Annotated in this window: 108 protein-coding genes, 3 pseudogenes, 2 riboswitches and 1 other annotated feature (2 of these 114 cut by a window edge); of the genes and pseudogenes, 13 read left to right on the top strand and 98 right to left on the bottom strand. The window is 55.6% G+C overall.

Annotation, left to right across the window (positions count from 1 at the left end; translation table 11 throughout):
* The 6 genes from uvrB to TPH_RS03330 all read right to left on the bottom strand — a co-directional run.
* A protein-coding gene (gene uvrB / locus TPH_RS03355; protein ID WP_037999102.1) for an excinuclease ABC subunit UvrB crosses the window boundary here: on the bottom strand, window positions 1-1,810 show its 5' portion. It extends 344 nt beyond the left edge of the window; the window shows 1,810 of its 2,154 coding nt (coding positions 1-1,810); the start codon lies at window positions 1,808-1,810; its stop codon lies off the left edge, out of view.
* Window positions 1,811-2,042: 232 nt separating this feature from the next.
* Window positions 2,043-2,456, bottom strand: a complete 414-nt coding sequence (gene lpdD, locus TPH_RS03350; RefSeq protein WP_015049813.1) for a prenylated flavin chaperone LpdD — start codon at window positions 2,454-2,456, stop codon at window positions 2,043-2,045.
* A 184-nt stretch (window positions 2,457-2,640) separates the two neighbouring features.
* A complete protein-coding gene (locus TPH_RS03345; protein ID WP_015049812.1) occupies window positions 2,641-4,605 on the bottom strand; it encodes a hydantoinase/oxoprolinase N-terminal domain-containing protein in 1,965 nt (654 codons plus the stop codon).
* Window positions 4,606-4,940: 335 nt separating this feature from the next.
* Entirely contained in the window at window positions 4,941-6,014 is a 1,074-nt protein-coding gene (locus TPH_RS03340; protein ID WP_015049811.1) for a hypothetical protein, read from the bottom strand.
* A gap of 151 nt (window positions 6,015-6,165) precedes the next feature.
* The gene (locus TPH_RS03335; protein WP_015049810.1) at window positions 6,166-7,416 is read right to left on the bottom strand and encodes a PDZ domain-containing protein; all 1,251 of its coding nucleotides are present in this window, start codon (window positions 7,414-7,416) and stop codon (window positions 6,166-6,168) included.
* The gene (locus TPH_RS03330) at window positions 7,417-8,634 is read right to left on the bottom strand and encodes a S41 family peptidase (protein ID WP_015049809.1); all 1,218 of its coding nucleotides are present in this window, start codon (window positions 8,632-8,634) and stop codon (window positions 7,417-7,419) included.
* A gap of 623 nt (window positions 8,635-9,257) precedes the next feature.
* On the opposite strand from TPH_RS03330, the gene TPH_RS03325 reads away from it, so the two are divergent.
* Together TPH_RS03325 and TPH_RS03320 are read left to right on the top strand one after the other, a co-directional pair.
* Window positions 9,258-9,914 carry a transposase gene (locus TPH_RS03325; RefSeq protein ID WP_015049808.1) on the top strand — a complete coding sequence of 219 codons (657 nt, stop codon included), beginning with the start codon at window positions 9,258-9,260 and terminating at the stop codon, window positions 9,912-9,914.
* A complete protein-coding gene (locus TPH_RS03320; RefSeq protein ID WP_236608817.1) occupies window positions 9,875-10,393 on the top strand; it encodes an RNA-guided endonuclease InsQ/TnpB family protein in 519 nt (172 codons plus the stop codon). Before TPH_RS03325 ends, TPH_RS03320 begins: the two co-directional genes overlap by 40 nt.
* A gap of 137 nt (window positions 10,394-10,530) precedes the next feature.
* On the opposite strand, the gene TPH_RS03315 is transcribed toward TPH_RS03320, so the two are convergent.
* The 12 genes from TPH_RS03315 to TPH_RS03260 all read right to left on the bottom strand — a co-directional run bounded on the left by TPH_RS03315 (window position 10,531) and on the right by TPH_RS03260 (window position 24,677).
* Complete coding sequence (locus tag TPH_RS03315) at window positions 10,531-11,670, bottom strand: murein hydrolase activator EnvC family protein (RefSeq protein ID WP_015049806.1); 1,140 nt, start codon at window positions 11,668-11,670, stop codon at window positions 10,531-10,533.
* Between the two features lie 135 nt (window positions 11,671-11,805).
* Window positions 11,806-12,699 carry a permease-like cell division protein FtsX gene (ftsX, locus tag TPH_RS03310; protein ID WP_408033287.1) on the bottom strand — a complete coding sequence of 298 codons (894 nt, stop codon included), beginning with the start codon at window positions 12,697-12,699 and terminating at the stop codon, window positions 11,806-11,808.
* On the bottom strand, window positions 12,683-13,369 hold the full coding sequence (gene ftsE / locus TPH_RS03305; protein ID WP_015049804.1) for a cell division ATP-binding protein FtsE: 687 nt from the start codon (window positions 13,367-13,369) through the stop codon (window positions 12,683-12,685). The genes ftsX and ftsE overlap by 17 nt, the downstream gene beginning before the upstream one ends.
* Before the next feature lie 147 nt (window positions 13,370-13,516).
* Window positions 13,517-14,491 (bottom strand): transketolase family protein, encoded by a 975-nt coding sequence (locus tag TPH_RS03300; RefSeq protein WP_015049803.1) that lies wholly within the window; start codon window positions 14,489-14,491, stop codon window positions 13,517-13,519.
* Window positions 14,492-14,510: 19 nt separating this feature from the next.
* Window positions 14,511-15,344 (bottom strand): transketolase, encoded by an 834-nt coding sequence (locus TPH_RS03295; RefSeq protein ID WP_015049802.1) that lies wholly within the window; start codon window positions 15,342-15,344, stop codon window positions 14,511-14,513.
* A 22-nt stretch (window positions 15,345-15,366) separates the two neighbouring features.
* Complete coding sequence (locus tag TPH_RS03290; protein ID WP_015049801.1) at window positions 15,367-16,221, bottom strand: YitT family protein; 855 nt, start codon at window positions 16,219-16,221, stop codon at window positions 15,367-15,369.
* Window positions 16,222-16,376: 155 nt separating this feature from the next.
* Window positions 16,377-17,481, bottom strand: a protein-coding gene (gene prfB, locus TPH_RS03285; RefSeq protein ID WP_236608816.1) for a peptide chain release factor 2 whose coding sequence is annotated in 2 segments (ribosomal slippage) — window positions 16,377-17,411 and window positions 17,413-17,481 — 1,104 coding nt in all. Because the reading frame shifts where the segments join, the coding sequence is not laid out codon by codon here.
* Window positions 17,482-17,495: 14 nt separating this feature from the next.
* Window positions 17,496-18,671 carry an HD domain-containing protein gene (locus TPH_RS03280; RefSeq protein ID WP_015049799.1) on the bottom strand — a complete coding sequence of 392 codons (1,176 nt, stop codon included), beginning with the start codon at window positions 18,669-18,671 and terminating at the stop codon, window positions 17,496-17,498.
* A gap of 183 nt (window positions 18,672-18,854) precedes the next feature.
* Window positions 18,855-21,527, bottom strand: coding sequence for a preprotein translocase subunit SecA (gene secA, locus TPH_RS03275; RefSeq protein ID WP_015049798.1), 2,673 nt, complete (start codon window positions 21,525-21,527; stop codon window positions 18,855-18,857).
* A gap of 268 nt (window positions 21,528-21,795) precedes the next feature.
* Window positions 21,796-22,329 (bottom strand): ribosome hibernation-promoting factor, HPF/YfiA family, encoded by a 534-nt coding sequence (gene hpf / locus TPH_RS03270; RefSeq protein WP_015049797.1) that lies wholly within the window; start codon window positions 22,327-22,329, stop codon window positions 21,796-21,798.
* 166 nt (window positions 22,330-22,495) lie between these two features.
* Window positions 22,496-22,693: a cold-shock protein gene (locus TPH_RS03265; RefSeq protein WP_015049796.1), complete on the bottom strand. Its 198-nt coding sequence runs from the start codon at window positions 22,691-22,693 to the stop codon at window positions 22,496-22,498.
* A gap of 379 nt (window positions 22,694-23,072) precedes the next feature.
* Window positions 23,073-24,677 carry a Na/Pi cotransporter family protein gene (locus tag TPH_RS03260; RefSeq protein WP_015049795.1) on the bottom strand — a complete coding sequence of 535 codons (1,605 nt, stop codon included), beginning with the start codon at window positions 24,675-24,677 and terminating at the stop codon, window positions 23,073-23,075.
* A gap of 268 nt (window positions 24,678-24,945) precedes the next feature.
* Between TPH_RS03260 and TPH_RS03255 the strand changes: the two genes are divergently transcribed.
* Window positions 24,946-25,209: a DUF3243 domain-containing protein gene (locus TPH_RS03255; RefSeq protein ID WP_015049793.1), complete on the top strand. Its 264-nt coding sequence runs from the start codon at window positions 24,946-24,948 to the stop codon at window positions 25,207-25,209.
* 163 nt (window positions 25,210-25,372) lie between these two features.
* Here the strand turns inward: TPH_RS03255 and TPH_RS03250 are convergent, their stop codons facing one another.
* The 3 genes from TPH_RS03250 to TPH_RS03240 form a co-directional block, all read right to left on the bottom strand.
* A complete protein-coding gene (locus tag TPH_RS03250; protein ID WP_015049792.1) occupies window positions 25,373-26,026 on the bottom strand; it encodes a queuosine precursor transporter in 654 nt (217 codons plus the stop codon).
* Between the two features lie 60 nt (window positions 26,027-26,086).
* Window positions 26,087-26,605: a DUF134 domain-containing protein gene (locus TPH_RS16435; protein WP_049886069.1), complete on the bottom strand. Its 519-nt coding sequence runs from the start codon at window positions 26,603-26,605 to the stop codon at window positions 26,087-26,089.
* A gap of 147 nt (window positions 26,606-26,752) precedes the next feature.
* Window positions 26,753-27,481 (bottom strand): N-acetylmuramoyl-L-alanine amidase family protein, encoded by a 729-nt coding sequence (locus tag TPH_RS03240; protein WP_015049790.1) that lies wholly within the window; start codon window positions 27,479-27,481, stop codon window positions 26,753-26,755.
* 273 nt (window positions 27,482-27,754) lie between these two features.
* Here TPH_RS03240 and TPH_RS03235 point away from each other — a divergent pair, with 273 nt between their 5' ends.
* Window positions 27,755-28,516 (top strand): carbon-nitrogen hydrolase family protein, encoded by a 762-nt coding sequence (locus TPH_RS03235; protein WP_015049789.1) that lies wholly within the window; start codon window positions 27,755-27,757, stop codon window positions 28,514-28,516.
* Window positions 28,517-28,604: 88 nt separating this feature from the next.
* Here TPH_RS03235 and cybH read toward each other — a convergent pair whose 3' ends face one another.
* The 6 genes and pseudogenes from cybH to tnpA form a co-directional block, all read right to left on the bottom strand.
* Entirely contained in the window at window positions 28,605-29,261 is a 657-nt protein-coding gene (cybH, locus tag TPH_RS03230; RefSeq protein ID WP_015049788.1) for a Ni/Fe-hydrogenase, b-type cytochrome subunit, read from the bottom strand.
* Window positions 29,262-29,272: 11 nt separating this feature from the next.
* Window positions 29,273-30,697, bottom strand: coding sequence for a nickel-dependent hydrogenase large subunit (locus tag TPH_RS03225; RefSeq protein WP_015049787.1), 1,425 nt, complete (start codon window positions 30,695-30,697; stop codon window positions 29,273-29,275).
* The gene (locus tag TPH_RS03220) at window positions 30,690-31,757 is read right to left on the bottom strand and encodes a hydrogenase small subunit (RefSeq protein WP_015049786.1); all 1,068 of its coding nucleotides are present in this window, start codon (window positions 31,755-31,757) and stop codon (window positions 30,690-30,692) included. The genes TPH_RS03225 and TPH_RS03220 overlap by 8 nt, the downstream gene beginning before the upstream one ends.
* Before the next feature lie 322 nt (window positions 31,758-32,079).
* Window positions 32,080-32,198, bottom strand: a riboswitch (molybdenum cofactor riboswitch).
* A gap of 1,300 nt (window positions 32,199-33,498) precedes the next feature.
* A pseudogene (tnpC, locus tag TPH_RS03205) lies at window positions 33,499-35,005 on the bottom strand (IS66 family transposase).
* Window positions 35,006-35,110: 105 nt separating this feature from the next.
* Window positions 35,111-35,467, bottom strand: a complete 357-nt coding sequence (gene tnpB, locus TPH_RS03195; RefSeq protein WP_015049783.1) for an IS66 family insertion sequence element accessory protein TnpB — start codon at window positions 35,465-35,467, stop codon at window positions 35,111-35,113.
* Entirely contained in the window at window positions 35,461-35,781 is a 321-nt protein-coding gene (gene tnpA / locus TPH_RS03190) for an IS66 family insertion sequence element accessory protein TnpA (protein WP_015049782.1), read from the bottom strand. Before tnpA ends, tnpB begins: the two co-directional genes overlap by 7 nt.
* Window positions 35,782-36,029: 248 nt before the next feature.
* On the opposite strand from tnpA, the pseudogene TPH_RS03185 reads away from it, so the two are divergent.
* A pseudogene (locus TPH_RS03185) lies at window positions 36,030-37,472 on the top strand (ISLre2-like element ISTph1 family transposase).
* Window positions 37,473-37,676: 204 nt separating this feature from the next.
* Here the strand turns inward: TPH_RS03185 and TPH_RS15345 are convergent.
* The gene (locus TPH_RS15345; protein WP_155990789.1) at window positions 37,677-38,156 is read right to left on the bottom strand and encodes a hypothetical protein; all 480 of its coding nucleotides are present in this window, start codon (window positions 38,154-38,156) and stop codon (window positions 37,677-37,679) included.
* A 179-nt stretch (window positions 38,157-38,335) separates the two neighbouring features.
* Here TPH_RS15345 and TPH_RS03175 point away from each other — a divergent pair, with 179 nt between their 5' ends.
* A complete protein-coding gene (locus TPH_RS03175; protein ID WP_015049780.1) occupies window positions 38,336-39,580 on the top strand; it encodes an IS110 family RNA-guided transposase in 1,245 nt (414 codons plus the stop codon).
* Window positions 39,581-40,094: 514 nt separating this feature from the next.
* Here TPH_RS03175 and TPH_RS03170 read toward each other — a convergent pair.
* Both TPH_RS03170 and TPH_RS14650 read right to left on the bottom strand, forming a co-directional pair.
* Window positions 40,095-40,841 carry a DUF4367 domain-containing protein gene (locus TPH_RS03170; protein WP_015049773.1) on the bottom strand — a complete coding sequence of 249 codons (747 nt, stop codon included), beginning with the start codon at window positions 40,839-40,841 and terminating at the stop codon, window positions 40,095-40,097.
* On the bottom strand, window positions 40,804-41,277 hold the full coding sequence (locus TPH_RS14650; protein WP_236608850.1) for an RNA polymerase sigma factor: 474 nt from the start codon (window positions 41,275-41,277) through the stop codon (window positions 40,804-40,806). The genes TPH_RS03170 and TPH_RS14650 overlap by 38 nt, the downstream gene beginning before the upstream one ends.
* Before the next feature lie 726 nt (window positions 41,278-42,003).
* Here TPH_RS14650 and TPH_RS03160 point away from each other — a divergent pair.
* Both TPH_RS03160 and TPH_RS03155 read left to right on the top strand, forming a co-directional pair.
* Window positions 42,004-42,228 carry a hypothetical protein gene (locus tag TPH_RS03160; RefSeq protein WP_015049778.1) on the top strand — a complete coding sequence of 75 codons (225 nt, stop codon included), beginning with the start codon at window positions 42,004-42,006 and terminating at the stop codon, window positions 42,226-42,228.
* On the top strand, window positions 42,225-42,641 hold the full coding sequence (locus TPH_RS03155) for a type II toxin-antitoxin system VapC family toxin (RefSeq protein WP_015049777.1): 417 nt from the start codon (window positions 42,225-42,227) through the stop codon (window positions 42,639-42,641). The genes TPH_RS03160 and TPH_RS03155 overlap by 4 nt, the downstream gene beginning before the upstream one ends.
* Before the next feature lie 308 nt (window positions 42,642-42,949).
* Here the strand turns inward: TPH_RS03155 and TPH_RS03145 are convergent, their stop codons facing one another.
* From TPH_RS03145 to TPH_RS03130, 6 genes are all read right to left on the bottom strand, one after another.
* On the bottom strand, window positions 42,950-43,759 hold the full coding sequence (locus TPH_RS03145) for a hypothetical protein (protein ID WP_015049775.1): 810 nt from the start codon (window positions 43,757-43,759) through the stop codon (window positions 42,950-42,952).
* 109 nt (window positions 43,760-43,868) lie between these two features.
* A complete protein-coding gene (locus TPH_RS14640) occupies window positions 43,869-44,051 on the bottom strand; it encodes a cyclic lactone autoinducer peptide (RefSeq protein ID WP_081578709.1) in 183 nt (60 codons plus the stop codon).
* 101 nt (window positions 44,052-44,152) lie between these two features.
* Window positions 44,153-44,419 carry a hypothetical protein gene (locus tag TPH_RS03140; RefSeq protein WP_015049774.1) on the bottom strand — a complete coding sequence of 89 codons (267 nt, stop codon included), beginning with the start codon at window positions 44,417-44,419 and terminating at the stop codon, window positions 44,153-44,155.
* Between the two features lie 9 nt (window positions 44,420-44,428).
* Entirely contained in the window at window positions 44,429-44,767 is a 339-nt protein-coding gene (locus tag TPH_RS14635) for a hypothetical protein (RefSeq protein WP_236608815.1), read from the bottom strand.
* Window positions 44,768-45,097: 330 nt separating this feature from the next.
* Window positions 45,098-45,844, bottom strand: coding sequence for a DUF4367 domain-containing protein (locus TPH_RS03135; protein WP_015049773.1), 747 nt, complete (start codon window positions 45,842-45,844; stop codon window positions 45,098-45,100).
* A complete protein-coding gene (locus TPH_RS03130; RefSeq protein ID WP_015049772.1) occupies window positions 45,807-46,391 on the bottom strand; it encodes an RNA polymerase sigma factor in 585 nt (194 codons plus the stop codon). Before TPH_RS03130 ends, TPH_RS03135 begins: the two co-directional genes overlap by 38 nt.
* Window positions 46,392-46,525: 134 nt before the next feature.
* On the opposite strand from TPH_RS03130, the gene TPH_RS03125 reads away from it, so the two are divergent.
* The gene (locus TPH_RS03125) at window positions 46,526-46,819 is read left to right on the top strand and encodes a DUF4277 domain-containing protein (RefSeq protein ID WP_015049771.1); all 294 of its coding nucleotides are present in this window, start codon (window positions 46,526-46,528) and stop codon (window positions 46,817-46,819) included.
* A gap of 497 nt (window positions 46,820-47,316) precedes the next feature.
* Here TPH_RS03125 and TPH_RS03120 read toward each other — a convergent pair whose 3' ends face one another.
* A complete protein-coding gene (locus TPH_RS03120) occupies window positions 47,317-47,748 on the bottom strand; it encodes a hypothetical protein (RefSeq protein WP_015049770.1) in 432 nt (143 codons plus the stop codon).
* Window positions 47,749-47,755: 7 nt separating this feature from the next.
* Here TPH_RS03120 and TPH_RS15070 point away from each other — a divergent pair.
* A pseudogene (locus TPH_RS15070) lies at window positions 47,756-47,929 on the top strand (IS110 family transposase); the annotation flags it as partial.
* Between the two features lie 106 nt (window positions 47,930-48,035).
* Here TPH_RS15070 and TPH_RS03115 read toward each other — a convergent pair.
* The gene (locus tag TPH_RS03115) at window positions 48,036-48,962 is read right to left on the bottom strand and encodes a hypothetical protein (protein ID WP_015049769.1); all 927 of its coding nucleotides are present in this window, start codon (window positions 48,960-48,962) and stop codon (window positions 48,036-48,038) included.
* A 219-nt stretch (window positions 48,963-49,181) separates the two neighbouring features.
* Here TPH_RS03115 and TPH_RS15340 point away from each other — a divergent pair, with 219 nt between their 5' ends.
* A complete protein-coding gene (locus TPH_RS15340) occupies window positions 49,182-49,319 on the top strand; it encodes a hypothetical protein (RefSeq protein WP_155990790.1) in 138 nt (45 codons plus the stop codon).
* Here TPH_RS15340 and TPH_RS03110 read toward each other — a convergent pair.
* The 5 genes from TPH_RS03110 to TPH_RS03090 all read right to left on the bottom strand — a co-directional run bounded on the left by TPH_RS03110 (window position 49,309) and on the right by TPH_RS03090 (window position 54,034).
* Window positions 49,309-49,620 carry a YbjQ family protein gene (locus tag TPH_RS03110; RefSeq protein ID WP_015049768.1) on the bottom strand — a complete coding sequence of 104 codons (312 nt, stop codon included), beginning with the start codon at window positions 49,618-49,620 and terminating at the stop codon, window positions 49,309-49,311. The two genes, TPH_RS15340 and TPH_RS03110, sit on opposite strands and share 11 nt — an antisense overlap.
* 196 nt (window positions 49,621-49,816) lie before the next feature.
* Window positions 49,817-50,554, bottom strand: a complete 738-nt coding sequence (locus tag TPH_RS03105; protein ID WP_015049767.1) for a DUF364 domain-containing protein — start codon at window positions 50,552-50,554, stop codon at window positions 49,817-49,819.
* Between the two features lie 47 nt (window positions 50,555-50,601).
* Window positions 50,602-52,179: an MBL fold metallo-hydrolase gene (locus TPH_RS03100; RefSeq protein ID WP_015049766.1), complete on the bottom strand. Its 1,578-nt coding sequence runs from the start codon at window positions 52,177-52,179 to the stop codon at window positions 50,602-50,604.
* A 660-nt stretch (window positions 52,180-52,839) separates the two neighbouring features.
* Complete coding sequence (locus TPH_RS03095) at window positions 52,840-53,772, bottom strand: DNA-methyltransferase (RefSeq protein WP_201764485.1); 933 nt, start codon at window positions 53,770-53,772, stop codon at window positions 52,840-52,842.
* 52 nt (window positions 53,773-53,824) lie between these two features.
* The gene (locus TPH_RS03090) at window positions 53,825-54,034 is read right to left on the bottom strand and encodes a hypothetical protein (RefSeq protein ID WP_028991115.1); all 210 of its coding nucleotides are present in this window, start codon (window positions 54,032-54,034) and stop codon (window positions 53,825-53,827) included.
* Between the two features lie 547 nt (window positions 54,035-54,581).
* Between TPH_RS03090 and ade the strand changes: the two genes are divergently transcribed.
* Entirely contained in the window at window positions 54,582-56,375 is a 1,794-nt protein-coding gene (ade, locus tag TPH_RS03080) for an adenine deaminase (RefSeq protein ID WP_015049764.1), read from the top strand.
* Window positions 56,376-56,642: 267 nt separating this feature from the next.
* Here the strand turns inward: ade and TPH_RS03075 are convergent, their stop codons facing one another.
* From TPH_RS03075 to flgL, 40 genes are all read right to left on the bottom strand, one after another.
* Window positions 56,643-58,319, bottom strand: coding sequence for an Rne/Rng family ribonuclease (locus TPH_RS03075; RefSeq protein WP_015049763.1), 1,677 nt, complete (start codon window positions 58,317-58,319; stop codon window positions 56,643-56,645).
* 27 nt (window positions 58,320-58,346) lie between these two features.
* Complete coding sequence (locus tag TPH_RS03070; RefSeq protein ID WP_049886067.1) at window positions 58,347-59,060, bottom strand: TIGR03936 family radical SAM-associated protein; 714 nt, start codon at window positions 59,058-59,060, stop codon at window positions 58,347-58,349.
* Between the two features lie 5 nt (window positions 59,061-59,065).
* Window positions 59,066-60,925, bottom strand: coding sequence for a TIGR03960 family B12-binding radical SAM protein (locus TPH_RS03065; protein ID WP_015049761.1), 1,860 nt, complete (start codon window positions 60,923-60,925; stop codon window positions 59,066-59,068).
* A gap of 304 nt (window positions 60,926-61,229) precedes the next feature.
* Window positions 61,230-61,880 (bottom strand): murein hydrolase activator EnvC family protein, encoded by a 651-nt coding sequence (locus TPH_RS03060; RefSeq protein ID WP_158502655.1) that lies wholly within the window; start codon window positions 61,878-61,880, stop codon window positions 61,230-61,232.
* Between the two features lie 67 nt (window positions 61,881-61,947).
* Window positions 61,948-63,084 (bottom strand): rod shape-determining protein RodA, encoded by a 1,137-nt coding sequence (rodA, locus tag TPH_RS03055; RefSeq protein WP_015049759.1) that lies wholly within the window; start codon window positions 63,082-63,084, stop codon window positions 61,948-61,950.
* A 103-nt stretch (window positions 63,085-63,187) separates the two neighbouring features.
* On the bottom strand, window positions 63,188-63,454 hold the full coding sequence (gene minE, locus TPH_RS03050; RefSeq protein WP_015049758.1) for a cell division topological specificity factor MinE: 267 nt from the start codon (window positions 63,452-63,454) through the stop codon (window positions 63,188-63,190).
* A 16-nt stretch (window positions 63,455-63,470) separates the two neighbouring features.
* Window positions 63,471-64,271 carry a septum site-determining protein MinD gene (minD, locus tag TPH_RS03045; RefSeq protein WP_015049757.1) on the bottom strand — a complete coding sequence of 267 codons (801 nt, stop codon included), beginning with the start codon at window positions 64,269-64,271 and terminating at the stop codon, window positions 63,471-63,473.
* A complete protein-coding gene (gene minC / locus TPH_RS14630; RefSeq protein WP_081578708.1) occupies window positions 64,272-65,165 on the bottom strand; it encodes a septum site-determining protein MinC in 894 nt (297 codons plus the stop codon).
* Window positions 65,166-65,310: 145 nt separating this feature from the next.
* Window positions 65,311-67,557 carry a penicillin-binding protein 2 gene (mrdA, locus tag TPH_RS03035; RefSeq protein WP_015049755.1) on the bottom strand — a complete coding sequence of 749 codons (2,247 nt, stop codon included), beginning with the start codon at window positions 67,555-67,557 and terminating at the stop codon, window positions 65,311-65,313.
* Between the two features lie 5 nt (window positions 67,558-67,562).
* Window positions 67,563-68,111 carry a rod shape-determining protein MreD gene (mreD, locus tag TPH_RS03030; protein ID WP_015049754.1) on the bottom strand — a complete coding sequence of 183 codons (549 nt, stop codon included), beginning with the start codon at window positions 68,109-68,111 and terminating at the stop codon, window positions 67,563-67,565.
* A gap of 173 nt (window positions 68,112-68,284) precedes the next feature.
* A complete protein-coding gene (mreC, locus tag TPH_RS03025) occupies window positions 68,285-69,124 on the bottom strand; it encodes a rod shape-determining protein MreC (RefSeq protein ID WP_236608848.1) in 840 nt (279 codons plus the stop codon).
* A 17-nt stretch (window positions 69,125-69,141) separates the two neighbouring features.
* Complete coding sequence (locus TPH_RS03020) at window positions 69,142-70,161, bottom strand: rod shape-determining protein (protein ID WP_015049752.1); 1,020 nt, start codon at window positions 70,159-70,161, stop codon at window positions 69,142-69,144.
* 31 nt (window positions 70,162-70,192) lie between these two features.
* Window positions 70,193-70,852, bottom strand: a complete 660-nt coding sequence (gene radC, locus TPH_RS03015; RefSeq protein ID WP_037999542.1) for a RadC family protein — start codon at window positions 70,850-70,852, stop codon at window positions 70,193-70,195.
* An 11-nt stretch (window positions 70,853-70,863) separates the two neighbouring features.
* Window positions 70,864-71,469: a Maf family protein gene (locus TPH_RS03010; protein WP_015049750.1), complete on the bottom strand. Its 606-nt coding sequence runs from the start codon at window positions 71,467-71,469 to the stop codon at window positions 70,864-70,866.
* A 3-nt stretch (window positions 71,470-71,472) separates the two neighbouring features.
* The gene (locus tag TPH_RS03005; RefSeq protein ID WP_015049749.1) at window positions 71,473-71,733 is read right to left on the bottom strand and encodes a DUF4321 domain-containing protein; all 261 of its coding nucleotides are present in this window, start codon (window positions 71,731-71,733) and stop codon (window positions 71,473-71,475) included.
* 184 nt (window positions 71,734-71,917) lie between these two features.
* Window positions 71,918-72,574: a redox-sensing transcriptional repressor Rex gene (locus TPH_RS03000; RefSeq protein WP_015049748.1), complete on the bottom strand. Its 657-nt coding sequence runs from the start codon at window positions 72,572-72,574 to the stop codon at window positions 71,918-71,920.
* 56 nt (window positions 72,575-72,630) lie between these two features.
* The gene (locus TPH_RS02995) at window positions 72,631-73,956 is read right to left on the bottom strand and encodes a bifunctional folylpolyglutamate synthase/dihydrofolate synthase (RefSeq protein WP_015049747.1); all 1,326 of its coding nucleotides are present in this window, start codon (window positions 73,954-73,956) and stop codon (window positions 72,631-72,633) included.
* 267 nt (window positions 73,957-74,223) lie between these two features.
* Window positions 74,224-74,943, bottom strand: a complete 720-nt coding sequence (locus TPH_RS02990; protein WP_015049746.1) for a phosphatase — start codon at window positions 74,941-74,943, stop codon at window positions 74,224-74,226.
* A gap of 2 nt (window positions 74,944-74,945) precedes the next feature.
* Window positions 74,946-75,599: an HAD family hydrolase gene (locus TPH_RS02985; protein WP_015049745.1), complete on the bottom strand. Its 654-nt coding sequence runs from the start codon at window positions 75,597-75,599 to the stop codon at window positions 74,946-74,948.
* A 473-nt stretch (window positions 75,600-76,072) separates the two neighbouring features.
* Window positions 76,073-76,870: a methyltetrahydrofolate cobalamin methyltransferase gene (locus TPH_RS02980; protein ID WP_015049744.1), complete on the bottom strand. Its 798-nt coding sequence runs from the start codon at window positions 76,868-76,870 to the stop codon at window positions 76,073-76,075.
* A gap of 367 nt (window positions 76,871-77,237) precedes the next feature.
* Window positions 77,238-78,677 carry a trimethylamine methyltransferase family protein gene (locus TPH_RS02975; RefSeq protein ID WP_015049743.1) on the bottom strand — a complete coding sequence of 480 codons (1,440 nt, stop codon included), beginning with the start codon at window positions 78,675-78,677 and terminating at the stop codon, window positions 77,238-77,240.
* Between the two features lie 116 nt (window positions 78,678-78,793).
* Window positions 78,794-79,999, bottom strand: coding sequence for a phosphotransferase (locus tag TPH_RS02970; RefSeq protein ID WP_015049742.1), 1,206 nt, complete (start codon window positions 79,997-79,999; stop codon window positions 78,794-78,796).
* 221 nt (window positions 80,000-80,220) lie between these two features.
* Window positions 80,221-80,859 carry a cobalamin B12-binding domain-containing protein gene (locus tag TPH_RS02965; RefSeq protein WP_015049741.1) on the bottom strand — a complete coding sequence of 213 codons (639 nt, stop codon included), beginning with the start codon at window positions 80,857-80,859 and terminating at the stop codon, window positions 80,221-80,223.
* Between the two features lie 1,056 nt (window positions 80,860-81,915).
* Window positions 81,916-83,001, bottom strand: a complete 1,086-nt coding sequence (gene rpoD / locus TPH_RS02960) for an RNA polymerase sigma factor RpoD (protein ID WP_015049740.1) — start codon at window positions 82,999-83,001, stop codon at window positions 81,916-81,918.
* A 49-nt stretch (window positions 83,002-83,050) separates the two neighbouring features.
* Window positions 83,051-84,847, bottom strand: coding sequence for a DNA primase (dnaG, locus tag TPH_RS02955; RefSeq protein ID WP_015049739.1), 1,797 nt, complete (start codon window positions 84,845-84,847; stop codon window positions 83,051-83,053).
* An 81-nt stretch (window positions 84,848-84,928) separates the two neighbouring features.
* Window positions 84,929-85,927 (bottom strand): deoxyguanosinetriphosphate triphosphohydrolase, encoded by a 999-nt coding sequence (locus TPH_RS02950; protein WP_015049738.1) that lies wholly within the window; start codon window positions 85,925-85,927, stop codon window positions 84,929-84,931.
* Between the two features lie 26 nt (window positions 85,928-85,953).
* Entirely contained in the window at window positions 85,954-86,553 is a 600-nt protein-coding gene (locus TPH_RS02945) for a flavodoxin family protein (protein WP_015049737.1), read from the bottom strand.
* 216 nt (window positions 86,554-86,769) lie between these two features.
* Window positions 86,770-86,961 carry a DUF6366 family protein gene (locus TPH_RS02940; RefSeq protein WP_028991118.1) on the bottom strand — a complete coding sequence of 64 codons (192 nt, stop codon included), beginning with the start codon at window positions 86,959-86,961 and terminating at the stop codon, window positions 86,770-86,772.
* 439 nt (window positions 86,962-87,400) lie between these two features.
* Complete coding sequence (gene ppdK, locus TPH_RS02935) at window positions 87,401-90,061, bottom strand: pyruvate, phosphate dikinase (protein ID WP_015049736.1); 2,661 nt, start codon at window positions 90,059-90,061, stop codon at window positions 87,401-87,403.
* The gene (locus TPH_RS02930; protein ID WP_015049735.1) at window positions 90,054-90,875 is read right to left on the bottom strand and encodes a pyruvate, water dikinase regulatory protein; all 822 of its coding nucleotides are present in this window, start codon (window positions 90,873-90,875) and stop codon (window positions 90,054-90,056) included. Before TPH_RS02930 ends, ppdK begins: the two co-directional genes overlap by 8 nt.
* Window positions 90,876-90,895: 20 nt before the next feature.
* Complete coding sequence (locus TPH_RS02925; protein ID WP_015049734.1) at window positions 90,896-91,543, bottom strand: helix-turn-helix transcriptional regulator; 648 nt, start codon at window positions 91,541-91,543, stop codon at window positions 90,896-90,898.
* Window positions 91,544-91,724: 181 nt separating this feature from the next.
* A complete protein-coding gene (glyS, locus tag TPH_RS02920; protein WP_015049733.1) occupies window positions 91,725-93,797 on the bottom strand; it encodes a glycine--tRNA ligase subunit beta in 2,073 nt (690 codons plus the stop codon).
* Window positions 93,798-93,800: 3 nt separating this feature from the next.
* Window positions 93,801-94,745 carry a glycine--tRNA ligase subunit alpha gene (gene glyQ, locus TPH_RS02915; protein WP_015049732.1) on the bottom strand — a complete coding sequence of 315 codons (945 nt, stop codon included), beginning with the start codon at window positions 94,743-94,745 and terminating at the stop codon, window positions 93,801-93,803.
* A gap of 53 nt (window positions 94,746-94,798) precedes the next feature.
* Window positions 94,799-95,012: a binding site (T-box leader), on the bottom strand.
* 77 nt (window positions 95,013-95,089) lie between these two features.
* Entirely contained in the window at window positions 95,090-95,506 is a 417-nt protein-coding gene (locus TPH_RS02910; RefSeq protein WP_015049731.1) for a DUF4342 domain-containing protein, read from the bottom strand.
* A 46-nt stretch (window positions 95,507-95,552) separates the two neighbouring features.
* Entirely contained in the window at window positions 95,553-96,338 is a 786-nt protein-coding gene (gene recO / locus TPH_RS02905) for a DNA repair protein RecO (protein ID WP_015049730.1), read from the bottom strand.
* 277 nt (window positions 96,339-96,615) lie between these two features.
* Complete coding sequence (cooS, locus tag TPH_RS02900; RefSeq protein WP_015049729.1) at window positions 96,616-98,481, bottom strand: anaerobic carbon-monoxide dehydrogenase catalytic subunit; 1,866 nt, start codon at window positions 98,479-98,481, stop codon at window positions 96,616-96,618.
* Window positions 98,482-98,720: 239 nt separating this feature from the next.
* Window positions 98,721-99,209 (bottom strand): 4Fe-4S dicluster domain-containing protein, encoded by a 489-nt coding sequence (locus TPH_RS02895; RefSeq protein ID WP_015049728.1) that lies wholly within the window; start codon window positions 99,207-99,209, stop codon window positions 98,721-98,723.
* Between the two features lie 254 nt (window positions 99,210-99,463).
* Entirely contained in the window at window positions 99,464-99,748 is a 285-nt protein-coding gene (csrA, locus tag TPH_RS16430; protein ID WP_015049727.1) for a carbon storage regulator CsrA, read from the bottom strand.
* Window positions 99,749-99,758: 10 nt separating this feature from the next.
* Window positions 99,759-100,220, bottom strand: coding sequence for a flagellar assembly protein FliW (gene fliW / locus TPH_RS02885; RefSeq protein ID WP_015049726.1), 462 nt, complete (start codon window positions 100,218-100,220; stop codon window positions 99,759-99,761).
* A 112-nt stretch (window positions 100,221-100,332) separates the two neighbouring features.
* Complete coding sequence (gene flgL / locus TPH_RS02880) at window positions 100,333-101,235, bottom strand: flagellar hook-associated protein FlgL (protein ID WP_015049725.1); 903 nt, start codon at window positions 101,233-101,235, stop codon at window positions 100,333-100,335.
* Between the two features lie 294 nt (window positions 101,236-101,529).
* Here flgL and TPH_RS02875 point away from each other — a divergent pair, with 294 nt between their 5' ends.
* Window positions 101,530-102,108: a cyclodeaminase/cyclohydrolase family protein gene (locus TPH_RS02875; RefSeq protein ID WP_015049724.1), complete on the top strand. Its 579-nt coding sequence runs from the start codon at window positions 101,530-101,532 to the stop codon at window positions 102,106-102,108.
* Window positions 102,109-102,232: 124 nt separating this feature from the next.
* On the opposite strand, the gene flgK is transcribed toward TPH_RS02875, so the two are convergent.
* The 15 genes from flgK to TPH_RS02805 form a co-directional block, all read right to left on the bottom strand.
* Window positions 102,233-103,726 carry a flagellar hook-associated protein FlgK gene (flgK, locus tag TPH_RS02870; protein WP_408033286.1) on the bottom strand — a complete coding sequence of 498 codons (1,494 nt, stop codon included), beginning with the start codon at window positions 103,724-103,726 and terminating at the stop codon, window positions 102,233-102,235.
* A gap of 25 nt (window positions 103,727-103,751) precedes the next feature.
* The gene (locus TPH_RS02865) at window positions 103,752-104,255 is read right to left on the bottom strand and encodes a hypothetical protein (RefSeq protein ID WP_015049722.1); all 504 of its coding nucleotides are present in this window, start codon (window positions 104,253-104,255) and stop codon (window positions 103,752-103,754) included.
* Window positions 104,256-104,291: 36 nt separating this feature from the next.
* Window positions 104,292-104,609 carry a flagellar biosynthesis anti-sigma factor FlgM gene (gene flgM, locus TPH_RS02860; protein ID WP_015049721.1) on the bottom strand — a complete coding sequence of 106 codons (318 nt, stop codon included), beginning with the start codon at window positions 104,607-104,609 and terminating at the stop codon, window positions 104,292-104,294.
* Between the two features lie 191 nt (window positions 104,610-104,800).
* A complete protein-coding gene (locus TPH_RS02855; RefSeq protein ID WP_015049720.1) occupies window positions 104,801-105,274 on the bottom strand; it encodes a flagellar protein YvyF in 474 nt (157 codons plus the stop codon).
* Between the two features lie 66 nt (window positions 105,275-105,340).
* Window positions 105,341-106,852, bottom strand: coding sequence for a B12-binding domain-containing radical SAM protein (locus TPH_RS02850; protein ID WP_015049719.1), 1,512 nt, complete (start codon window positions 106,850-106,852; stop codon window positions 105,341-105,343).
* Window positions 106,809-108,179, bottom strand: a complete 1,371-nt coding sequence (gene bzaD / locus TPH_RS02845; protein ID WP_015049718.1) for a B12 lower ligand biosynthesis radical SAM protein BzaD — start codon at window positions 108,177-108,179, stop codon at window positions 106,809-106,811. Before bzaD ends, TPH_RS02850 begins: the two co-directional genes overlap by 44 nt.
* Window positions 108,180-108,185: 6 nt before the next feature.
* Window positions 108,186-109,736, bottom strand: coding sequence for a DUF2284 domain-containing protein (locus tag TPH_RS02840; protein ID WP_015049717.1), 1,551 nt, complete (start codon window positions 109,734-109,736; stop codon window positions 108,186-108,188).
* Entirely contained in the window at window positions 109,733-110,818 is a 1,086-nt protein-coding gene (gene cobT, locus TPH_RS02835) for a nicotinate-nucleotide--dimethylbenzimidazole phosphoribosyltransferase (RefSeq protein WP_037999108.1), read from the bottom strand. Before cobT ends, TPH_RS02840 begins: the two co-directional genes overlap by 4 nt.
* Window positions 110,809-110,937, bottom strand: a complete 129-nt coding sequence (locus TPH_RS16170; protein WP_269077478.1) for a hypothetical protein — start codon at window positions 110,935-110,937, stop codon at window positions 110,809-110,811. Before TPH_RS16170 ends, cobT begins: the two co-directional genes overlap by 10 nt.
* Window positions 110,938-110,949: 12 nt before the next feature.
* The gene (locus TPH_RS02830) at window positions 110,950-112,323 is read right to left on the bottom strand and encodes a purine-cytosine permease family protein (protein WP_015049715.1); all 1,374 of its coding nucleotides are present in this window, start codon (window positions 112,321-112,323) and stop codon (window positions 110,950-110,952) included.
* A 103-nt stretch (window positions 112,324-112,426) separates the two neighbouring features.
* Window positions 112,427-112,609: riboswitch (cobalamin riboswitch) on the bottom strand.
* 372 nt (window positions 112,610-112,981) lie between these two features.
* Window positions 112,982-113,491, bottom strand: coding sequence for a ribonuclease toxin HepT-like protein (locus TPH_RS02825; protein ID WP_015049714.1), 510 nt, complete (start codon window positions 113,489-113,491; stop codon window positions 112,982-112,984).
* On the bottom strand, window positions 113,488-113,859 hold the full coding sequence (locus tag TPH_RS02820; RefSeq protein ID WP_049886066.1) for a nucleotidyltransferase family protein: 372 nt from the start codon (window positions 113,857-113,859) through the stop codon (window positions 113,488-113,490). The genes TPH_RS02825 and TPH_RS02820 overlap by 4 nt, the downstream gene beginning before the upstream one ends.
* 195 nt (window positions 113,860-114,054) lie before the next feature.
* Window positions 114,055-114,696, bottom strand: coding sequence for a DUF1614 domain-containing protein (locus TPH_RS02815; RefSeq protein WP_015049712.1), 642 nt, complete (start codon window positions 114,694-114,696; stop codon window positions 114,055-114,057).
* Window positions 114,697-114,883: 187 nt separating this feature from the next.
* The gene (locus tag TPH_RS02810; RefSeq protein WP_037999109.1) at window positions 114,884-115,081 is read right to left on the bottom strand and encodes a hypothetical protein; all 198 of its coding nucleotides are present in this window, start codon (window positions 115,079-115,081) and stop codon (window positions 114,884-114,886) included.
* Window positions 115,082-115,100: 19 nt separating this feature from the next.
* Window positions 115,101-115,343, bottom strand: the 3' end of a protein-coding gene (locus TPH_RS02805; protein ID WP_049886065.1) for a ComF family protein. The gene runs 621 nt beyond the window's last position; 243 of the gene's 864 nt are visible here — the last part of the coding sequence; the start codon falls outside the window, past its right edge; it ends in the stop codon at window positions 115,101-115,103.

The raw sequence follows: 115,343 nt of genomic DNA, 5'->3' as shown, positions 1-115,343 counted from the left end.
CCACTTCCGCCGGGAGGGTAATCTCGATTAACCCCCGTACCCCCTTCTGGACGGTGCGGGGAGTGATACCGTGCTTCTCATTGTATTCCTTCTGGATACGGCGCCTCCTGTTGGTCTCGTCAATGGCGCGCCGCATGGAGTCGGTGACCGCATCGGCGTACATGATCACCTTGCCTTCCACATTCCTGGCAGCCCGCCCGATGGTCTGAATCAGAGAGCGCTCTGACCGCAGGAACCCCTCTTTGTCGGCATCCAGGATGGCCACCAGAGCCACCTCCGGAAGATCGAGCCCCTCCCGCAGGAGGTTGATTCCCACAAGAACATCAAAAACGCCCAGGCGCAGGTCGCGCAGGATCTCCATGCGCTCCAGAGCATTGATGTCTGAATGCAGGTAGCGCACTTTGATCCCCAGCTCCTGGAGGTAATCGGTAAGGTCCTCCGCCATCTTCTTGGTGAGGGTGGTCACCAGGACGCGCTGCCGCTTTTCCACGCGCAGGCGGATCTCCGCCACCAGGTCGTCCACCTGGCCGGCTGCCGGGCGCACCTCCACCTCCGGATCCACCAGCCCGGTCGGCCGCACGATCTGCTCCACCACCTGGTGGCTGTGGTCCAGCTCGAAGGGACCAGGGGTCGCCGAGACGAAGATAACCTCCGGCACCTTGGCCAGGAACTCGTCAAAGCGCAGCGGGCGGTTGTCCAAAGCCGAGGGAAGCCGGAACCCGTAATCCACCAGGGTCTTTTTCCTGCTGTAGTCCCCGGCGTACATGCCGCCGATCTGGGGCACGGTAATGTGGGATTCGTCGATCACCACCAGGAAGTCTTCCGGAAAGAAGTCCAGAAGGCAATAAGGCGGCTCTCCCGGCCGGCGCCCGGTCAGATGCCGGGAGTAGTTTTCGATCCCCTTACAGGTCCCCACCTCCCGCATCATCTCCATATCGAAGCGGGTGCGCTGCTCCAGGCGCTGGGCCTCCAACAGCTTCCCTTCGGAGCGCAGCTCCTGGAGGCGCTCTTCGAGCTCCCTTTCGATCGCATCCAGCGCCCTGCTCATCCGGTCAGGAGATGTCACATAATGGGATGCCGGGAAGACCGCCGCATGGAGGCGGCGCGCCAAGACCTCCCCGGTGAGGGTATCTATCTCCAGAATGCGCTCGATCTCGTCACCGAAGAACTCCACCCGCAGGGCCTTCTCTCCGTAGGAGGCGGGAAAGATCTCGACGACATCCCCCCGCACCCGGAAGCAGCCCCTGGTGAACTCGTAATCGTTGCGGTGGTACTGGATGTCGGTAAGCCGGGCGATCACCTCGTCCCGGTCGACATTCATCCCCTGGCGCAGGGAAACCACCATCTGCCTGTAGTCCATAGGGGAGCCCAGGCCGTAAATACAGGAAACGCTGGCCACGATGATCACGTCATCCCGCTCCAGGAGGCTTGCGGTAGCCGAGTGCCGGAGCTTATCGATCTCCTCGTTCAAAGAGGAATCCTTCTCGATATAGGTGTCGGTCTGGGGTACATAGGCCTCTGGCTGGTAGTAGTCGTAGTAGCTGACGAAGTATTCCACAGCGTTGTCCGGAAAGAATTCCCGGAACTCCCCGCAGAGCTGGGCTGCCAGGGTCTTGTTGGGGGCGATCACCAGAGTGGGCTTCTGCACCTCCTGGATGACGCCGGCAATCGTAAAGGTTTTTCCGGAGCCGGTCACCCCCAGCAAAGTCTGAAAGGGCATTCCCGCTTTGATCCCCTCTGTCAATGAGGCGATCGCTTTCGGCTGATCCCCGGTGGGGGTGAACGAAGATTTCAGCACAAACCTTCCCATTAATCACACCCGTTTCTGAACGGTCTTGTTTCCGGCCGGCCAAACCGCTTCCGACAAGGCACATCTTCCCGGCGCTAAAAAGGGTGCTCACACCTCCCCTTTGAGCAGCCGGCAGCCGATGACCGGGCGAAAACGGCCAACGCAGGCCAGAAAAGAAAACAGGAGTTCTGTTCCCTCCGCATTATATCACATGGATTTTATCCACAACAACAGAACGGCTTGTCGTCAAATCCTACCCCCGCAGCGCCTCGACCAGCCGCTGCGCCGCCTGCCCGGCATTGGCCGTTATCTTTTTGATGTCATCTTCATCAGCACCATCTACATGCACTCCGGCGACCACCACGACCAGGCGGGACAACTCCGCAGCCAGGCGCAGAGAGATCGCCCTGGCTAGTTCGTCATCCTTATGGCCAGTTACCGCCAGAACGGAGGCCGTTGCGCTGGTTTTATTTGGGTCTTTGAGGCTCGGCCTGGGGACGGCCATCGCCACGGCCCCGACATGGGGGCGATCCCCACCGCTGACAACGACGGTAACATCCTCCCCGGCAAGGACGGCGGTGCAGACCAGACGGTGCCTCCCCTCTCCCACCGCTACTTCCAGGAAACGGTCACCGGCATCACCACCAAGTAGCGGACGCTCTTTCATAAAGGCTGCCTTTCCCCCTTCCTTTTCTCGGCCGACCTGAAACCGGTATGGCGCGGCGCCGCACCTCCCGCATTTCACCTCGATTCCCGAACGCTGCCGACCACATTCCTCTCAGATCACTTGAGGACAGCCGCGAAAAAACGCTTTCGAGACGGACAAGAGGTCACCGCACTGACTCTCTCGCTCAATGAGGCTTTTCCTGCCAGACCGGCCAGCCGACCGCCGTTGCGGTTATGCTGCTCTCTATAAAAAGATCCCATTCCCTGATATAAAGGTCTTTCCGGTCGACATTCAGGCGGTAAGCGGCGGCCCCGGCCTTTTTCGCCTTTAATTCGGCGCACCTCATCGCCTCCGACCGGGCGTATTCCGAAGCCTCTGCCAGGGAATCGAACTCCTTTCTCTCACAGGGGGTATGGACGGTAAATCCCCCGTCTGAACGCGACTTAATCAAAACCTCAACCACCTCAACGACCTTACCGGACGCCGCCCCGACGGCATTGGCCACTTCGGCAGTGGGCGGTATGATCAATTCCATGTTTAACTTTTTGGCAACTTCGGGCAGATAAGCCTGCACAGGAGCCCCGATCGCCACCAACGGGATATCGAATTTAAGGGCGCAGTTAAAAAGAGCACCGTTAGCACCCGGTTTGAGGATTCTATTAACGAAATACATTGCCCCCGGCTCATCTCCAATCTGCCAGCCGACATTTTCGAAATTAAGGACACTCTGCAGGATGGCCAGGAACAGCTTTTCCAAGATGGATTCCCAAGCCAGCTCCAAAAACTCTTCGAAACCCACGCCCTTTTTCTTGGCCAGAGCCCGTATCCCGAAGACGGCCGCCTCCCTGTTCCAGGGAGTATAGAGGCCTCTGGCGTGCAAAATGTCGGTAGGGGTGACCGACGCCTTCCAGAGGACCCCCGCATCCACCAAAGGCTCGAGGTTGAGCAGGTAAGGCTTCACATCCATCATCTCGGCCAGAGATGACAGGGTGTGAGGGCCATTTTTCAGAATCTCCAGCGCCTCCTTTTCGGTATCCGATAGAAAGTCGGCCCGTCCTCCGCCAGCGTAGAGATAACAATCAGCCGGCTGAGAATAAGCGAGGCTAAAAACATCCCCCTTCTCCTGCCTGTGCAGCTCATCCAGCAGATAAGGGTATTCGCAGACCGCCAACGCCAGCGGCAAAACCCGGCGGGGGCCCACCAAAATCCTTCCCTCCCTGTCAACCCGAATGTAGCTGTCCCCTCCGACACCATAGGTATTTATTTCAGCCGCCCGGACGCGGGTCGCCCAACCACCGACAACAGCCCCCTCTTCGTCTATCCTCGGTACTCCATTATGTAAAATAGCTATATCGGTAGTCGTCCCCCCCATATCCAGCACCAGGGCCTCCTTCACCTTCACCAGGAACGTAGCCCCGGAGATGCTCGCCGCCGGGCCGGAGAGGATGGTTTCGACCGGCCTCTCCCTGGCCAGCTGCTCGCTCATCAGACTGCCGTCCCCTCTAACGATCAGCAGTGGTGCGCTGATCCCCATCTGGTCCAAAACCTTTTGAACCGAATCGATCAGTTCGGCGATAACCGGAATCAATCTGGCGTTCAGGGCCGCGGTGATCGACCGTTCGTAAAAACCGAGGGAGGCAGATAGCTCATGGGCACAAACCACAGGAACGCCGAGTATTTCCCGGACCAAGTCCCGGGCCAGCAGCTCATGTTCCGGATTGCGGATGCTGAAATACCCGGATACGGCCACGGCTTCAACCTTTCCCTCAAACCTCCTGATGGCTTCCCGGGCTTCATCCTGATCAAACTCTTCCTGAGGAAGGCCCTGCACATTATGCCCCCCGCGGATCACTTGATAATGCCTGACGGGCAGCCTGTCTTTCGGTTCACAGCCGATCAGCAACAAACCCGCTTCACCGCCGCGCCCCTCCACTATGGCGTTGGTGGCCAAAGTCGTGGACAGCGTTACCGCCTTGACGGCTTTGAAGTCGTCGCACCTTAAGCCTTCCAAACAACGCCTTATTCCTGCAGTCAGGTTATTATGAGTGGTCATCACCTTGGCCTTAGCAACGATCTGCTGGCTGTCGAGATCGAGAATAACCCCGTCCGTATAAGTACCACCTGCGTCTATCCCCAGTACCAGCGACATCTAGTGCCGTGCCCCCTTTCAGCTTCCTCTCCCCTAATATGACAGAATTCGTGTCGCCCGTTAGCAGGCCAATCAACCCCCCATAATACCACCCAAGAGACCTCTCCGGTTCTCAGGCCTGTCCCCATCCAGAACAAAGCGAGATGATGATAAAGGGACTTGGCAACCGGCAGGGATCTGAAAAACTTCTACTGTTCACGGCTGCATCCCCCACTCCCTTCAGGTTGGTAATTATTATAGCACACCTACGAACGGCAGTTCATTAATCATTACCGAACGTCAAAAATCACCCCCCTCTAACTGCCGTTTTTTCGATGAACCGTCCGAATTCTATCTTAAAGGCAAATTTCCCGCCTTTCTTGTGCAACACGAACTGCGCTTGCCGCCCGACGCCCTTCCGGAACCGCTATTGCTCTGGCCATCCGGGAGACGATCTTCTGAACCTCTTCTTCCGGGGGATAGACTACCCCTTTCTCCAGATGCTCCGCAGAAGCTTCGAGAATTTGCCCCGCCTCGTCCAGGAGGGCGTTGAGCTCTTGCCACCGCGCCCCTTCCCTCTGCAAGGCACCCGCTCCTGCTCTGAGGTTGCTTTCCAGTTCCCAGACGACATCCCCGGGAAGAAGTTCCGGTTCATAACCGCAGGTGCCGTCAACGACAGCCACCCCATTCTCCGGCAGAAGGAGCAACACCAGGTCGCCGGGGTTAATCCAGGAGTGGCAGGCATCCACAGGGCAGCCGCGGCTTAAGGCCTGGATCAAGACCTCCCGAACGGCCACTGCTCCGGCTCCCGGAGCCCCTCGCAGAACATAGCGCTTCCGGCAGAAGCCGGATAGATGGCTGATAAAATCCCGCACCCCTCCGGCAGCCACGCTCCCGGCAAAATAATGCCTGAGGAGCGGTTTTCCCACCCGGAGTTCCTCTATCCATCCGGCGGCCCGGGCGGCGACGGCTCCTTCGTCAACCGGTTCTCCGCCCCTCCGGCGAATCCGCTCATACGTCTCCCCGGCAGCCTGCAGCAACCGGAGGGCCTCGTTTAATCCGGGGCCAAGGGCTCCCTCCGACAATCCCCCGGGGGCGCCGGGCAGAGCCACGTCCAACACCTCGAGATGCGGTGGAAAAACCCCCTCTCGGGCACAGGGATGCCCCCCGCTGAGCACACCGGCCGCCCTTGAGGGCACAGTCAAGCCTTCTAAAAAACGGGGATATTCCGCCCGGTGAAAATAATTGACGCCAAAGCCGCGGTCCGCCAAAGCCAACCCCAATAAGCGAATGGTCAGGCTCTGCACTGCAGGGGTACCACCATTCAAGAGATACAGAAGCCTGAAGTCCTCAAAATGCGACCGCCAGTAAGACACAAATCCCCGGCCCGTCAGGGCGCTCCCAAATAAGTGCCTGTTGTTGTTTTCCATCTCCAGGGGCTACCCGCAACAGAGCCAGATAGCCCCTTCACCCCCAATCCGGTAAGATCGGTTTTCTACATACTATTACGAAAAGAAGGATGGAGTTACTTGACGGAGGAATTAATGAGGTGGAAAAAGGGCGGGGCAAAAACAAAGGGCTTTACTTTGGGCGTAGCCGGCGGCGGAACCGCCGCAGCAGCCCCGGAAGCGGCCCCCCCTTCAGGTAATCGACATTAGGCAGATCACCCGGCTCGGGAGCGGTTATCAATCCCACTGGCAGCCCCGGCTTCTGCCGCAGTATCTTTCGCCTTTTCGTCTTCAAGCCGGTGGTGAACTCCACCGTCAAGGTTTCAGCACCGGATTCCAGTAGCTGGGCGAGATCCCGGCGGAAGCTGACGGGGTAATCCCCAATCCTCCGGATCACATCACCGGCACGAATTCCCGCCCGGTGGGCTGGGGATCCTTTGATGACATCGAGAACCATCACCCCTGAAGCAGGAGAAACAAATCGGGGGGCACCCTGCAGCTCCTCCCTCCGCCCCAGGTAGATAATCAGCTCGTGCCCCAACGGAGAAAAGAGGGCGGGTAGGACGGACAGCTGCGGATGGTGAGACGCCAGAACGGATAACCCGAGGAGAACAGAACTGAAAACGGCCAGGTGAACGGCGGAGCGCTTGGCGCGCTCCCGCGGCAGACAGGTGATGGCCAGCTCTCCGTAGCCGAGGGCGGCGATAACCGGGAGCACACTATAGGTGATCTCCTGGGAGGAAAGCGCCCCCCAGGGCCGGATGAGCGGCCACCACTCCGGCATTCTGATGATATCCCCGGCGAGCTGCTGGGCGGCTCCCGGGAAAATCGTCATCACCGCCAGAGGTATCGGCCAGAACTTTTGGAGGTTGAAAGCGCCGACCACCCGCCCGGCCTGGTTGCGGACGTAGACGGGAAGAGGATCGCGATGGCCGCTCAGCAGGATCAAAACGCTCTCCACAAAATGCAGAACGGCCACCAGCCCCATCAGACCGGGAATGTTCACCTGGGGGTATCCCAAGGCCAGGGAAACCAGGGAGAGGACACCTCCGGCATAAGAGAAGCATAAAAATCGGGGGTGAAACAGCATCAGCAAAATGGCGATCCCCCAAAGCCACCCGATCCCCACTTCATTAATGGTCACGCCGAAGAGGACCATCAGCAAACTGCCGAGAAAACCCCCGACAACCCCATAAGCCAGGGCCAGAGCAGTAAGGCGCAGAGCGGATTCCCGCACCCCGAACAGCGTCATCTTGGTCCCCTGCATGCGGCGATACTGCGCCCAGACCAGGACGATCACCACCGTGAAAAAGGGATTGATCAGAGCTTTCAGGACCACAATTGCGGTCATGGAAAAAACTTTAAAGAGAGCAAGATCCATCATTTACGCCGCCTGCTTCTCGTTTTTTAACTGTTCTTCGAGGATTTCGATTGCCTTTTCCAGCTGAACATCACTATCGGTTCCTTCCGGCTGCTCGATGACCACATCCGGCAGGATCCCCTTTTTGTGAATATCAAGACCGCCGGGGGTCAGATACTTGTTCGTGGTCAGCTTGACCCCTTCTCCGCCGCCCAGACTGAAAACGGTCTGAACCAGACCCTTTCCGAAGGTGCGCGTTCCCACCAGAATCCCACTCCCCGTATCCTTGATGGCACCGGCAACGATCTCCGAGGCGCTGGCGCTGCCTCCGTCCACAAGCACGACCAGGGGCACTTTGACGCGCTGCTGCACATGTCTCGGCGGCCAGATATCTTCAATACCCTCTCTATGAACGATCCGCACCACCGGTCCCTTTTTCAAGAAATACCCAGCCAGCTCTACCGCAGCCTCGAGGTCCCCGCCCGGATTCCCCCGCAAATCCAAAATAACCCCCCTGTAACGCGCCGCCTCCAGTTTGGAGAGTTCCTGTCTGAGTTGAGCATTGGTGCTGGCCCGGTTGAAGTGCATCACCTGCAGGTAGCCGATCCCCGGATGACCGGCAAGCATTCTGCTCGTTACCGAGGGAACGGCGATCTGCTCCCGCACCAGGTTGAAGCGAAGGGAACGGTTCTCATCCTTACGCCAGATGAGCAACGACACTTCTGTGCCCGGCTGCCCTCTGAGCAGGTTGGCGGCCTCAACAATGGTCATGTTCTTCGTATCCCTGCCGTTGATCTCCCTGATGATATCCCCGCTTTTGATCCCGGCCCGCCCTGCCGGAGTGCCGGGAAGAGGCGAAACGACAATCAACTGCTGATCCCTGTCCAGGTCGATCTCTACACCGATCCCACCGAAGGTGCCTTCAATCTGGAGATTCAGCTCCCGGTAGGCATCCTCGTCCAGATAGACGGAATAAGGATCTTTGAGCGCCTCCACCATTCCCTTAACTGCGCCGTTAACCAGTTCCGCCGTACCGACCTCCTCGAGATACTGGGTTTTAATGAGAATATAAGTTCTCACGAGTTTGTCAAGGCCGCTCTTTCTGGCCCAGATAAAGAGCCCCGCCAGCGCGGCAAGCAGAAAAAGCAGGGCAACCCCCGCCGACGAAATGCGAAGAAAACGCGGTCTCAGCCTGTCCACCTCCCGGGTTGTAACGGGGAACAAAGTCTCATCTTCCGACATCCCCAAAAAATAATTCTAACCGTTTTTCCTAAACACCGAAACCCCACCGGCAACTGCTGCTGCCGATCCTAAACCGGATAGCGTCAATTCCCGGCCATTCTCTTGCAGTAGCCGTCTCCTGTGCCTCCGGCTCTTTTCCTGTTTGCAACCCTGCCCATCCTGAAGACTGGTCGGTTAGATGGGGGTTTTTTCGATGGGCTTCTTCGATTAAGAGAGCAAGCCTCTCTCATTCTGTTCTTGCATATATTATTCCTTTATTCGAATCAATATCACTCTCCCACCGGGGAGACACTTAGCAGCACGCCGCAAAAGTTGGCAGAACGGGCGGGGCTTTTTACGGCACACATATCCCTTCGGGCATGAATGCAAAAAGCCACTGAGCCAACACCGGTCCACCTAATCAAAATTAACCTGGGAGCCGACCGCCTACCCCGAACAAGGCCTCAAATGGCAAAAAAATGACCGGTACCATCATAGCACCGGCCGCTCCCGGTTTCAATAAGCTTTTCAATATTTACAAATTTCCTGCCAGAATGCCCCTGATTTCAATCAAGGGATGAATGGCGGCTTGGTTTATACTTCCGGTTGTGCTATAGTCTAAGCAAACCGGAGGAGAGGCCCAAATGCAGACGGTAACTCTAAGAGTCAAGCTCCTTAAGCCCAACAAAGGCAAACTGGAGAAAATGAGCCGAATGCTAGAAACCTACAGGCAAGCATGTGCCTGGTTTCTGGAACAAGCAGAAATTCTCAATACTACCAGCCGTACCCGGTTAAACCGGGAAACCTACCAGCAAGCGCGTGACCTCTTCGACCTTAATCGGGGCACGCTCCAGTGCGCCATGCTCAAAGCGTTATCCGCCAAGCGCTCCTATCTTTCCCACAAGCGCAGGGGCAAAAAGGCCGGACCACCTAAGTTTGAGAAAACAATTCCGGTAATGGTGCGGCAGGACTGCTACTCTCTTCACCAGCTACCATCGGGAACATGGGTTATCAAGTTTCCCGTCTCCTCCGGCAGAAGCCAGATAACCATGCCTCTTGCTGCTTCCGAGTACCACGCCAGAAGGCTCCAAGACCTGGCAGGAGGTTCCTGTCGACAGGGGTCTATGGAGATATGGCAGAGGGAGAGTGGTGAATGGTACGTTTCAATATCACTGGTTTATAAAAATCACTGGTTTATAAAACATCCTATAAGGAGCCGGGCGGCATTATTGGGGTCGATTTCGGCATCGTCAAACTGGCTGTGCTGTCCAACAACATCTTCTTTGATGGCCGCCAGATAAGGTGGCGAAAAGAGCGTTGGGCAGAACGGCGGAAAGCGCTCCAGCAGGTAGGGAGACTGTCCCGTGTCAAGAAAGAAGCAGGTCGTGAACGAAGATGGATGCGGTATATCAACCACTGTATTTCCAGGCGTATTGTCGAGATCGCGAAAGCTGAAAGCAAGGCGATTGCATTGGAAAACCTGCTGGGCATCCGGGAACGGACCAAAGGATCCAAGAAGTTCAACCGGATGATGTCGGGCTGGAACTTCCGGGAGCTGGCCTCGTTCATCGAGTATAAAGCTGCGCTTCAAGGCGTGCCCGTAATCTACGTCGATCCCAAGGAGACTTCCAAAACATGCCCCAAGTGCGGGAATGTTTCCCGCTACAATCGGAAGAAGCAGGGCTGGTTCAAATGCACGAAATGCGGCTACCAGTCTGATGCGGACAGAGTTGGAGCTATAAACATAGCCGCTAGAGCGCTCGATGCTCTCGGGGCATGACCCTGCGAGAAAGGGGAGTGTGACACCCCTTAAGGCCAAGGTGATGATCCGGATCATCCGGAGAATGCTGGCTAACCTGCGGCGAAAGCTGCCATCCCGCGCTTGAGGATGCCCCTCAATTCATTGAGGGGAGGATGTCACAGATAACTCAAGGGGTTCTGGGGATTCCCGTTCACACGCACTTCGAAATGCAGGTGGGGTCCCGTACTCCAGCCGGTGCTGCCGACCCGTCCGATGGTCTGGCCCTGGTTCACCCCGTCGCCTTTGCCCACCAGGATACTGGAAAGGTGCGCGTATAAGGTGGAATAGCCTCCTCCGTGGTCGATGACCACAACCTGGCCGTAGCCGCCCATCCAGCCGGCGTAGATAACGGTCCCGTCATCTGCGGCCTTGACGGCAGCGCCGTGAGGGGCACCGATGTCTATCCCGGTATGCATTCTGTACTCATGGAGAATGGGATGGTAGCGCATCCCATAACTGGAGGTGATCGGCCCGGCAGCAGGCCAGATGAAGCGCCCCGTCCCCTGCCGGGGCTGTCCGCCGCTCTGCATCTGCTGAATAAGCTGGGTCAGGCGACGGGAGGATTCCTCCAGTTCCTGAACCGCCCGCAGGTAGGCTTCTCTCTCCGTGTTCAGAGAGGACAGCACCGCCTTCCGGTCTGCGCTGCGCGCCGCCAGGTACTCCCTTTTGGCCAGAATCGTCTGCCTTAAAACGGCGACCTCTTCTTTTTTCGTCATCAGTTCTTTTTTGCGCTGTTCGATCCGGTCGCGCTCCGCGGCCAGCTCCCTGACCAGCCTGGAATCCTGCTCGGCGATTCGCGTCAAGAAGTCGAAGCGCGTCACGAAATCGCTCATACTGGTACTCTCCAGCAGAACCTCCAGAAAGGAAACGTTCCCCTCCATATAGATATCCTGCAGGCGCTTGTGGAGATATTCCGTCCGCTCTTGAAGGTCGGCTTCTTTCTCTTTAAGCTGCTCTTCCGTTTCTTGAATGTTCTCTTCCAGCAATTTGAGTTCTTGCTCAATTCTTTCCAGATCGCGGGTCGTTTCGCTAATATCCCGATCGATCTGGCTCAGCTCCTCAAGGACGGCATTCCGTTCTTTTTTGTTCCTTTCCAGCTGCTGCTTCCGCAGCTCGAGCTGGCGGTTGACCTCCTCCAGCTCCTTCTTCTTCTGGAGAAGATCTGAATCAGCCGCTCGACCCGGTGCAACCGAGCTGAAGACCAGGGCGGCCCCCACCAGCAGGCAGGCAATCACCCTTATCCCTTGAGCTCGCACAACTCTCCCTCCCATTTCCTTCTCAGAAGAACATGCCGGTTTCATAACTCATTCGAATAACAGGGGTTGGTGGAGGAATTCGACCACCTCCAAGCCGGAGTTGGCCCCCGGCTCGCCCCCGTCTTTTCACTGACTCTATACCTTCAGGTAGCGGTGTACGGAGATAAAGCTCCCTATTATCCCCAATCCGGCCCCTGCGGCCAGAATACCCTCAAAGATCTTCAGCATCACCCTGCCGTCATTAACAAGAGGCAGGAAGGTAACGGTCTCCTGGAGCTTGGACACCAGAGTGTTGTAGGAAAAATAGAGGGCTCCGGCGGCGACCAGTGCCCCCACCCCGCCCAGGATGACCCCCTCGAGGAGAAAAGGCCAGCGCACGAACCAGTCGCTCGCTCCTACATACTTCATGATGTTGATCTCCCGGCGCCGCGCGAAGAGGGTCAGGCGGATCGTGGTGGCAATCAGAAAAACTGCACAGATACCCAGCAGGGCCACGACCGTCATCCCGATCATCCGAACCCAGCGCGTCAGCCGGAACAGCTTCTCCACCACCTCCTGCCCGTAGCGCACCTTCTCCACGCCGGGCAGCTGGCCTACGGCAGCGGCGACAGAGCCGACCTGCTGGGGTTCCCGCGTCCGTATCTTATAGGCATCGGGAAGGGGGTTCTCGCCTCCCAGGCTCTCCCGCAAATTGCTTCCCTCACCCATCTGGCGCTCCAGAGATCTCAAGGCCTCATCACGCGAAATAAACTGCACTTCCTCAACACCGGGAATGCCGGCGATTTTCGGCCGCAGGCCGCGCACCTCATCTTCCGGCAGCTCCTGTTTTAGAAAAACCATGATCTCCACGTTGGATTCGACCGTGCTGGCGATGTGTTCGGTGTTAACCACCAGGAGGATGGCGATCCCCAGGACAAATAGGGAAACGGCGGTGGTTCCTGCGGCAGCAAAATTCAACCAGTTATTGCGCTTGAGGGAACGAAAGGTCTCCTGGAAGATGTAGGCTACTACATTAAGTCGCACTGGCATATGCCCCCTGGTATTCGTCTCTGACGATGTTCCCGCGCTCCAGAGCGATAACCCGCTTCCGCAATGCATCGACTATTTCCCTGGCATGGGTGGCTACCAGCACCGTCGTCCCCTGGCGGTTGATCTCCTGGAAATAGTGCATGATCTCCCAGGAGGTATCCATATCCAGGTTGCCGGTGGGCTCATCGGCGATGAGGATCACAGGCCTGTTGACGAGCGCCCGGGCGATGGCCACCCGCTGCTGCTCCCCTCCGGAAAGCTGACGGGGATAATACTTCATCCGATCCTGGATCCCCATCTGCTGCAGGACTTCCGGCACCCGCTTCTTAATCTCCTTCCAGCCCGCCCCCACAACCTGCATGGCAAAAGCGACATTTTCGAAGACCGTGCGGTCCGGCAGCAGCCGGAAATCCTGAAAAACCATTCCTATCTGGCGTCGCAGCCCGGGCACCTCCCGGTGCTTCATCCTGACGATACTTCTCCCCCCGATGTAGATCTGCCCTTTCGTAGGGAGCTCTTCCCTGAAGATCAGCTTGATCAGGGTTGACTTTCCGGCACCGCTCGGCCCAACAAGGAAAACGAACTCGCCCTTCTCTATTTGAAGGGTGATCCCGGTGAGGGCCTTCACCCCGTTGGGGTACACCTTGGAGACGTTAAAAAACCTGATCACCTAAAATCACCCCTGTTACAACAGCTGCGTCGAATCGTAAGGCGAAAAAAGAAAACAACTTCCTCCTGTTGGAAGTTGTTTTCGACATAAAATGCGGATATCCTTTTAATTCATGCTTAATTTAAAAAATTCCTCTTCCGGTGATTTTTACCTTACCCCTGCCGCCCGGCGCCCCCTGACCCGGCGCACCGCCTGAGCTATGTGGGGAGCAGTTAAACCGAAGGCCTCGAGCAGTTTATCGGGGCTCCCCGACTCCCCGAAGCGGTCCCTGATCCCCACCCTTTCCAGAGGAACCGGGCAGTTTTCGCCGAGCACCTCGGCCACGGCGCTCCCCAGCCCTCCGTAGATGGAATGCTCCTCTGCGGTCACCACCGCCCCGGCTTTCCGCGCCCAGTTGATAACGGTCTGCTCATCCAGGGGTTTAATGGTGGAAACATTGACAACAGCCGTCTCCGTTCCCTCTTCCGCCAGTAAGACGGCGGCCTTGAGAGACTCGTAGACCATGATCCCCGTCGCGAAGATGACCGCATCCTCCCCCTCTCTTAAAACAGCCGCCCTACCGATCCGGAACTCGTAGTCGGCGCCGAAAAGCACCGGTACGGCAGGCCGCCCCAGCCTGATATAGACGGGGCCGCGGTATTCCACCGCCGCTTCCACCGCCCGGGCGGTCTCGGTGGCATCGGCGGGAACGATGACTGTCATGTTGGGAAGTGACCTCATCAGGGAAATGTCTTCTACAGATTGGTGGCTGGCGCCGTCCTCCCCTACCGTTATCCCGGCATGGCTGGCGACGATCTTGACATTCAAAGCAGGATAAGCGATGGAATTGCGCACCTGGTCGAAGGCACGCCCCACCGCAAACACCGCGAAGGTGCTGGCACAAGGGATTTTTCCCGCCAGGGCAAACCCCGCGGCAGTACCCATCAGATTCTGTTCGGCGATCCCCATATTGAAAAACCGCTCCGGGTAATGTTTGGCGAATTCGCTCGTTTTTGTCGATTTGGAGAGATCGGCGTCAAGCACCACCAGATCCCGGTACCTTTTTCCGAGCTCGACCAGGACGCGGCCGTAGGCCTCCCTGGTAGCGATCATCTCCCGGTTCTCGAGATTAAGAATATTCATTTCGCAATTTGTCCTCCTTTTAAACTCCGGACAGCTCGCCCAGCGCCTGCTCCGCCTGCTCCCTGCTGGGCGCCTTCCCGTGCCAGTCTGCAACGTCTTCCATAAAGGATACGCCTTTCCCCTTCACCGTCCTGGCGATGATCATCGACGGCCGGTCGTGAACCCCCTTCGCCCACTCAAAGGCCTCCAGCAGTTCCCGGAAGTCGTGCCCGTCGACCTCCCGGACCGCCCATCCAAAAGCCTCCCACTTATCCGGCAGCGGGAGGGGGGACATCACCTCCTGGATGCGGCCGTCAATCTGAAGCCCGTTGAAGTCAAGGATAGCGGTGAGGTTGCCGGCCCGGTAATGCGCCGCCGCCATCGCCGCCTCCCAAACCTGCCCCTCCTCGCTCTCGCCGTCACCGAGCAGTACGTAGACGCGGTAGTCCCTCCGGTCAAGCCTCCCCGCCAGGGCTATCCCCAGCCCCACGGAGAGCCCCTGCCCGAGGGACCCGGTGGAGGCCTCAACTCCCGGTGCCTTGTTGCGGACGGGATGCCCCTGCAGGCGGCTTCCCAGCTTCCTCAGAGTCAAAAGCTCCTCTCTGGGGAAAAACCCCCGTTCTGCCAGAGCGGCATAGAGGAGAGGAGCGGCGTGCCCTTTGCTCAGGATGAACCGATCGCGCTCCGGCCACTCCGGTTCCTCCGGCCTCAGGCGGAGAACATGAAAAAACAGGGCAGTCACGATTTCCACACCGGAAAGGCTCCCCCCCGGATGCCCGGAACCGGCCTCGGCCAGCATCCGGATAATGTCGATGCGAATCCTGCGGGCCTTCTCCTCAAGGTGCCACAACAGCTCTTCTTGTGCCGCTGCCATATCTTGAACTCCTCTCTGACTATTATAATTCCTGTTTGCGAAAATCCTTGAAACCCTCGCCCAGCACTTCATGGGCATCGGTTATAAAAACAAAGGCCTTCCTGTCAATCTCATAGATCAGTTCTTTCAACCGGCTCTCTTCGGTTTTTCCGATCACACAGATCAGAAGGGGGCGGCTTTCCCCTGTATACATTCCCCGGGCCTCCAGAGCGGTCACACCCCTCCCCAGCTGCTGGAAGACGGCCTCCGCTATCTCATTATGGCGCTCGGAGATGATATAGGCGGCCTTGGCAAAGCTGATCCCCTCCTGCACCAGGTCGATCGTCTTGCTGGTGATGAAAAGGGAGAGCAGGGCATAGAGGGCCAGCTCCGGATCAAAAAAGTACCCAGCCAGGCTGATCACCACAAAATCGGCAGCCAACAGCCCCTGACCCACGGTTACCGGAAGATACTTGTGCAGCAGGCGCGCTACCAAATCGGTACCCCCGGTAGTTCCGCCGGCCTTGAGAACTACACCCATCCCGATTCCGGCCACGATCCCGCCGTAGATGGCCGCCAAAAGCACATCATGGGTCATCACGGGAAGGCGCGCCTCCAGCAGTTCCACGAAAAACGAAGTAACTACGGCTCCGTAAAGGCTGCGGACAAAAGTCCGCAGCCCCAGCTCCCGGTAGGAAAGCAGAAATAGGGGGACGTTCAGGGCAAGAAGCACCCATCCTACCGGAATTCCGGCCAGATGAAACAAAATGATCGCCAGGCCGCTGACACCGCCGGCGGCGATCCTGTTGGGAACCAAAAAAATGTCTAGAGCTAGAGCAATGGCCAAAGAACCAACAGTAATCCAGATGTAAACCAAAACCAATCTTCGCAGGCGCAAAGAATCCCACTCCGTCCAGGTATTACCCCAGCTATATTTTTTACCGAACCCCCCTTTTTCACCCCTGCCCCGGCCTGTCAAAACTTTCTCTTTTTCCCGGGGATTATCGAAATGAAAGAAACCGCCTGCCTGAGGCTGCTCGGGTATGCGGCTTGTTAACGCTCGGGGAACTGTCGGAGGTAAGCCTCGATAAAGGGATCGATCTGACCGTTCATAACTGCCTGGACATTTCCCGTTTCCAGACCCGTCCGATGGTCCTTAACAAGGGTATAAGGCTCGAAGACATAAGAGCGGATCTGGTTGCCCCAGGCAATCTCCCGCTGCTCCCCGCGCAGCCTAGCCAGCTCCTCATCCTGCTCCTGTTTCTTCAGAGCCAGCAGCCGGGAGCGCAGCATGTTCATGGCGCGCAGCCTGTTGGCCAGCTGGGAACGCTCACTCTGGCACTGAACGACGATCCCCGTCGGCAGGTGGGTAATCCTTACCGCCGAATCGGTTTTGTTGACGTACTGTCCGCCGGGGCCGCTCGCCCGGTAAGTATCGATCCGCAGATCATCCGGATTGATTTCGATCTCCGTATCCGCCTCCACCTGGGGGATGACATCGACCGAAGCAAAGGAGGTGTGGCGCCGTCCGGAAGCGTCAAATGGGGAGATCCGGACCAGCCGGTGCACCCCCCGCTCCGCCTTCAGGTAACCGTAGGCATTGCGGCCGGCAACCAAAAAAGTAACGCTCTTAATCCCGGCCTCATCGCCGGGCAGGTAATCAAGCACTTCGACTTTAAAGCCGTGCTCCTGGGACGCCCAGCGCGTATACATGCGAAAGAGCATCTCTACCCAGTCCTGGGCTTCCGTTCCTCCCGCTCCGGCATGCAGCGATACCAAGGCATTCCTCTGATCGTAGGGGCCTGTAAAAAGATTGTCCTGCTCCCACCTTTCAAATGTCTTCTGCAAACTCTCCAGCCCCTCTGCCAGCTCCTCTTCCAGCTCCGGGTCGCCGGATTCCATGCTTAATTCCAGGAGCACCTGCAGTTCTTCGATCTCTTTCTTGATCTCCAGGTAACGATCGAGATCCTCTTTTAAATGCGCCGCCTCCTGCAGCACCTTGCGGGCCTGATCGGGATCGTTCCAGAAATCAGGAGCAGTCGTCAGTTTATCTATCTCTTGCAGCCGTTTTTCCCTGGCATCGATGTCAAAGAGAAACCCTCATTTCTTCAAACCTGCTCTGCAGCTGTTCCAGTTCCTTTTTGTAGTCCTTCAGCACACCCAGTCTCCTTTCTATTCATCGAGAAAACGGTGTTCTTTTGACAGTTCCGCCTGAATGCGGGCGTTGTGAAAATTAACGGCGATCGCATCACCCACTGCGTAGCCTGTCCGCATCCCAAAGCCCATCCGCAGCTTCACTACCGTAGATATTCTCCTGATCATTTCTTCTATAATCACCGGGTCGTCTACCTTCGTGATAACGGCATACTCGTCACCCCCGATGAGAGCAACGAGGTCGCGCTCACTTCCCGACCGGTTCACCCTGACCAGAGAGCGGATCAGCTGCAGAATGGAGGCTTTGATGTTTTGCACCTCATATTCCGTGTGCATCTTGACATAACTGCCAAAAGCCCTTAAATCGAAAAGAATAACGGTTTCATTCCCCGACAGGGTAACTCCTAGCAGTTTGAGGCGGGGGTCATCTTTGTCGGTAATCCCGATCACCAGGTCCCTGACAACCTCATACTCTATCCGGAGCGGATCGAGACCTGCTCCGGTGATCCCCCGAAATTTTCTCTCTATAGCACACAGCTGATCGAGAATGGCGATCACCTGCGCCAGATTGCTGCCCGGTGCTGCATACTGCTCCGGCTTGTAGTGGTAAATGTCCATCTTAACGATGCTGCTGAGATTGAGAGCGTCTCCCACCAGCTGGAGCGCCCGCGGCCTGATTCTGACATGGTGGTGGAGAACAACCGCCTCCAGGACCTCCTCGGGCTGGTTGTGCCTCCTGGCGATCTGATAACTCAACCCGATATGATCATGAAAGGGAACATACCAGTCCGCCCAGCTGATCCCGGGATAATGGTGGAGGAACAAAGGTGCCCTTCCTTTTTTCACAGCAGCGGGGTCAAATACCCTGTCATCCACCTCCGATCCTTTGCCCACATCGTGGAAAAGCACCCCTGCAACCAGATCCCCCCTGTTTATTTTCATGGTCTCCAGAACGTTGTCGGGTATGAAGGCGGCGAGTTCCAGCATCCGAATTACATGGTGCAGCTGGTTCTCTCCCGCAGAAACTACTTCAGCCAGCGCCAGGAGTTCCTTGATCTCAAAGACGCCATCCAGATAAGGAATTATCCTGGGCTTGAGCACACCGAGCATGGCCTTATAGTAAACTTCCCGCAGAGGGAGGTCATCGCACTGCTCCAATATGCAATTCCTTATGGCTGATACTTCCTTATCCACCGTTCTTCTCCCTAACAGCCACGGAGAAGGTTCTCTTTATCAAACAAAAATACTAAATAAATAGAGAGCCGGCTATGCTTGTTATTCCGCACCATATTATGGCTGTTTCTGTTAAAATACCCTATTGCCCCTCGGTGCTATTTATTTATCCACGAAATCCCTGTTTCCCTGCCAAATCCTGTTCTATTTTCCACAGCAGCGCTTATATTTTTTGCCACTCCCGCAGGGGCAGGGGTCATTTCTGCCTACCCGGCGCTCTGCCCTGACCGGCGTCCGTCGAACATCACCTTCACCCCTGCTCTCGACAAGCCGGTGCACTCTTCTCTCCTCCTTCGCCGGCACCAGCCGCACCCTGTAAAGATAACGAACCACGTCCTCCTGGATGCTTCTTATCATCTCCTGAAACATGTGATAGGCTTCGAACTTATACTCCACGAGGGGATCCTTCTGACCGTAAGCCCGCAAACCTATCCCCTGGCGCAGCTGGTCCATGGCATCCAGGTGATCCATCCACTTAGTGTCCACGACACGCAGCAGTATGAAGCGCTCCAGGTCGCGCATGGTCTCAGAGCCCAGCTCCTCCTCCCGCTCCTTCCAGTGCGCGAGGGCCTCCTCGACCAGCCTTTCCCGGATCGCCTCCCGTGAACCCAACTCTCTCAACTCTTCGGCAGTTATCTTCCCCGGCCGCAGAAAAACCTGCTCCCCGTAAGCTATGAGCTCCTCCAGGTCCCACTCCTCCGGGTATTTACCCGCAGCAGTATGGCGCTCCACCGCAGCCTCGACAACCTTGGTGATCATCTCCTGCAGCGACTCCCGCAGGTCCTCACCCATGAGAACCCGACGGCGCTGGCTGTAGATAACCTCGCGCTGCTGGTTCATCACGTCGTCGTACTCCAAAACGTGCTTCCGCATATCGAAGTTGCGAGACTCCACCTTCTTCTGGGCGGATTCGATGGAGCGGCTCACCAAGGGATGTTCGATGGGAATGCTGTCATTCATTCCCAGCTTATCCATGATCCCGGAAATGCTGTCCGATCCGAAGAGGCGCATCAGATCGTCTTCCAAGGAAACATAAAACCGCGAGGAGCCCGGGTCACCCTGGCGCCCGGCGCGGCCGCGCAGCTGGTTGTCGATGCGCCTGCTCTCGTGGCGCTCCGTACCGATGATGTGCAGTCCCCCAAGGGCAACCACTTTCTCATGCTCGGCATCGGTGTCTTTTTTAAACCTGTCCACGAGCCGGCGGTACTCCTGGCGTACAGCTGCCACTTCCGCGGAGGAAGGCTTACCGTACTCGGCCGCCTCGGCGACCACCTCCGGAGCAACTCCCCGGCGCAGCAGCTCCTCCTTGGCCAGATATTCCGGGTTCCCCCCCAGCAGGATATCCGTCCCGCGCCCCGCCATATTTGTGGCAATGGTCACCATTCCCAACCGACCAGCCTGGGCAACGATCTTCGCCTCCTGCTCGTGATATTTAGCGTTAAGTACCTGGTGGGGGATCCCCCGCTTTTTTAAAAGCCTGCTCAGCATCTCCGACTTCTCAATGGAGATGGTGCCGACCAGCACCGGCTGGCCACGCCGGTAACACTCGGCGATTTCCTCAACGACGGCAGCGAACTTCCCCTCTTCAGTGCGGTAGATCACATCCGGGTAGTCGCGACGGATCATCGGTTTGTGGGTCGGAATGACCACCACATCAAGGCCGTAAATCTTTCGAAACTCATCCTCCTCGGTAGCGGCAGTACCTGTCATGCCGGCCAGCTTCCTGTACATCCGGAAATAGTTCTGGAAGGTGATGGTTGCCAGCGTCTGAGATTCCCGCTCAATGCGGACACCTTCCTTTGCCTCGATGGCCTGGTGCAGCCCCTCGCTGAAGCGCCTCCCGTACATCAGGCGCCCTGTGAATTCGTCCACAATGATCACCTGGCCATCCTTGACCACATAGTCGCGGTCGCGCTTCATCAGAGCATGCGCCCGCAGGCCCTGGTAAACGTGATGCGCCAGCTCCAGATTTTCCTCATCGGAAAGGTTCTCTACGCCCAGCAGCTTCTCCACTTTCCTGGTGCCTTCCTCGGTCAGAGCAACGGTCTGCAGTTTTTCGTCAACCTGATAATCAACGTCCTTCTTAAGCCTAGGTATGACCTTAGCGATCCTGTAATAGAGATCGGTCGGTTTATCTGCCTGACCGGAAATAATCAGCGGTGTGCGCGCCTCATCGATGAGGATGCTGTCCACCTCGTCGACGATGGCGTAATTCAAAGATCGCTGCACGATCTCTTCCCGGCGCAGCACCATGTTATCCCTCAAGTAGTCGAAACCGAACTCGTTGTTGGTGCCGTAGGTCACATCTGCCGCATAGGCCTCTTTCCGCTGCCGGGCATCCAAACCATGAACGATCACGCCCACCTTAAGGCCGAGGAAACGGTAAATTCCTCCCATCCATTCGCTGTCCCGGCGCGCCAGGTAATCGTTGACGGTAACGATATGCACCCCTTCGCCTGTCAGGGCGTTGAGGTAGGCGGGCAGTGTGGCTACCAGGGTCTTCCCCTCGCCGGTCTTCATTTCGGCTATTCTCCCCTGGTGCAGGACAATACCACCCATCAATTGAACATCAAAGTGGCGCATACCCAGCACCCGACGGGAGGCCTCCCTGACGACGGCAAACGCCTCCGGCAGCAAATCATCCAGGGTTTCCCCATCGGAGAGCCGGCTCTTGAATTCATCGGTTTTGGCCCTCAGCTGCTGATCGGAAAGGGCCTTTATTTCACCCTCCAGGTCGTTGATCAGCTCAACCGTTTTCTGCAAGCGCTTGATTTCTCGCGCATTGTCATCAAAGAGGTTCTTAAGAGCACTCAGCATTTCCCTGCACCCTCTTTCTCCCAACCGTTTTCATTTTAACACCTCCTACCCCCACTGACAACCAGAACGACCGGGAAAGCTGGCAAACAATTTCGTCCTGTCAGGATGGCCGCCAACCTTACCGTCGCCGGGACGCCCTGCCGCAGAATGGCCTTTCCCGGTCAGGCAACAGAAACTTTACAACCCACTGGCTCAGCAAACATGCCGGGCAAACACGCATAAAGGCAGCCACTACGGCTGCCTTTATCTATCAACCTGATGGAACTCACTACATCTCCGGCTCGATCAGGCCGAGATTGCCGTCCTTCCTCCGGTAGATAACGTTTACCTGTCCCGTCTCAGAATTGGTGAAAACGAAAAAGTCATGTCCGAGCAAATTCATCTGCAGCACCGCCTCATCGACGGCCATCGGCTTCATGGCAAAGCGCTTCGTCCTGACGATAACCGGCTCCTCTCTTTTCTCGTTTTCCCCCATCGACGCAATCAGATCCTTCAGCCCCTGGTTGCGGAACTTGCGGTACAGCTTCGTTCGCTGCTTGTGAATCTGCTTCTCCAGCTTCTCGACGACGAGATCAACCGCTTCAAAAAAGTTCTCCCTGCTTACTTCTTCGCCGCGCAGAATCATGCCGCCGTTGAGGGGAATTGTCACTTCCACCGCAAAACCTTCGCCAACCGTCGAGACCGCAACCTGCGCCTCCTGGATGGAATCAAAATACCGGGTGAGTTTGGTCAACTTTTTTTCCAGATAACTCTTCAGTCCGTCGGTCACTGCAACATTCTTTCCCCGGATGGCGATTTTCACTTTAGCATCCACCCCCATAGAATATTTGTTAAATATTGCTTGTCTTTATTATTATTCCCTCGAAAGGAAAATAATCAATCAGCGGCAGCTTTGTTAAACAAAAGGACCCCGCCGCTTCGTCTCGGGGTCCCATCCTGCCAGCGTCCGATATCAAGGTGAGAGATCTCTATAACTTTATGACCTTGGAAGCCTGGGGACCACGGGCGCCCTGAACGATCTCAAATTCCACCCGCTCCCCTTCGGCCAAGGTCTTGAAACCCTCCTCTTGAATCGCCGAGTAGTGAACGAATACGTCTCCACCTTCGTCACACTCGATGAAGCCGTACCCCTTCTCCTTGTTGAACCACTTGACTTTGCCTAGCATTACTTTACATTCCTCCTAAAATTTGATCTCGCTAGCCGGCAGGCAGAACCAGGCTTAACGAGTGTCTTTATCATAACACAGTGTGCAAGACGTTGTCAATTTATTGCTCGGTTGCAATGTATTTATTACCATGCATGGTAAATAATATAATTTTAGACACAACAGGTTGCATCGGGTTATTTTGTTTTAATTTCGGATGTCGAAAAATGCTTCCCAAAAACTGGCTCTTATCAACATTAAGTTGTGGATAATGTGGATAAATCTGTTCATAACCTTCATTTTAAGCCAGATCCCCTGTGGATTATTTTGTGGACGCTGAAATATTTGTCATAATTATTGAAAGCCTGTCAGCTCATTTGTCGTAACACAGAGACATTCCTCAGAAATACTCCAGAACGACCTGGGCGATGTTATTGGCGTGATCCCCCACTCTCTCCAGGTTGTTGATGATATCGAGGAAGATCACACCGGATATCGGGTAGCAGATTCCCTTGTTGAGGCGGTGCAGGTGGTTCTTTCTCAGGATCTCCTCCATCCGGTCGATCAAAGGCTCGCTTTCGATCACCAGACGCGCTTTCTTTTTATCTTCATTTTGCAAAGCCTCGAGAGCGTTGTTATAAGAGCTGCAGACGAGTTGATACATGTCTTTCAGCTCCTTGAGGGCAAAATCACTGTAAGGCAGGTTCTCCTCGATGCGCGCCCTGGCCAGTTCGGCGATGTTCTCAGCGTGATCACCCACCCTTTCAAAGTCGTTGACCACATGCAGTAGCCCTGTATGCCTCCCCGAAAGAGCAGCAGTCATGCCCTTTTGAGACAGTTTGGCCAGATAAAAGGTAATCGCCCGCTCCAGCTCGTCCACCACTTCTTCGTCCTTGAAGGCCGATTCCAGCAGTTTTTCATTCTTTTCGTAGAATCCGTTCATGGCGGCTTCCAGGCTTCTCCCCGCAATTTTCGCCATTCTGATGATTTCTTTAGTAGCCAGGGAAAGGGCGACGGCGGGAGAATCCATCATCCTCTCATCCAGATAAATGGGTCCTTTTTCCTCGATTCTGACGGTGCCGGGAAGGATAAATTCGATAAACCTGGCGAAAGCACCGACAAAAGGAAGGAAGAGAAGAGTATTCAAGGTGTTGAAAGAGGTGTGGGCATTGGCGATGAGCCGCGCCGGCTGATCCGGGGAAATGAGATAGACGAATTCTTTAAACCAGGGGAGAAACGTTAAGAAAATGATCGTCCCCATGACATTGAACATCACGTGGGACAAAGCCGCCCTTTTGGCGTTGAGATTGGTGCCGATGCTGGACAGGACGGCAGTTATGCAGGTGCCGATGTTGTCCCCGAAGAGCACGGGTATCGCTGCTGAGAAAGGCATTATCCCTTCGCTGGCAAGGGCGATCAGCATGGCGATCGTCGCCGAACTGCTCTGAACGATGCAGGTGGTCAGTATCCCGACGAGAACCCCGAGGAGAGGGTATCTAGAAAAATTTGCTATAAGCTCCAAAAAGCCCGGGCTGTTTTTTAAGGGCGCTACCATCTCCGACATTACCGCCAGGCCGAGAAAAAGGATACCCAGCCCCATTATAAACTGCCCGATGTAGTGGTAGAGGCGCCTTTTGCTGAAAAAATAGATGCCAAACCCTACCGCAATGATGGGAAACATGTAGTCCGTCAACTTAAAGGCTATCACCTGGGCGGTTATCGTCGTGCCAATATTCGCCCCCATGATGATGCCGATGGCCTGCTTTAAGGTCATCAAACCGGCATTGACGAAGCCAACAACCAGAACGGTCGTGGCGCTGCTGCTCTGAATGGTAGCCGTGGTAACGGCGCCGAGGGCTACTGCAACAACAGGAAACCTGGTGACCCGTTCCAGCACCCTGCGGATTTTGTCGCCGGCGACTCTCTGCAGCCCCTCCCCCATTATTTTCATACCGAACAGAAATAAAGCCAGCCCGCCCAAGACGCCAAAGATAATTGTCAGCAAGAGAGCTCCCCCTTTTGCGTATCAATAACCAACTGTTCTATTTTTGACATCCTACCGCTTTTCCCTTTCGGCAAAAATAAGTTCGTCAACCAGAAAACTGTCAGCTGTTCTCCCGGAATACCGCCCTTCCCGGCCGTGCGACTGCGTTTCATAATAAATGCCCTGCATCAGCGCCCTGCTGCAGCCCGGCTCTGCATAAATCCCGCCAGCAGCTGAAAAGATATAAAAGGCAGGCTTTCACGCAAAATATTTCCGAGGAGGTCTCTTCATGGATATCCGAACCTTCGACCAGTGGATAGATACCCTCTCCACCGCTCTCGATACTGCAGAAAAAATCGGGCTGTCACATGCCCAGATCGAGAACTCCGCAAAAGTTTTCGGGGACTATCTGGCTGCTAACGTCGTCCCGGACGCCCCGGAAAACAAAGTGCTCAAAGCTCTCTGGGAGCACGGCAGCGAACAGGAGCGCCAGAGCCTGGCCAGCATGATGGTTAAGATGGTCCGGTCTTATAAAAAGAATAAAGTGCTATAAACCCTTTAACTCCAGCCTGCCACAACCGATTGCCTTGTCACCTTTCCTAAGATCAAGCTCCGGGGGACAACTCCCGGGGCTGCTCCCTCTCGATTCATCCCCACCCGTGGCGCTCTGCAGAGAACAGACTCCTTGCCGGCTGAGCAGGCGAAAAATGCAACTCCTAGTACTCCTGTCCCCTCATCATCAAGCGTGGAGCGTAACCGGTTTTGTCATCCCGTGCCCAGTTTACCAGTATGTAGGCCAGAGGGGTTCCCCCCAATGCTTCAAAAAGAACCTTCACGGCATACTGGGCCAGGATCATACTGATCAAAACGGAATTCGGAACCGTCCCGGCAAAAGCAATGGTTATAAAAATACCCGTATCGACAATCTGCCCCACAAGGGTAGAACCTATCGTTCTGACGAAGAGGAGCCTGATTCCCGTCAAGGCCCTAATTCTTTCCAGTGACCAGCTGTTCAGCAGCTCCCCTGCCATATAGGCGATGAAGCTCCCCGCCACAATCCTCGGAACGAAGCCAAAAATCGCCATGTAAGCTTCCTGGTGCGGCCAGACCGGAGCAGAGGGAAGAAGGCCGCCTAAATACGTGAAAACCACCATCCCCAGATTTGCCAGGAACCCGGCGTAAATAACCTTCCTGGCATAGCGGAAGCCCCACACTTCTGTGAGAACGTCCCCCAACATGAAGCAGAAGGGATAGACCACAACCGCCGCAGGGAGAACGAAGGGACCGGCAGCGATCAATTTCGCCGCCAGGGTATTGCTGATCAAAAGCGCTGCCACGAAGGATACGGCCACGATCTCTCGTTTGCTCATCCCGATTTCCCCTTTCCACCACCAAAATACACCTGCAACGGCAGCAGGTAGAAAAAATTCTCACTCCTTATCCTCTTCAATTCCGTTGCTCTCCAGCGCCCCACCGCCGCCATTGCGCCGGCACCTTCCACGAAAACGGTGCCTTCCTCCGTGCCCCGGGCCGCCCCAGCTATGATCATACTCCTCGCTGCACCTGGGACAATACCCTTCTCCCTCCACCCAGGCAGCAGCGCGGGGCACCTCAAATTCACGGCCGCACCGGACGCACTTGAACGGCCGTGACTGCATGATGTATTCGCCGCCCTCAATGCGGATCGCTTTTCCTTCCACCAGAGCCCCGGCGATCTTCGATCTGGCAGCATATAAAATACGCTGGAACGTCGTCCGGGCAATTCCCATCCTTTCGGCGCACTGCTCCTGATCCATTCCCTCCAGATCCTTCAGGCGAAGGGCTTCAAACTCCTCTACAGATATCTTTACCTCATCCAGTTCCCGCAGAGGAACTCCCGCCGGTTTGTAGTAACTGGCCGGGGGGAAATAGCCCACCAGACATTTTTTTCTCTTTCTCGGAATGTTCATCACCCCCAGGAGTAGAGAGCAAAGCCCTTAATTCGTTTCTGGCACTACCCGCGACTAGTTAAATCACGGCCCAGCTGCTTTCAATATAAATACCTACATCCACCGATTTTCGCAATAAGGAACGCTGCCAAACCTATTTTACCACTTCTACGGCCCTTCTACATACACCTTTCTCTCCTGGGGATCCCAGCGGGTCCTATCCCCGTAAGCCTTCGCAACGTCGTCAATCCAGACGAATGTCCTGTTCTCCAGGATAATACCGGTGATCATCCTGCCGCGGACGCTGACGTGAACCAGCGGATATCCCTTAACCGGCGGTGGCGGCGGGATCTGATATCCCAAAAAGCCGGCGGTGCTCCGGGCCATCGCCCAGGCCAGGCGGTCTTGAAAGGCCGGGTCGCCCAGCAGCCTTTCCTCTTCGGGATTGCTGATAAAACCCATTTCTACCAGGACGGCAGGCATACTGGTCTTGCGCAGGACGTAATAGTCAGCGAATTTAACCCCTCTGTCAGGGAAACCGGTTGCCTCAACAAGCCCCTTCTGGATCGCCCTGGCCAGGCGCTCCCCCTCTCCCCCCGGTTTATAGGCATAGGTCTCCACGCCGCGCGCTCCTTCTGCGGCGGCATTGCAGTGGAGAGAGATAAAGTAAGATGCCCGCCAGGTCTCGGCAATCCTCACCCGCTCCACCAGGTCGGCGGATTCACTCTCTCCAAGATGGCGGTCATCCCTTCTGGTCAATCTGACATTGGCAACCGGCTCCAGATATCTGAAGAACAGCTTAGCCACGGCCAAATTGACATCCTTCTCCCTCGTGCCACCCGGGCCGACCGCTCCGCTGTCGGCTCCTCCATGCCCGGGATCGATGACAATCCTCACAGCAATACCTCCTCTAGCGCAGTCTGTCTTTTGCCTGCTGCGGAGCAGCTCGGAAACTGTCCCCGCCATTTTCTCAAAGGAAAGGCCGCCGTGAAACCTCGGCTCACCGTCCCCCTGCTCGCGGCCGCTGCAGATCTACCCCCCTTTTGATTTCGCTGCAGGAGACGCAGATCCTTTGCGGCTTCCGGCCGCTTCCACTTGAGGCCGCTTGTCAACCGTAGGAGGGGCGTTGTAAGATAGTACAGGAAATATATACCTTGGAGGCGAATGACTTTGAGGCTAGGTGCCGCTCAGATGTTCATCACAAACAGCGTCGCCACAAACACCTCCACCATCCTTCGCACGGCTGAAGAGGCCAGGCTCAAGGGGGTCGACCTACTGGTTTTTCCGGAAATGTGTCTAACGGGATACGACAAGAAAACCCTGGGACAGCCTGGCATCGAGGAGGAACTGGGGCGTGCTCTGGAGCTGATCGGAAGCCAGGTAGAGAAATTAAAAATCGGCCTTATTATAGGAAGAGCAGAATTTAAAGACAGGAAAATGTACAACGCTGCTTCCGTGATTCTGCCCGACGGGGTCAAATACACCTACTACAAAATCCACCTGACCGCTGCCGAGGAGAAATTCTTCACCCCCGGCACCCAACCCCTGTCCTTCACCTATAACGGGCATAGATTCGGGGTGATCATCTGCCGCGACCAGAACTACCCCGAACTGGCCAGAAGCAGCTGCCCCGAAGGGACGAGCGCCCTCTTCATCCTTTCCGCCCATTATTATAATCCGGCAGAGGCCCGCTGGAAACTAACCAAAAACCGGGCGCTACCCATAGCCAGGGCGGTGGAGAATCACTGTTACGTTCTTCTGGCCAATGCCGTAGGCAGCCACATCGGCCTCATCAGCCTGGGCAACAGCCTGATCGCCGACCCGGAGGGAGCGCTCGTTGCCCTCGCCGACGAAGCCTCGGAAACCTTAATTACCTGTGACATCCCCGGCGAGCACCCCCAATTAGCTCCCGGTGATGAGCGGGCTGTTTAATGAGCAGAAAGAATTGGCCCGGAAAAGAAGCCGCGATCAGAAAATGCCCGCCTCCTCAGGCGGGCATTTCCGTCGGCGGCTATCAACCTCAACCCTCGACGGCCTTTCCCCTTCCGGCAGGGGAAACGCTTTTCTTTCGATGCTTCTCGTGAAAATCTGCAGGCCTGTAACCGGTGATCATCCCTTTGATATTGGCTATCCCCTCGCTGAAATCCAGGTAGATGTGCGCCGCCACGCAGTAGACGAAGATCCAGGCAACGGCGTAGTGGATAATGCGGATGATGTTTGCCCCTCCTACCCAGTAGGCCCAGCTGTTCAACGTCGTCGGCATGTAGAGGATGAAGCCGGTGATGATCTGGATGAGCAGAAGAGGGACGAAACCGGCGTACATCATCTTCTGGCCGGGGTTATATTTTTCCCCCCAGTCGGGAAGCTCATCGCTCAGGAAGAGGTAGTACTTCATCAGTTTAAACATGTTGGGAATATCCGCAAAGCGCGGCTTGAAGTTCCTGTAATCACCGCTCACGAAGGCGTAGTAGAGCCTTCCCACCAATCCGGCAATAACCGTGTACATAAAGATGAAGTGGAGCTTGCGGGCCACATTCATAGATGGAAAAATGTACGACCAGAACCCATCAGGCGTATGGATATAAAACCCGGTGGCCAGCAGCATGAAGATAGAGATGCAGTTCCACCAGTGAAAGAACCTGACCGCCAGCGTATGCCGATAAACCATTCTCTTCATTGTCTTCCCCCCTAGTAGACCCGGAACTTGCGAACATCCCGGTCCGGGGTAATCACATGCACTGCACAGGCAAGGCAGGGGTCAAAGGAGCGCACCACGCGCACCAGTTCGATCGGGTTGTTGGGGTCCTTAACGGGCGTCCCCACCAGCGCCTGTTCAATTGGCCCCGGCTGCCCCTTCTCGTCACGCGGCCCTCCGTTCCAGGTAGTCGGCACAACGGCGTTGTACTTTTCGATGCGCCCGCCTTTGATCTTGATCCAGTGCCCGAGGGCACCCCTTGCTGCTTCGGTAAGGCCGACACCTTCCGCTTCCCGGGGTACTTCGTGGGGAGTGCAGGTCGGTTCACCCGGCTGCAGCTGCTCAAGCCAGCCGGCCATGGCATGGGCCAGTTTTTTGCACTCCAGAGCTCTGGCGGCATGGCGTCCCATCACGGAGAAGGCCTTTTCCCCTAAACTTCTAATCTCTGGGTCTCCGGCAACCCACATCCGGGCGAGCGGCCCCACTTCATGGACCTTGCCGTCATAGCGCGGCGCCTTCATCCAGGAGTAAGCCCCTTCTTTCTTCGGTGCCGGGGTAATCACGCTTTCCGTGGGCTTCTTACCCCCGGTGTCATCCTCATACCAGGAGTATTTGACGTCCTCGGTGATCTTGTCGGGGTCAACTTCCCCGTCAACACCTTCGGTGTAGCGGCCGCGCTTGAAGAAGAGCTCACCGTCGTCATCCACGGGGAAGGCGCCGTAGGCCAGCATGTTCCCACAGCCCTTGCCTATCTCCAGCCAGTCCTGATAGACTTCGGCAATCGCCAAGACGTCGGGCACATAGACGTTCTCGATAAAAGATGTCAGCTCCGCCAGCCGGAACTTGAAATTGATGATCTTTTGGGCATCTACCGTTTCGGTGACGCCTCCCGGAACGATGGCGCGCTGTCCGGGTGCTCTCCCCCCGAAGATGGCCAGCATTTCATGCGCTTTTTTGCGCATTTCCAGAGCCTGCAGGTAGTGATTGACCGCGGCGCTGTTCACTGCTTCCGGAAGCCGGTAATCCCCCTCGTAGCGGGGAGCCAGCGGCAGAATGTTGTCCGGGGCCTTTACGTAGTCCAGTGCTGCCAGATGGTAAAAATGCAGTATGTGGGATTGGATGTAGTTGGCCCCCAGGATCAGGTTACGGATTATTCTTCCATTGCCAGGCGGTTTGATCCCGAAAGCATCGTCAAGGGCCAGGGTGGCTGCCGTGGCGTGGCCGATGGGGCAGACTCCGCAGATCCTCTGGACGATCTCCTGGGCGTCCCTGGGGTCGTGACCGCGCAGGATCAGCTCCACCCCGCGGAAAAGCGTGCCGCTGCTTTTAGCTTCGGTTACTTTTCCTCCCTCAACCTCCACTTCGATCTTCAGGTGCCCCTCGATCCTCGTTACCGGGTCGACGATGACTTTAGGCATTTTCCTTCACCTGCCCCTCCTCTTTTTTCCCGATCCTGCCTTTGGCTATATTGCCTATGAGATGGGCGCCTATCCCCGCCGCCACGGCCACCCCCAGGGCGCCGCCTACGGCGTCAGCGGTGGCGTTGATGTTGGGCAGATGAATGGGTTCCATCCTCTCATAGAAGGGAACGGCACAGCCGGGGAATCCCTTTTCCGTACAGGCAGTGCAGGGCGCCCCCGCTTTCAGGCACCAGCTGACCCCACCGTTCCACATCCTGTCGAAGCTGTCGCAGTGGGCCTGCGGCCCCTTGCAGCCGAGCTCCAGCAGGCAGCCCGGCTCGCTGAAGTTTTTAGCAAATATGCTGTTGTCGAAATACTGCCGCCGCGGGCAGTTGTCGTGGACGCACTTCCCGAAGAATACTTTTGGCCTCCCGAAGTCATCCAGCTCAGGCGCCTCTTTAAACAGCAACAGGTGTGCCAGCGTACCCACCACCCAGTCGGGATGCGGTGGGCATCCGGCCACGTTGATCACCTGGGTGCTGATTCCGGCCTCCTTGAAAACATCCCGCACGCCCTTACACCCGGTAGGATTGGGCTTGGCAGCGGGGATCCCCCCAAAAGCCGCACAGGTCCCAACGGCCAAAACGGCAGAAGCTTCGGCTCCCAGTTCCTTTACTCTCTCCAAAAAGGTGATCTCTTTTCCATCTCTTTCCCCTACAGTGCAGTAGATCCCTCCGTCCTTGGTGGGAACGGCTCCTTCCACAACCAGGTAATAGTTGCCAGCTTCTTTTGTATCATCGATCACCCTCATCGCCAGTTCACCGGCAGCTGCAGAAATGTTGGGATGGAACTTGAGATCAATGACTTCTGTCAGGATTTCCTTAACCCCCGGCTGAGTAGAATTCAGCAGTGAAATGGAGCATCCGGTACAGCTCGCACCCTGAATCCAGATCACCGGAGGGTTCCCCGCCGCAGGCAAGGATCTAGCCAGCTCCGGCAGTAGCAACTGGCTGAGCCCCGCGGCCGCCACCGAACCGGCGCAGAGCTTTAAAAATTCGCGGCGGTTGATCTCTCTCATATTAATCCCTCCTTGTTGAATCTTTTATCTAACGAAAACAAGACCATTAACAGAAACTTATCCCCCCTTCCCCTTAACACGCCGGAGTAGAATGTTTTTTCTGAATAAAAAAGCAGCGGGCAGTAATGCGGTAGAGGCGTAATGACAAACCACCGGTGCAGGTTTCTTCTCTTTACTGCACCCTTATGCTGCCCGCCGCAAATTTTTTTCTCTATGATTTTGCAGATTTTGCGGCAGGCCTCTCGAAAAAGCCGGGAAGGTTTATCAGCCAAAGAGCCGGATATCCCCCAGGAATAGCCGGCCCCCCAAACTTATCAGTTAATAGCATTATCCTGTTCACCCTTTCCGCAACGGGAGGCCTACCCGTTTCCGGACGAACCCTACCGACTCACCCGCCATAGCCAAAGCCACAGGCAAATGAATTCGGGGAACGTAATTAACGCACATCATGCGAGTAATGATAATTAATCCCGTCTGTTAATAATACTACATCGGTAGAGCAAATCCTTCCGGGAGCGCACCCTGTATACAGAATACTTTATCTGGCAACAAGTGCTGTAATTCCCATCCCAGTAGATTCTTCTCGCCCCCATAAAGCCCACCCAGAGAGGCCTGCTTTCAAACTCAATTAACCAGATTAACCGGCATTATCAGCAGCATCTTATATTTATGTTGCCCCCTTGCTCGCCGGTCTTTTGCCAGGTACCATTAATCAGTGCCGCCTAACCCTTCCCTTCTCTGGTGTGAACCGATAGCCCACTTTACTCTCCATCACCACCGCATCAGATTTCCCTATATAAAAACTCAATGCAACGACTACCGCCATCAGCTCCATATGCAAAAAGAATGCCAGGTTTCAGCAAAAACTTTCATTGCCGTCAGAACGGCAATGTCGCTGCGAAAATGCACTCCTCCGCCGAAGCTGCGTCTCAAAACAGGACGCCGTTTTTTCGAAAATGCATCTTCAACCAGACATCGGTCAAAAAGGATGGCGCCAAGAGGCCTTAAGGACAGAATGACAAGCCCCTTCCAGGAAGGTGGCTCCGAATTAGGCAAAAACGGCAAGGAAGGAAACCCCCTTGCCTTCGATTGCTTTTCTGCTGGTTAGGTGGCATGGGACTCTTTCAACCCACTGGCTCAGCAGACATGCCGGGCGCACAAAAAAAACAGTTCCCGATAGAGAACTGTCTTTTTTTGATATTCATGTGACCAAAAACTCTGGAACAAAAAGAGTGTTGCCAGCGTGGATTTTCAGAATTCGCTGCTATTTAACAAAATTCGGCTGGTACCCGGAACATCTGCGAGGAGGTAAACTAGCTCCTTTATGGAGACTGTTGAATAAATGGCTTCTTATAGAAACTTGTTGTTATTACATAACCTAAAATTAACCTAAAAATGGTATATGCCTGGTTTAATTCGCTGATAGGTATATGAAAAACTTTTTGAAACTTAATATATACAGGCGTTAAAGAAAGCATCAGTGCTGGGAGTCCAATAATACTTTGTCTCTCCATATTTAAACGCCATCGGCCTTCTTTTTTTTATGTTATTTATTATGTTTTCTATTCCAATCAAAGCGCCCAAGTACTAAATATAGAATAAAGGATATTACCAAATATCTTGTTGGTTTAAATGTTGTAGCAGTTTCTTGTTGTAGCTTTATTAATAAATACTGTGCGCCTAAAAGTAAGCGTAAAATAACCCCCACCTTGTGTTTGAGGTGGGGGCTTAAGCATTCCAATTAATTCATCCGGCAGGTAGGGGGTAAGGTTTCGGACCAGGGGAGGAGCCGGTCCAACGCCTCTTCATCCTGGGGGTCCAGGTTGGGAAGTTTTTCGAAGAGGTAAGTGAGATAGTGGAAGGGGTTTAACCCATTCTCCTTGGCCGTTTCTATGATACTGTAGACAATAGCGCTGGCCCTCGCACCCCGAGGGGTGTTGGCAAATAGCCAGTTCTTGCGGCCAATAACAAAGGGTTTTATAGAACGCTCGCTGCGGTTGTTATCAATTTCCAAACGCCCGTCTTGTAAAAAGGCCGTTAGCTTATCCCATTGGCCCAGGCAATAGTAAACCGCCTGCCCAAAGGTACTTTTGGGCAACACTTTCGCTTTCTGCTTCTTCAGCCATGCCAAAAAGTCCTCCAGCACGGGCCGGCTGCGCCCCTGCCGTATTTGATATCGTTCCTCCGGGGTTTTGTCTTTAAGCTCGCGCTCTATGGCAAAAAGCCTGTTGCAGAACTCCAGCCCCTCCCGGGCAGCCACTGCTTTGTTTCTTTTATCTTGCGGCAGGGCTTTTAAAGCTTCGTCAAACTTGCGCCGGGCATGGGCCCAGCAGCCCACCAGGGTGACCCCGGAAAGTCCATTGTAGCCGTCATAGCCGTCAACATGCAAATAGCCCTTAAAACCTGCCAGGAACCGGCGGGGGTGTTTGCCGGCCCGGGTGGTCTGGTAGTCGTAAAGGATAATCGGGGGACCGTCCCACCCGCTACGGTAAAGCCAGAGGAATGATTTGGTGGTAGGCTCCCTTCCCGGTTCATGAAGTACCTGTAATGTGGTTTCGTCGGCATGGAGAATGTCTCTTTTGAGGAGGTGTTCATGAAGACGGTCGTAAATAAGGGTTAAGTAGGTGTTAGCTCCATGAAGCACCCAGTTGGCCATGGTCTGCCGGGAAAGGTCTATCCCCAAACTTTTAAACTGCTGCTCCTGGCGGTAGAGGGGCAATCCTGCCCCGTATTTCTGGGTCATAATGTAGGCCATGAGGGAGGACTTCCCGGAAGTACAGGAGCAAGCATAGGCGCCGTGATAACAGGAGTGGTTATTTCTTCTTTCTCGCAGCGGCGGCAGGAATAGACGTAGCGCACGTGCTTAACCACTTTCACCTGGGCCGGGATGATTTTGAGCTCTTGCCGCACCTCAGTGCTCATTTCATGTAAAGGGCCACCGCAGCACGGGCAGACCCGCTCCTCTTCGGGCAGACGGTGCTCTACTATTTCTACCGGCAGTTTTTCCAGGTTCATCTCCCGGCGGGTACGTGTTTTGCGGCGCTGGTAGGTGATGGTCTCCAAATCCGGCTCCGCTTCCTCCGGCCGGGCTTCCACTTCCGCTTCGTTAAAAAGCGTTCGCTGGAAGAACCGAATTGCCGTTTCTTGCTTAAACGGAACTGCTCCATAAACCAGTTTAATTTAGCGGTCAGTTCGGCGTTTTGTTGTTCCAGGTGGACACATCGCTCTCGCAGCTCTTCTATAGTCATGGTGGCGATAGATTGGAGTGTTCATGCTTTAAGGATTCGACGAATCGTGTCGAATTCCTCTAGAATCAACCACAGACAAAAAATATTTCTTTCTAGTGATTTCTTTTACAAGATGGTGCGTGCTTTTACCTCGGGGTGGGCTTTAGGCTGGTTTAGGGGGAGGCCGTCAAGCAGCCAGCGCAGCTCCCGGCGGCTGATGGTGATGGTTGAAGAAGTGGTATCTTGAGGCCATATGAATTTGCCCTTCTCCAGCCGGCGGTAATAAAGCCAAAACCCGTTGTGCTCCCAGTGGAGGATCTTCAGTTTGTCCCTCTTACGGTTGCAGAAGACAAAGAGGCAAGAAGAAAAAGGGTCTAATTCGAAGCCTTCCTTGACCAGTACCGCCAGGCCGTCAATAGATTTGCGCAGGTCTGTTGCTCCGCAGGCGAGGTAAACCCGGTCGATACCAGCTTCGTTTAGCATAACGCCATCAGCACCTGAACTACCTTGGTGAGTAAGGCCGGGTCAAAGCCGGGTCTTACCTCGATGCTGGCCGGTCCTATTTTGACCAGTAGGGCCTGTTCTAGGGAATCTTCCTCGCTTATTTCTACCGACAGCCACCGGTTGGAAATCTCCGGAGGAGCCGGGGTCTGGTTCTTAAACTTCCGCAGCCAGTACCATAACTGCCTGGGGTTAATGCCTTCGTGGGAGGCGCACCATTCTTTAACGCTTTGCCCGCTTTCCCTGTATTCGGCTATGCGAGCTTCCCAAAGTTTTTGTAATTCGGCTCTGGTCATAAGGGGAAATCCTCCTCAGTTCGTTTTCTGAGGAAGATTATCCCTTAATCTCGAGCACTGTGCCAAGGTGGGTTGTATTTGACGCTTACTTATTTACGCACACTTTTGCAATGCCCTCGATTTTATCTTCATTAACTGAAAAAGGCCATGTAAAATTTCAGTAGGTAAAAGAAGGGGATCGGCTTCTTAAAAAGAAAAGAGACCTCGGCACCCAAAATCTATCACCCCAAAAAGGAGTGTGAGGTCTCATGTTAGATATTCGCCACATAGTGGGGGCAGTCCTTCTTTTTGTCAAAGGTTTAGTCAAATTAATTGGAGAGTGCGAAGACTTCTCTGAGCTTGAGAAAGGGGTTCACGAACTCTGCCAGGACGTGTGTAACCAGATTTTCACCTGGGCATTAGAAAAGATCGATACCCGTCTGATGAATGAACGAGACCGGAGCATCTGGGAGGTTGTCGGTTTTCGGACAAAAACAGCCATCAGCACCTTTGGGGAATTTCCCTTAAAAAGGCGCCTGTACAGGAACAAAGAAACCGGGGAAACCAAATTCTTTTTAGACGAACTGCTGGGCTGGCCGGAGCGGGCCAGGGTTACTCCTTACCTCAAAGAGTTGGCAATCAAACTAAGCACCGAACTTTCCTTTGGCCGGGCAGCGGAGATATTGAGTTATCTTGTACCTAAATTAAGCACCATGACCATCTGGCATATCACCCAAGAAGCAGGCGAAATACTGCAGTGAGAAGGGGAAGAGAAGAGAGCGGCGGTATTTGAAGACGGAGGAGCACCAGGTGGGAAAGAAGTGGTTGGGGAGTTGCATATTGAAGGTGATGGAGTGATAGTCAATCTGCAACGGGAAAAAGAGAAGCGAGGAGAAATCAAACACATAGTAACCTACGAAGGGAAGAAACAAGTTAGCCGGAACCGCTTTGCCCTGCAAAACAAGCTTGTTGTAAGCACCCTAAGTGAAGGACAAGTGGCCTGGGAAGAGAGCTATGCTCGGGCTGGGGGGAAATGGGATTTAGAACAGATCAAAGAGATCTACATAGGTGGCGATGGAGCAAAATGGATCAAAGAGGGGCTGGAATACTTCCCCGGTGCTGTATACTGCTTAGACCCATACCATCTAAACAGGCATTTAACCGAAGCCCTCTGGTATGACGAAGAAACCTTTCAGAAAGTAGGCGCAGCCATCTCTCATAGCAACTGGCAGGAAACCCAAGCAATACTCACAGAAGCAATCAAAAAAACCAGAGGCAACCGGAAAAAGAGGCTCATCAAGCTATTGCATTATCTTGAAGAGAACTGGACGGGGATTATTAACTCGGCAGGAGCAAAACGTTTAGGAACCATCGAAGGGCAGATTCAGCACAACGTAGCACGGCGGATGAAACGCCTGGGGGCCAAGTGGACCACAACCGGAGGAGACCGGATGGCCCGGCTTCTGGCTGCCAAAGCAAACGGAGAGCTTAGCAATTATGCTTCGCGCTGGCCAGTGGAACATGGAAAGCTGAAGGAGATAGCGCAGATAAAACCAGTAGAAAAGTCGGTAGAAAAACAAAAAGCCGGAGAAATAGGGGAATGGCTGCAGGCGACAATACCGGCATTAAAAGGGCCTTTTGCGGATCGTCCCTGGATAAAACATGTTTTACGGGAACTGACCCGGCCGGAATTTGCTGCTCTTATTTGCTAACCGGTTTCCCGAGTAGCACTGATAGCTTGGTCTCTGCATGTGTTAAATGTTTTGCGAGGGGGTAACGTGTTATTGTTGTCTGTTCCTCCTAGCTACCTGGTTGTCAAGTTTATCTCAACAATCTTCAGTTAAATTCAAGGTCAAAGCCATTGCTTTGAAGCTTAAGGTTTTGAACGTCGAGGTCTCTTAAGGGGAAAAATTTTATTAAAAATACCTACTGGATCTTGACATGGACACTGAAAAAGCTTCGACATCTACATCGACCTCATTTACGTTATAATAGTACGAGTAGTTATTATTCACCCATTGCTTAATATGGTTCTCAATATATCCCCGGTATTTTGTGTTATTATCCAGAGCTTCAGCAACTTTTGCTTTTATCCCTATTCCATAAACGAACACAGCCATATAAATAAACAAGATAATCTGCATTACTGAAAAAATTCTCTTATTACCAATTTTTCGCAACATATTCCTTCCTCCTCGTAAGATAGTTTTTGTAACACCAATTGATCTAGCCCTTAAAAGAAGCCCGGCTTGGATCAAAAATGCTCCTTGACAACTGGAAATTGGGTATTCACTTTTGGCGGTGTTCCAGGCAAAATGTAGTCGTGAGATTATGTTCTGGGTAGGTGTTGTCCTCCTTGAGGTCCGACCTCTTAGAAAGCCTGACCCCCAGCCCATAACCTGTACCCCTGACACGTAAGTTGCGCAACTTGTCAAGATCCTGTCCAATGGTAGCAGGTTGGATAGAACAAGGTCCTGACAGGAAAGCGTTGTTTCCGGCGAGGCTGTTGACCGGTTATGGTGCCTGGGACCCCGCATAATCTTGCACAATTCCTCCTTGGGAGGGGGTGAAACTGATGAAACTGTTTGTCGGTATCGATGTCAGCATGAAAGATTTCAAGGCCCGGATGTTCGACGCCGAGGGCGAGGAGATCGCCAAGCGCATTCGCTGCAAGAACGACGATCCGGGTGCAGAGTCCTTTGTTAAGTACCTGGTGGAGATCTGCGGCGCCAACGAAGTTGATTCCCTGCGGATCGGCATGGAGTCCACCTCTGTCTATGGCTGGCACCTGCAGATGCGCCTGGCCGGTGAGCCTTTGCTGGCTTCCTTCCACCCCCAGGTGTACGTCTTCAATCCCAAGGTGATCGCCAACTTCAGAAAACAGTACGTCGATATTCCAAAGGATGACTGGTTCGACTGCCTGGTGATCGCCGACCGGCTAAGGTTCGGGCGGCTGCCCGAGAGCTGCCAGGTGGACTTCCGCTACCTGCCCCTCCAGCGGCTGACCAGGTTCCGTTACCACCTGATCCAGACCATCACTCGGGAGAAGAACTACTTCCTGACCAACCTGTTCCTGAAGTTCAATACCATCTGCCAGGACAAGGTGCTGAGCGACATCTTCGGGGCCACCTCGGAGGCGATCCTGACCGAGTTCCTTTCTCCGGAAGAGATTGCGGCACGACCGCTTGATGAGTTGATTGACTTCCTGATGGAGAAGGGGAAGAGTCATTTCTCCAACCCCGAAGCTACGGCCAAGGCCTTAAAGCATGCCGCAGCCTGCGCTTACAGGCTGCACGGAAGCCTCCTGGAGCCGGTGAACCTGATCCTGGCCACCAGTTTGCAGACCATCCGCACCCTGGAACAGCAGGTCAAGAGTATTGACAAGGCGATTGAGAAAGAACTGTCACACTTTCCGAACACTCTGCAGTCGATGCCGGGCATGGGGCCTGTCTGTACCGCCGGAATAATCGCCGAGATCGGCGACATCCACCGGTTCGACAACGAGAAGGCAGTCGCCAAGTTTGCCGGCCTCACCTGGCGGAAACACCAGTCAGGCGAGTTTGAAGCCGATGACACGCCGCTTACGAAAACCGGCAATGTGTACCTGCGCTATTACTTTGTAATGGCCGCCGACAGCGTGCGTAAATGGGACCCCAGGTTTGCCGAGTTCTATGCCCGTAAGTTTAAAGAGAGTTCCACTCACCACCATCGCCGTGCTTTGGTTCTGACCGCACGTAAACTCGTGCGGGTGGTTGATGCTCTGCTACGCAGCAACCAACTATACGTGCCCCAGGGGCAGAGAAAGGTGGTTAAGGTTTAGTCTGTCGGGTGGCTCTTCTGCTAATAGCAACGCTTCATAATACCGTATCGACCGTCCAGTAGGGTTTATCCCGAAAGACCACAACGGATAAGACGCTACAGTGCGTGGAGCAGCATTCATATCACCACCTGACTATTGTCTCTCAACCGATGAACCATTTATGTTGCTTTTTTCCATTTACCTCTGGAAACAAGCTTGGTTTGGTATGCGCTTTTTTAGAAAATTTTCTTAGAAATTTTGGTCCTTGGATCTTGACATATTACCGTAAGGCTTTTGGTATATTTTCCTCTTTAGTAAGTTAGTAATTTTCCCGTATCTTCATTACCGCATCCTGCTAGGTTTTTATATCTTCCACCTCCCTCAGGAGAAAATAATTAAACAAGAACATAATCAAATTGACTGCGCCTTTGCTCTGCAAAGGAAGGGTACCCCGGTCAAGTTGTGTTTCCCTGTGACGGAAACGGTGTTGTAGGCAGTGGCATTGTAGCCGCCGGAGATGGTGACCTCCCGTTTATTAGTTCAGCTCGCGGAGGGATGAGGCGACACGCTCAATTTCCGATGGACTAATTGCACCTCCTATCCTGTAATTGCGATCCCCCTCGGCCCACGTAAGCTGGCTGTAGCCGCCGTTGCTCTGCCTGTAATACAATTTTCCGGGATTGCCTCGTACGGTAACATCGCTGACCACCGTATCATCGGTGTCGAAAGAGTAGCCGATGCCCTGGTTCTCCGCCTTCCATTGAACAATGAGCAGCCACTTCTCCCCTGCTGTGTAGTAGAGTTCAACCATGGCGAACCCTTTGCCTTCGGGATAATATTTGACCTGGGATAAGGTAAATCCATGAGGCAAATAACCCGGAACCAATAATTTAAAGGGGCACTTTGCTGCTACCGCCGCCAGGGATTGTTCCAGCTGCGGCGACACGTTGCACGGCTGTTCCGGGGGGTTCGGCCCCAGGCTGTCCGTATAGGACATAGTGACGTTTCCGATATGCCCTCGAAAGATGGTGCCGAAGCTGTACCAGACCTTTTTACCGATAGCCCGTACCGGCTCGGGGTGAAATATGGAATAGAACCCTGCGAAAAGAAGGAGTACCGCGGCGAGGGCAAGGACCCTTTTGCCCGCCTCAATGGCGCGTTGCCTGCGGATTTTCCGGTTAATGCCTGCCCAGATGCGTTCCAGATCCGGGGGAGGGGCGGCAAGGATGCGGGCTTTGACGGCATCAGCGATCATTTTTTCCGGTTTCTTTTCCTGGAACATTCTCTTTGCTGGCCTCCTTTTTGAGATAATCGGCAACAAGCTCCAGCGCCCTTTTCAGGCGGGATTTAACCGTTCCTTCGGGAATCTCCAGGACCTCCGATATTTCTCGACAATTCATCCCGCGGTAAAACCTGTAATAGGCGACCTCCTGGTTTAGTGTAGGCAGCAGGGAGAGAGCTTCGAGGATTTCTTTCTTGTTCTCTCTCTCCAGGATGCGGTCCAGTACCACATCCTCCTCCTGCTTATCTGCAACCTCGTCCAGCGCTAACATAGGGCGATTTTTCCGGAGCCAATCGCACGACCGGTTGATGGCGGTTCTAATCAGCCAGGCCTCGACTTTTGTCGGGTCTCGCAGGGTATCCAGCTTGTTTAGAGCGGTAAGAAAAACCTCCTGGGTGACGTCTTCGGCAAGGTACTGATCGTGATCATGCTCTATAATATAGACGTTTGAAGAGGGCTTTTGGATCGACCGGAAATGTTAAGATTTTGTTAATTTTTTTCTGTAGCAGCCAGCCTGTCCAGATAGATCATCGAATAGCAACTTATGAAGTTTATCACCGGAAAAACTGCGGGAGCTTCGCGTATCCGAATCCGCTGTGAAGACGGTTTTGATAGAGGATAACAGGCAGCATTGGACTGTGCCGTTATAAGAGCCGGTCGGCTGCCTGACCTTAGCGAAAAATCAATTAAACAAGCGTCTGATCGAAGCCCTCAGCCATGACGAAAAGGCCTACAAAAAAGCCTGCGCAGCGATATCTGAGGGAGACTGGGGAGAGAGACCCAGGGAGTAATAACAGAAGCGGCTAAGAAAGTGAAAGGTAAGCGGAAGGAGAGACTCCTCCACTGTTGCGTTATCTTAGAGAGAACTGGGAAGGGATTGTGAATACAGGAGAGGCAAAGCGATTAGAAACCATAGAATGGCAAAACCGGCACAACATAGCGCTTACTAAATCTTGACACGGACGAACCGCCAGCAATGGTTGAGAACAGGTCGTTCTTTGTGGTATAATTTTACAAAAAGCAGTGTTACTACCGGGGAAGAGCAAAATTCTGGCAAGGCCGATATTGCAAATAAAGATAACCGTTCAAGAACAATTGTCAACAGATACTATTTCAAAGGAATGACTCAAAGAACTGGCCCGTCTCTATACTGGAGGTGAAGGTGTTGCTAACCCCTGAAGTGAATGCGGACGAACTGAATTTACCGGCAGAGGTAGCGCGAAAACTGAAAGGTAAGCGAGTAACCATTGTGGAGGTGCGCGAGGGATTTCTTCTCAAACCCGTGGAAGATCCAATTCGTGAGGCACGGGGGATTTTGAAGGGAAAAGGCTTTAACGTAGAAAAATACCTGCAGTCCAAGCAATTGGAAAAGGATCTGGAAACATGAGCGATTATTATGTGCTTGATGCCTGTGCCCTCATCGCCTTTCTGAACGACGAAGCTGGTGCGGATGTTGTGGAAGAACTGCTGCGGAAGTCTAATCGTCAGGAGCCCAATTTGTTTCTGCACCGGTTAAACCTGCTGGAGGTTTACTACGGTATCTATCGCGAAGTAGGCCCGGAGACAAGTGAACAGGTATTGGGAAAAATACGGGCACTACCTGTTACCGAAGTCACTGAGATTACCCAGGAGGTTTTTCTGGAGGCCGGCAGGTTGAAAGCGACTTACAGGTTGTCTTTAGCAGACTCAATAGCGGCCGCGGAAGCAAAAGTCCGCGGTGCCAGCCTTGTAACTGCAGATCACCACGAGTTCAACCTTATTGCTACCAGGGAAGATATCGCGTTCCACTGGATAAGGTAATTTTAAAGTCAGGGATCTCCGATCCATGCAGGTGGTACACAATTATTATGTTAACGGAGAGTACCTCAGGCACCAAGTAATTTCATCCACTGGGACATAATGATGAAGACAGTTACCGGCAGATCCGTGAAATCCTTCGGGAGATGCAGCAATTGAAACGAATGGAGGAAGTAGTCAACGAGATCAAGAACCCTCCAATACCCCCACTGCAACCTGATGATATTCGTCAGCATTTCTTTAACACTTTCAAAGAAAGGGGAGGGCGAGACTCCCCTGAATCTTTTTTTATAAGCCATTTCCACTCTTTTTTATGATAAATACCACTTCTCTGGATCAAGTTTTAGTTCAAGAGAAGGCAAATCCTTATTAACCCGAACTTTTGCTCCTCTTTTGAGTTCCAGTTTAAACCGATTCCAGTAGGATTCTTTTGCTTTCTGTTTTTGTTGCACAGCGGTGGCAATTGAAATGTCACTGTTTTTTAAATTGTCCTCTTTTGGAAGCAACCCGGCTGTTACCGCTTCTTTAATCACGTCTTTATATAGTTTATCGATCATGATGATGCGGAAAGCATTATACCACTCGTAATCTTCCCAGTACTCAGCTTCGGAAATTCCCCACTCCTTGATCAGGAGGTCAACATCGGAGCGGTAATCCGGATTAGACCCATACTCTTCCTTTTCCTTTGCCAGAAATTCATTAATCTCCTTGGAAGTGGGGATCACATTTCTTTTTACAGCTTCGTTGAGGAGTATCTTTTCTTCAGCTAGGATGTTAAAAGCCACCTGACTATAAGACGAAGGATTGATAGATTTACGTAATCCATCCCGAAATTCCAGTTCCCCAACGGTAAGGGGTATTCCTTCTATCCAGGCGACAATCTGATCTTCCGGCTGTTCAAAATTCTTTAAACTCTGTGCAGCCCTATGAAGCAAGTCCTTATGAGAGCGGATGAACTTCCCCGTGCATTGCAAGGCGTCTTGCGTAGTTGAATACTCTTGAGCCCGAAGATTCTTCTTTTCCGGGTAAATTGCTATCGACATTCCGGCCAGGAGTACAGTTAAAACGGCGGCAGCAAAGTACTTGTTCCAGAATTTCAACCTGGGATTTATGTTATGCATAAGTCTTCCCCCTTTTGATTGATATCTCAGAACCAAGGTGTAAATGTACTCTTATCCCACAAAAAGGGATACCAGCTAGAAGAAGGTAAAGCAAACAGAGTAACGACTTTTACCCGAAGGGTACTTCCCTCCTGTGAGGGTTGGTTGACGGCCTGCCGGTTCGCCGCAGGCTGTTCATTTTATAACCCCACAAGAATAACGGCCATCCCTTTTCTGGCAGTTTCGGCTGATACCAGTGGAACCAGCAAGTGGTGCTAACTTCTGTTGCTGCTCCGAGTAGGAGCAGTTGAATGTACCCTAGAAATTAGACACCAATCCGTCGGGCAGAGTAAATCATCGTATACTGAACGTTACATACGGGGGTAGAAGAGGAGGGGGTTGCTGGCCCCCTCCTTATCGATTTTTCTCATTTCCTTTATAGCCTTCCCAGAATTTTTCAATAATTAAGATTCCCCATGCGTAAGCAAATACCAATATTCCGGCAATCATTAGGGGGTCGGTTTTAATATGAACATGGATTTTTGGACTCGTAAAGAGTATGATGCCTACCACCAGCAGGTCAACGATTCTGGCTTTATTTTTTTGTGAAGTAAAAGCTTGACGGAAATAGTAGACTAAACCAGCTAATAACAATAGGCCTAAAAAAATCTTATAATCCATCTTTCCTCCTTAGTTGCGATATAAACCCATCGAATTAAAGACAATTTTTCTCTGAGTGCCATCGAATTCTTTAGAGTAAAAATCAGTCATTGTAGCGGAGATAACAGCACCTGCATTAGTTTCGGTTTCAAACATAAACGAATACCTATGCCCCGCATATAGATAAAACTGTTCTGTGGAAGTTACACGCTGGTTATCAAAATATCCGGAAGTGGGATTGAAAATGGTTCTTGTTATGGTTTGACCATTAGTAGTATCGGTAACTTTGACTCTTACCGCCAACGAACTCCCGCTCCAAATGCTTCCTGTAACGTTGAAATCAGTTATAATGGCGCCTTTGCTCTGCAAAGGAAGGGTACTCACCCCTGGTTGAACCGTTGGTTTACGGCCTGCCGGTTCAGCGAGAGGCCGTTCTTTTAGACAAAGAATACAAACGAAATTATTTTTTTCTCACCTCCCGGAATCGTCACTTCGGTAAAGCCTTAATACACGTAGATATAACCGGATGTGGAAACCGCAGGTGAGGCGGGGTCGTAGCTGCCGTCGTTGTAGCACTGCTGCCTGGCCATGGTTCTGTAGTAATACCCCGGGGTTACGGTCAGGTTGTGTTTCCCTGTGACGGAAACGGTGTTGTAGGCAGTGGCATTGTAGCCGCCGGAGATGGTGACCTCCCGTTTATTAGTTCAGCTCGCGGAGGGATGAGGCGACACGCTCAATTTCCGATGGACTAATTGCACCTCCTATCCTGTAATTGCGATCCCCCTCGGCCCACGTAAGCTGGCTGTAGCCGCCGTTGCTCTGCCTGTAATACAATTTTCCGGGATTGCCTCGTACGGTAACATCGCTGACCACCGTATCATCGGTGTCGAAAGAGTAGCCGATGCCCTGGTTCTCCGCCTTCCATTGAACAATGAGCAGCCACTTCTCCCCTGCTGTGTAGTAGAGTTCAACCATGGCGAACCCTTTGCCTTCGGGATAATATTTGACCTGGGATAAGGTAAATCCATGAGGCAAATAACCCGGAACCAATAATTTAAAGGGGCACTTTGCTGCTACCGCCGCCAGGGATTGTTCCAGCTGCGGCGACACGTTGCACGGCTGTTCCGGGGGGTTCGGCCCCAGGCTGTCCGTATAGGACATAGTGACGTTTCCGATATGCCCTCGAAAGATGGTGCCGAAGCTGTACCAGACCTTTTTACCGATAGCCCGTACCGGCTCGGGGTGAAATATGGAATAGAACCCTGCGAAAAGAAGGAGTACCGCGGCGAGGGCAAGGACCCTTTTGCCCGCCTCAATGGCGCGTTGCCTGCGGATTTTCCGGTTAATGCCTGCCCAGATGCGTTCCAGATCCGGGGGAGGGGCGGCAAGGATGCGGGCTTTGACGGCATCAGCGATCATTTTTTCCGGTTTCTTTTCCTGGAACATTCTCTTTGCTGGCCTCCTTTTTGAGATAATCGGCAACAAGCTCCAGCGCCCTTTTCAGGCGGGATTTAACCGTTCCTTCGGGAATCTCCAGGACCTCCGATATTTCTCGACAATTCATCCCGCGGTAAAACCTGTAATAGGCGACCTCCTGGTTTAGTGTAGGCAGCAGGGAGAGAGCTTCGAGGATTTCTTTCTTGTTCTCTCTCTCCAGGATGCGGTCCAGTACCACATCCTCCTCCTGCTTATCTGCAACCTCGTCCAGCGTTACCATAGGGCGATTTTTCCGGAGCCAATCGCACGACCGGTTGATGGCGGTTCTAATCAGCCAGGCCTCGACTTTTGTCGGGTCTCGCAGGGTATCCAGCTTGTTTAGAGCGGTAAGAAAAACCTCCTGGGTGATGTCTTCGGCAAGGTACTGATCGTGGAGGACATAATAAGAAGCGTAGTAGACCGACCGTCCGTACCACCGGTAGAGGAGCTCGATAACCCCGGGAGTGCACGGTTCTCCCTTGTTAAATAATCCCCTGAGTAATCTTACAAAAGACACGGCGTAGGCTCCCTTTATCATGCTTCTATAATATAGACGTTTGAAGATGGCTTTTAGATCGAGTGAAAATGTTAAGTTTTTGTTAAGTTTTCGTATAATATCCACCTCCGGGGATCGACATCAGTATCGATTCCATGAAGTTCATCGGATCGCTCTACCTTTTGAAACCGTTCATTAATTCTCTCGTCATCCGAGAGATCGTGGACCGAATCGTGCCGATGGAGCGTGATGACGGGGGACTCTCCCACGGCCAGATGATCGAGCAACTGGTGTTAAATCGCCTTGACGACCCCTTGCCTCTCCTTTACCTCGAAGATTGGGCGGAGATAAGGGGCATCCGTGAACTCTACGGGATACCGCCTAATAATCTGAACGACGAACGACGACCGGGTGGGCAGAACTCTGGATGCGGTAGCTCCCTGCGTTGACGATATCGGCAAGGCCGTCGTGCTCGCCGTACTTTCTCACTTCAAGATCGACCCGGACCAGATCCTCTGGGACACCACATCCTTCTACATTCGAAGGGGACTACAATAAAAGCGACCTCATCAGGCTGGGCTTTCGTCCTGACCAGAAGAAGGACAAAAAGCAGGCGGTGGTGGAGCTGAACGTGACAAACTCATACCAAATCGGGCCAGGAGATTGAATCCTTTATGGAGAATTAATCATTATAAATGACAAACCTCAATCCGGGCGGTGATTCCAGATGATGGGTCGAAAATCCCCAGGGCGCAAGATCTTTTACAAAAATAAGCCACTGTGATCTTTTAAAAGATCCACCTCCTTGCTAAGCTGTCTTAGACTGACGTTGTTTGAGCCGGTAGGACTCACCATTCATATTGAGAATATGTGCCCTATGCGTCAGCGGTCGACCGGTAACATCGGTGTTCCGTTTTGAAGAAAGTCCCCAGCAACTGGTGTCTAGTCAGTCAAGAGCACCGACCATCATTATTTGAAGGAATCCTAACAGAATTGCGGCAAGGTAGGTATTGGCAATTATGGCCAGTACCAGGATGAAAGAGAGCTTTTTTGACCTGAACGTTAAGACAGTTAGAGATGTTACGAGAACAAAAACCCGGATGGCAAGGTTTCCGAGAGAATTCAAACTCTGACCGATGGTTCCTGTTGCCCCGCGGTAAAGAAGGTACAGTATTTCTGCTGGGGTAGATAATAAAGAAAAAACATCTTCAGTGACACTCTTTGACCCCGGGATTATTTCAAACACGAGATACAGCAAAACAGGAGCCAAAGCTAGGCTGACATCAAATAAAGCCCTTGGGCAGCTTAAAGGGTTCCCACCTTTAGCATGCCAATACCAGTAGAAGATAGCAATGAGGCCAACGGTGAGTCCGGGCATTAAGAAGTACCTGCGCCATTACTTTGTAATGGCCGCCGACAGCGTGCGTAAAGGGGACCCCCGGTTTGCCGAGTTCTATGCCCGTAAGTTTAAAGAGAGTTCCACTCACCACCATCGCCGTGCTTTGGTTCTTACTGCACGAAAACTCGTGCGGGTGGTTGATGCCCTGCTACTTTTTTGATTGTGGCGGAAAATTGTACGGGTTTTAATTATACTCGTCTAATGCCCCAGAAGATAAAATTGAAGATAAAATTAAAGTGAGCAAAACACGCCAAGTAGAATCCATTTTACGCATTTTCAATAATCTGTCTTCTCTGCTCATGAATTTCCTTCAAGCTGTTTTGGGCTTCATCCACCATCTGCCGTAACCGGGCTACAGCTTCCTGCACCCTTGCCTTCTGCTGTTTGGTGCAGTCCAGCGATTTGTGTATTCTGGACTGTACTACCAAGTCTACAATCAGCCCGTCGAAGAAAAAGTCTGCAAAGGTGGCCAACCCACCGATATCAATCTTCATCTCTTCCTTGACGTCGGCAAGCTCACGTTCAAATAAATGCAGCAATTGCTGGGCACGATGGACATCTATTCGGGCTTCGTTAAGGCGGGAATGCTTAACCGCCGTGGCTAGCAGACCTCCCCCCAGGAGGTCCCAGGCCCCCCAGTTGCGGGCACTGCTCAGGTGATTCTCCACATTCCCCAGTGCTTCGATGACTTTTTCTCCAGCCCGGAGTGCTTCATCAATTTCCTTCATCGCGGCAACCAGGCGCCCCTCCTGCTCATCCAGTTCAAAAAGTTGCCGGGCAGCCGGAGCGCCGGTTTGAAGCAAAAATCCTTCCTTGTCTTTCAAAGCAGCTTCATATTCCCGCTCCGGATCCCCGAGGGCTTTTACTTCCTTTTCCAGTTTCTCCAGCTCGGCTTCCAGGGTCTTTAGAGTATCACAGGATTCATCGTAGCTGAGCTTGGCGGCCAGGTATTCTTGCCGCTCTTTTTGCCTGGCCTTCTCCTTATCACCGAGTACGGTGTGAAACAGGTTTACCAGCGACAGCCCGTCGAGCCGCTTCATGTCTTTTTCCTCGGAAGTCAATCGCTTCTTTAGCTTGGCAGAACGTTCCTTTTCGGCAGTTGCCATCTGGCAGGTATGCTCAAGCCTGCGCAGCAACTTTCGTTTCTCTTCCACCCGCTGTGCCGCCGTAGCCAAACGATGGTGGATATCCACTCCGACTCACCCTTTCTTGGTTCTTAGGCACCAAAATCTGAATAATATATTTTTACCCTGCTATTCTCTCATAATGTCGTCAAGGCTTGCACACCTTGCACAGCAGAATCACCACGGCAAAGAAAATTCCGGCAACTGTAAAAGACAGCATCCTGCCTCTGACCCTCTCCGCTTCAGTCAGGGGCTTGTTTTCCGTTTCCCCGGGGGCATTACCTCCAGATGATCGCTAAAACCGTCGTGAAAGCAATAATCATTAACAGAATAAAACCCTGGCGGGCGATAACGGAGGAGCGCCTGCTGGCCCGCTACCGGGAGGGAGAGACCAAAGACGCGCGTCAAGCGCTACCTATACCCTGACGGCGGTACCGCTGACCGTGACCATCAGCATCCCATCCCGCACTACCTCGTAGTCCAGGTCGATGCCGATGACGGCATTGGCTCCCAGCTGCTGAGCTTCTTCGGCCATCTCCCGCAGCGCCAACCGGCGGGCCTGGCTCAGCTTGGCCTCATAGGCCCCGGAGCGACCGCCTACGACGTCCGTTACGCTGGCGAAGAAATCACGCACAATATTGGCTCCCATAATGGCCTCCCCGGTAACGATGCCCAGGTACTCCTGAACCGGCTTTCCCTCAATAGAGGGTGTGGTTGTCATGATCATCTGTTCGGCCTCCTTTTGGCTGAGATACTGTCTGTTTCGCCAGACAATCTGAATATCCTTTCTAGATACCGGAACTTTTGATCGCCCAGCAGAACGGAAGTTCCCCTTTATAATTGACAAATTCCCACTAGCGAATTCGTTGGATTCTGGTTCACCAAGGGGTGCAACCGAACCACTGCACCCGTTTAAAAAGCCTCTATTTGACACTGCTTTTTGTCATAGTGAGCAGCCTGACGCCCCGACCGCCCAGCTGCTTGAAAACCACACCTTCTGAAACGAATCTGAGCACCGTCTCCGGCTCCACCACGCGCGTCCCGGAAATCAAATCCACTCCATAATCAAACCATACGGCCGTAAGAGGCGTCGTCGGGCCCAGCACCATCACCAGGCTGTCTTTCCGGCAGAGCTCAAGAAGCCCTTCCATTGTACCGTTGATCAGTGCAGTACCGGTTATGGCTACCACGTCGGCCATGGGAATGATGTTTGCCGCCTCTTCCGCCGGCAAATCACCGTCCTGAGGTCTTTTTTCCAGCACCCAGAGCTCTCCGGCCACCCTGCGCAGCTGCGGAACAAAGGGGAAATGCCCCACAACCGCGACCCGTTTCCCCGCCCCCCTCTCCACGAGCAATTCCCCGGCGTTAATCTCCTGGCACCGCTCCACATCCGGCTCTATCAAAGAATTGATGGCGGCGATTCCGATAGTGGCTTCCAGCAGGCTTTCCGAAGTTGCATAGCGGCACAGAGAGCGAGCGCTTTTGCCCGTCAAAAAACCCGCCTCACCTACGGGAAAACGCCCCTCATGCTCGTGCGTGAAGGTTGTGGAGGCCAGGCCGCAGCAGCGGCTCCATACGCCTGTCCAGAAAGGGCCAACCCGAACATCCCTGACAACTTCGTCGCCAACCAAACTGTCAATAATATCATCAATCAGGCTCATTCTCCCGCCTCCTTTTAATTTTTATCGTTTCTCCGCTCACTCAGTACTTATTTAAGCGTTATGCTTTTCCCTTTCTGCGGATAGATCACCCTGCAGACATCCTCAAACCGCCTGAAAAAATCCCTGCTTTCAGTGTGTACCGGAATCAGAATTTCCGGCTTGATGCTTTCCACTAATTCTTCTATCCCCGGGCCGTGGATGTGGCCGCTGGCGTGGAAGCCGGACTTTTCTCTTTCCCGTCCCAGGCTGCCGTAGAGCTTGAACCCAAACAGGTCTATCCAGTTTCGCACCTTTTCGTGGTCGAGCAGCATTTCCTCGTTGAATGCCTCGCTGGAAGAGTAGATATACGTTCCGCCTTCCGGCTCGATGTCTAGCAAGGCGTGAAAGTCGTAGTACGAAAAGCAGAGGATGTACCTGCCGGGGTCGGCCTTAATCTTCGCTGCGCCAACAAGCCTTTCGGGCGCTCGCGCTGCGAACCTGTCCAACAGGGCATTCTCCCATTTTTTCCGCACGACCTGAGGGCGAACGTAAAGGGCGATCTGGCTGCTCTCGTACGGGTGCGGGATGCCCAAGCCGCCCACCGCATGCAGGGCTTCCAGCAGATAAACATCTTTGGTTGTGAGGACCAGCAGACGGCCGGTCTCCCCCGCTATCTCCAGGAACGACAGCAGCCGTTCGACGTTGCGCGGGCCGAAGTCGGCCACAACCAGGCCATCTTCTTCCTTCACCACCTCAAAGCAGTTCGCAGCCACGTGCTCTTCGCCAACCGGCCTCGTGACTTCGGGGTGCGTGCCCTCACAGATGAGCACCGTCGGTCCGAGCTCCGCCGCTGCTCCGATAAACTGCCTCGTCAGATAGGAATATTTTCCGTGAAGCCGCAGGTCGCCCGTGTAGATTATCCAGCCCTCGGAAGTCTTGATGCCGTACGCCCCCGCCCCTGGTATGGAGTGGTCCACCGGCCAGAAGCATACCTGAAGCCCTCCTGCCTCCGCCGCATCCCCGCACGATTCCAGCGGGCAGCTGATCAGGCCCCGCGAGGAGTCGCTGCGCTCCCAGAAGCTGCATACGCCGGCAGAGGCGCTGCCGCCGAAAGCACGGTGGGGGCGCTGCCTGGCCGGGTTGGGATTGCTCTTTGTCGACTTCGCCTTTTGAATAAGGCCGTCCTTTAACTCCCGGGGCTCCACGTAGCAGATGTCGTTCAGCCTGTTTCCTCCGCCAGTGTCCTGCAAAACCTTGCAGAGGAGGGCGCTGGTCAGGCTCATAAACACGGGAATGTCTTCCCGCAGGTAAGGGAAGTAGCCGCAGTGGTCGTAGTGGGCGTGGGAAAGAAAAACGCCCTGAACCTCAAGGCTGCGGAACATAGGATGGCCGTTGTACTTCTCCCAAGTACCCGGATACTCCAGATCTTCTCTGTACAGCCCCCTCAGAGGCGGAAGAAAGCCCAGGCAAAGCAGGTCGGACAGGCCGAAGCTGCTCCTGGGCTGAAGAAACTCATCGAAGTACGTCCCCTCCGCAGAAAAGTTGGTGCCGAAGTCGAAGAGCAGGGCGGCTCCTCCGTCTTCCAAAAGGATCTTGTTGCCGCCGATGCAGTCGGTGCCGTCGTAGAAAGTCAGCGTGACCGGCATTCCAGATTCCCCTCCCGAACCAAAAGCAAAGGCTATGATTCGCACAACCTGTTGAAGTCCCGGACCGTCCGGCCCAACACCACAATTACAGCATCCCGGCATTCATTCCGCAGAGCGGGATAGTTCTACCACCGCACTGAAGTGTGAACCGCCGCTTTCCGCCGTCCCCGCAGAAAGCGCCCTTCCGGCAAACCGCCTTTGAAACTGGTTGGCAAATCTCCACACAATTTCGGCGTTCTCTCCTCTTTTTCCTTTTGGGACCTATTCGCTGCCTTTAAATGGCCCTTCTCCCTGCCTTCTCGCCGTCCAGGCCAAAAACAACCAAACAAAAGGACGGCTTAGCGTAGTGTTAAAAACATCCCCAAACAAAAAAAGCCGACGGGATTACCCCCAAGCTTTATTACACCTCTCAATTGAACTGTTCTCGCTCTCTAGATCTTTAGGGATCAAGCCCAAAAAGTTTCTGCAAAAACCTCCTTCTCGTATTCTTCGGTCATGCATTGTGCAGCCTCTCAAAAAAAGGACCTCTGTCCATCTAAACTCCTTGTAAAGCCTGGCTTCGGGATTCCCGCAGAAATTCCCGTGGGACCACCTTACCTCACTATGGAATTTAAATAGCAGCGCTACTAAAAGCCAAAGCCAGTTCCGTGCATTCGGTCTTCAAGCTCGGCACTTACCTAATCCTTCTTTCGTCAGGCGCTCTTCGGCCAGGGCGCAGTATTCTTCAACGATATCGTAGCCGACCCAATGCCTGTTCAGCCTTTTGGCCGCAACGCAGGTGGACCCGGAGCCGCAGAAGGGGTCAAGGACGACGTCATCAACGTAGGAGTAGAGCCTGATCACCCTGCTGGCCAGCTCCACCGGAAAGGGGGCGGGATGCCCAACCCTTTTGGCGGACTCCGGCGGCACTTCCCAGATGGAGAGAGTCGAGGACATGAATTCATCCTTCGATATGTCTGATTCTCCCTTCTCCGGGCGCTTAAAGTGTTCTTTGACGAACACCAACAGGTATTCGTGGATGTCCCTCAAGCGGGGTGAGCGGGCAGAAAGCCAGCTCCCCCAGGCGCAGGAGCCGCTGGCGCCCCTTCCCTTCTGCCAGATGACTTCGCCTGCGGGAAGAAACCCCAAACCGATGTGCACGAGGTAAAAGTACGCATGAAGAGGAAGGTAGGGCTTGCGCCCCAGGTTGGCGATGTTGATTACGTACCTTCCACCCGGCTTCAGGACTCTAAAAACTTCCGCCCCTACCCTGGCGATCAAACCGAAGTACATCTGCAGGTCGAGGTCTTCGTCGTATTCCTTTCCGGAGTTGTACGGGGGTGAAGTAAATGCCAGGGCAACGCTGTTATCGGGAATCTGATGCATATCCTCCGATGTGTGGCAGTAAATCCGATCACCCCAATCCATCAAGGGCCTGGGGGGAACGCTCCTCTCCCGACCTGCCAGTTGAGCAGTACAGGTGTCGATAAGGAAGCGGTGCAGGGATGCAAAATCTACCTTGTAAAGACTCCTCGAGTAGAAATGCGAGGCATCATGCCCCTCCCTTTTCGGGGATCCAAAGGAAGCCGTTTTCGTCGCCATGGTTTCGCTCAACCTCTTTCCCGGTTAATTCGCTGGTTTATATTATAAAGTTAATTTTTGCGAATCAAGCAGGTTCCCTTTGCCTGGCAATCCCCTGCTCTATCTTTTTCAGCATCCTGGGAAGATCAAGAACCCGCTGCCCGGCACTTCCTGCCCCGGAGCATTGAGAACGCTGACCAATTCCCTTTATCCCTTGAGGAGCAAGAAGTCGCTCCCGCTGACCACGAGCCTGGCCTCGGCCAGCGGCTGTTTCAATCCCTTTGACTGCAGGCATTCGATAACCCGCCTGAGAGCCTGCAGAGAAACTCCCCCCGCCCTAAGCTCTCCGGCAGTCCGAAGCTGTACGACGTCTAAAAATAAAACCGGGTGCTCCCCTTGCCCGCAGCATTGGCCAGGCTCGGCTTAAAATCGCCGGTTCTATCCCAGTGGTCCGGCTGCCTGGGAGTCAGCCCGGTCAGTCTGGAAAGCTCCGAGGTTTTGAAGCCGCGCTTAAGCTCCGCTGCTCTTCCCCCTGACGAGAAATACACTAATGTATTCATTACTGCATTCGGGTTATAAATCCTGCAGAGATTCGCGCTCCGGATAAAGTTTTTCCTGCCCCGGCCCAAGGCCGGGACTTTTGTAAGCAAGCTAATTATACACTTTCCTTTATGAAAAAGATTTCGGAAACATTTATTGCCAGGAAAACTGTTCGGAGGAAGCAGGGTCTTCGACGCTCCAGCCATACCTGGAGCGACGAGTTTCGAGGTATAATATCTTTAACCTCTTAAATCCCTTTCCACAGGAAAGCCAATAAAAACTTTACTCCGGAGGAGATAGAAATGCACGACAGGAGGCGCCGCCCCCTCGCCGAGGTCACCCAGGAACTGGTGGCGGCAGCGGCAGGGAGAATTCCGGCAGACACGGTGATCAAAGGAGGGAAGGTCGTCAACGTCTTCACCGGCGAGATCCTTCGCTGGGACATTGCCATCAAAGGAGAGCGCATCTGCAGCATTGGAGACGTGAGCCATACCACAGGGCAGTCAACAGAGGTCATCGATGCCTCAGGTTACTACCTCTGCCCCGGCTTCCTCGACGGCCATCTCCACGTGGAGAGCAGTATGGTGACGGTAACCCAGTTCGCCAGGGCCGTGCTCCCCCTCGGGACGACCGGAATCTTCATGGACCCCCACGAAATCGCCAACGTCCTCGGGATGGACGGAGTGCGCCTGATGCTGGAAGAAGGACGCCAGCTCCCACTGAAGGTTATGGCAACTATACCCTCCTGCGTCCCCGCCGCCCCCGGCTTTGAGGACGCCGGAGCCACCTTCGGTCCTGCCGAGATCGCCGCAGCCATGGAGTGGCCGGAGATCTGCGGCTTGGGAGAAATGATGAACTTCCCCGGGGTGCTGGCCGGCAGCCCGGAGGTCCACGGAGAGCTGCGGGCAACCCTGGAGGCGGGCAAGCCCATCACCGGGCATTACTCCATGCCCGGCGACTTCCGGGGAGCCGCTGCCTACGCCGCCGCAGGCATCAGGTCCGACCACGAGATGATCCTGAAGGAAGACGCCCTGAACAGGATGCGCTTGGGGATCTACGCCAAGATGCGGGAGGGCTCCGCCTGGCGCGACGTAGCCGCAACGGTGAAGAGCCTCACCGAAACGGGCATCGACGGCCGCAGGGCGATCCTGGTCAGCGACGACGTGCACCCTGAGACCATCCTCTCCACAGGGCACCTCAACCACGTGGTGCGGCGGGCAATCAGCGAAGGACTGAGCCCCATCCGGGCCATCCAGGCCGTCACCATCAACACGGCGGAATGCTTCCGGGTCGACCAGGACCTGGGGGCAATCGCCCCAGGTCGCTTCGCCGACATCCTCTTTCTCAAGGACCTGGCTCAGGTTGAGGTGGCCATGGTGATGGTGGACGGGAAGATCATCGCCTCCGGCGGGAAGCTCCTCGTCGAACTCCCGGCTTTTGCCTACCCTGACTTCGCCCGCAATTCGGTGCACCTGAAGGAGCCCCTGAAGCCGGAACATTTCCGCATCGACGCTCCTCCCGGCAAGAGCAGGGTGCGGGTCAGGGCAATGGAGGTAGTCGAGGCCAGCGTTTTGACGAGACACCTCCCCGTCGAAGTCCCGGTGGCGAATGGGAGGATCGAGGCCTCAGCAGCCCACGACCTGGCCAAGGTGGCAGTTATCGAACGCCACGGGAAAAAGGGGACCATGGGCTTGGGCCTGGTGAAGGGATTCGGGTTCCAGGGGGGCGCCGTCGCCTCCACCGTCGCCCACGACAGCCACAACCTCCTCATCGTCGGCATGAACGACGGTGACATGGCCCTGGCAGGCAACAAGCTGGCGGAATGCGGGGGCGGGATGGTCGCAGTCCGGGACGGCAAAGTTCTGGCTCTGCTCCCCCTGCCCATCGCCGGGCTGATGTCGGAAAGGCCGGTGGAAGAAGTAGCCGGGCAAGTCGCCCAACTGCGGCACGCCTGGGAAGCCCTGGGTTGCCGTCTCGTGTCCCCCTTCATGACCATGTCCCTGCTCTCTCTCCCCGTCCTCCCCGAACTGCGCCTTACCAACAGAGGGCTTGTGGATACGGTGCAATTCCAGTTCGCCGAACTGATCATGCCGTGAGGGCGGGAGCTTTCCCCGCCCTCTTCCCGGCTACCCTCTCCAGGGCAGCCCCTTTACCACTGGTGGACTAAACTATTAAACTTACCAACAGAATACAGACCCGACCGTTACCGGCAACCCCCCGCCTCCGGCCTGGCTGCACTTGTAATCTCCTTTGCCGGCAGTCGGTTGCCTCCACTACAGCCAGCTGCTAGAGGTCTCTTTTCTTTTTGCTCCTCCTAGTCTCCTACTAAAATCATACACTACCGGGCGTTGAATCCCAATCATTCAACCGGCCCCTCTTAATATCCGGGCTCTGGCACAGGTGCGGTCGACCTTTTGAACCTCTACCAGCACCCTCCGGCCGACGCAGTCGCTCCCCCCTTCCACATCGATGATATAGCCCTGAATCCTCGCTATCCCGTCTTTTGGATTGGTGGCGTGAACATCCTCGATCTCCACCTCGAGGACCTCACCAGTGCTGACCGGAGAGGACAGGCGGGAGAGCTCCTCCTCCCCCGCCAAACCCCGGACGCGCACCTCCTCCAGATGGGTGGTGTCGATTCCTTTGATGATAATCCTCCTGCCGATCTCCCTCTCCAGCTCCCGGAGGTGGCTCCCCCCTCCCCCGATCAGGTAGGCAGCCACAGAGGGGTGCACCTCCACGAGGATACCCGGAGCGTCACTGCAGGCCGCCAGCGACCTGATCTCCTGGCAGGCCTTGATCCCCACCGTTTCTTCGGAGAGCACCCTTCCCGTCCCTTCACAATATGGGCAGGTGCGCTCCAGCAAACTGCTCAGGCTCGGCCGGACCTTCTTCCTGGTCAGCTCCACCAGACCGAGTTGGGTGAGCCCGAGCACGTAGGTTCTGGTCTTGTCCTTTTTCAACTCTTCCTCCAGCTGCCGGATGACCCGATCCCGGTGTTCCTGCTTCTCCATATCGATAAAATCGACGATGATAATACCCCCCAGGTTGCGCAGGCGGATCTGGCGGACGATTTCCTGAACGGCCTCCAGATTGGTGCGCAGAATGGTCTCCTCAAAATTCTTAGCCCCTGTATACTTTCCCGTATTGACGTCGATAACCGTCAAGGCTTCCGCCTCATCGATCACCAGATATCCCCCACTCTTCAGCCACACCTTCGGCCTCAGAGCGCGGGAGATCTCCTGGTCGAGCCCGTAAAGGCTGTCGAAGTCCTTTTCCACGAGCTTAACCCGCGTCGCCCACGACGGCTCGATGGATCTCAAGTAATCCCGAATTCTATCGTAGGTTTCCGGGTCATTGGTGAGCAAGCGGTCGACATCATCCCCGAAGAGATCCCGCAAAATCCAGGAGACCAGCTCCAGCTCCTGGTGAATGAGAGCCGGAGCGGATTTGCGGAGAGCTTTCTCCTGCACCGTCTTCCAGAGGCCGTACAGCTCCCTGACATCCTTTTCCATCTCCTCTTTGCTGATACCCTCGGCAACGGTGCGCACGATCAACCCCCTGTGGGGAACGCGCAGTTCCTCAGCCAGCCTTTTTAACCTCTCCCGTTCCTTTTCGGATTTGATGCGACGGGAAACACCGATGGAATCGAGATAGGGGAGAAAAACCACGTAGCGCCCAGGGAAGGTAAGCAGCGTCGTCACCCTGGCGCCCTTGGTGCCGAACGGCTCTTTGGTTACCTGAACCAGGATCTCCTCCCCTTCTCTCAGCAAATTCTGGATGGGCAGGTCCTTTTCGTGGTGGAGCTTGACATCCTCGACATATAAAAAGGCATTCCTCTCCAGCCCGATATCGACAAAGGCCGCCTGCATCCCCGGAAGCACGTTGGCAACCTTCCCCTTATAGATGTTCCCGGCCAGCCTTTTATGAAAAGATCTCTCCAGGTAAAACTCCACGATCTTGTGGTTCTCCAGCACGGCAACTCTAGTCTCTTCCTTAGTCACCTGCACGATAATCTCTTTCTCAACTTCCTTTTGCATTCTCTTCCCCTCTAAATATCTTTCCTTCTAAATATCTTCTTCCCACAATGCCTTGATCTCGCCGAAGGGGTCTACCAGACATCCCTCCACCCGGCGGTAAATCCCGCAGCGCTCTACAAAAGCCGGTAGTAAGGAAAAGGGCAGCCCCGCCCTCTCCCCCAGCACCTCCAAAAGGCCGCGCAGGGGAACTTCCCCGCTACCGATCTTAAGAAGAAAGTCCAGATAAATCCCGGTGCTGTCAGCAAGAACACGGCACTCCAAGACACCGGCGGCAAGGTCGTATACCTTACCGTCGCCGGGTTTTCTGTAATCCCAGTTACCTTCAGAATCTTGCAGCTCCCGCAGCAGCGGTTGAAAAACATCCACTCCCGCTGAGCTGAGGGGAAGGCTTACCCTGTACCAGGCACAATTCACAATCTTCCCCAGCCCCGGATCATTAGGAGGCAGGAGCTCCAGACGCCGTCCCTCAAGACCTGAAGGCAGTTCGGAATTCAAGATTCTCAGGCTCTCCTCCGCTTCCACCACCCTGTTCAGCTCCACATCCAGGCATTCCTTCATCCCCGCCACCCCCAGGGCCAGGGACGGCCCGAAGGAGAGGCGCGGGCGCGGGTTGAACCCCCTGCTGTAAGCCAGAGGTAGTGCCGCCCGCCGCAAGGCCCTTTGAAAGGCGGTCATCACCTCCCGGTGGGAAAGGAAGCGCGCCTTTCCCTTTTTTGCGTACTCCAGCCGATACCAGGGCAAGGTTTTCATCCCCTCTCTCGAATCAGGATGGGTCTTACCTTAAACGCCGGACAGATCCCGCAGCCCGTACATGCTGCCGAACGGCAGTCGGCCGTGGGTTCTGCCTTCAGGGCACGCCTGTGCTCGTCGATGAGGAAATCCCTGCTCACACCTGTGTCGATCACATCCCACGGGAGCATCTCCTCATAGGAGAAAAACCTCTCCGCGTAGGCGACGGGATCGAGACCGGTCTCCCGGAAACTCTCTTCCCATAAGGAAAAGCGGAAGAACTCGGTCCAGCCATCGAAACGGCACCCCCGGCGCCAGGCTGCCTCCAGGGCGGCCGCCAGCCTGCGATCCCCCCTGGCAAAGACCGCCTCCAGGAAGCTCATCTCCACATTGTGCCAGTTGTATTCCCCACCCCTCTTATTGATCAGCTCTCGCAGAAAACTATGCTTATCGGCGAGAACAGGGCGCGGGTTCTGCCCCTCCCACTGGAATGGTGTGTGTGCCTTGGGAACAAAGGAGGAGGCGCTGACGGTTACCCGCAGCTTCCTCCTACCGGACTGCCTTCCGATCTGCCGCACCTTGCGGACGAGTTCGGCTATCCCCTCCAGGTCCTCCCGCTCTTCCGTGGGAAGCCCTACCATGAAATAGAGCTTGACGGCATTCCATCCGGCAGCGAGGGCCGCCCGCACGGCATCCAGGAGGTCGTCCTCAGTAACCCCCTTATTGATCACATCCCGCAGTCGCTGCGTTCCCGCCTCCGGCGCAAAGGTGACGCTGGTCCTGCGGCCGGGGAGCCCGCGTGCAGTCTCCACGCTGAAGGAATCCACCCGGAGAGAAGGGAGAGAAATACCGGTCCGGCTTTCCGAACAAACTTGAGTAAGCCGCGGAAGCAGCGACTCCAGGCCGCTGTAATCCAGGCTGCTCAGAGAAACCAGGGAAATCTCCTCAAACCCCGTATTCTCAATGATCTCCCTGGCCTGGCGCACGAGCACCTGCGGCGACCTCTCCCGCACCGGGCGGTAGATGATCCCGGCCTGACAGAAGCGGCATCCCCTGGTACATCCTCGAAAGATCTCCACCATCCCCCGCTCGTGAACGGCCTCCGCCAGGGGCACAACAGGCTTCACTGAAAAGTAAGCGCTGTCCATATCGAAGACCATCCTCCGCCGCACCCTTCGCGGTGCCCTGGGGTGCGTAGGGATGATATCCGCCACCCTCCCCTCGGGGGTGTATTCCACCCGATAGAAAGAAGGAATGTAAATTCCCGGTATCTCCACCAGCCTTTCCAGCAGAGCGCTGCGGGAAGCCCGGGATCGGCACCCCTTCACCTCCTTGACCACCCTGAGCAACTCCAGCAAGCACTCTTCCCCCTCCCCGACCACAAAGGCATCGATGAAAGGGGCGAGGGGCTCCGGGTTGAAAGCCGCAGGTCCACCGGCCAGCACTAAGGGATGCTCGTCCCCCCGCTCCCTCGTCCACAGCGGTATTCCGGCCAGATCCAGCATGTTCAAGACATTGGTGAAGGTCAATTCGTACTGAAGGGTAAACCCCACCACATCGAACTCCTGTAAAGGCCGATGCGACTCCAGGCTGAAGAGAGGTAGTCCCCTCCGGCGCAGCTCCTCCTCCATATCGCGCGCCGGAGCGAAAACGCGCTCCAGGAGCAGGTCCTCCTGCTCGTTCACCAGCCCGTACAGAATCTGCAATCCCAGGTGGGACATCCCCACCTCATAGAGATCAGGGAAGGCAAAGGCCATCCTCACGGAGATGTTCTCCCATTCCTTATGCACGGCGTTTACTTCGGTCCCTAAGTAACGGGCCGGCCTCTGCACGACCGGCAAGATTTCTTTGTTCAGGATCTCTTCCAGAAACGACAATTTGCCAGACCTCCCGATCGATGGTTCTCACCGGTTCTTCGCCGGGCATCTCTGGAGGTGGGGTAACAGCCACGGCCGGCCCCCTGATCTGAGGCGTCCTCGAGAATAGCCCTGTCCCACCGCTCGAGCAGAAAGAATTACTTCCCCCGTACAAAGGCCACCGGCTCTCTTTATACAATATATCAATAAACTATTTTCCCCTTTTTCTATAAAAGTGTAACCGAGGCAGTGAAAAAAGAAAACCTGCGGACGCAAGTTTCCCGGTGAATGCAAACCGCCGCAGCAGTGGTTTGGGACCGCAGCGTCACCGCTGCTGGAGCCTGGACAGCGGATCTACCAGGCTGTCCCCCTCTTTCAGCTCAAAGTGAAAAAGGTTGCCGGAAACGGCGCCGATGACCTGCCCCTGGGCCACATCCTGCCCCTCCTTGACCCCAACCTCCCCCAGTCTTCCGTAGAGGGTAGAGCCCGCCCCGCCGTGCTCGATGACGACGATCTTGCCCAGCGAGCGGTCTTCCGCTACCCTGCTGACCTTTCCGGGCAAGGCTGCCCGCACCAGGGCGCCCTCCTGCACGGCCAGCTCAATCCCTTCGGAAAAGCGCGGCCAGCCGCTGCCGTCCTCCTGCCACCCGAAACCCCGGACCAGCCTGCCGGAAACGGGAAGATCCGGCAGCGAATAGCTCTCCTCTCTCTGCGGGGCGGCTACCTCTACCTCTAGACCTTGCTTCCCTTGAGGAACCGCTGCCTCCCGGATGTCTTGAAGAACCCGGGCGATCTGCGCCCCATAACCGGCCAGATCGTAATTTCGGGTAAGGGCATAGTCGACTGCCCTCCGGACAAAACGCCCCGGCTCCCCTCCGAAGCCGGAGATCCCCAGGATCAAAACAAACAGGGCTGCTGCCGCCGCCAGGCGTAAGCAGAATCCCCGCGCCCGGCGGCTCCAATTCCGGCCCGGCAAATAGAAAGCGCTCCTCATCACGACCACTCCCATTAAATTGTATATGGCCGTGATTGGGGAAATATAACTAGAACAACATCTTTTCCCTGCGCAACTGGACGCTTAACACCAGGCCGACGGAGACCATATTGGTGAGCATGGAGCTCCCTCCATAGCTCAAGAAGGGGAGAGGGATCCCTGTAACGGGCATCAGCCCGATGGTCATCCCGATATTCTCAAAGATATGGAAGAGCCACATGGAGATGATGCCCCCCACCAGCAGTCTGCCGTAGGTGTTGCCTGCAAAGAAGGCGGTTTTGAGCGACCGGGAAATTAGAATGAAGTAAAGCAGGAGAACCAATCCGGCTCCCAAGAACCCCAGCTCTTCCCCCACCACTGAAAAGATGAAGTCGGTATGGTGGTCCGGGAGAAAGTTAGACTGAATCTGAGTTCCTCGGTAAAGCCCCTTCCCCATCAGCCCCCCGGAACCGATGGCCACCAGTGACTGAATCACCTGATATCCGGTATTATGGGGATCGCGATATGGGTCGATAAAGGAGATCAGCCGGTTGATCTGGTGCTCCTCCAGGGGCAAAGGGAGATGTAAGGGGGAGAAATGCAGGGCGAGAGCAGTAACCACCACCGCCAGACCGCCGCCAATGAGGCCGAGCAGGAGGCCGGGCCTGACACCGGCAAAGAACAGCATCCCCAAGAGGATGGCGAGAAAAACCAGCGCCGTCCCCAGGTCGGGCTGGGCCACGATCAGCAGAAAGGGCACGGAGAAGTAGAAAAACGAAGGCAAAAGATCGCGGAGGGTGTTCAGCTTCCCCTCCCTCTTCGCCAGGTACGAGGCGAAACTGATGATGATCATAACCTTTCCGAACTCAGAAGGCTGGATTAAAAATGAGCCTCCGACGACGATCCACTGCTGTGCCCCGCGCGAGGCATGGCCCTTCACCATCACGATGACCAGCAAAATGAGCAGGACGGCGTAAATGAAGTGCTGATAGCGGGCAAGCCTGTTATAGTCGAAGGCCATCATGAAAACGGCGCAGATCCCCCCCAATCCGATGGCCAACAGCTGCTTTTTTACAAAAAATAAAGGATCGGAAGAGATGTTGGCCGTAGCGCTGCTCAACACCAGCAGGCTCAGGGCCAGGATGCAGAAAATAACCGCTATCAGGAGATAATCGAGGTTTTTCAGAAGACGCTTGTTAAAAGGCAATGCCCGTCTCTCCCTTCCCATCCAGCTTCATTATAAGTTATTCAAGCCAGGCAGTCTATCGCCAGCGGGCAGGAAGATCCAGGCGAAAAAGTGAAACAGGCTCCTATGAAATCCTCTTCATCCTCACCACCGGGATGTTGGCTACCAGAGCAACGCATCCCTTTCCCCGCTCCAGGTCGATCTCCATGGCATCCTCATCGATTACAGCGTAGTCACGGATAACCTTGAGAAGGTCGGCTCGCAGGGCATCCAGCAACTGCGGGGAGAGGTCAAGGCGATCGTGCATCAGCACCAGACGCAGCCTCTCCTGAGCCACATTTTTACTCTTGGGCGTTTCTCTTCCGAATATCCGCTGCAGCAAATCCAGCAATGGTTATCCCTCCTAGTTAGCCGGTACGCATCCCCAAGAGCCGCCGGACACGTTCCATAAAACCGCCGCCGTTTTCCAGGTTGAGAAAGGGCACCTCTTCACCGGTAATACGCCGGGAGATGTTGCGGTAAGCCGCCCCTGCTTTGGAACTTGAATTCAAGACGGCAGGCTCCCCTCTGTTCGTAGAAATGATAATCGATTCGTCATCAGGGACGATTCCCAGCAGATCGATGGCCAGGTGCTCGATGACATCATCGACGTCCAGCATATCCCCCCTCTTCACCATCTGGGGTCGGATGCGGTTGATAATCAGAAGGGGGTCTTTCACCTCCGCCGCCTCCAACAGGCCGATAATGCGGTCGGCATCCCTCACAGCAGCCACCTCCGGGGTCGTCACCACAATTGCCCGGTCGGCCCCGGCGATAGCGTTGCGGAACCCCTGCTCGATCCCCGCCGGACAGTCGACAAAAACATAATCGTTCTCTTTTTTCACATTTTCTATTAATTCCTTCATCTGCTCCGGGCTGACCGCGGTCTTGTCCTTCGTCTGGGCAGCTGGCAAAAGAAAGAGGTTCTCAAAGCGCCGGTCGCGGATGAGAGCCTGCCGCAGACGGCAGCGGCCATGCGCTACGTCGACGAGGTCGTAAACAATCCGGTTCTCCAGCCCCATGACCACATCCAGGTTTCTCAATCCGATATCGGCGTCGACCAAAACAACCCGATACCCCATCATCGCCAGCGAAGTGCCGATATTGGCCGTGGTCGTCGTCTTGCCAACTCCGCCCTTACCCGAAGTAATCACATAGACTTCACCCATTTAAGCTCCTCCTTTATCATGTCCCCTGTGGTGCCGGTCAGAACCGGGCTGGTATTGTTCAATAATGACGATACCATCCTGCACCCGTGCTATTTCCGGGTAATACGGGCTGGAAATATCACCCTCAGGCGCCCGCGTAATGTACCCGGCAATGCGCAACTGCGAAGGTTCCAGGCGCAATGCGGCCACAACAGCGTCCTCCTTACCCATGGCACCGGCGTGGGCAACCCCCCGGAAGGCCCCCATGACGATGATATTGCCGCCGGCAATAACCTCCCCCCCAGGGTTGACATCACCCAGCACAACAACATTACCGGGGTAAAAAACCCGCTGACCGGACCGGATCGTCCGCTGGATGAGAATCGTCTGCTCCTGGGAAATTATATCCTCCCGACTTTGGCGTCTGGTGGTATAGCGGATCAAAGGGATATCATCCTTTTCCCCCGCAGGTTCTTTAGCGACACCATCCTCGACCACAGGAGCGCTAGCGGCGGCCTCCTCTTTACCCTGGAGAAGCTGCTGCGATCTGTTGACTTTTCTCCCCTTTTTTCGGGTGCGCCAGAATACCAGTTCCCTCTCCTTAGCCGCTCCCTGCTCCAACCTCTTCACCTCCCGTCCACGTGCTCGCCCCTTTTCCCTCGATGAAGCGCTACCCGCCAAAACCCGTTGCAAGCGCAAGTTGTTGGCAGCAAGAACTCTTCGCAAAGCATCCAGCTGATCATCCTGCAGATCCCTGGCACCGACATCGATACTGATCGCTGAGCCTTCTAAAAATCCGTTGGCCTCCTGGATTTTCTCCACAAGCCGGTCCAGTATTCTTTGGAAATCATCATCCTCGTCAAGTATTACCGTCAGTCCTGCGCGGCTTCCTTTAAATGTTACCAGATCTCTCATCTTCGGGCTGCAATCCCTCCAGTAGCACTCATCGGATACATAATTTCTACCTTCTACTTTTTTATTCCTGCCGTGAAAAATAAAAATCGGAGCAAAATATTCCTCGTTTTTCCAGCTTTTTTTGCTTCGCTTTGACAAATTATGTCTATTCGGAAGGGGGCTGCTCCCTCTCCTCGGGGAGGGCAGGAAGCGACTCCTGCACCCCACCTGGAGCCTCCCCTTCGCCATTATCCCCGGGCTCCGCCGGAGGCTCCTGCGGCACACCCGGTTCCCCGGCAGGAGGCTGGGCGATCCCCGGCTCCGTCTCATCCGTCGTTCCCTGGTCTTCCCGTTCAGAAGTAACAGGCTGTGCCGGCGGAGCAGCCACGGCATCCGGCCCTTCTTCAGCAACATCCTCCTGCTCCTTGATCTCTTCCTTGTTGAGGCCGAAGTATTCCCGGAAAACCTCTTTGGCCACGGGCCCCACCGACTCCGAGCCGTGGTACCCGTATTCAATGATGCCGGCAAAGGCTATTTCTGGATCGTCGGCCGGCGCAAAGGCCACAAACAAGCCGTGGTAGAGATCCTTCCCCCTGCCGGATTCGGCAGTCCCCGTTTTCGCCGCCACCTTGACGGGGAAATCTCCGAAAAGCCAGTAAGCGGTGCCCCCGGGCTCGCAGACCCGGACCATCGCCTCCCTGGTGAGCTCCATCGACCTCTCCGATACGTCCACCCTGTGCACAACCTTGGGGCCGAAGCGGGCGACTACTTTCCCATCAGGGGTCTCGACGCGCTCCACCAGGTAGGGGCGCATCACCTTGCCCCCGTTAGCCAGGGTGGCCACGTAATTGGCCAGGCCCAGCGGGGTGAATTCATTTCCGCCCTGTCCGAAGGACATATAATAGGTGTCGTAAGGCTGCCACTTAACGTAAACATTGTACTTGTCGTTGTACTGAGATTTCAGAAGGCGCTCCTCATCCTTTTTACGGTAGAGGAGATCCCGCCTCTCCTGTTCGCTATCGGCCTCGGCAAGCAGCCTTTCGTACTTTTTGTCGAGCTCCTGCTGCTCCTTCTGATACCACTCCTCCAGCCAGGGCAAATTCCGGGCCTTCTTTTTGGCCGGATCGAGAAAAGCGCCGGCCACCTCCCCGGGCAGATCGATCCCGGTTTTCTCGTCGAGGCGGAATTCATGGGCGATCTTAGAAAGCATCTCCACCCCGGCGCGTCGTCCCGCCTCAATAAAGAAAACATTGCAGGAAACGGCCATCGCCTTGAACAAATCGACGGTCCTATGCACCCCCCAGCACCCCGTATAGGGCGGCCGGGGGTATTTTCCCGAACAAAAAACGGTGTCCCGGGTGGAGATCGCCCCGGCCTCCAGGGCAGCCATAGCGGTAATCGGCTTAAAGGTCGAGCCTGGAGGGTATTTGCTGCTGATCGCCCTGTTCAGCATGGTGGGCTCAGTGCCCGGCGGAGGGGCGAGGTAATCCCGCACCGCTTTCATCGAAACCGGCGGAACAAGAGCATTGGGATCGAAGTTGGGACGGCTGGTCATGGCCAGGATCGCCCCTGTGCGGACATCGATCACCACAGCCGCGCCGGCCGTTTTCTTCTGCTCCGCCAAGGCCTTATCCATGGCCTCCTCGAGAACCTTCTGTAGATCGTAATCAAGAGTCAGCACCAGGTTATTCCCCTGCTCCGGGTTCACCGTGATCAGATCGCTGTTGGCGACAGGGCGGCCGGAAACATCCACCTCCACCTGCTGGAAGCCATCCTTCCCCCGCAGGTACTTTTCGTACTGGGCTTCCAGGCCGAACCTGCCAACCAGATCTCCCGGCCGATACTCGTTATTATCATCGGCCTCGAGTTCCTCTTGGCTGATCTCCCCGATATGCCCGATGATGTGGCTGGCCAGGGTTTTTTCGGGGTAATAGCGAACGATCTCCTTCCCGATGAGCACTCCGGGTAGTTCGCGCCTCCTTTCTTCCAGGCGCGCCACCACCTCCATGGAGATGTCCCTTTTGATAACAACGGGTTCGTAGGGACGCTCCTTATGTTCATCAAGTAGCTTCTTGATGTATTCGGCATCTATCTCCGGGTAAACATCCCCCAGCAGATCGGCCAGACGGTCGATGGTGTGCTCCAGCGTCTCCTGATCCGTCTGCTGCCTGAGCAGGGAGACGGTGTTGACGATTTTATTGGCCGCCAGCACTCTTCCGTTGCGGTCGACGATTTCACCCCGCGGAGCGCGGATGGGCAGGAAGCGAAAGCGGTTCTGCTCGGCCTTCGTTTTATAAACAGGCGCCTCCACCAGCTGCAGTGTCATCAACCGCAGCGCCAAAACGGCGAAGATGGCGATGACGATACCCTGACAGATTCTGTACTTTTTGATCAGGCTTTTGTCGACGATCATGCTCCTCACCTGTAAAAGGCATCAAAAAAATGGACGCTGCTCCTGTCGGAATAATCCCCAGCTGCCGGTAAGAAGAGGCGCAACAGTGGTTTATAGAGGACAACGGACAGAACCATGTTATAAACGGCCTCCAGCAGCATGCTTCTACCGGCATAGGAGAGAGAAAAGGGAAAAGAACCGCACAGCCCCCGGCCCAAGTAATAGACCAGGTCGTAGACAAAAGTGGCAATAAAAACGAGAATGACGGGCACCAGGGGGTTCTCCTTATAGAACCTGCTTTCCAGTTCACCCACCAGCCAGCCGACCAGCAGCCCGCTAAACGCACAAAGCCCCAGGTAGCGGCCGATGATCAGATCCTGTACCAAACCAGCAGTAAATCCCACAACCCCACCTGTAAAAGCACTGCTGAAAAGAGCGGTGAAAACGACGAGGACAAGGATCAGGTTCGGCATCACGCCCTCTATCTCGAGAAGCGGAAGGATCGTTGTTTGAAGGATCAGGGATATGATAAAGGTAAGCAAGACGAGTGTGGCACGCCAGAATCTCCCTTTCAACCTTTTCCTCTCCCGTTTTCTCGAAATGCCTTCCAGATAGCCTCAGGCGCCTTCAAATGCGGCGACATCCGGGTGTCTTTCAAGAGCGGCTGTTTTCGCGCCTCCACGAATAGCTTCAGGCCGGGGTGCGGGAAGAGCACCGCCGAAAGGTAAATCCTGCCTTCCGAGCGCTCTCACAAGCCATCAGCGCCGTCCGCCGGCTCCGGAACATTATGCACCTCGGTTATCAAAAATACCTTTTCCAAGCGGTTGAAGTCCACATAGGGGCGCACCACGGCATACTTATCGAGGGCGCTACCCTCCACCTTCTCGATCTCCCCAATAGGGATGCCTCCTGGGAAAATCCCACCCATCCCCGAGGTAACCACAACCTGCCCCACTTCCAGCTGGGCGTCATAGGGGAGGTCGACCATCCGCAGCAGACCGGGGCTCTCTCTGCTTCCCTCGATCACGCCTGGGGTGCGGGTTTCCTGAACGATCGCCCCGGCCGCGCACTCCCTGTCGAGGATAAGCAGAACCTTTGAAGTGCTCTCCCCAACTGCCACCACCTGGCCTACCAAACCGGCATCCGATACGGCGACCATATTCATCGTCACGCCGTCCCTTCCCCCCCGGTCGACCACCAGAATACCAGATTGGCTGTGCGGGGCGCGGCTTATCACCCTGGCACCGAGAAGGGTGAAGCGTTCCGCCTGGCGTTCCTTGAAGTCGAGCAGTTGGAGCAGTCTCTGGTTTTCGTAAACATACTCCTTGAGCCGGTTGTTCTCCCAAGTCAGCTCCCGGACGCGCTGCCGGAGGGCAGCATTTTCTTCGCTGATCTTCTTCGCCTGTCCCACATATTCAAAGGCGGCCTCCGCCCGATGCCAGATCTGCATTACCGTTCCCTGTAGAGGCGCCAGCAGCTCGTTTAAAAAAACACCTCCGGAAAAATCCGCCGTATAGCGCGCCAGAGCAAGACAGAGAACGGCTATCCCCAGCAGTATCCCCAGTTTCTTCCGCAGAGATAAACTCATCACAACGGTCACACACCCTATCGAACGTTGCGCGTAGCCATCACACGCTTCAGTATTTCAATGTTCTCCAGGGCTTTACCCGTGCCCAGGGCTACCGTGTACAGAGGCTCCTCTGCCATCAACACAGGTATCCCGGTCTGCTCACTCACCAGCTTGTCAAGGTTGTGCAACAAGGATCCGCCGCCTGCCAGAACGATCCCCCGGTCCATGATATCCGCTGCCAGCTCCGGGGGCGTCTTCTCCAGGCAGACCTTGATCGCCTCTACAATGCTCGCCACCGTCTCGGCAAGCGCAGCCTGCACCTCTTCCGCAGTGATTTCCACCGTCTTGGGAAGCCCGGTCACCAGGTCGCGGCCGCGCACTTCATAGGTTTCCTTCTTACCATCCAGAAGGGCAGAACCGATCTTAATCTTGATATCCTCGGCAGTTCTTTCACCAATCATCAGGTTATAAACGCGCTTGATATGCTGGACGATGGCCTCATCCATTTCGTCGCCGGCGATGCGAATGGACTTGCTGGTGACGATTCCCCCCAGCGAGATAACGGCCACTTCAGTAGTACCCCCACCGATATCGACGATCATATTCCCGGTAGGCTCGTAAACCGGCAATCCAGCCCCAATGGCAGCGGCCATGGGCTCTTCGATCAGGTAAGCCTCTTTAGCGCCCGCCTGGAGGGAGGCCTCTCTGACCGCCCGCTCCTCAACGGCGGTTACTCCTGAGGGCACGCTGATAACCACCCGCGGGCGCACCAGCAGGTTGTTTTTCTGGAGGGCGCGGCGAATAAAGTAGCGCAGCATGCTTTGAGTAACATCAAAATCGGCTATAACCCCGTCCTTCATTGGCCTGATGGCAACAATGTTGCCCGGCGTCCTCCCGATCATCTGCTTGGCTTCTTCTCCCACCGCCAGAATCTCCCCGGTATCCCGGCGGATGGCCACCACGGAAGGCTCCATAAGGATGATTCCCTTGCCCTTCAAGTGTACGAGGGTATTGGCAGTTCCCAAATCAATCCCCAAATCTCTGGTAAAAAGCACGATATTAGCTCCTTCCTTACAAAATAAGGAATCAAATCAGACCCTTTTCCTTGAAACTGACGAAAAGATGATCCCCAATAATAATATGGTCCAGAACCTCGATCCCTATCACTCTTCCGGCATCGGATAAGCGGCGCGTGATCTCGATATCCTCGCTGCTGGGTGTGGGATCACCGCTGGGGTGGTTGTGGACGAGGATTACACCGGCAGCACTGCGCTGCACCGCACACTTGAAAACCTCTCGCGGGTGCACCAGAGAGGAATTAAGGCTGCCTATGGAAACCGTTTCCACACCCAGAACCCTGTTTTTGGTGTTGAGAAGAATAACCCGGAAGTGCTCCCGGTCCAGGTAGCACATCTCCTCCATAACCAGATTGGAAGCCTCTTGGGGGCTCCGGATCACCGGCTTGAGGTCAGGCTCCAGGCAGAAGAGGCGCCTCCCCAACTCTAAAGCCGCCTTAACCTGGGCAGCTTTCGCCAGGCCGACCCCCTTGATGCTGCAGAGCTCGTCAATGGTCGCCTCTGCCAGGAAGCGCAGGCCGCGCGGCTCCAACAGAATGCGGTGCGCCAGCTCCAGGGCGGACTCCTCCTGAGTCCCCGTGCGCAGGATGATGGCAAGCAACTCCGCCGCCGACAGGGCGCCGGGGCCCACCCGCCTCATCCGCTCCCGCGGCCTCATATCCTCAGGCATACTCTTGATGGTCAGACGGTATTCAGGTTCGGGCACAGCAACTCCACCCCGAAATCCCGAAACATGGCCGCTAGCCTGCTCAACGGCAGGCCGACCACGTTGAAATAGCACCCGTTGATGCTTTCGACGAGCAACGCTCCATACCCCTGGATTCCGTAGGCTCCGGCCTTGTCAAAGGGCTCTCCGGTGGCAATGTAACCGTCGATCTCTCTCTGGCTTAAATCGCGAAAACGAACCAGGGTGGTTACAGCCTCAGTTCTAACAAGCCCTCTGCTTTCCTGCCGCAGAACCAAACCGGTGATCACCTCATGGATGCGCCCGGAAAGCAGCCGCAGCATGCGGGCGGCATCATCCCGGTCGCGCGGCTTCCCCAGGATCTGCCCTTCGCAGCAAACGATGGTATCGGCTCCCAGAACTATCGCCCAGGGGTAGAGCCCCGCTACGTATCCTGCTTTCAAATTCGCCAATCTCAATACAAGCTCCCGCTTCTCCAGGCCGGGTTCCGGGATCTCCTCGACCCGGCTGGGGATAACCCGGAACTTAAGCCCAATCTGCTCCAGAAGCTTCTTTCTCCGGGGGGAAGCGGAGGCCAAGATAATTTCCTGCAACGCCACCATCCCTTACAGCCGCCGGTAAATTAAAAAAGCCAGAACAAACCCGATCAAGCCGATAAGATTGACCCTCACGGTAAAGCCCAACGTCAGGGTGATCACATCCAGATCGAGTGTCGTTACAGGCAGTCCGATGCTCCTCGCCGTTCCCAAAAAGCCCAGCGCCGGTGTGCCGCTCAGCACATCCCCCACCAGGCTTCCGAAAACCCCGCCGAGGACCAGCAGTATCACCAGCAACCAAGGACTTCGATAACTAGCTGATACCTTCATTAAACGCTCCTTCTTTTCGCACAAACAGCCGTTATTTGTTTAAAAGTCTAACATTTTAGACGGCAAGATACAAGGCGGGTTCCCTATTAAGTATTCTCCACTTCTGGTCGAAAACGGTGAATAACCTGCCGCAAGGTTTTTCCGGACGGCACGGCGTTATTTCCTCTTAAGGCGTCTGCCGCCGCTACTTTTCTTCGGCCACCTCCTTTTTGATCTTTCCAAAAACGAGGTTAAAGGTCAAGACCTCCAGGTGCAGGGAAAAGTCCACATTGCGCACGATGACATCCCTCGCCAGATTAAGCACATGCGGTGAAAAGTTCAGAAGGGCTCTGACACCGGCCTTAACAAGGCGCTCCCCCACCTCCTGAGCTGCGCTTGCCGGTACGGTGATAATCCCTATTTCCGCCTTCTTCCTGGCGACCACATCCTCAAGCTGGGAAACATGCAGAACCTCGATCTCACCCAAATGCTTTCCCACGATTTTAGGGTCGATATCGAAAACCCCAACGATCCGAAAACCGCGGCTTAAGAATCCCTCATAAAGTGCGAGAGCAGAGCCGAGCTTGCCTGCACCAACGATCACCGCCGACCAGCACCTGTTCAAACCGAGAATGCGCCTGATATTGGAGCTCAGTTCTCCGGTATGGTAGCCGACACCCCGCGTCCCGAATTCGCCGAAGTAGGCCAGGTCCTTGCGCACCTGGGCGGGGCTCACCCCTGTCCCATCTGCTATGGCTGCCGAAGAAACGGTCGTAATTCCCTGTTTTTCGGCTCGCTCCAGGTAGCGCGAGTAGACGGCCAGCCGCATAATTGTGGCTTCCGGTATCTTCAGCGTTTTCAATAATATCCTCCTCTCACCGCGTCCTCTGCAGTCATTCTCTTCTTCCTCCACATTTCTCAAGTGCCAGCTGCTGCTCCTGAAAAATACCTCTCCAGCAAATACGCCCTGGCATCCGCCACCATATAAAAAGAACCCGTAACGCAGACCAGGTCCTCGTTGGAGGCCTCTTTAAGAGCGGCATCCACCGCCTCGGCTATCTTCTCGATGATGAACACCTGCTCCACATAGCGCTTGGCCTCATCGGCCAGCTTTTCCCAATCCCCGGCGCGAGGGTTCAGCGGCTTGGTAATGATCACAACCGAAGCCAGGGGAGCCAGTTCGGCCACCACCTTCTCTCTCTCCTTATCACCCAGCATCCCCATCACCAGGATCAGCCTGCGGTAACGGTAAATGTTCCTGAGGGCATTCTTCAGCATCCGAGAACCGTCATGGTTGTGGGTGACATCGACGATCACCTGAGGGGCACGGGAGATCATCTCCAGCCGCGCCGGCCAGCGGCTTTTCGCCAGACCCTGTCGAAGGTGATCGTCCCCGATTCTCACCCCGTGTCGATAGCGCAGCAGTTCGACAACCCCCAGTGCCGTAGCGGCATTTACCGCCTGGTACTGTCCTGCCAAAGGCACCTTGAGATTTTGATAGAAGCCCCAGGGGCTTCTTAAGTCAAAAAGGGTGGCCTCCGGCGTTGATTCCCGCAGCTCCCAGGTTATCTCCTTTCCAACCCGCAACAGCGTTGCCCCCATCTCCCGGCACCTCTCCTCGATCACCGCCAGGGCCTCCGGATACCAGGCTGCCGTCACCACATAACCCTTTTCTTTAATGATGCCCGCCTTTTTTTCGGCGATGGCGGTAATGGTGTTCCCCAGGTAATCCATGTGATCAAAGGCCACATTGGTGATTACGGAGACCAGGGGGTTCGGCACCACATTGGTGGAATCGATAACCCCTCCGAGCCCGACCTCCAGGACCACGTAATCAACCTTCTCCTCGAAGAAGTAGAGCAAGGCCAGGGCGGTACAGACCTCGAATTCCGTAGGGTGCTCCCGCCCTTCGGCCACCATCCGCTCCAAAAGGGGTTTCAACCGCTCCATGAGGCCGGCGAAGCGCTCCTGAGAGATAGGCCGGTGATTGATCAGATAGCGCTCGGTGTAGGAGTGCAGGTGAGGGGAGCTGAAGAGCCCAACCCGGAACCCTGCCGCCTCCAGGACGCGCGATACCATCACGGCCGTAGAACCTTTCCCATTCGTCCCCCCGACATGAATGACCTTCAGCGCCCGCTCCGGATTCCCAAGCAGGCTCATCAGATGTTCAATGCGCTCTAGACCGAAATTGATGCCGAATTTCGTGAGTCCGGTAAGAAAATCGAGTGCTTCCTGGTAATTCATTTGCCGCCCGCATCCGGCAGGTGTCCCCAACAAGTTGCGTCCGCTTAAGTCACAGCGGCTTTTCCGGAAACGCAGGCTGTCACCCGCCTTTTATGATACTTTTTTCACATAACTTCCTGGGATATTCGACAAGAAAACCGCATTTCCTGCTTTAGGATGCTAATAAGAAGCTACTATAATTAATTGTTCCCACTACCGGCTGCGCTTAAAGCGCCTTGCAACGGTAACGGCATCGGTACATATTATCGGATAACAATTTTCTTGCGGTCATATAACTTTTCCGTGCCGGGCAAGATAATCCCGCACCCGAACCGCAGAGGAATTCAAAACGGCATCCTCTTCGATGCCGGCCTGGACGGCTAACTGAACCGCCTCGCTGCAATCCCCGACCTGAAAGCAGATATGGGCATCGCTGTTGATGGCCACCGGCACACCGTACCGCCTGGCCAGTCTGGCCAACTCCAGACAGCGAGGGGCACTTTTGGGCCGCACCAGAAAGGAACTGTTGTTTATTTCCAGGACCTTGCCATATTCCTTGGCAGCCAAAACAACCTTCTTCAGATCGACCGGAAAACGCGGATTTCCAGGGTGGGTAATTATGTGCACCTTAGGGTTACGAAGGGCAGCAACCATCGCCCTGGTATTTTCTTCCACCGAATGGCCAAGATACCCGGCATCAGCGTGAAAACCGGCCAGGACTATGTCCATTCGGTCCAGCAGTTCCTCCGGGAGATCGACGCCCCTGACATCATCAACAATATTCGTTTCCACGCCCCTGAGCACTCTTACCCCTTGAATTTCTCTCGGCCAAATGGCCATGTTGAAAAAATATTCAAGATCTGGTCCACCTGGCATCCGGTTGTCGTGGTCAGTAATAGCAAGCATCTTCAAGCCCTTCTCCCGGGCAGTCGCCACCATTTCATTTAGAGTGCTGTATGCGTGTCCGCTGGCAATGGTATGAGTATGCAGATCCGCCTCCAGTTTCATGCTCAGTCCCTCCTCCCGTTATTCTGCTCCCGCTCCGGCCTGCTGCACAAAACCGCTGCCAGTTCCTGAGGTGTGGACACGAGATAATCCGGAGAAACGCTTTCTAACCTTTCCCGGTCATGCCAGCCCCAGGCAACACCAACGGTAAGAGCCCCCGCCTCCCTCCCTTCGACAATATCTCCTACGGTATCTCCGATATAGTAAGCAGGGAAAATGGAGTAAAGCTGCATAACCCTGCGGATCTTTTTTACCTTACTCTTCTCGAGTTCGGCTCCTATGACATCCTCAATGCAAGTAATCCCTCGTTTTTTTAAAACATTCCGCACCTGCTCTGAAATATTCGAGGTAATGATGACAATCTTATGTCGGCCGGCGATCAACCGAAGGGCCTCGGCCATCCCCTCAAAGAGGGGAATTTCCTCAAGATGGTTCTCAGCAATGGCTTCATAATCCCTAATGATCTTGTCCACCTTCCATTCCGGAAGCCCCAGCTTCATCATTTGTTCATAGCAGTTGCCGTCATGCAAAATTGCCAGGTCTTCCTTAGTATTGATACCATAAAAGCCGTTTGCCCGGCATGCTTCCGCGAAATCGCGCGCCACCTGATCGAAGGAATCAACAATAACTCCGTCATAATCGAACATCGCAAGGCCCATCACAATCCTCCTCATTCACTGCAGCCGATACATCCTAACCCTCACATCCGGTCTTTCTCATAACTGCTATAAAAATACAGCAAGTTCACCCGCCGGTCTGCCGCTCGACTCCCGATTCCAGGCCGGACAGGACGACGGCTCGCTTCGGGACAGCTCTGGGATGCTGCGTAACAAGTTGCCTGTCCTGTTACCCGGCCTTCCATAGGTCGCTCGCCGGTAGACCCGCCGGGTATTTTTCGTTCCTCTTTTGGTGCCGCTGATGGCGGCATGTTAGTCTACTACCACTTATAATCACACCTTCTCCTCAGTTTGCCCCCCGTTTGCTTCATAATCCATTTTAAACAATCAAAGATGCTCTTTCGATAGGTACGAGAATTAATCCGAAGAAAATCTCTTATAATTAATAAGATAGCCCCTCCTCACGGTGAGGAGGGGTTTTAATAAGGGGGGGTTGTTATCTCTCAAAGACGGAGTTAGAATTCGAACTTCTTCTGGCGGTAGGCCTTCAGATAGTTGACGCAGTATTCGTCCCTCCCGGCAAGGGCTTCGGCGGCGATGAGATTGGCCATCATCTGCTTGTCGAGAGGGTTGATGATGAGGCTGTCCAGCCCTTTGGCCACGGCCATGACGGCAAAGTTCTGGTTCAGAAGCTTCCGCACCGGCAATCCGTAGGAGATGTTGGAGAGCCCGCAGATGGTGTGAACCCCTTGGAATCTCTCCATGATCTCTTCGACTGCATTGAGAAACTCCACCCCAAAGGTGCTCTTCGTGGATACCGGCTGAACCAGGGGGTCAACGTAGATGTTCTCCAGTTTGACGTTGTTCCGCACCAGGCCGTCGATCAGCTTTTCGGCGATTTTCACTCTGTCTTCTGCGGTCTCCGGCATCCCTTCGTCGCTCATGCAGAGGGCCACAACTTTCAGGTCCGTCCCCGCCACGATGGGCAGAAGGGCGTCGTAGCGGTCCTTTTCCAGGGAGATGGAGTTGATCATGGCCGTTCCTTTATGCACCGCCAGCCCCCTCTCGATCACTTTGGGATCGGGGCTGTCGATGCAGCAGGGCGCATCCACTTCTTCCTGGACGTTCCTGATCAGCCATTCCATGTATTCGGCTTCTTTGCCCACGAAGATGCCGGCGTTGACGTCGATGTAGTCCGCTCCGGCTTCATACTGGTCCCTGGCCACTTTCTTGATGGCTTCCACGTCCTGTGCCTCTATGGCCGCGGCGATGGGCTTGCGGCTGGCGTTGATCAGTTCACCTACGATCAGCATTGGAATCCTCCTTCTCTCTGCTCTTTCCGGAAAGCAGTTATACTACTTAAAAACATCATCAACAACAAAGCACTTGGCTGTCATGAAAATACGTTTCGGTTTATCCTTGCGCTTGCTCCCGGATCTTTCGGTTTAACTCGCCCTAAGACTCGTCGATAGATAAGCAGCCGACCGGCTCCTATGCGCCTACCCTGGCACAGAGTCGCCTATCTCGACATCCTGTCTCGATTCGGCTGCCGTTTGTTGCTCCTTCGTCAAGGGTGAGTAACAACCCCCGTCAGGTCGCTGCGCCGGCAAGGATAAACCCTTTTTTCGTTCCTCTGTTGGTGCCGCCCCAGGCGGCGTGAGGGTCTGCCATAACATAACTTTACCACTTGCAATCCCCGGGGACAATACCTGGGAAGTGGGAACGGATCTTGGCGTCCAGTTCTGCCGGGAAGCGGGCGGGATTGTCCTGCATGAGAATCTTTTTGGCCTCTGCCAGGGCGCGGGCATGAGAGTCGGGGCGCCCTTCTTCCTCCCAGTGCCCGCGCCCCTGCCGGTTCGCCACCTTCGGCAGTACTGCTGTCGTTTTCATGTTCTTGAGCGTATGCATCTTGTCCATATAGTTCCCACCGGGTCCGACTTCCTTGATGAGATCCAGGCACATATTCTCCTTGCTGAATTCCATACCTCTTGTGATTCGCTTTAACATCAAGGCTATCTCATTATCGATAACCGCTTTGGCATAGTCAAAGGTCATCAGACTGCTTAAGAGTCCACCCATATTGAAAAGATCTGCTCCGGCCAGCAGAGCAGCGGTGACATTCATCCCGGTTTCATACCCGGACTGTGCGTCATTACAATGGGAGTTAGTAAGGCCGATATAGCCACCGGAGGGAACATTGTAGAATCTTGCCATCTCCGTGTGTGCCATCTGAAGAATACCGGTTTCGATCGCTCCGGGCGCATAGTCCCCTGTCCGCATATCCGCGACGGTGGATAGAACCGCATATATCATCGGAGCTCCCGGGCGGATTGATTGAATCAATGTACTTAGAGCAAGGAACTCGGCGTTGCCCAGCACCAGAGTCCCCATCAAACTCATAGGTGCGGACATCCCGGCATTAGGAACAATCGTCCCGTATACAGGGAGTCCCTTCTCGGTGAGGTAGATTATCGCTTCAGTGGATTCCACATCCATCGTGAGTGGTGAAACCACCGGGCAGTAGTGATGGTTGATAAATGGCCTTTCCATATATGCTTCTTTGCTCCCCGCGATGATCTCTCCCAGCTCCAGTACCATTTCTAGATCCTTAATGGTCGGTGTGTTGCTTCTCACCGGCTTCTTGCAGTTTTTCAAGGCGGGGTAGAAGCGGGAAAGGGCAAACTGGCCCTCAGGAGCGTCATCGGCAAGCGTAGAGATGGAAAAGACATCAAAGCCCGGCAGTTCGTTGATCAGATGGGCAATGTTGGCAATGTCGGTAGATGTCGCCCTTCTTTCCTCGCCGGTCTTGGGGTCAATAATATTGGGAGCAGAACTCCCGGTTACGATTACCGGCCTGTCATCGGGGAGGACGACATCATATTGAGGGTCTTGAGCAATGAATTTATAGTTAGGAACAAAAGAGCTCCGACAGTCCTCAACTACCTGACGCGGGATCTTAACCAGAGTCGTCTGGTTATCCACCCGGCATCCGCGCCGGGCAAAAACACTACGTGCCTTCTCATTGCGCACCAACAAACCAACATCTTCTAAAATCTCCAGGGAAGCCTCATGTATTTGTTCTATTTCCTCTGGAGAGAAGAAGCTTGCGAACCGGTACATAGTTCTCTCATCCCTTTCTCAAGGTTATTCCTGGAGACCTCGTGCTCAGGATCTCAAAATGACCCCGCTTAACATCTCTCGCACAGTTAACCCTGATTATTTCGCCAGCAACACAACTAAATTGCTTCAACCATGTCCAAAATCTCCTGGCGGTGCTGCTCAACCCAATTCATACACTTGACCTGGTGCTGTAGATATGCCAGGTATTCATATACATTAAGGCTTAGGTCATCATAATAAGAACGCAGACACCAGAATATCAAATAGATGTTACCGGCGTTCAGCATTTCCGGCAAATACCGCTTCTCCGTCTCATTAAGAGGAGGGAGGCCACCCAGTTCCCGCAGTTTCTTCTGATAGGCCTGCAAAAAGACCTTGCAGCGATCCAGGTGGAGAACCCCATCCAATTCGTCCACCCAAGAACTGCAGCAATAAACAAGAGCCAACCCTATCTCGAATATTCGCAGATCGATCTTAGACCAATCAAAATCGAATATTCCCACCACTTTATTATCTTTGAATTTTAGGTTACCAGGATGAAAATCACAGTGTATGGGGTTAAGCGGCATCTTGGCGACATCTTCAGCAGGGATCTTGATCTTATTGATGACATCAAGGATGGCAGGCAAATTTTTCTTAAAGTAATCGTGGAACCGGTTCTTAATGTCCATTGCTGCATAACTTTCAAAGAGCTTTGGGAGCGTAGGCAGCAAGTCCAGAATTTTTAGCTCCACCCTTTCCAGCCCCTGGGGATCGAAATTGCGTACACTGTTGTGAAAAACAGCCAGAACTTCAGCTGCGCTCTCATATTCTTCATCTGTGCACTCGTTCTCTACCCAGGTGTACTTGTCTTCTCCCTCCAAGAAATCATAAACAGCGAAGTACCAGTCTTGCGAGTTATCATCCAGACCTTCTGTCAATTTGACAAAGGTCCGCCCATTTTTCGCGGGTATGAGCCCGGCAGCGATACTCAGCCCGTTAGCCCTTGCACAGGTGATAAGATTATGCTCCAGCATAATTTCTTTTTCCTCAATATCCTTTTTGTACTTGCGCACAAAGTATCGATATCTTTTCCCCTCTTTTTCGGTATAGATCCCGAAACTCCGGTTAATATAGCCACCGAAGATCTCAAAAACATCGGTCACTTTCCCAATGTCATAATATGTCTCCACCAACTCCTTGATCTGACTGTGCAGGAAGGAATGTTCCAGGGTGGGAATCAGATCCTCGACCAGACTGTGCAACTTTAGGCCGTAACCGAGCAACTTAAATGTTTTATCCGCATCCAGCAGCTCCAGACGCCGCATTCTACTTGCATCCAATGTCCCTTCCCCCTTCTTATTAATAGAAAAAGATAAATCGCCAACTCTAAGAGCACCCATCATGGACGGCGACAAAAGCCGTTCATTAATTTAGGGTTGTGGAGACTGCGATGATCCCCCATCAGCGGTGCTGCTTCCAGAATTTCCAGAGGGTGTTCCAACCGATAGCTTCCCGGTACTACCTGTCAGAACACCCCTTCCTTTCATTACTTCCAGATAAACTAAGCAACCCCCATCAGCTTTTTGCAGAGCTCCGTTGCCGATGCAGCCTCGGGTGCATAACCGTCTGCTCCAATCTGATCGGCGTAATTCTGAGTAACAGGAGCGCCACCAATGATGATCTTCACCTGATCACGCAAACCGGCCTCTTCAATGGCCTCGATGGTCTCCTTCATATAAGGCAGAGTTGTGGTGAGCAACGCCGACATCCCCACGATATCCGGTTGATATTCCTTTATGGCATTCACAAATTTCTCGGGATCAACATCAACACCCAGGTTTATCACTTCAAATCCGGCGCTTTCCACCATCATTGCCACCAGGTTCTTTCCTATATCGTGAAGGTCACTCTTAACCGTACCGATCAATAACTTACCTGCCGATTGCACCTTCCTGCCGGCAAGCCTGGATTTGACTAGCTCCATACCGGAGCTCATAGCCTTGGCACACATCAAAACTTCTGGAACAAACATATCACCGGCTTTGAAGCGCTCTCCCACAGTGTTCATTCCTACAATCAGGCCCTGATTGATGATCTCCAGCGGATCAATGCCCGATTCTAACAAGCTGGCGGTCAAATCTTTCACCTTATCAACATTTCCCTCGATGACGCCCTGAGCCACATCATTCATCGATGCCATATTTCTTCCTCCTCAAAATGAACTTCTTATTTAACCAAAGAAAACAAGGAGCTCACTCTATCCCTCGCAAGAACCCTTATCTTGATACACCAACTCATCCACTTTCCACCAATTCCTTACCCCCGGCTGCAAAACCGCTCTCTCACTGTTACACTCCACCTGGCTTTTTGAAGCGAAAGATGCCTGATGTACCTGTAACGAATACTGTAACCAGACGCCTCGAGATCTACCCCCTCCTTTCGTAACAACCTTGCGAGCGAAGTAATTATTCTCTCTGTAATATTTTTCTATATAGCCTTAATTACTATTTCCATCAGTAGCCTTAAGCGTTGCAAATTAAGTATAAAAATGAGCTCCGGGGCCAATTCAAGAACAGCGCTCTATTTGCTCTGGCCATCCCGGTGCATTGGAGTCAAAATTCCCTGCATTAAATTCACTAACTCCTGATCCCTTTAGGCCCCGGAAACAGAAATCGCTGCACCATCAACTCGCAGAGCATTCACGGGACCGGCGTACAATAAAGCCGGGCAGCATAAAATGAACAGCAAGAAATACTGGGAATGCTGGCAGCTCGTTGTGGTTTTCACGAACGGAGCGCTCAGAAAGCGCTAAAACTTTAAAGTTGTTTCTGAAAGAGGCTCCGCTGCATTTTTCATCAGAGCTCCGACTTTCCCTCTCGAAAGCAACCTAAACTCGCCCGCTCTGGTGAAGACGTCCCAACACTCCGAACGAATCAGCGGGGCGGTAGAAGAGTTCTCTACTAAATATATTATAGTTACTTCTAGAAATATTGCAACACTCTTTCTTGACACTATATTTCACGGAGTACTCTTATAAAAATAAATTCGAAAGGTCGGCTGCAGAAAGATCACCGCAGTCGACGAAAGCTGTACTCGTTCGGGTTAGCGTTAGCTGGAAAGGCGAGGCAGTCTGAAGTTTTCCCGTACCTGCGGGAAGCAGCAGCAGATGTTATAAGTGGCTGGTGAAGAAGGACGGGCAGAAAGAGGGAAAAGACCAACAAAAAAGCCCCCTCTTCATTCTGAGCGGGGCTTATTATTACTCCAGATAATCTTTGAGCTTCTTGCTGCGGCTGGGGTGGCGCAGCTTGCGCAAGGCCTTGGCCTCGATCTGGCGGATGCGCTCCCTGGTCACCTTGAATTTCTGTCCGACCTCCTCCAGGGTGCGCGCCTTGCCGTCCTCCAGGCCGAAGCGGAGGCGCAGAACATCCCTCTCCCGGGGGGTTAGCGTCTCCAGCACTTCCTCCAGCTGCTCCTTGAGGAGGATGAACGACGCCGCCTCCGCAGGTGCCAGGGCATCCTCATCTTCGATAAAGTCCCCCAGGTGGCTGTCTTCTTCCTCGCCGATGGGGGTTTCCAGGGAAACCGGCTCCTGGGCGATCTTCATGATCTCCCGCACGCGCTCGACGGGAATATCCATCTCTTTGGCGATCTCCTCGGGCATGGGATCCCTTCCCAGCTCCTGCAGAAGCTGACGCTGAACCCTCACCAGCTTGTTGATAGTCTCCACCATGTGCACCGGGATGCGGATGGTGCGCGCCTGATCGGCTATCGCGCGGGTAATGGCCTGCCTGATCCACCAGGTGGCATAGGTGCTGAACTTATATCCCTTCCGGTAATCAAACTTTTCCACCGCCTTGATGAGACCCAAATTGCCTTCCTGGATCAGGTCGAGAAAAAGCATCCCCCTGCCGACGTAGCGCTTGGCGATACTCACCACCAAGCGCAGGTTGGCTTCGGCCAGCCGGCGCTTGGCCTCTTCGTCACCCTGTTCGATCCTCTTTGCCAGCTCGACCTCTTCCTCTGCCGTCAGCAAAGGAATCCTGCCGATCTCCTTAAGGTACATCCGGACGGGATCATCGATGGCTATACCTTCGGGGATAGAGAGGTCGACGTCAGCCTCCTCCTGCGCCTCCCCGTTCTTACCTACCGCCGCCTCCTTGCCGTCCGGGCCGACCTCAATTCCGATGGCCCCGAAATGCTCATAAATGCTGTCTATCTGCTCAGGGCTCAGGTCGAAGCCCTGCAGAGTGTCCATGATCTCCTGGTAGGTGAGGCTCCCTTTTTGCTTCCCGCGCTCAATCAAGTCTTTCACTGCATCAATTCTTGATTGTTCCTCATTCACGTGTTTTCCCTCCTTTCCTGGCGCGACTTAAAATCCCTACCAACATCGCCTAACCTTTTAGTGTCTCCAATTCCTCATATAGAGAATGTAATTCTGCCAGCAGTGTTTTAATTCCTTCCTGTCTCCCGTTTTTTTCACATTCATTTAAAGCAGCCTGTTTTTCCCCGATCTTTTGGGAAAGCTGCTCCTTTCTTAAGACCTTGAGGTAATCCTCCAGCATTTTTTCCTGCTGCTGTTTGCTCAAGGAATGCTCTACCCCGCCCATTAAAATCCCGGCCAGCTCTGCCTTGTCCCCATCCTCAACTCTGTCCAACAGTTCGGCCGGGCTCTCCCAATCCAAACCTTCGAAGAGCCTGATGTAATACCCCAGCCTGTCGGTGAAAACGGAAAACCCTATTTCACCCCGAACCCGTTCCCAGATGCGGCGGTCCTGACACATAAGTCGAAAAATCCCGGTTTTTGCCGCATCTAATGCCGTAAGCCTCCTGTTTTCGAAAGTTTGTTTGCTTTGTTCCATATTATATCTATTATTCTCATTTTTATCCTTCTGAACCCGCCTTTTAGCCAGATGGCGCATAAATTCCAGGCGTACCGCCTCCTCGGAGGTATTCAGCCTCCTGGCGATCCCCCTGAGGTAACCCTCACGCACCACGTGATCGGAAATGCGCTCCAGATCTGCCATCAATTCCTTAACAATCTCCGCCTTCTTGAAAACATCCCTCAGGTCAGAGTCGCTGAGAAGCCGCTCAAGCTTGAACTCGAGAAAGGGAACGGTGCGTTTTTCTAGAGCCTCTCGGAAGGCCTCCCTCCCTTTTAATCGCAGAAACTCATCGGGATCTTTGGCATCCGCCATATCCAGCACGTAGACCCTGCCACCCAGTTCCTGGAGGTAGCCGGCGCTCCGCATGGCAGCCGCCGAACCGGCGGCATCCCCGTCGAAGGCCAAAACCACCTCATTGGTGTAGCGCAGCAGCAGCCTTGCCTGATCCTGGGTGAAGGCCGTACCCAAAGAAGCAACCGTATTGGTAAAACCGTTCTCCTGGGCAGCGATGCAGTCCATGTAGCCCTCCACGACGATCGCCCTCCGCTGCTCCCGGATGGCCGGCAGGGCCAGATGCAGCCCGTAGAGATTGCGGCTCTTGCTGAAAACGGGGGATTCCGGAGAATTCAGGTACTTCGGCTCCTCATCATCCAGCGCCCGTCCGCCGAAGCCCAGGCAGCGGCCGCGGGCATCATAGATGGGAAAAATGATGCGCCCCCGGAAACGCTCCCTCAACACGCCGTAATGCTCCGTAAAGAGACCGGAAGCCACCAGCGCATCCCCGTCATAGCCGTTCTCCTTAAGAAACCCCTCCAGCCCCACGCCCGGCGCAAAGCCCAGGCAAAACCTCTCCCAGGCAGAGGGCCGAACGCCGCGCCCCAACAGGTACTCCCGCGCCACTTCTCCGGCTGCCTCGTGCATTAATATTCTATGATAATACCTGGCGGCATGACTGTTTAAGCGGCTGTGCCTTTCCTTAAGGCTCCATTCCTTGCCGGCTGTTCGGGAACGGGGTACTTCCAGACCGCACCTCCGGGCCAGGGTCTCTACGGCCTCCGGAAAGGTAAGCCCCTCTATCTTCATCAAAAAAGAAAAAACATTCCCCCCCACACCGCAGCCGAAACAATAGAACATCTGCTTGCTGGGAGACACCGTGAATGAGGGGGTCTTCTCGCGGTGGAAGGGGCAGAGGCCTACATAATTCTGCCCGCTTCTCTTCAAAGGAACGTATTCACCGACCAAATCGACGATGTCCGTTCTGTTGCGGACATCGTCGATGAACTCTTCAGGTACAGGACCAGGCATATATCCCGAGCCCCCAGCTCTCAATAATCGAGACCCTATTAAATTCTCTTCCCGGAAGTAATTTTCCTGCTCCGCTTAAAATCATGTTGCCCAGGCAGAAGGTATGAACAGCCTTTCAAAGGTCTTCATGGCAAAACGGTCGGTCATCCCCGCGATATAGTCCACAACACATCTTTCCAGCCCCTCGGAATCGCACCTCCGCTGGAGTTCCTCAGAGAGGAAATGGGGGTTCTCCAGATAAAACTCATACAGAATTTTAATAATTCGACGCGCCTTCGATTCTTCCTTCTTGGCCGCCGACCCGATGTAAACCCTTTCAAAAAGAAAGCTGCGCAGTTTGTCTGTGGCCTCCTGGACGGCGTCGCTCATCCGGATCACCGGCTTTCCCCGGCTCTCAGAGATGATGTCCATCACCATGGTGTTAATCCTCGTCTTATGCCGGTTGCCGAGAAGGCGGACACAGTCCGGAGGGAGGTCGTCCTCCGAAATGATCCCCGCTCTGATGGCATCGTCGATATCATGGTTGATATAGGAAATCCGGTCGGCTTTTCTGACGATCTGCCCCTCCAGGGTGGCAGGAGGCTCCGGCCCTGTGTGATGGAGGATGCCGTCGCGCACCTCCCAGGTCAGGTTGAGGCCGCCATCCCCTTCGAGCACGTCGACCACCCGCAGGCTCTGCTCATTATGGCGAAAACCGGGAGGGTACACCTCGTTTAAGGCATACTCCCCTGAATGTCCAAAAGGGGTATGCCCAAGGTCATGCCCCAGAGCAATGGCCTCGGTAAGGTCCTCGTTCAATCCGAGGGCGCGGGCTATCGTCCGGGAGATCTGGGCCACCTCCAGGGTGTGTGTGCTCCGCGTGCGGTAATGATCCCCTTCCGGGGCGATAAAGACCTGGGTTTTATGTTTGAGGCGGCGGAAGGCCTTCGAGTGGATAATCCGGTCGCGGTCGCGCTGAAAAGCCGTTCTGACGGGGCAGGGTTCCTCAGGCCGAAGGCGCCCCCGCGTCCTGCTGCTCAGGGTGGCATAGGGCGCAAGGTAGGCCTCCTCTCGCGCCTCAATCTCCTCTCTGATGCACACTTTATCTCCCACAGGCACCATCCCCGCTAGCGCAAACGCAAATCAGCGGTAACCCCCGCCACCTGAACAACACGCCTCCCGAGGATGCGAGCCCTTCTGCGCCCGTTGTCATCCTCGCCGGCAGGCTGCTGGGCGCAGGCACCGTGGTGGCCGCAGTCAAACTCCCGCAAACCGCCCCCAACGACGATCATCCCGTGGACAAGCATGATGTCGTGGATGGCCCTGAGGGCTGTTTCCTGGCCGCCGAAGCGCGCCCCCGCCACGGTGATCCCCCCGCCAACCACGTTGAGCAGGGCCTTTTCCCTGCGCAGCACCCTCGTCTTATCCCAAAAGGCCTTCAGCTGTCCGGAAACGGTTCCGAAGTAGACGGGGCTGCCAACGATGATCCCATCGGCGCGGCGCATGATTTCAAAGGCCTCCCCTAACCTCTTCCCTTCACCACAACTTCCATCGCAGGGGGAGGTGCAAAGCTCACAGAAAGGGGAATCGAGCTCCGCGATGATCTCTGCGACCTGCAGCAGCTGCGTTTCCGCCCCCATCTCCGCGGCCGCCGCCAGGGACTCCCGCAAGAGAAAGGAGGTATTCCCGTTGCGGTTTGGGCTGCCGTTAATCCCCAAAATCAACATCTTCTTCACCTCCTGCCTTTCGCTAAGAACGAATACTTTAAATAGTATATACTCCTTTTGCGGCAGATGTTCCTTCAGGATGAATTAAATTCCAGCTTTAAATTCCTAGAGCAAAAGGAGGCAATCCCCCGGATTGCCCCACACCAGCCATCTTCTTTGGCACCCGCTTTCTAAAGGCCGGTCCCCTTGATGAATATGATTAAAACCAGAAAATCATCAAGTTAGAAGCAACAAAGTTCCAATAATTAAAATTATAGCTGTAGTGATTATCCTGGTAAGACAGCCTCCTTTTGTTAAACCCGCCAAGTCACCTACCATTGAGCGGTTTATGGAATCCGCCAAATTAATCATGGGATTCTTTTTATATTCTTCTATTTGGCGTCGATCCTGTTCATCTCTACCATCCATAATTTCACATCTCCCTTATTAAAAGTCCAGTATATCGTATTTTATCAATACTGTTCTTTTTTGTATACTGCTCCAGATAATCTTAACAAGCAATTGCAGCCGGCACTGATTTTAATCCTCTAATGTCACTCGGTTGCTCATTCCTGCTAGCCAAACTCATTAAAATAAGAAAGGGTACTGTCTCTGAAAGTCACTTTTAAGACAATACCCTTCTCGTGACCTCCTCCCACTCCTAAAGGGGTGGGCTTCCTCTTTCATCGAGGGATGACTCCCTCTCTGGAGGCTTGACTTCGGACTGGTCCGGCCCTAGAGCTTGTGCTAGAAATATTATACTACAGGGCCGCCTTTCATCCCACCCTTAAAAGGGTGGGCTTCCCCGGCGGGAGATCGTAACGCTTTCTAACCCTTGAAGTATAAGCTCCAGAAAGCTATGTCGATACTACTTCTTTCGTTTGGCTGACCTCGGATTTTTAACCTGGGCCTGAGCAGCAGCCAGCCGGGCAACGGGCACCCTGAAAGGTGAACAGCTCACATAATCCAGCCCTGCCAGGTGGCAGAACTCGATGGAATCGGGGTCCCCGCCGTGTTCTCCGCAGATCCCCACCACCAGCTTGGGGTTGGCGCCGCGGCCCAATTCAACACCCATCTTCACCAGCTTGCCCACACCATCCCTGTCGAGCACGGCGAAGGGGTTGTCAGGCAGGATCTTCTTCTCAATATACTGGGGGATGAACTTCCCTTCGGCATCATCCCGGCTGAAGCCGAAGGTGGTCTGCGTCAGGTCATTGGTGCCGAAGGAGAAGAAGTCAGCATGTTTGCCTATTTCATCCGCCAGCAGGCAGGCGCGCGGCAGCTCGATCATGGTGCCGATGGGGATCTCCAGCCGGACGCCCGTCTCCTCCTCAACCTGCCGGATAACCTCCATACAGAGGCCGCGCATAATTTCCAGCTCTTTGGGAGACATTACCAAGGGGATCATGATCTCGGCCACAGGATTGTAGCCCTCTTTTTTCAACTGCACTGCGGCCTGAACGATGGCCCGCACCTGCATGGCGTAAATCTCCGGGGTGGTAACCGCCAGGCGGCACCCCCGGTGTCCGAGCATGGGGTTGAATTCCTGCAGACTGCGGGCTTTTTTCAGGAGCTCCTCCTTAGCCGCTATTTCTTCGGAGGCCCCACCGCTCAACTTCAGGGTGTTCACCTCTACGGCCAGTTCCTCGACTTTGGGAAGGAATTCGTGGAGAGGCGGGTCGAGCAGCCTGATGATAACCGGGAGGCCGTCCATGGCTTTGAGGATGCCGTAAAAATCCTCCTGCTGCACCGGAAGGAGCTTGGCCAGGGCCTCTCCCCTCTCCTCGGCGCTTCTGGCCAGGATCATCCTCTGCACGATGGGAAGCCTGTCCTGGGACATAAACATGTGTTCGGTCCGGCAAAGCCCGATCCCTTCGGCGCCGAAATCCCTGGCGCGCCGGGCATCGTCCGGGGTGTCGGCATTGGCAAGCACCCCGAGTTTTCTGATCTCATCGGCCCACCGCAGCAGCAGGCGCAGCTCCTCCCCCAGCTCCGGCGAGATGAGAGGAACCGCTCCCATAATCACCTTCCCGGTGCTCCCGTCAATGGTGATCAGATCCCCCTCGCCAATCACCAGGTCACCGACGGTCATCCTCTTCTCCCGGTAGTCGATACTCAGCGCTTCGCAGCCACAGACGCAGGGCTTCCCCATACCGCGGGCGACAACCGCGGCGTGGCTGGTCATTCCGCCCCTGCTGGTCAGCACCCCCTGGGCAGCGACGACGCCGTGGATGTCATCGGGGGTGGTCTCCAGGCGGACGAGGATCACCTTCTCCCCTTCATTCCCCCTGCGCTCCGCCTCATCGGCATCGAATACCACTGCTCCGCAGGCGGCACCCGGGGAGGCGGGCAGGCCCGTAGCGATCACCCGGATTTCTGCCCTCGGGTCGAGGCGCTTGTGCAATACCTGATTCAGCTGAGCCGGCTCCACCCTCATGACGGCTTCCTCTTTGGAAATCAAGCCTTCCTTCACCATGTCGACGGCCACCTTAACGGCGGCGGCAGCCGTCCGCTTGGCGGAGCGGGTCTGCAGGATGTAGAGCTTCCCCTTCTCGATGGTGAATTCGATGTCCTGCATGTCCCGGTAGTGCTTTTCCAACAGTGAACAGGTCTTCTGAAACTGCTCGTAAGCCCCGGGCATTTCCTCCTGCAGCCTGGCAATAGGGTGAGGCGTTCGGATACCGGCCACGACATCTTCACCCTGGGCGTTAACCAGGTACTCCCCGTAAAGGGTGCTCTCCCCTGTTGCCGGGTCGCGGGTAAAGGCAACACCGGTTCCGCTGTTATCCCCCATGTTGCCGAAGACCATGGTCTGAACGTTAACGGCGGTCCCCAGGTCATCGGGAATACGGTTCACCTTCCGGTAGACTTGGGCGCGGGGGTTGTTCCAGGACTCAAAAACCGCCCGCACCGCCCTGTTCAACTGTTCAAAGGGGTCCTGGGGGAATTCTTCCCTGACCTTCTCTCTGATGAGATTCTTATACTCCTTGATGATCTCCTTTAAGTGTTCCGGTTTAAGCTCATGGTCGTATCTTGCCCGGTGCTGCTTCTTGTGCTTTTCCAGGATGCTCTCGAACCCGTTGAAATCCACGTGGAGAACGATGTCGCCGAACATCTGAATAAAGCGGCGGTAACAGTCGAGGGCAAAGCGCTCGTCCCCGGTGACCCCGGATAAGGCGCGAACCGTCCGGTCATTGAGGCCGAGATTTAAAACAGTATCCATCATTCCGGGCATGGAGACCTTGGCTCCGGAGCGCACCGACACCAGCAACGGGTTTTCCAGGCCACCGAAGGTCTTTCCCGTCTTCTCTTCCAAAACTTTCAGGGCATCCCGAATCTGTTCCTCCAACCCATCGGGGAACCTCCCGGTGGCGCTGTACTCATTGCAGGCTTCGGTTGTAATGGTGAAACCGGGCGGAACGGGGAGACCCAGATTGGTCATCTCCGCCAAACCGGCCCCCTTGCCTCCGAGGAGATCCCTCATCGAGGCATTTCCCTCTTCGAAAAGGTAAACATACTTCCTACCCAACTTCTCGCTCCCCCTTATAATAAATTTCCAACACCTTGCTTGCTGTTTCCTCAACCGCCTTATTGGTAACGTCGATAACCGGGCAGCCCAGCTGAGCCATCAGCCGGTCGGCATAGGCGATCTCCTTCCGGATCCGCTCCATGCTGGCATATTCCGCATCGGCTGCCAGCCCCAGCGCCTTCAGACGCTCCCTCCGGATCTCATTGAGCGGCTGGGGCTCAATGGTAAGTCCGATAATCTTCCGGGATGGAATCTTGAAGAGTTCGGCGGGCGGCTCGACTTCGGGCACAAGGGGAACATTGGCGGCTTTGATCTTTTTATGGGCCAGGTACATGCAAACAGGGGTCTTGGAGGTACGGGAAACGCCGATGAGGACGACATCGGCATACAACAGCCCGCGCGGGTCCTTACCGTCGTCATACTTGACCGCAAATTCGATGGCCTCCACCCGGCGAAAGTACTGATCATCCAGTCGGTGGAGCAGCCCGGCCTCCATCTTCGGAGGCTCTGCAATGACCTTGGTAAGGGCTTCCAGCATCGGACCCATGATGTCGACCGCAGGTATCTTGTGGCTCTGCGCCAGCTTCTCCAGCTCCTCCTTGAGCCCAGGGATCACCAGAGTATAGGCAATGACGCTCACGGTGCCGCTTGCCTCTTCCACAACCTCCCGCAGCGTCTCTTTGTCGTTCACGTAAGGAACACGCCGGATTTCAAACTTGCGGTCGGCATTAAACTGGCTGGCAGCCGCCCGTGCCACGAATTCTGCGGTTTCCCCCAGAGAATCGGAGATAACGTAGATTACCGGACTTTCCATAAAACTCCTCCTTTCAAGGCTTACCTTTTCTCCCCCAACTCTACGAAGACCCGTGCAACAGTTGTTTTTGTGAACCTTCCGGTGACTTTCAGCCTTTCTTTCTTATCATCCTGTGGGACCACTTCTACCACCGGGAGAGCATCCACCTCATGTTCCACGAGCTTGCGCGCCGCTTCGTACACGGACTCCTCCCCGGAAACGGTGACCACGTTGGGTACCCTGGTCATCACTACCTGCACGGGAATCTTGTGAATGTCCCCTTGCCCCAGGGTCACCTTGAGAAGATCTTTGCGCGAAACGGCACCCTCCAGGCAGCCCTCCTCATTGACGATGAAAATCGTTCCCACATCTTCGGTAAACAGGGTAACAATGGTATCGTAGACCGAGGTATCCCCCTTAACAACAACGGGGACCGACTTGACATCGTTCACCTTTAAGTGGCGGATCTCTTCTGCTATCAGCATGTAAGGAGTTTTTCCGGTATAGAAATAACCGACTCTGGGGCGGGCCTCCAGCAGTCCTGCCATAGTCAGTACAGCGAGATCGGGGCGCAAAGTGGCACGCCGCACGTTGAGCATCTTGGCGATTTTCTCCCCCGTAATAGGAGTATTCTTTTTTACAATTTCTATGATCTGCTCCTGGCGCGGCGTCAGTTCGATAGAGAACACCCTCTTTCTCCCGCAATGACCGGGGCTACCCTCGAGCAAGGGGGCAGACCCGGTTTGCTTTATTAATATTATTTTATAATAAAATCTGTCATTCTGATCCCTGTAAATTAAAATAATGTGCCATACTATTATCGGATTACGCCGTATTATAACGAATTCCTTCCCCTTTTAGGCAAACTTTTTAACTCGATCTGACGATTTTGTCCAGGTCTCCCAGCATCCTCAGGGTTGCGGCGATATCCTTGAGGATCCCCAGGCGGTTTTTCCGCAGGGCTTCGTCCTCCACCATCACCATCACCCTGTCGAAGAAGCGGTCGAGGTGCTCGGTCAGCCGGGCTCCCGTGAGCAGTGCTTCCCTGTACTTCCCCCCGGCGACCAGGCACAGCAGATCATCCTTGATCCGCAGCCAGCTATCATAGAGCTCTCTCTCCTCGGGCTCCCGGAAAAGCCCGGGGTCCACCTCTCTCCCCTCACCCTGACGGGCAAGGCGGGATGCCCTCGTGTAGGCCGTCAAGAGAGAATCCATCTCCGGCTCCTGCCGCACCGCCGCCAACGCCTCCAGCCGTCCCCGCACGGCCTGGATGCGGTCGGAGGAGGGCCCGAGGGCGGCATCTACGAGGTCGTAAGGGTACCCCCTGTCCAGGTAGAGGCCGCGCAGGCGCACCCGGAAGAACTCCTCCAGCCTGTCCTCAACCTCTGCCAGGGAATACCGCAGCTCCATCCCCTGATAATTCTCGTAAGCACGGGCAACGAGCTCCCGCAGGGAAAAGTCAAACCCCTGGGAGAGGGCGATGTGCAGGATCCCCAGGGCCTGCCTCCGCAGAGCGTAAGGATCCTGGGAGCCGCTGGGCTCCAGACCGAGGGCAAAACAGCCCACCAGCCCGTCTATCTTATCGGCGATGGCCACCACCGCACCAGGCTTCGTCTGGGGCAGCTCATCACCGGCAAAGCGCGGCCGGTAGTGCTCCTCGATGGCCCGGCAGACCTCTTCCCTTTCCCCGCCGGCCCGGGCATAATACCCTCCCATGATCCCCTGCAGTTCGGGAAACTCGAAGACCATGCTGGTGACCAGGTCGGCCTTGGAGAGGTAAGCCGCCCTTTCTGCGGTCTCCCTCTGGCCCTCCGTCAGCCCCAATACCCCGCAGAGGTAGCGGCTCAGGGAGACCAGGCGCTGCACCCTGTCGTAAACCGTTCCCAGGCCCTCCAGGTAGACGACCTTCTTGAGCTTCTCTATCTTCTTTTCCAGGGGTGTGCGCAGGTCTTCCTGATAAAAGAATTCGGCATCCTGGAGACGGGCGCGTAAGACCTTTTCATTCCCCCGGCGAACGAGTTCCCTGTCCACAGGCCCGTTGGCAAAGGCGATGAAGCGGGGCAGGAGCCTCCCGTTCTCATCCCAGACGGGAAAGTAGCGTTGGTGCTCTTTCATGGGAGTGATCACCACCTCCGGAGGCAGCCTCAAAAAGCGGGGATCGAATTCCCCCACGATCGGCAGAGGGCTCTCCACCAGGTGGGTTACCTCCTCGAGCAGGTCGTCATCGGGAACCACCCGGCCGCCGAGCCTCCCCGCTTCCACATCCAGCGCTTCCCGGATCATCTCCTTGCGCCTCTCCTGGCTCACAACGATGGATGCTTCCTGCATCCTTTCAAAGTAATCATCGGTATTCCGGAGTTCGATGGGACCGGGATGAAAATTGCGCAGCCCATAAGTTACCCGCCCGGGGCGCAGGCCGCCCAGTTCGAAGTCCACCACCTCGTCACCCAGGATGCTGACCAGCCAGCGTATCGGGCGTATGAACCGGAAGTCCAGGTTGCCCCAGCGCATGGGGCGGGGGAAGGAAAGGCCGCCGATGAGGGCGGGAATCTGCTCCCTCAACACCTCTGCAGTGGGCCTCCCCTGGATGCGCTTGCGGGCGAAAACGTACTCCCCGGCGGGCGTCGCCCGGACCACCAGATCGGAGACCGCAACACCCTGGCCACGGGCGAAGCCATGGGCGGCCTTAGTCGGCTGTCCGGCCTCGTCGAAGGCCGCTCTACGGGGAGGCCCCTTGACCTCCTCCACCAGGTCGGTCTGCACTCCGGCGATCCCTTTAACGAGAAGGGTAATCCTGCGGGGTGTAGAATAAACCCTGACTTCTTCAAAAGCGATCCTGTTTTCCCGCAGCATTTTTTCCGCCAGTTCCCGGAACTGGGCTAAAACCGGGCCCGCCAGGCGGGCCGGGAGCTCTTCCACTCCGATCTCCAGCAGATAATCCATTTCCTATGCCCTCTCCTTTCCGGCAGTCGTTGTGTTCTCCAAAAGCGGCAGGCCGAGGCGCTCCCTTTCCGCCGCGTCCTTCAACAGGGGGTAACCCAGCCGGCGGCGCTGTTCCAGGTAGACCTGGGCGCAGAGGCGCGCCAGGTGCCGCACCCTTCCTATATAGGAGGTGCGCTCCGAAACACTCAACGCCCCCCGGGCATCCAAAAGGTTGAAGGTATGGGAGCACTTTAAAACGTAGTCATAGGCGGGCTGGGCCAGGCCTTTTTCGGACAGCCGCACCGCCTCCCTCTCATACATTTCGAAAAGGGTGAAGAGCATCTCGGTGTCGGCCTCCTCGAAATTGTAGCGGGAATAGTCCACCTCGCTCTGGTGGTGGATGTCCCCGTAGGTAACGCCATCGGTCCAGACGACATCAAAGACGCTGTCCACCTGCTGGATGTACATGGCGATCCGCTCTATCCCGTAGGTGATCTCGGCGCTCACCGGGTGGCAGTCGATCCCTCCGAACTGCTGGAAGTAGGTGAACTGGGTGATTTCCATGCCGTCCAGCCAGACTTCCCAGCCCAGCCCCCAAGCGCCCAGCGTAGGGGACTCCCAATTGTCCTCGACAAAGCGGACGTCGTGGGACTTAATGTCGATACCCAGAAAGGAAAGGCTCTTGAGGTAGAGATCGATGACATCGTCCGGCGAGGGTTTGAGGATCACCTGGTACTGATAATAATGCTGAAGCCTGTTCGGGTTCTCTCCGTAGCGCCCGTCTGTGGGGCGGCGCGACGGTTCCACATAGGCCACATTCCACGGCTCGGGTCCCAGCGCCCGAAGGGCGGTGGCCGGGTTCATGGTTCCGGCTCCCTTCTCTACATCATAAGGCTGCTGGATGACGCAGTAACGGCTCCAGTAGTCGGTCAGTCCCATAACTATCTCCTGAAAGGTCCAGATGGCCACAGAAAAAACCCCCTCAGTATAAAATAAAACCCGCCCCACGCAGCAAAATCGGCTACAGGGACGGGATTTCCCGCGGTTCCACCCTGTTTGGCGCTTAAACCCTTTAGTTCAAGCGCCCACTCATTATCGGCAGGCTTTACTCCCCCGGCCCGGGGTTTCCTCCTGCAGCTCCGGAGCGCCTTCACCACCCGGTATCGGCCGGCTCGCACCCAACCCGGCTCTCTTGGCGACCCTCAGATGGCTACTACTCCCCTTCATCACCTGTTTTCTCAAATTTATCAATTTGTCCGTTTCCTGTCAAGACGGTTTCTATCCGGCCGGGCAGCACTTCCTTTCGGGTCTTCTCAGGCATCAACAGCACCTTCCCCCGAGCGGTCGCCGCTTTCCTCCGCGGCGACTTCCAGGCTGCAGCCGTTGAGCAGAGCGGTTATCGTTCCCACCGCCCCCAGCACCGCCAGCTCCCCGCTCACCAGCATCCCGACCAGCCCCAGAACTCCGGCGCTGGCCGGGATCTCCAGAAGCGTGCGGTCCCCCCTTTTCAGGCGGAGCCTGCTGGTAGCACTTCTCGCCCACACCGCTTTCAAACGCCCGACCAGCTTCCCGGCCCTTTGCTTCTCCTTCTCCTCCTCCAGCATCACCAGGGCGGAAACGACGTCGCCCCCCGCCCTCTCCAAAGCCTCTTTGGCCTTTTTATAGCTCACGTCCATCCGCTCGCGGATGATATCGACCTTCTCTAAAAGACCGGCAGCAGCCTCATCCATTCGCCTCACCCGCCTTTTTTAAATAATCTTCCCTACCCAGGTCTTTTTATGCCCGGTAAGGCGGTTCCTCTCCGTTGCGAAGAGAAATCAAAAAGTTGCGGGAGCGCGGGTGCACTTCACCGTGATAGGCCAGAAAGCCCTGCAGAAGAGAGGCCAGTTCCCGCAGGCTCCTCCCTCCGAGGCGCGCTCTGATGGCCCGCTCCAGAGGCACCTGCAGGAAATAATTCAGGGCTGCGATGGTCTCCGGCGAAAGGGAGACCTTATCCTTACAGGAGGTGGCACAGGCGGGGCAGAGCAGCCCTCCTTTGGAGATGCTGAACCAGATGGGACCGGGAGCCCCCCCTCCCGACGGCTGCAGGGAATGGTTCCCCTCTACACATCCCGTAAGGCGCGGGCGGTAGCCGAGCAGAGAGAGCAGCTTCAGTTCGAACACCCGGGCGATCAGTTCCGGGTCCCCCTTTTCTAAAGAGCGGAAGGCGGAAAGCAGGAGAAAAAACACCTGGGGGTGGGGCTGGTTGGCTGCGGTGAGGCGGTCTACCAGTTCGGCACAGTAGCTCGCCGTGGCAAAGCGCTCCAAATCCCTTTCCAGATAGAGGAATTCCTCCTCGGCCTCCCCCTGGGAAATCGTGTCCAGGCTCTTTCCAGTATAGAGCACAAGACGGGTATGGCTAAAGAGCTGCACGGCTCCGCGCAGCCGGCTTTTGGGTTTGCGCACCCCCTTGGCAATGGCCGACACCTTACCCGCCTCTTTGGTGAAGAGGGTAAGGATGCGGTCCGCCTCACCGTAGACGCGGCTCCGCAGAACAACGGCATCCGCTTTATAGATCCCCATCAACTTGCGCCTCCTGGGGCAATTATAGCAGATGTTCGTAGAAGGTACAGCAGCTGTAAGCAACCGATCGCCAGCGGCGACCGGGGGCACAGATAAAATAAGGGATAGATACACAGGTTTTATGGCGATCTATCCCTTAAGCTCGTTTAAAATGATCTTAAACTGCCTCCGGTCTCCCGGCCGGCCTGCAAAGCTCTCCGCTACCGGGCAGCGGCCAAATCCCTAACCCCGGCAGTAAAGAGCGGCGACGGGAAACATAAATTATCGTCCGCTTCGATTATCCTTCCAGGCCCAGCGCCTTGCGCCTGGCAGCGATGTGCTCGAGAATCAGGTCCACCGCCTTCTCCGGATCGGTTTCTACTGCAAAGGACGCTCCCAGGACGCTCCGGGCACCTTCTGTTAAGAGCTCCGTCAGCTTCTTTCCGCCCAGCACCGGAGGAATCGAGCCGAGCACAGTGAAGACACCGGAACCCACCACATAGGCCCCTATGGAAACCGCCTTCTCCGACATCCACTCCGGCGCCGCACCGGCCACCGGGAGGTCGCTGATATCCACTCCCAGAGCGTTGGCTATTGCCGCAGCGGTTACCAGGATCCTGCTGATATCCACGCAGGACCCCATGTGCAGAACCGGAGGAATACCCAAGGCCCTGCAGACCGCCCCCAGCCCCGGTCCTGCCTGAGCGGCGGCCTCCGGTAGCAGCAGGCCGGCCTTGGCGCAGGCAATGGCGGCACACCCGGTCTGAACGACCAGGACATCGCTCTTGATGAGTTTTTCGGTCAGGAGAAGGTGTCCCCGGTCATGGGGGATCTTCGGGTTGTTGCAGCCCACAACGGCGGCAATTCCCTTGATCTGCCCCGCCTTGATGGCATCCAGCAAGGGGTTCAGGCTACCGCCCAAAGCCTTGAGAACGGCCTCGACGCTGAACCCCGCCATGTACTCCATTTCCTCCTCCGGGATCCTGACGAACTCCTTCTTCCGGCGGGGGTAATTGTCTACGGCGATTTGCACGATCTTTCTGGCGGTATCGAGGGCGTGATGCTCATCGAAAGGAATGTGCTCCGCTCCTTCAAAGCGCGCCTTCGGGGAGGTGGAAATGATCTTCGTGTGGTAACAGCCGGCGACACCGGTAAGGGCAGGCATCACACACTGGACATCCACCACCATGGCATCAACGGCCCCGGTCACCACTGCCAGCTCCTGCTGGAGAAAGTTGCCGGCCACCGGCACCCCGTGGCGCATCAAAATCTCATTGCCCGTACAGCACATCCCGCAGATGTTGATCCCCGCCGCCCCCTTTTCCCGGGCTGCGGCCAGCAGTTCCTCATCCCGGGCGGCCAGGACGATCATTTCAGAAAGGGTGGGTTCGTGACCATGAACGATGATGTTCACCTGGTCCTCTTTCAAAACGCCGAGATTGCTCCTACCTCTTACAGGTTCAGGGGTGCCGAAGAGAATATCGGAAAACTCGGTGGCGAACATCGACCCACCCCAGCCGTCGCTCAAACCTGTGCGAACCCCGTGCAGAACAAGGTTGACGTAATCGTTGTCGACCCCCATATGCGTCCGGTGCATGCACTCCACGATCTCCCGGTCAATACCGCGAGGGACAATCCCCGCCTTCTGCCAGACTTCCCTCCTCTTCTGCGGTGCCCTCTCCAGAAACTTCAGGGCTCCCTTAACCATCCCGAACTCCTCCATGGCCTCCCGGGCGAGGTCGCGGGCGATCTCCTCCTTGCTCCTCCCCTCAACGGGAATCCCGAACTCGGCGGCCAGGGAGCGCAGCTTCCCCTCATCCTTGATCTGATATCCCTGGGCCTCCCCTGCTGCCGTTTCCCAAAGCGTAGTCACAATGTCCCGCCCGTGATCGGAGTGGGCAGCGGCGCCCGCGGCGATCATCCGCAGCAGGTTGCGGGCGGCAATGGTGTCGGCGGTCGCCCCGCAGATCCCCTCCTCAGGCCCATCGCCGAAGGGGTCGATCCTGCAGGGGCCCATGTTGCAGTTGCGGCAGCAGATCCCCAACAGGCCGAAGCCGCACTGGGGCTGCTGTTTTTCATAACGCTCCCAGGCAGTCTCTATTCCCTCTTGAGCGGCTTTCTTAAGCATCTTTATGGATGCCTGATCGACACTTCTCTCTCCCACAAAACATCCTCCCTTCATCCCATGATTAATTGATTTCCTGCGCTGGTAGATATGCCGGCCTACACCCTTTTTTGGTCCGGCGGAAACGACGCTCCAACCATGCACTTGAAGGAGAAAAATCATGCTTCCGGAATTCAACAAGGAGTGTGAGCGGATCGAGGGGCAAAAGGTCAGTCTGCGGGAAATACTGCGAAAGTCCAAGACGAAAAGCTAAAACCCGACAACACCAAACAGACTACCTACGGCAAACACATCTGCCGGGCTAATTGCAGGCGCTTTCTGCGCTGTGCCTCTTCAGGAGTGATAAAGAGAAGGGCACCGGTAGGACAGGCATCAACACATGCCGGCACCTCCCTGTCCGGGCAGCGGTCACACTTAGCCACAACCTTGCTTCCCGGTAAACGGGTAATGGCTCCGAAAGGACAGGCCAGCTCACAGAAGCCGCACCCGATGCAGCGGTCACGGTTATGCAGCACAGCACCCGTCCTCTCATCCCGGTACATGGCTCCGGTAGGGCAAACGCCGACACAGCCGGCCTCTTCGCAGTGCCGGCAGTTGACGGGAACCGCAGCCGCCCCTACTCCCTGGACGTAAATGCGCTTGCGTGGGGGGGTATCCTCAAAGATTGCGCCGAAGAGCTCCTGCGACAGTGAGTGGGAAACCGCGCACGCCATCTCACAGGACTTGCAGCCTAAACACTTACCCACATCGATCTGTACCTCTTTCAAAGTCTCACCTCCTCGGGAGCTAATCGGAAAGTTGACCCAACGATCTATTTCTCCGCTCTGGGGGAGATCCCTGCTCTCAAGCGGCATTTTTCTTGGAGGCCGCCCGCCTTGCGAAGCCGCAGACGTGCCCCGGCGGCCTTATGACACCGAAACGATGCTTTAAGGCAAGGAAGGCAATGGCCGCGGCCTTAAGGTCTCCTCACCGCAAAGCAAAACCCCGCCTCACTTATTCGAGCCGGGGTTGATCGCCAAATCTAGCGCCTGCTGTCATCCCCTTTTTCCTGTCTGCCGTCCTGCGGCACCTGAAAAAACTCCCCCTCGAGCAACTCCTGCAGGCCCTTCAGAGCACCGCCATCGCTTCCGGCAGCAATGATGTTTTCAGCCCGGATCTGTTCGTAGATTTCCAGGCGGTGCACCGGAAGCTCCTGCGGCGCCTCGACTCCGAGCCGTACCTGATCCCCCTGCACGTCCAGGACGGTTACCTTGACGGTTTCCCCGATCATAATGCTCTGGCCTCTTTTGCGGGCAAGAACCAGCATGAAAGCCCACCTATCTACAGGCGCAACGCCTGGCCGGCTCCGGCACACCGCGGAAGAGCGGATGTTTGGTGCGGTAACCGCTCCCATCCAAGATAACCTGCCGTCCCAGGGCCTTCCTGACGTTGATCACCACAGGGGCAAGAAGATTCGCCGTCATCCCCCGCACCCCGTCGGGAGGAATGGTAACTACCGTCAACAGAGTCGCCTCATCGGGGTGGCCGAGCTGCAGGAATTCACAGTCGGCCTCACTCAAATGCACATCATAATCAGGGAAGAAGATAAAGGGATCGACCATCAAAAAGGCAATTTCGGAGTCATCTAAGGCCTGCAACCAGACAAAAAGGTTATTTTCCGGCACCGGAACGAAAAAGTACCTCTGCAAATGGGGGAAGCCGACCATACCCTGCGGGAAAGTCAGCAGGCGTTCCCGGTCGACATCCAGGACGCCGAAGCGCGCCGTTTTTACCTGCATCTTTCTTCTCCTCACTTTTCCGACGAAGATCTTCCGGCCTTCCAGAGCCCCTTAAGGCTTGCGGCTGCCCTCCTTCGGCCACCGCCGGCTGCTTTCCGGCTCACTTCATCCTTCATCTCAGGAAATCGATCAGCGTCGGCATAATGATCCTGGCGCCTGCCGCCAGAGTGACCCGGTAAGCATTCTCCCGGTTCTTGAGGTCGATGATGGCGCGGGCGATGTCCGCATCCTCCGCCCGGGAGAGGAGATCCGTCTGCTCGAACCCGGTCTGCTCCAGGCGTGCCAGGGACATCTCCAGCCGGTTGACCCTGGCTCCGATTTCCCCTCTGGTGGAGATGAAGCTGTCGAGGACCCGATCGATCTCCCCGATCATAGAGGATATATCGGAACCCGTTTTGCCGGAATCGCCCAGCAAACCGGCCAGCTCATCGAGCACCTGAATTGCTCCCTTTACCGTTTGGCCTTCTGAAGTTTGCTTCTCCCAGAAAAGCTCCATTCCCGGGATATTTACCTGCATCTCCACTTTGGGAGCGATCGCAAACTTGATTTCACCACCATTGCCCTGCCAGGTACTACCATCATAAGGAGTTTTATGCGTCTTCGTCCCGCCGAAAATATACCGGTCCCCGTAAACGGAGTTGGCGATCGTGCCGAGCTGCTCTTTTAATTGTTCAACCTCTTTTTTCAGGGCATCTCGCGACTCCTGCGGCAGGGTGTCGGTCGCCCCCTGAACGGCCAGATCCCGTGCCCGCTGGAGAACCTCAATGGCGCCGGCCAGCGCCCCCTCCGTCACCTCCAGCCAGCTCAGGGCATCCTGAATGTTGCTCTGATACTGAACGGTTTCGCCCAGCCCGGCGCGCAGGCCCATGGCGATGACGGCCCGCACCGGGTCATCCGAGGGGCGCCGGATCTCCCTTCCGGAGGCCAGGCGGTCCTGGGCGCGCTCCAGTTCACTGAGGTTGGTGTGGATGCACCTGAGCAGGTTGTTGCTTATCATCTGATTAGTGACCCGCAAGAGCTCCCCCTCACTTCGACGAATTTTTTATCTTACTATTTTTATCGTCACCAGGATCAAAATATTAAAGGCCGTTTTCCGTAATATTCCCCGGATTTCACCCTGTAAACGGCGTCTGCGCTTCTAAAATGGCCAAAACTGCCTCCAGTAGCAGCAACATCCGGCGCCGGCCGTCCTTAGAGATCAAAATCTTGGGGAGGAATTCGCCTCATCGTTCACGAATGTAAAAAAGGCCAAAAGGTTAAGGGCTGAAATTGAAGCCTGATAACAGCTCTTTAAAAAGAAGGGATTCCAGTGGATGAGGTGCCTTTAATCAAAAACTTGCCTCTGTCGGACTACTTCACCAGACTGGCGGAGGACTCCCTCTATCCGAGCGCCGGTTCCTCCGCCGCCATGACCGCCGCCCATGCCGCGGCCCTCTTCGCCATGTTCTGCCGGGTGAACCTGCGCAAGGCCGAAGAAAGCAGAGCGGATCTCCCCGGCAACGGGGAGGGGGCTGAAAAGAGGGTAGACTTCTGGAAGGGGATGCTGAAAAAAGCGCTGGCACTGACAAAGCGCTCCTTCGCCCTGGCGCAGGAGGACGGGTTTGCCATCAGGGATTTCGTGGAGGGAAACCCCCTGGGGCCCTTCCGGATGATCGAGGTGCCCCTGAAGATCGCCCGCTGCGCCGCCGAGATAGCGGCAGCGATCCACCGGGCTTTTCCCGAGTCCTATCCCCCGGTGCGCGCCGATGCCGAAACCGCCCGCTGCCTGGCGGAAGGAAGCAAAAAAGCGGCACTGGCAGTAGCCCGGTACAATCTCCCGCTGCTGCCCGACGCCGCCGACCGCCTAACTTATGTCAACCAGATCGAGGAGCTGGAAAAGGATGATTAACGCCCTGCCGGACAATTCATGCTGCCGGAACGTCCGCAGGTTCTGAGGAGGCCGGCCATCTGCCCGGCCTCCTGGAGGCGGCATTGAGGCCGGAGAGGGTAAAAGCCTCCTTTAACTCGAGTTATCAGCGACCGACAACTCCCATGCGGTTGATGATGATCTCCAGCATCTCGTCCAGTGCGGTGATCAGGCGGGAGGCGGCGCTGTAGGCGTGCTGGAATTTGATCATATTGATCATCTCCTCATCGAGGGAGACTCCGGAGACCGCCTGGCGGCTGTTCTCCAGCTGGGAGACCAGCAGCTCCTGATTCTCCTTCATCCGCACCGCCTGCTGGGCGTCCACGCCCAGCACGCCGATCATCGAGCGGTAATAGTCGTCGAAGGTGGTCCCCAGCCCATCAATGGTTTGGTGCTTCAACCCGGCCAGGTCGAGGGCATTGCTGCCGTCGCCGGTATCCCAAGTATACCATATATTACTGATTTCTATCTTGTTCTCGTAGAGTTTTGGATCATCTGTGATTTCAACAAAAACAGCTGCTGCAAGCTTCAACGGGTCTTCAACAATATCCTCATTTATACCGATATTCCCGGCAGTAATACCGTCGCCTGTATTATCATCCTTATTAATAAAAAAGTTCATTCCTGTGTCACCGTTCACTCCCGCACCCTGACGGTGGATCTCATTAAATTTTATTGCAAACTCAGCGGCCAGATTATCCAACTTCTCCCTAAGATCGGGAATATAATCATCGCGCATATCCAACAGCCCACCCAGGTAGCCCCCGTCGACGGCGGCCTCCCGCCCCTTCGGCGTTTCCCAAACCACGTCGTAGACACCGGGATCGTTCTCAACGGCCAGCCTGTTGAGCTGTGCGCCCTCCACCAGCGGGCAGCCCCCGAGGGTGACCGTGAATACACCGCGCCCGTCCTCCTGGACCTGCACGGGAACGATCTTCGCCAACTGGTCGACCAGGAGGTCGCGCCTGTCGCGCAAGTCGTTGGCCCGCGCCCCCATGACCTCGATCTTTAAAATCTGCTGGTTCAAATCGGCGATCTGCCGCCCTAAAGAATTGATTTCGTCCACCTTGATCTTGACGGTGGCGTTGATGTCCTGCTGGAGTTCCTGCAAACGGGAATCGAGGTGGTTGAAGGTCTCCGTCAGCGTCTGGGCGCGCTCCAGCACCAAAGAACGGGCTGCCAGGCTCTCGGGGTTTTTGCTCAACTCCTCCAGTGACTGCCAGAAGAGCTCAAAGACGGACTGCAGGCCGCTTTCAGAGGGTTCGTTGAAGATCCCTTCAATCTTGTTCAGATTCTCCTGGCGCGCCTCCCAATAACCCAAACTTATGCTTTCATTGCGTATCTGAAGGTCGATGAAGCCGTCCCGCAAGCGCCGGATGGCGGTTATCTCCACACCCGTCCCCAACTGCCCGGCTCCCGACGGCATGTTGAGCGAGGGCACAGGGATTGGATCAGCAGCAGCCATCACCGCCTCCTGGCGGGTATAGCCCGGCGTGTTGGCGTTGGCCACATTATGGGCGGTCACATCAAGGGCGCGCTGCTGGGCTTGCAGACCGCGCCGGCCGATCTCCAGGCCGAAAAAAATAGAGCTCACCGTCATCCCTCCAGACCTTTTTCCTGCGCCGCTATGCCTGCCGGTCGAAGCGGCTTCTCCTCGCGAGCACCTTTTCAACCTCTTCCCTATTACCCACCTGCCGGTAGGTTTCACCCTCCGCGCACCTCCGGAGAAGGGGCAGAGCGGAACCCACATAGGCCATCAGGCCCTGCAAAAGCAGCCCGTTTTTCCGGTTTAGGTCCTGCAACTCCTCCAGCGCCGCCCGCAGGCGGACACTGCCGGAGACCTTCCCTGCGGCGTCAGAAGAACCCCCTGCGGAGGTTCCGCCTGAAAAGAGAGGGACTCGCTCCGCCAGAGCACTTAACCCGGGCAACAGAGAAGCCTCCTCCTTTTGAATCCGCTCCAGCTCCCCAACGCCTTGCTCGCCCATCAAACCGGCCAGCAGGAGGTTGCGTTTCTTTAAGGCGAGTTCTCTCAAGCGGGCGCAGAGCCGTTCTCCCTCTTCGATGAAAGCGGCAGGATCTTCCCGCAAGTTCGCCCTGCCGCTCCCCTGAGGAGCCTGCAAACCGGACATCGCTTCCTTACCCTTTCTCTCGGAGCCGGTCACGGCTTAAAGATCGCCCGCCGGGCGCTCCAGCATCCTGGCGGCAACATCCTCAGGTGCCACCCGGTAATCACCTTTGGCCAGAGCATCCCTGATCTCCCGGACGCGGTCCTCCCTGATTTCCGGAGCCGCCAGCACCGCCTCCTTGATCTTCCGGTAATCGAGCGCCTGCGGGGACAGCTCGGCCCGGTCAAGCCCCTGTTCACCTTGCGGCTCCACCGCCTCTTCCTTTTGCTGCTGCCTTTTCAGGCCCTGCGGCCGCTCCGCGCTCTGCGTTCCGTAAAGGCGCAGCGCCACCTCCATCTGTTCGCCGGAAATGTTCAAAGCCCTTCCCCTCCTTACAAGGGCTGAAACTCCGTAATTTGCTCCGCCGGCGGCAGCAACAGCCGCCGGATACCGGAACGTGACGGTTAAAACCACTTACAATACTCTATTCGTCAATAAACAGAAAAACTTGAGATTCATATGAAGCCAAGTTCTGCCCATACACCTCAAAAAAGGAGAAATACGACAGTTTACCGGTCACTTGCGCGGCTTAGCCCGGCCGTATGCATCCGGGCTTTCTTCCAACCCTGGGGCCGTTCTTCCTCCCCGGCCATCGGCTTCGGAGACACCGCAGAACTCCCCTTTAAGGAATTCGCCAGAATCGCCCGGCAACTCGCACAGTAACGCCCGCTGTCGATCGGTTTCCCGCAGCGCTCACACTCCAGCAGACACGCCTTCCCTCTGACTATGAGCCTCCCCTCCCTGAGCAGTGAAATTATTTTCTCCTCAGGGACTTCGGTAGCGTCGCTGATCTCTTTTATTGTCGCCCCCCCTGGCCCGTCGAGATACTCCTGAATCCTCTTTACGTATTCGTCTTCGAGAGCAGCACATTCCGGGCATAGATTACGGGAAAGGAAGGCGAACAATTTTCCGCATTCCGGACAATTCCTCAATTCCATAGCGATCCCCCCCGGCACGCCATCATTCGGCAGAAAACGCTCCATCCACCTCCAGTATAACAAGAGGCGGGCGGTTGAACAAGATAAGGAAAAATGCCCACCCGGTATTTCTCAACCCTCCGGTATCCCCGCCAGCAGCCCGGCCAGGTGAAGCTCGTGCCTCTTCACAAAGGCATCCCTTTCCGCCTCCTGCAGGCATCCCCCCGCTTCAAGGGTGGAAAGGATGGTTTCAAAACACTCCACCAGGTGAGCGTTAGCCCGCCTGAAGATCTCCGGGGCCTCCGGGGGCGGCTGCACCCTGCCGCTCCAGACCCCCGACAGGCGGGTGAACAGGAAATTGGTGAGGCCCCTCATCACCTCCGCCAGGCAGGCGACCCCGTCGTTTTCGTAGACCGCCGTTCCTTCATAGGGATTGTCCGAAATCCTCAGACGCCCGCTTCTATCCAGCTCCCGGTAGGCGGGGGTGCCTTTCAAGACGATCTGGTGGTGGTAGAGCACGTTGGCGGTGATCTCCAGCTTTTCCAGCAGCCGGTTTCTCTTGAGAAACTCGAAATTGGCCCGTACATCCTCCAGGGTGGAGTCGGGCTCGAACATGATAAAGCCGACGTTGGGCTCGATGCCGTGCTTCCTGAGGATCCGCAGGGCAGCTTCGTTCTGGGCGACGGTGGTTCTCTTGTTCATCCTCTGCAGGGACTCGTCCCGGCCGCTCTCCAGCCCGATCAGGATGCTCCGCAGGCCGGCGGCGACAAGCGCCCCGATGGTTTCGTCACGGATGTCGTTCACCCGGGCCTCGATGCCGAAGCGGACCCCCCGGTCTTTAAGGAGAGAAGCCAGGCGCAGCGCCCTCTTCTGGCCGCGCTCCCCGGGGCCGAAGAAATTGGGATCGGTGAAGTAGAAATCCCTTTTTCCCCATTTTTCCAGGATCTTGTCGATCTCGGCGGCGATATTCTCCGGGCTGCGCCCCCGCCAGTGCGAACCCTGCCCGTAGAAGGGGTTGATGTAGCAGAAGGTGCACCCCCCGTAGCACCCCCGGCTCCCCTGGAGGTTCACCTCGGGAAGCCGCATCATGGCCGGGGTGCGCACCGGGAAGGGGAGCCGGTCCAGGTCCTTTACCGGCTCGCGTCTGGTGCACCTGATTCCTCCGTCCGCATCCCTCACGGCAAGGCCGGGAATCCCCCCGATCTCCCCACCCCGGGCAAGCCGCCCCGCCAGCTCCGCGAAGGTGAGCTCCGGCTCTCCCACCACCACCGCATCCACCGCCGTGCACTCCCTTAAGACGGCATCAAAGGCAAAGGTGGGGTAATAGCCGTACACCGCGATGTAGGGGACGGCCCCGGAGGCCTTCAGGCCCTCCAGAAAGTCGAACAGCAGCCGGTCCCTCTGCCACTGGTAGACCATGTGGACCCCCAGCAGGCCGGGAACGGCATCCCCGATCCTCCTCCCGATCTCTTCGTAAGATAGGTGATCCAGGTAGCCCTCCACGATCTCCACCTCATGCCCCGCCTCCTGCAGCACCCCGGCCGTGTATCCCGTCAGGAGGCAGGAGGCAAGGGGGGTATTGGCGATGTCGTTGCACCTCTCAGGCACGACCGCCCTGGGGTGTTCCAGCAACACTACCCTCATTTTCGGCATGTACCCCCTTCCACATGAATACATTCCGGTAGAGGCTGAGCGTCTCCAGCCGGTACCTCAAGGTGTCAAAAGGTTTGGGATTGTAATAGACGGGGTAAAGCAGGTCGGTGTCGGGCCCGATCACCCCTTCCGCCCTGGCGATCCTTTCGATCCCGGTGCCGGGCAGAATCCGGATGTTGTTCAGGACCACGGTCCCCAGGTTTTTCCCGGAGGCGTGCAGGTCGTAGATCCGTTCCAGCATTTCGATCCCCCTCCGGCAGGTCTCTTCGGTTTCTCCGGGCACGTTGACCATGAAGTGGTAGACGCTGAGGGCCTCCCTTCTGGCCGCCAGGCCGGCAGCCCGCAAAATGTCCGCCTCGGTCAGCTGCTTCCCCAGCACCTCCAGCGCCTCCTGGCACAGGCCGTCCGGGGAAAAAGAGAAGCACTCGCAGCCGGCCGCTTCGAAGAGGACGATGTTCTCCTCGTTCAGGTGGTCCTCCCGGAAAAAGCCGTCCCACCGCACCTCCAGCTTTCTTCTCAGGATCTCCCGACAGATCTCCTCGAGGTGGCCCGGGGGGATGTTCAGCACCGGATCGGTGAAATGAAAGCTCCGGATCCCGAATTCCTTATGCAGGAATTCGATCTCATCCACCACCGAGGCGGCGGAGCGGCAGCGCAGCCTGCGGCCCTGGAGCTGCGGGTAAACGCAGTATGTACAGGCAAAGGGGCAGCCACGCTTGGTTTCGACCCCGATGGCGGGGACATAGCTGTTGATGCCGGCATAAGGAGCGGGGTCCCACAGCCTCCGGTCCGGCGGCGTATAGCCGGCCATATCAAAATCCCGATCCGGCGCCATCATATATACCGAACCGTTATCCCGGTAGCAGAGCCCCGGAAGCGGCGGCGGACTGTCGAGGGAGGCCAACAGGGCAGGGAATGACCTCTCCCCCTCCCCTACAATCCCGTAGTCCAGCTCCGGCACCTCCCGCATAATCCGCTCCGGGAAAAGGGAAAAACCGGTGCCCCCGGCGATCAGCCGGGCATCGGGAAGAAGTGCGGCCACCATCCTGGCGGTGACGATAAACTGGGGAATGAGGGAGCTGGTTTTGTTCCCCAGGGGATCGATATTTCTTAAAGAAAGCCCGACCACCTCCGGCCGGAAGTCCAGGAGCTTCTCCTGAAGCTGCCCGAAGGGGTCAGGATGCAGGTTCATATCCAGAATCTGCACCTCGTGGCCGGCGGCGCGCAGGTGTCCCGCCAGGGAAACGATCCCGATGGGATAAACCTTTTCGGCGCTGAAAACCTCCACGGAGGGGGTCTGAACAAGCAACAGGCGCACGGCTCTTCACTCCAGCAGCAGCAAGGCGAAGTATTTGACGTAATCCCGCCGGTCCTGCAGGGTTCTGAGGGAAAGGCCGGCCCTCCTCACCGTCTCATAGACATCGATCCCGCACCCCTCCATGGAAGGTCTGGCCTCCCCGGGGTGCCGGCAGGGGCCGGACTCCGGGCAGGAGGGGCAGAAGGCGCAGGGCCCCGCCCAGAACGCCAGGGCCTTATAGTACCCCGTCCGAAAAGCCTCCCTCTCCGCGGCCAGGACCCTCCGCTGAAAGTCCCGCGCCGGGGGCTCCCCTTCCAGCAGCAGGGCTGTCGAAAAATCCCTCAGAGCGGCCCGGGTTTTCTCCGGCGGCGGGGTGTGGGGAGGGCAGTGCGGCCTGCCGTAGTTTTCGCAGCCGTAGCGGCAGCGCAGGTCCACCCAGTCGGGAACATGCACCTCCGCCGCGGGGATGGAGCGAACCTCCCGGAACCCCAGGGACCTGATGCGGGAGATCAGGCGCTGCTCCGGCGCCAGCCGCAACCTCCCCAGGGCCCCGGCATCCCGGGCGGCGATCACCAGGGCGGTATCGGTCCGCAGGGGCACGGGCTCAGTGCAGCAAAGCCCCCGGGCCTCCAGCTCTTCCCGCACCCAACCGGCGGACAAAACCCTGCCGTTGTAGGTGTTGATCAACATATTCAAATCCAGCAGCGCCGCCTTTTCCGGCCGGTGCTCCGGAAAGAAATCGTGCACGAGCAGGTAGCCTCCGGCACCCAGGCACCCCGCCGCCCGGGAAAGCAGCAGGGCGATCTCCCGCTCCGAATAGGCGTGGACGATGTTGGACAGGATCACCAGCTCGAAGGGCCCCTCCGGAAGCGCATCAGGCTCCAGGATGTTCGCCGGGTGGCAGGTGAACCGGCCCCCCAGCCCCCTTTCCTCCAGCATCCCTTTAGCGAATTCCAGCACCTCGGGGAGGTCCACCAGGGTGGCCGTAAGCCCCGGGAAACATTGAAGGAAGCCGGCAGCCACCGCTCCGGAGCCCGCTCCCACGTCCAGGATCCTGCCGGTGCCGAAGACCCCTTCAAAAACCGGCAGAATTTCCCGCACCTTGGTTCCGGCCACGTCGTCCATCGCCCGGATGTACATCTCCACCCGCCGCCGCATGTTTTCCCCGGATTCCTCCGGCGGGGGGTAGGCCACCCTCCCCCCCGCCTCCAGGCATTCCCGCAGGCCGCGCCAGGATTCCCTCAAGTATTTCCTCCAGAGGATGGAGTTCCCCTGGTAGTGCTCCCTTCCCCCGACCAGGTAGGTGTCCGAAAGCCGGGTATTGAAGAACACGTCTCCGTTCCGGCCGAGCAAGCCCAGGGTGCAGAGGGCGTTCAGGAAGCGCTCCGTCCCCGCCGGGTCGAAACCGAGGGCTGCAGCGATTTCGGCCGCCCTCATGCCTCCTCCGGCAAGGAGGGTAAACAGCCCGGCCTCCACCGCGGTGAAAAGGACCTCCGAAAACCAGTAGCCGGTAGCCAGATCCTCGAGGTACTGCGGGGAAAGATCCTGCGGGTCGTGTTTCAGAAAACCGTTCTTCATACCGCATACTCCCTGGACTTGTTCCGGGCAACCCCGGCCTCCTCAAAGGTAAGCATCTCGCGGATCACCCGCGCCGCCCCCTCCACAATGCACATGGCCAGGGCGGCTCCGGTGCCCTCCCCCAGCCGCATGTTGAGATCGAGCAGTGGCTGCAGGCCGAGTTCCTCCAGCATATACCGGTGGCCGTACTCCATGGACCGGTGGGCGGCGATCATGTAATCAACACACTGGGGAGCGATGTGTTTCGCCAGGAGGGCACCGGCGGTGGATATAAAGCCGTCCACAACCACGGGCACCCTGTAGTAAGCCGCACCGAGAATCAGCCCGGCAATCCCCCCGATCTCGAACCCTCCCACCTTGGCCAGGACGTCTACCGGGTCCTGTGGGTCCGGCCTGTTTACGGCAAGGGCCCTTTCGATCACCCGGACCTTCCTGTCCAGGGTTTCATCATCGATCCCGGTGCCCCTGCCGGTCACCTGCCGGACCGGCAGGCCTGAAAGGGCCGCCAGGACGGCGCTGCTGGGTGTGGTGTTGCCGATCCCCATATCTCCCGTTCCCAGCAGCTCGGCGCCCTCCCGGACCAGATCCCCGGCGATGTCGATTCCGGCCTCCAGGGCCTGCACCGCCTGCTGCCTGGTCATGGCGGGGCCCCGGGTCATGTTGCGCGTTCCGAAGTCCACTTTGCGGGAAAGGATCTTCCCCTGCTCCACCAGCTCCTTTAAATCCCCGGCAACCCCCATATCCACGACCACCACCCTGGCGCCTGCTGCTCCGGCCAGGGCATTGATCCCGGCCCCTCCGGCCACGAAATTGTAAACCATCTGGAGGGTCACTTCCCGGGGGCAGGTGCTGACCCCCTCCTCTACAACACCGTGGTCGCCGGCCATGGTGACCACCACCTTCTTCCCCACCGAAGGCTTCAGGCTTTCCTTGATGGCAGCCAGTTGTTCGGCGATGTCCAGAAGCCGTCCCAGGCTTCCCACCGGGATGGCCAGGTTGTTCAGATGCTCCCGGGCCCTCCGGCGCCATTCGCCGTCGACGGGCCTGATCCCTTTAACCGCATCCTCCAGCTTCAATTCCACAGCCAACACCCCTTGTCCTGCAGGCTTCGTAAAAACTTTAAGTCACCCGGCATCCGGGGATCCCTGCCATTGCCCGGGGATACCGGATCCGCGGCCAGAGCGCCTTCCAACTGATTCACCGGGAATCCCTCCTACTCCATTCCGGCAGCCCCAACCGGGGCCCGTGCCGTTAAGGTTTCCTTTTTAACGGCATTCTTGGCCTTGATAATTATCAGGTAAAGAAGCGCCGTGACGGTCATGCTCAAGAAATAGCTGATGTCGGCCCCGCCCAGATAATTCCTGGCGATGGGGCCGGTGTACAGCACCGAACTCATAAAGGGTATGGAGATCACCACCCCGCAGATGAAGGAGACTATCCCCGGCCAGCCGCTGCCGTTCCGTTCGGCCTCAGGCTGCCGGTTGAAAAAGATGTCGCACAGCACAACCCCCAGCCAGGGAGCAATCCAGTAGGAGAGGAGCAGCAGAAAGTTCTTGTAGGTTTCGGCCAGGTGTCCCCCGCCGAAGGAGATGAGCAGAGCGCCGATACCGGCGGTGACCAGGGCGGCCACCCACCTCTTCATGGGAATCCCCATCGCCAGAGCGGCAAGCCCCCCGCTGTAGACGGCCATGGCGTTGATCGGCATGATGCTGAGGATCACCGCAATCAAGGCGGGAACCGTAAAGACACCCATCAGCCTGGCGAAGAAATCCATGGGGCCGGCATGCATCCCCAGTGTCGCCGTCAGGGCGCCGAGGATCTCCAGCCAGATACAGACTGTTACACAGCCCAGGTAGGTAGCCAACCAGGCCTTTACCCGAGGGGTGCTTTCCGGGAGATAACGGGAATAATCAGAGCCGATGGGGCAGTAGCTTATCTGGTAGGAAAAGGCGACGGCAACGGCGAGGATGAACATCCCCCAGTCAACCCCCCCTGCCGCGCTCTCAGCTCCGCTCAACAGATGGGGGAGGTTGCTGACGGAAATCACCGTCATGGCGAGGAACAGAGCCCCAATCACGATAGACATCCAGTGGGCAAAGGTATGGATGAAATTGTAACCGTAGACGGCGATCAGCATGGTGGCCACCGTCAGGATCAGCAGGGCAGGGTGGTAGCCGAGGGAGGGCACGATCTTCCGGAAGGCCATCACCGCCAGCACCAGGTTGACGGCAAGCCAGCCGATGTTGTTGACCAGGTTGAGAAAAGACAGTCCGACCACTCCCACCTTCCCGAAAGCTCTTCTGCTTCCGGGAATCAGCGGCCGCCCCAGCTGCGGGCCCACCGCGGAGGCCAGGGCGAGCAGAACACCACCCAGCAAATTGCCTATAATGATGGCCAGCACGGCGTATTTTAAAGAGAGCCCGAACTCAATTCCCAGGAAGCCTGTGAACCAGGTAACCACATTGAGGTTCGAGGCAAACCACAGGGTAAACAGCTGTCGGGCGCGCCCGTGCCGTTCTTGCTTCGGAATGGGCTCGATTCCAAAAGGCTCCACCTCCAGCACCTTTTCTTCGTAAACCTTTTCCATAGACCATCCCCTCCGTTAGATTTGCTAAAAAATAAAGTCCACGCCTCAACCTAAGCGTGGACTTTACCATCATCCATGCTTACGCCCACCCTTTTCCGCGAGGGCGGCATAAACCTTTCAGGCAGGTCTCCTGGCTCACAGCTCATTCTCCCCCGAACCTTCCCCGGCTGGTGGGCCAACCGAGTGGCTCCTTCGGGTTCGTCCCTGTTTACAGTGGCGGGACCGCTCAGGATTTACACCTGATTCCCTATTCTCCCTTGCGGGCACCTGAAAAGTAATCCTATTCATTTTTTACGACTATTATACTCACCACTGCGGCCCATGTAAAGAGCCCGCGCTCACTCGCCCGCTCACTCGAGCCCATACCACCTTGACAAAGATGGGGTTGGAGTAGAACCAGAGATCCTGCCAGGGATCTTCATTTTGGGGATCCTCTGCCGGGTTTATCTCGTCGGCCATACTGCTCGGGCGTAGACCACATCGTCGACCACTTCGTGGATGCCGTCGCTGGCTGTGGTGAACCCGCTCATGCAAAATAAAAGACCGCCACTGGAATAACAGTAGCGGTTCGTCAGAAAAGGCCGGTCAATCCCTCCAAAGAATATTGCGGAAACTCGATGCGTAAGAGCATCAAATCCCGAACATTCCTATGGATGAATTATTGAAATAGCAGTTTCTCCATTTTCTTTATAAAATCGTCCACATCCCTCTTGAAATAAGAAGAGGTTACCGGGAGTTCTGCCAACAACTCACGAATCCTTTCAGATGCCAGGTTGAAACCGTAAACATTTCTGAATACGTGACGAAATCCTCTCAACTTGTCAAGCTTTTCCGATGTTTCCCCGCTGAGCAACGGCGGGCGTATCCCGGGAACATCCAGAGTCATTTGCTCCAACAATTCCTTATGCCACTGTTCACCCGCTAATAATACGCCGTCAATCCTCCTGGCAACCGCCTTAAAGATGTTTTCAACGGCAACATAATAATCATGCAGAATAGAACCAATGATTCTGCAGGCGGCATTGTCCTCCAGGTAGAATCCCCCCAATGAATCAGTCTCGATCACCGGGAAAAGTTTATAACCAGCCAGCTCATCTTCTAAAAGGGAGATATTTTCCAATTCCCGTTTTATTTTAGCTTTAACAAGAAGAAATTCCTCTATAGTCATAATAAAATTCCCCTCTCGATAACCGCCTTCCGTAAGGACGGATGGGCATCTTCCTCGCAAACCAGGCTGATTTCGAACGGCGCTCCCGTTCTTTCCACCTCTACATACATCCTCCAAAAATCATGGCCCTGATAACCGGTAACAAGGAGGTCGATATCAGATCCCTCCGTGAAGCCGCCCCATGCCAGCGAGCCGTAAAGGTAAACCTTGCTTACTCCATATTTTTCTTTAAGAACTGCGGCAATTTCTCTTGCTTTCTTCCGGGCCTGTTCCTCAAGCTTCCGTATTCTCACAGCCCGTTCCCTTTGGAGAAACCGGTATTTATCCATAAATTCCGGCGAAAAATCCGGCCCTTTATCATCAGGCATGGCAACGCCTCCTCGACTCAGAGGTAATCCTTTCCCCTCGATGTCAAGTACAATCCGCTTCTCCCGCTCTTTCAGGAATTCAGACGGTTCTCCGGAGAGTACAAGGGTGGAGAGGGGGATCAGGTACAATTCGCTCACCATTATTTTACCATTATTTTAAAAACGGATCCCGTAACTTTCACAATCGCTCCATCATCAGCCGATAAAGGCAGCGATCACCCCGACCAGGAAAATCCCGTCGAAGATGCCTGCCCCGCCGATGCTTACTGCCTGCGCCCCGAGATTCTGAATCGCCCTCCAGTTCAAAAGGTCGGCACCGATGAGGGTGCCCATGGTCCCGGCGACGTAGGCAACAGGTGCCGCCTGCCCCGGCGGGGAGAAGAGAAGCGCCGCAGCTGCGGCCACCAGCGGGGGAATAAAGGCAGGCATAACGATACCCACCCCGGGGTGCGGCCTGGCCATGGCCTTAGCTACGATGGTGACGATAATCAGGGCAAACAGAGATGGTATCAGCGGTGCCCGGCCGCCCAACAGCAGATAGAGGGAGAGAAGGGCCGGGAGTCCCGCTCCCCCAACATTAAGGTAGATCACCCGCTCCTGCACAACCGGCGGGTAGTAAAAGAGAAAGAGCGAAAAAGGGAAGGCCCGCCGCTCCCGCACCAGCACCCGCCGGCGGGAAAGCGGTATGTTGACGGTGCTCCCGATTATCGAAGCGGTTAAAAAAAGAAAGGCACTCTCAGGAGACATTCCCAGGCGGGAAAAGGAAAAAGTGGCCACGTTTAAAAATAACAGCAGCAGCAAGAGCGGAAACAGCAACAACAACAGCAAAAAAGGCACGCCGAGATCCCTCCTCTTCTGGCTCTCTTATTATTGCGCCCGGCCCCTTATTTCTATACATATCCCGGAGATCCGCTTCGGATTACCATTGCGCTTGCTCTCCGAACTTCCGGCTTAAATTCCCGATAACGCCTCACAAACCCGCCTCTCGGGAAGAATCCCACCTGCCGTCCCGGTTCAACCCGACTTAATAGCCCTGCAGACGGTAGCCGGCCGGCTCCTGTGGCGGCATCCCTGCTGCAGAGTCACCTCTCTCGACATTCTGTCTCGATTCGGCTGCCGTTTGCTGCTCCTCCGCTAAGGGCAAGTAACGATCTCCGCTGCGCCGGCAAGGATAAACCATTTTTCCTCTGTTGGTGCCGCCGCCGGCGGCATGGTGGTCCACTCTGAAAAAACTCTTCCGGTCACTCACAGCTCCGGCAGTCTGCCGCCCCGGTATGGGCTTTACCCATTTGCTCCTCTGCCGGGGCGGGAGGCGGCCCCTTGCTCTGTATTTCAATACCCGTTGCCAGGGTGACCACGTAGACCGCCCCGGCTCCTGCTGCCAGCAAGGCGCCTGAGCATTCCGAGGCGGTCGCCCCGGTGGTATAAACGTCGTCCACCAGCAGAACGTTCCGGCCCGCAACCGCAGAGGAATCCTCCCCTGC

Origin of the sequence: Thermacetogenium phaeum DSM 12270, from assembly GCF_000305935.1 — a bacterium.
GTDB classification, from domain to species: domain Bacteria; phylum Bacillota; class DSM-12270; order Thermacetogeniales; family Thermacetogeniaceae; genus Thermacetogenium; species Thermacetogenium phaeum.
This window is presented reverse-complemented; position numbering and strand designations above follow the sequence as displayed.

Excerpts from the sequence above, each read along its gene's own strand:
- lpdD (WP_015049813.1), bottom strand. The coding sequence starts at position 2,456 with ATGAAAGAGCGTCCGCTACTTGGTGGTGATGCCGGTGACCGTTTCCTG.
- TPH_RS03345 (WP_015049812.1), bottom strand. The coding sequence starts at position 4,605 with ATGTCGCTGGTACTGGGGATAGACGCAGGTGGTACTTATACGGACGGG.
- TPH_RS03340 (WP_015049811.1), bottom strand. The coding sequence starts at position 6,014 with ATGGAAAACAACAACAGGCACTTATTTGGGAGCGCCCTGACGGGCCGG.
- TPH_RS03335 (WP_015049810.1), bottom strand. The coding sequence starts at position 7,416 with ATGATGGATCTTGCTCTCTTTAAAGTTTTTTCCATGACCGCAATTGTG.
- TPH_RS03330 (WP_015049809.1), bottom strand. The coding sequence starts at position 8,634 with ATGTCGGAAGATGAGACTTTGTTCCCCGTTACAACCCGGGAGGTGGAC.
- TPH_RS03325 (WP_015049808.1), top strand. The coding sequence starts at position 9,258 with ATGCAGACGGTAACTCTAAGAGTCAAGCTCCTTAAGCCCAACAAAGGC.
- ftsX (WP_408033287.1), bottom strand. The coding sequence starts at position 12,699 with ATGCCAGTGCGACTTAATGTAGTAGCCTACATCTTCCAGGAGACCTTT.
- TPH_RS03300 (WP_015049803.1), bottom strand. The coding sequence starts at position 14,491 with ATGAATATTCTTAATCTCGAGAACCGGGAGATGATCGCTACCAGGGAG.
- TPH_RS03295 (WP_015049802.1), bottom strand. The coding sequence starts at position 15,344 with ATGGCAGCGGCACAAGAAGAGCTGTTGTGGCACCTTGAGGAGAAGGCC.
- secA (WP_015049798.1), bottom strand. The coding sequence starts at position 21,527 with ATGCTGAGTGCTCTTAAGAACCTCTTTGATGACAATGCGCGAGAAATC.
- TPH_RS03265 (WP_015049796.1), bottom strand. The coding sequence starts at position 22,693 with ATGCTAGGCAAAGTCAAGTGGTTCAACAAGGAGAAGGGGTACGGCTTC.
- TPH_RS03255 (WP_015049793.1), top strand. The coding sequence starts at position 24,946 with ATGGATATCCGAACCTTCGACCAGTGGATAGATACCCTCTCCACCGCT.
- TPH_RS03250 (WP_015049792.1), bottom strand. The coding sequence starts at position 26,026 with ATGAGCAAACGAGAGATCGTGGCCGTATCCTTCGTGGCAGCGCTTTTG.
- TPH_RS16435 (WP_049886069.1), bottom strand. The coding sequence starts at position 26,605 with ATGAACATTCCGAGAAAGAGAAAAAAATGTCTGGTGGGCTATTTCCCC.
- cybH (WP_015049788.1), bottom strand. The coding sequence starts at position 29,261 with ATGAAGAGAATGGTTTATCGGCATACGCTGGCGGTCAGGTTCTTTCAC.
- TPH_RS03225 (WP_015049787.1), bottom strand. The coding sequence starts at position 30,697 with ATGCCTAAAGTCATCGTCGACCCGGTAACGAGGATCGAGGGGCACCTG.
- TPH_RS03220 (WP_015049786.1), bottom strand. The coding sequence starts at position 31,757 with ATGAGAGAGATCAACCGCCGCGAATTTTTAAAGCTCTGCGCCGGTTCG.
- tnpB (WP_015049783.1), bottom strand. The coding sequence starts at position 35,467 with ATGCTAAACGAAGCTGGTATCGACCGGGTTTACCTCGCCTGCGGAGCA.
- tnpA (WP_015049782.1), bottom strand. The coding sequence starts at position 35,781 with ATGACCAGAGCCGAATTACAAAAACTTTGGGAAGCTCGCATAGCCGAA.
- TPH_RS15345 (WP_155990789.1), bottom strand. The coding sequence starts at position 38,156 with ATGGGCTGGGGGTCAGGCTTTCTAAGAGGTCGGACCTCAAGGAGGACA.
- TPH_RS03175 (WP_015049780.1), top strand. The coding sequence starts at position 38,336 with ATGAAACTGTTTGTCGGTATCGATGTCAGCATGAAAGATTTCAAGGCC.
- TPH_RS03170 (WP_015049773.1), bottom strand. The coding sequence starts at position 40,841 with ATGTTCCAGGAAAAGAAACCGGAAAAAATGATCGCTGATGCCGTCAAA.
- TPH_RS03155 (WP_015049777.1), top strand. The coding sequence starts at position 42,225 with ATGAGCGATTATTATGTGCTTGATGCCTGTGCCCTCATCGCCTTTCTG.
- TPH_RS03145 (WP_015049775.1), bottom strand. The coding sequence starts at position 43,759 with ATGCATAACATAAATCCCAGGTTGAAATTCTGGAACAAGTACTTTGCT.
- TPH_RS03140 (WP_015049774.1), bottom strand. The coding sequence starts at position 44,419 with ATGGATTATAAGATTTTTTTAGGCCTATTGTTATTAGCTGGTTTAGTC.
- TPH_RS03135 (WP_015049773.1), bottom strand. The coding sequence starts at position 45,844 with ATGTTCCAGGAAAAGAAACCGGAAAAAATGATCGCTGATGCCGTCAAA.
- TPH_RS03125 (WP_015049771.1), top strand. The coding sequence starts at position 46,526 with ATGAAGTTCATCGGATCGCTCTACCTTTTGAAACCGTTCATTAATTCT.
- TPH_RS03120 (WP_015049770.1), bottom strand. The coding sequence starts at position 47,748 with ATGCCCGGACTCACCGTTGGCCTCATTGCTATCTTCTACTGGTATTGG.
- TPH_RS15340 (WP_155990790.1), top strand. The coding sequence starts at position 49,182 with ATGATCGCTAAAACCGTCGTGAAAGCAATAATCATTAACAGAATAAAA.
- TPH_RS03110 (WP_015049768.1), bottom strand. The coding sequence starts at position 49,620 with ATGATCATGACAACCACACCCTCTATTGAGGGAAAGCCGGTTCAGGAG.
- TPH_RS03105 (WP_015049767.1), bottom strand. The coding sequence starts at position 50,554 with ATGAGCCTGATTGATGATATTATTGACAGTTTGGTTGGCGACGAAGTT.
- TPH_RS03100 (WP_015049766.1), bottom strand. The coding sequence starts at position 52,179 with ATGCCGGTCACGCTGACTTTCTACGACGGCACCGACTGCATCGGCGGC.
- TPH_RS03090 (WP_028991115.1), bottom strand. The coding sequence starts at position 54,034 with ATGCCTGCAGTCAAAGGGATTGAAACAGCCGCTGGCCGAGGCCAGGCT.
- ade (WP_015049764.1), top strand. The coding sequence starts at position 54,582 with ATGCACGACAGGAGGCGCCGCCCCCTCGCCGAGGTCACCCAGGAACTG.
- TPH_RS03075 (WP_015049763.1), bottom strand. The coding sequence starts at position 58,319 with ATGCAAAAGGAAGTTGAGAAAGAGATTATCGTGCAGGTGACTAAGGAA.
- minD (WP_015049757.1), bottom strand. The coding sequence starts at position 64,271 with ATGGGTGAAGTCTATGTGATTACTTCGGGTAAGGGCGGAGTTGGCAAG.
- minC (WP_081578708.1), bottom strand. The coding sequence starts at position 65,165 with ATGAGAGATCTGGTAACATTTAAAGGAAGCCGCGCAGGACTGACGGTA.
- mrdA (WP_015049755.1), bottom strand. The coding sequence starts at position 67,557 with ATGATCGTCGACAAAAGCCTGATCAAAAAGTACAGAATCTGTCAGGGT.
- mreC (WP_236608848.1), bottom strand. The coding sequence starts at position 69,124 with ATGAGTTTATCTCTGCGGAAGAAACTGGGGATACTGCTGGGGATAGCC.
- radC (WP_037999542.1), bottom strand. The coding sequence starts at position 70,852 with ATGCCTGAGGATATGAGGCCGCGGGAGCGGATGAGGCGGGTGGGCCCC.
- TPH_RS03010 (WP_015049750.1), bottom strand. The coding sequence starts at position 71,469 with ATGGTGGCGTTGCAGGAAATTATCTTGGCCTCCGCTTCCCCCCGGAGA.
- TPH_RS03005 (WP_015049749.1), bottom strand. The coding sequence starts at position 71,733 with ATGAAGGTATCAGCTAGTTATCGAAGTCCTTGGTTGCTGGTGATACTG.
- TPH_RS02995 (WP_015049747.1), bottom strand. The coding sequence starts at position 73,956 with ATGAATTACCAGGAAGCACTCGATTTTCTTACCGGACTCACGAAATTC.
- TPH_RS02990 (WP_015049746.1), bottom strand. The coding sequence starts at position 74,943 with ATGAAACTGGAGGCGGATCTGCATACTCATACCATTGCCAGCGGACAC.
- TPH_RS02985 (WP_015049745.1), bottom strand. The coding sequence starts at position 75,599 with ATGGGCCTTGCGATGTTCGATTATGACGGAGTTATTGTTGATTCCTTC.
- TPH_RS02980 (WP_015049744.1), bottom strand. The coding sequence starts at position 76,870 with ATGCTGATCGTAGGTGAACTGATCAACGCCAGCCGCAAGCCCATCGCC.
- TPH_RS02975 (WP_015049743.1), bottom strand. The coding sequence starts at position 78,677 with ATGTACCGGTTCGCAAGCTTCTTCTCTCCAGAGGAAATAGAACAAATA.
- TPH_RS02965 (WP_015049741.1), bottom strand. The coding sequence starts at position 80,859 with ATGGCATCGATGAATGATGTGGCTCAGGGCGTCATCGAGGGAAATGTT.
- dnaG (WP_015049739.1), bottom strand. The coding sequence starts at position 84,847 with ATGCCTGGTCCTGTACCTGAAGAGTTCATCGACGATGTCCGCAACAGA.
- TPH_RS02945 (WP_015049737.1), bottom strand. The coding sequence starts at position 86,553 with ATGTTGATTTTGGGGATTAACGGCAGCCCAAACCGCAACGGGAATACC.
- TPH_RS02940 (WP_028991118.1), bottom strand. The coding sequence starts at position 86,961 with ATGGATGGTAGAGATGAACAGGATCGACGCCAAATAGAAGAATATAAA.
- TPH_RS02930 (WP_015049735.1), bottom strand. The coding sequence starts at position 90,875 with ATGGAAAGTCCGGTAATCTACGTTATCTCCGATTCTCTGGGGGAAACC.
- glyS (WP_015049733.1), bottom strand. The coding sequence starts at position 93,797 with ATGGATTATCTGCTGGAGATCGGAGTGGAAGAGCTCCCGGCCCGCCTG.
- TPH_RS02910 (WP_015049731.1), bottom strand. The coding sequence starts at position 95,506 with ATGGATGAGGCTGCTGCCGGTCTTTTAGAGAAGGTCGATATCATCCGC.
- recO (WP_015049730.1), bottom strand. The coding sequence starts at position 96,338 with ATGGGGATCTATAAAGCGGATGCCGTTGTTCTGCGGAGCCGCGTCTAC.
- csrA (WP_015049727.1), bottom strand. The coding sequence starts at position 99,748 with ATGCTGGTTCTTGCCCGCAAAAGAGGCCAGAGCATTATGATCGGGGAA.
- fliW (WP_015049726.1), bottom strand. The coding sequence starts at position 100,220 with ATGCAGGTAAAAACGGCGCGCTTCGGCGTCCTGGATGTCGACCGGGAA.
- flgK (WP_408033286.1), bottom strand. The coding sequence starts at position 103,726 with ATGACGGTGAGCTCTATTTTTTTCGGCCTGGAGATCGGCCGGCGCGGT.
- TPH_RS02865 (WP_015049722.1), bottom strand. The coding sequence starts at position 104,255 with ATGTCCGGTTTGCAGGCTCCTCAGGGGAGCGGCAGGGCGAACTTGCGG.
- TPH_RS02855 (WP_015049720.1), bottom strand. The coding sequence starts at position 105,274 with ATGGAGCGTTTTCTGCCGAATGATGGCGTGCCGGGGGGGATCGCTATG.
- TPH_RS02850 (WP_015049719.1), bottom strand. The coding sequence starts at position 106,852 with ATGAGGGTAGTGTTGCTGGAACACCCCAGGGCGGTCGTGCCTGAGAGG.
- TPH_RS02840 (WP_015049717.1), bottom strand. The coding sequence starts at position 109,736 with ATGAAGAACGGTTTTCTGAAACACGACCCGCAGGATCTTTCCCCGCAG.
- TPH_RS02830 (WP_015049715.1), bottom strand. The coding sequence starts at position 112,323 with ATGGAAAAGGTTTACGAAGAAAAGGTGCTGGAGGTGGAGCCTTTTGGA.
- TPH_RS02825 (WP_015049714.1), bottom strand. The coding sequence starts at position 113,491 with ATGACTATAGAGGAATTTCTTCTTGTTAAAGCTAAAATAAAACGGGAA.
- TPH_RS02820 (WP_049886066.1), bottom strand. The coding sequence starts at position 113,859 with ATGCCTGATGATAAAGGGCCGGATTTTTCGCCGGAATTTATGGATAAA.